Here is a 115343-nt window from a genome sequence, read left to right as displayed (position 1 = left end):
GTCGGCACGGTCAAGAGCCAGACCGCGAAGGCGCTGGCCCGCCTGCGTTCCGACGCCACCCTCACGCACGTGTTGGAGGACCTGTAGATGGACGACTTCGAACGGCGGCTGTCGGTCGCGCTGAAGACCGCGACCGACGACCTCCCGGCCGCGCCCGCCGTCACCGCCGAGACCGTCCGGGTCGACGCCGACCGCCCCACCCGCCACCGCTCGTCCCGTGCCGTGCTCGTCGCGGCGGTCCTGGTACTGCTGGCGGCAGTTGCGGGCGGTGGTTGGTGGGCGGTGTCGAGGGGTGATCGCACCACGCCCGCCGATCCGCTCGCACCGTGCACGGGGCGCGACGTGTCGCTCACCCACGAGACCCCGGTGGGAGACACGGCCGTGCAGGACGTCGTGGTCGTCACGGCGGGGGCCGCGTGCACCCTGGACGCCGCACCGACCGTCACGGTCGAGGGCGAGGTCGTGCCCGCGCCCGACCTGGGCCGGTGGGCTCCGCAGCGGCTCGACACCGGAACGTCCATCCGCTTCGGGGTTCTGCCGCAAGCGTCCGGAGTGCCGTGCCCGAGCGCCGTCCCCACCGTCTCGGCCACCGCCCGCGTCGGCGCCGTCGGGACGCCGCTCACGTTCGACGTGCCGGGTGGCGTCTGCTTCAAGGGCTACGTGCTGGAACCGTTCGGCCCGCAGCCGGTGTCGACCGCGTGCAGGAGCGACGACGTGTCCGTCGCCCACGCGGATGCCGCGACCGGGCTGACCGACGTCCTAGCCGTCGTCACCCTCACGGCGCGCAACGCGTGCACCCTCGTCGCGCCGCCGGACCTCACGGTGAACGGAACCGCGGTGCCGTGGGCGAAGACGCCCGGGGACACCGTCGAGCGAGCCCCGTGGTCACCCGTCACGCTGCAGACCGGTGCGACCGTCGAGTTCGGGCTCGTCGAGCTGCTGGTCTCGGGCGCCCCGCCGCCTGACTGTCCGTCGTCGCCGGCGCTGGACGCTGCGGTGGGACTGGCGGGCACCGACCCATCGCTGCGGTTCCAGATCGCGTCCGGCTCGGGGTGCGGAACGCTCGCGTTCACCACCCTGCGCGGCGCGACCGACACGGCGACCGCGACGGACGACAGGTGCAGCGCGGACGATCTCACAGCGACTCTGTGGAGTGAGGGCGTCGTCCAGAGCGGTCCGAGAGGGGTGATCCTGACGGCCACGAAGGCGTGCACGCTCACCGCCCCACCCAGCCTGACAGTCGCGCCGGTCGGCGAACCGAGCTTCGCGGTGCCGTTCGCTGGTGTGAGACCGGAGGACGAGACGCCGTGGCTGCCCGAGACCCTGGAACCCGGCGACGAGGCCGAGTTCTCGCTGGCGGTGAAGCCGACCTACTCGTCGTGCCCCTACACCGATCCGGTGGCCGTGCGCCTGGTCTTCGCGATCGACGGCACGCCGGTCGCGAGTTCGTCCTGGGCGACGACGCCCGGCTGCGGCCTCCTCTTGCGCCTGGTGACCGGCCTGCGCTGAAGACCGTGGGGGTACCGGGTCAGCCGGGGAGGAAGCTGAACCGGACGGTGCGGGTGGCGTTGTCGACGTTGGTGTCGACGAGGCACACCGACTGCCAGGTGCCGAGCGTCATCGACCCGTCGACCACGGGCACGACGAGCGAGGGTGAGATCCAGGCGGGGACGACGTGGTCGCGGCCGTGGCCGGGGGAGCCGTGGCGGTGCGACCAGCGGCCGTCGCGGGGGAGGACGGCGTCGATCGACTCCAGCAGGTCGTCGTCGGAACCCGCGCCGGTCTCGAGGATCGCGAGGCCCGCGGTGGCGTGCGGCACGAACACCGAGAGCAGGCCGTCGGACTCGCCGCGCAGGAACGCCTGGCAGTCGTGGGTGAGGTCGTGGACGACGGCGCGGCCGCCGGTGGTGACGGAGATCGTCTCGCTGCGCATGCCCTCCACCGTAGGGTGAGGCGCATGGCTCGCCCCGACGGTCGCAGTGCCGACCAGCTCCGCCCGGTCACCATCACCCGCCACTGGCAGAAGCACGCCGAGGGTTCCGCGCTCGTCGAGTTCGGCGACACCAAGGTGTTGTGTGCGGCGTCGGTACAGACGGGCGTGCCCCGCTGGCGCAAGGGCTCGGGCCTGGGCTGGGTGACGGCCGAGTACTCGATGCTCCCGCGCGCGACCACGACCCGCAACGACCGTGAGTCGGTCCGCGGCAAGATCGGCGGGCGCACTCACGAGATCTCCCGCCTCATCGGGCGTTCGCTCCGCGCCGCGGTCGATCTCGCGGCGCTCGGTGAGAACTCCATCTCGCTGGACTGCGACGTGCTGCAGGCCGACGGCGGCACCCGCACCGCTGCCATCACCGGCGCCTACGTGGCACTGGCAGACGCCATCACGTTCCTGGCCGGCAAGAAAGCCCTGGCCAAGTCGCCCGAGGCCGCGCTGCACCGCTCCGTGTCGGCGGTGTCCGTGGGCGTCATCGACGGCGAGCCCCGCCTCGACCTCATGTACGAGGAGGACGTCCGCGCCGAGACCGACATGAACGTCGTCGTCACGGGCGAGGGCGACTTCATCGAGGTGCAGGGCACCGCCGAGGGCGCGCCGTTCAACCGGAGCGAACTCGACGCCCTGCTCGATCTCGCTGTTGCAGGGTGCAACGAACTGGCCGTCATCCAGCAGAAGGTGCTGTCGGCTTGAGTCGCATCCTTCTCGCCACCCGCAACGCCCACAAGCTCGAGGAGTTGCGGCGGATCCTCGCGCCGCTCGTGCCGGGCGTCGAGGTCGTCGGTCTGGCCGACGTGCCCGAGTACCCCGAGACCCCCGAGACCGGCGCCACCTTCGCGGCGAACGCTCTGGTCAAGGCCCATGACGGTGTCCGGCACACGGGTCTGGTCACGGTGGCCGACGACTCCGGCATCGCCGTCGACGCCCTGAACGGGATGCCCGGCGTGCTGTCGGCGCGCTGGTCCGGCCACGCCAAGGACGACGCCGCCAACAACGCGCTGCTGCTGGCGCAACTCGCCGACGTGCCCGACGAACGCCGCACCGCCGCGTTCGTCTGTGCCGCCACGCTGGCCGCACCGGACGGTTCGACCGAGGTCGTCGAGGGCCGGATGACCGGCCGGGTGATCCGGGAACCTCGGGGCAGCAACGGTTTCGGGTACGACCCGCTGTTCGTGCCCGACGGCTACGACGTGACGTCCGCGGAACTGCCGTCGGAGGAGAAGGACGCGATCAGCCACCGCGGCAAGGCCCTGCGGGCACTCGTGCCGTTGCTGGTGCCGCACCTCCAGTCCTGACGACAGGGGTCCGAGTTCGCGGTTCACCTCCGAGCCACCGCGAACTCGGACCCCAGTCGTGCGGGGAGGGGTCAGGCGTCGACGGTCTCGCCGACGGAGGCCCGGTACCGCCGCAGCAGCCACTGGTTGAGCTGGACGATCGGCTGCTCGAGGTAGGACAACGGACCGCGGCCCATCCAGCGCGAGGAGAACGCCTTCTGCATCGCCGACGTCGTGTCGGTGTCCTGGTCGATGGCGACCTGGCGCGCGAGGACCTGCTTGGCGTACGCCTCCCGGAAGCCCTCCTGCTCGACCGCGGCCTTCGGGTAGAGGTCCACCCGTCGCAGCGTCATCTTCTGCGCCGACTGCGGTAGGACGAACGACAACGCCACGAACGACGGCTGCAGGATGATGAACAGCGTCGGCATCACCGACGCGAACATGATGCGCGAGATCTGCTCCTCCGACAGCCCCTCGATGCGCGGGCTGAGCAATTTCTCGTCACTGCCCGTGGCGAGGCCGACCTCGGCGTCGACCAGGTAGGTCGGGTGCATGACCGCGCCGTCGACTTCCGGGTCGAAGTCGCAGAACTGGGCGAGCTTCGGCGGCGCTTCCTCGTGGATGCCGCGGTGTACGAAGGCCGTGTGGTACGGCTCCATCGCGTTCTCGTGGTGCAGCTTCCAGTTCCAGGGCAGGTCCTCGCGCACGGTCGTCGGCATGGCGACCAGCTCCGGCAGCTGGAACGCCGCGATCTCCTCGCCGAACGCCTTCAGCGACGACGCCACCGTGTCCGGCTGCGCGGTGAAGTTGACGAACACCAGGCCGTGGAACACCGAGACCGCGATCTCCGGCAGCTTGACCGTGCGACGCAGCTCAGACACCGGGGTCGTCTTCTGCATGAACGGCGCGGCGACCAACGTGCCGTCCAGGTCGTACGTCCAGTTGTGGTACGGACACACCAGCCGTTCGCCGTTCTGGCACGGCAGCCCCATCCCCGTGCCGGCGACCCCGCCGAACAGCGGGTGCCCGCGGTGCTGGCAGATCGCGGAGTAGGCGCGGACCTCGCCGGTGGTGTCACGCAGGACCACCACCGGTTCGTCCAGGATGACAAGGTTCAGCTGGTCGCCCGCGTTCGGGATCTCGCTGGTGTGCGCGACACACAGCCACTCCCGATCGAAGACCGCCCGCTTCTCGAACTCGAAGAACTCCTCGTCGGTGTAGGCCCTGCCAGGCAGGATGCGCGCGTCGGCAACCGGCCCGTCGCAGTCGACCGCCTCGGCGAGCACGTCCCTCGCAGCCGAGCGCGCGGCGTCCGTCAAGGAGGGAGCCGCGTCAGCTGGCATCGAGCACACCCCCGGGCACCAGTTGAGTCTTGCGCAGCTGGTCCTGCGCGGTGCCCGGCACCACGAGCTGGATCAGGGCGCCGTTGATCGCGCCCATCTCGTCGATGCCTTCCGCAACCTTGGCCTCGGCCGCGTACTCCTCGATGGAGTCGTAGTTCGCCTCCATCGTGAGGTGGTGCAGGCCGCCGAAGGCCGGGCAGAAGACGGTGTACGGCGTGAGACCGTGCTTCTCGAGCAGCTCGTTCTTCTGCTGCTGCAAGGCGAGGAACTCGCCGATCTTGCCGTACTGGACGTGGCGCATGACTTCGTAGCGGATCACGGTGTGTCGACCTCCCGGCAGACGGCCCAGCCCTTGTCGTAGGGCGTGGTGAAGTAGTTGGAGACGGTGAGTTCTGAGATGAGCCACGTGCCGTCCAGACGGACGAACGTGTTGTGGTACTCGCCGGCACTCCAGATGGCGGTGCCGTCGCGGTAGGTGCTCGGTTGCAGGTACATCCACGCGCCGGTGGCGGTGTCGCCGTCGAGCGCGATCTGGCTGTTGGTACAGAAGTGCGCGGTGAAGGGCATGCGTTCGACGTTGCGGTCGAACTTCTTCTTGAGTTCGTCGTAGCCCTGCGCACCCCAGGTCGGCTTGCCGAGGTCGCCCACGCTCGCCCAGCGGCCGTCCGGGGCGAACAGGATCGCGACGTGGTGACCCTTGTCCGCCTTCCGGTCGCAGGCGTACATGTAGTCGGTCATCAGCTGGTTGATGGCGTTCACCGACTCGAGTTCGTCGACCCTTCGTTGCAGCGTGGCGACGGCGTCGTCACTGATGGTGGTCACGGGTGTGGTGTCCTTCCGTGCGGTGGTGCAGCCAGACTCTTCAGGGAGAAGCGCCGTCGTACTCAGCTCCCCGCGGGGAGCAGCTCCTGGTCGCGCGTCCAGGCGGGGGTACCGCCCAGGAACACGCTCTCGATCGAGCGGGTGTTCGCGATGTCGGCCAGCGGGTCGGCGTCGAGGACGACGAAGTCCGCGTGCAGACCGTTGCTCAGTGCGCCGATCTCGTGGCCGTGGCCGAGCAGACGCGCCGGCACGGAGGTCGCGGCCTCGATGGCCTGCAGCGGGGTGAGGCCGGCCTGCACGAGCAGACCCAACTCGGTGTGCAGGGACTCACCTGGTGTCAGCACCGGGCTGGGTGTGTCCGAGCCCGCGCAGATGCGGACGCCGGCGGCGTGGGCCCGCCCGACGAACGCCTGCATGAGCTCGAACTCGTGACGCGCCGCCTCGGTCTCCGACCCGTCGTACTGCAGTTCACCCGTGATCGAGTCGTGGTGGTGCAGCGACGGGTCGCCCGCCTGCTCACCGTCGGGATCGAGGTGGGTCTCGAAGATGGCCAGGGTCGGTGTCAGGTAGGTCCCGCTGGCCACGAGCAGGTCGATGACGCGCTCGACCGGCGGCGAGTCGAGGTCGACGAACCGCCAGGGCTTCGACGACGCCATGATGTCGCGCGGCTTCGCCGGCAGTGCGTACAGCTGCGGGAGCAGGTCCTCGGGCACCAGTTCACGTCCGATCCGCACGTGCTCGAGCGCATCGATGCCGATCTCGACGGCCCGTTCGGCGGTCACGACGCCACCGACGTGACCCGCGACGCGGAGGCCGAACTCGTGCGCCGCGCGGATCGCCGCGGTCATGACCTCCTCGTTCATCCAGGCGTACACCTTGATGAAGTCCATGCCGGCGTCGTACTCGATCTCGACCAGGTCGCGGACCTCGACCGGGTCGTCGGTCTTCCACATGCCCTTCCACGGCCCGCCCGGGTGGCCGTCGAGGTTGGGGCCCGAGCCGAAGAAACGCGGCCACCGCTGCCCGTGCCGCTGCAACGCCTGGGTGGAGGCGAGATCCGGGCCGCCGGTGTCACGGACGGTGGTGACACCCCACCGGAGCATGGACTCCATGAGCGGCGGTGCGGCCCGGAACTTCCCCTCCACCTCAGGGTGGTAGGCCTCCGACGCGAAACCCGAGATGTGTGCGTGCGATTCGGTCAGCCCCGGGAGGATCCAACGTCCGCGCACGTCGACACGCGTGGCGTCGGCTGGCACGGGCGTGGTCGCACCGCCGAGCGCGACGACCCGTCCGTGTGAGACGAGCAGGACCGCGTCGCGGACCGGAGGGCGACCGTCGCCGGGGACGACCGTGGCACCGAGGTAGGCGACGGTGTCGGCGCCCGTCACGACGCCTCCCGCATCGACGGATGCCAGTGCAGCAGGCGGCGTTCAGCGGTGGTGGCGACACCGAAGAAGACGAGACCGAGCGCCGCACAGGCCGCGATCGACAGGAACAGGTCCGCGGTGGCGAGACTGTTCTTGGCCTGCAGGATGAGGTAGCCCAGGCCCTTGTCCGGTGAGACGAACTCGGCGATGACCGCACCGACCACCGTGGCCGGGGCCGCGATCCGCAGACCCGCCATCATCGGGACCGCGGCCGCGGGGAACCGCACCCGCCACAGCACCTGACGTTCCGAGGCGTTGAGAGACCGCATCAGGGTGATCATCTCGCCGTCGGCCGACCGCAGGCCGCTCGCGGCGCCGACGGTCAACGGGAAGAAGGCGATGAGGAACGTGACGATGACCTTGGTGCCCATGCCGAGCCCGAACCAGATCGCGAGCAGCGGCGCGATCGCGACGATCGGCGTGATGTGCAGGACGACCAGGTAGGGGTAGATCACCCGGCGGGCGACGCCGCTGTACGCGATGACCGCACCCACCAGCGTGCCCACGACGAACGCCGCCAGCAGGCCGAGCACAGCCTCCTGGACGGTGGTCCAGAGGTTGTCGAACAGGACCTGCGGCTTCTCGGTGAACGCGGCCAGCACCTCCGTCGGCGCCGGCACGATGAACGGCGACACGTCGCGGACCCGCACGATGGCCTGCCAGACCGCCAACACCACGACGGTCGCGACCAGCGGTTGGACCACCGAACGGCTCGCGAGCCACACGGTGCGGGCGCGGCCACCCCTGCGGCCCACCATCGGCCGGTCGTCAGCGGGCGGCAGACCCCGCGTGATGCGGGCCTCGTCGACGAGGGTCACGGCATGATCGCTGGGTCGGGAAGCGCCGCGGTGCTGAACGCCTCGTTCAGGTCGATGTCCTTCGGCAGCCACTCGGTGCCCTTGATGACGTCGTAGGTCGGCTGCAGCGTGGACTTGTCGAAGTAGAGCAGACCCTTCTGCTCGTCGACGTCGTTGACCCAGAACTGCTGCAGCAGCGGCAGTTCCTCCTTCGCCTGCGCGGCGTCGTAGTCCGGGTAGGTCTTGGTGATGAGGGCGACGGCGTCGTCGACGTTCGCGAGCGCCCACTGCATGCCCTTCGCGTAGCCGGTGAGGAAGGCCTGGACCGCGTCCTGGTGCTCGGCGAGGAACTTCTCGTTGGTGATGATCGACTGACCGACCGCGCCGACCTCACTGGTCTTGAAGACGACCGCCTGTTTGCCGTAGTGCTCGGTCACCTGCAGGGGGACGTTGGTGAGGAAGTTCGGCTGGCAGTCGACCTGCCCCGCGAACATCAGGGCGGCGTCCGCACCGGTCGCGACCCGCTTGATCGAGCCGCTGTCGACGCCGTTCTCCTCGAACCACTTGGTCATGATCGCGTCGTTGGCGTTGTTGCTCAGGCCGATGGTCTTGCCGTCGAGCGTGGTGGGGTCGTCGGCCGAGATGCCGGCGTCGGGGTTGCAGATCAGCCCGGTGGGTCCCGTGGGCTGGGTCAGACCGACGGACACCAGCGGCGCTCCGTTCGCCCGCGCGGCCATGACGCCCGTGGGCGGCGCGATGCCGATGTCCTGCTGGCCCGCCGACACCAACGTCGAGCCGCCCACCTCGGGGCCACCCGGCTTCGTCGTCACGCTGATGCCGCCCTCGGTGAACCACCCGAACTCCTGGGCGGCGAGGACGGGGACGTCGCCCGCGGTGGGGATCCAGTCGAAGACGAAGTCGACCTGGGTCGTGGGGTTGCCCGCGGCATCGGTCGTTCCCGAATCGGATCCGGAGGAACAGGCGGCGAGTGCCGCCGCGGCGAAGGCGGCGGACGACGCCAGGGCGACGAACCGCATCCCGCGCCGGTGCAGCGGCGCGGGCGGGGTGGGACGGGACATGCTCGACTCCTCGAGGGGTGCGGTGGAGGACCGGGCCGACGTCGACGGCGCCCTGGCGGAGGTGGATGGTGCGGGGTCCGGGGGAGGGTGGTTCAGACGCCGAGCGACTCGCGGACGCGGTGTTCGAGGTCGGAGAACTGTTCGGTCCGGCGCAGGGCCGGTACGCGCGGTTTCGGCAGGTCGATCGCGATCTCGTCGCGCACCTCGCCGGGGCGGCCGGTCAGCACGACGACCCGGTCCGACATGAAGACCGCCTCGCTGATCGAGTGGGTGACCAGGACGACCGCGGGTCCGTCGTCGCCGAGGATCCGCAGCAGTTCCAGGTTGACCTGTTCGCGGGTGATCTCGTCGAGCGCGCCGAACGGTTCGTCCATGAGCAGCACCGACGGCGACAGGGTGAGCGCCCGCGCGATGGAGACCCGTTGCTGCATGCCACCCGAGCACTCGTGCGGGTAGGACTCGGCGAAGTCCTGGAGGCCGACCCGGGTGAGCAGGTCGTCGATGTCCACCGCGCCCCGGGCCGCCGACCGCGGCGCCACCTGCAGCGGCAGGGCGACGTTCTCGCGCACCGTGCGCCAGGGCAGCAGCGTGGGGGCCTGGAAGACGAAGGAGAACTGGTTGCGGCGGCGGGCCTCCTGCGGGGTGAGCCCGTTGACGGTGAGCGTGCCGGTGGAGCGCGCTTCCGGCAGCAGGTCGGCCACGGCCTTGAGGAACGTCGACTTGCCGCAGCCGGACGGTCCGATGAGGGAGACCAGCTCGCCCGGCCGGACGTCCAGGTCGAGGCCCTGGAGCGCAACCAGCTCCCGGCCCGCCCGGTGGTACCTCACGCTGAAGCCGCGCGCCTCGATCGCCGCACCTGAGGTCGGCGCGCTCGCAGGAGCGTCGGCGTGCGGCACGGTGGCGGTCACGCCCGCACGCCGTACTGCAGGCCCTGCGACTCGCCGTAGTGCCGCAGCTCGATGACGTTGCCGTCCGGGTCGCGGACGTAGATGAGATCAGCCGGCCCCCGCGCGCCCCACCGTCGCACGGGTTCGCCCACCACCTCGAAGTCGCCCGACTCCCAGATGGCCCGCAGATCCGCGGGGGCGACTTCCAGGCAGAAGTGTTCGATGTTGCGGCCGTCGGCCGGGCGACGGGCATCGAGGTCGATGACGAAGGTCTCGCTGACGCGGACGCTCGGGAACGGTGCGGTCCCGGCCCGCCACTCGGCGACCCGTTCGGTCCGCAGCCCGAGCTTGCCGGTGTAGAACGCGAGCGCCGCCTCGGTGTCGGCGGTCCGGACGACCAGGTGGTCGGCTCCGAGGACCTCCACGGGCGCGCCAGGGGCCGTCGTCGCCGCGCGTGGGACGTGGTCGGGCGTGCGGGACGGCAGGGAGGAGACCTCGGACATCTCGGCGCCTTTCTGGATACAAAATACGATGTGAGGACAAGTGTGGAGCACGACCACGCTCAGCGGAAGGGGTTGAGACCTCCGTGACCGCGAGGCGCTGCGTCAACCCGCCATGACGCGGCAGAGGTGCACCGCTGATGAGGAAGACCTTGCACGACGCCCGTTTCACGGACGTTACGATTTGTTGCACGTGGTGCATCATCGTGCTCGGTGTGGTCACCGGCACGATGGCTCGACCGGAGGCAGCTCGGCGCAGTCCGTGAAGGGACGTTGTCGACGGATACAATCGCGGGCGACCGTGGCCGCCACGAGTGGCCCCGGTCAGTCGGCGCGTGGCGCCGGACCTCCCTGGTTCTCGTGGCGGGCGTCGAGGTGACGCCGCATGAGCAGGGCCGCGTAGTCGGCGTCCTCGGCCAGGACGGCCTCGATGACCCGCGCGTGCTCATCCCACGAGTGGTCGACCGCGGCGGTCTTGCCGCCGATGAGGTGGTGGGCCTGGTTGCGGGCCGACCGCAGCGTGTCGGCCAGGAAGCGTGACCCGGTCCACCGACCGATGGCCTCGTGGAAGTCCTCGTTGACCTGGTCCAGGCGGTCCAGGTCGTGGCGGGAGTTCGCGTCGTTGCCCGCGGCGAGCAACGCCGAGAACGCCGCCTGTGCCCCGGGATCCGCGCGTTCGATGACGTGGCGCACGGCCATGAGCTCCAGGGCGGTCCGCACCTCCCGCACGACGGTCAGTTCGTTCGGGTCGAGGCCGGTCACGGTGACGCCCCGCCGCGGATGCGACTGCAGGAGGCCCTCGGCCTCCAGGCGACGGAACGCCTCGCGCACGGGGATCCGGGACACGCCGAGCCGCTCGCACACGGCCGCCTCGGTGAGACGGCTGCCGGCCTCGAGTTCGCCGTTCAGGATGAGACGGCGCAGTTCGTCGACGGTGTCGTCGCGCAGCGACCGGTGGCGGGAACCGACCGTCGTCATGGTGCTCCTCGCGTATACAATTCGCGGACCGACGGCCGGCCGCTCGTGGTCACAAGCGTAGTGGGCCGCGGGGCCCGCCACGACGAGGTGGCCGCCTCGACCGTGAATCATCAGTCCACGTCGACCATGTCGTGCCCTCCTCTGCCGCGAGCCGCGATGCGGCGAGTGCGTCGACGCGGGACCGGGCCGAGCAGCTCCATGAAGAGGCGGATCCAATATCCATGACCACCGCCAGTGTCGCCGCCCCCCGTTCCGCGTCGCGTGACGCCCTCGCCCGCCGGAGCGTGGCGACAGGCACGCGGGGTGCGGTCGCGGCCGGCTCGGCCGCCGCGGCCGCGATCGGCGCGGGTGTCCTCACGACCGGCGGCAACGCCTACGACGCCGCCCTCGCCGCGGCCCTCGCCGAGATCGTGCTGCTGCCGCCCAAGTGCGGACTGGCCGGCGACGTCGTGGCGTTGCACGTGCGCGCCGGGGAGACGGCGCCCACCGCACTCGTCTCGATCGGGCCGTCCGGGGTCGGGGTGGGTGACGTCGCGGCGGCGCGCGGGTGGCCGACCCCGCTGACCGGCGGACTCTCGGTCGGGGTCCCGGGCGCTCCCGCGGGCTACGCCCGGCTCGCGTCGTACGGCCGGATGCCGCTCCCCGCGCTGGTCGAGCCTGCGGTCCGCATCGCGCGCCGGGGCATCGTCTGGTCGCCGACCCACGCCCGGCTCGCCGGTGAGGCCGACGCCGTGCTGCGGCGCCACCAACCCGAGGGCAGCGTGTACCGCCCGGCGGCGCGGCCGCGCGCGGTCGGCGAGACCGTGGTGTTGTCCGGCCTCGCCCGGGTCCTCGAGGACTTCTCCGAGCGGGGCGAGGCGCTCTTCACGGGGGAACTCGGCGCCGCGGTGGTCGAGTACGTCGGCCGTCACGGCGGCGTCCTGACGGCTGACGATCTCCTCGCCGCGCGCGCCGTCGAGTCGACGGCGGCGGCGACCCGGCTCGCTGACGGCCGCACGCTGTTCGCGACCGGCGCGCCGACCTACGGACCGGCGTTGCTCGGCGTCGTGGCCGAACGGGTGGCCGCCGGGTCGGCTACGACCGACCCCGAGCAGGCGCGGGTCGCGGTGGCGCGTGTGCGCGACGAGCCGCTCACCGAGGGGACCTCGACCGTGGCGGCCTGCGACGACGAAGGGAACGCCGTGGTGGTCGTGCACTCGAACTCCTTCCCCCAGTTCGGCAGCGGTCTGGTCGTGCCGGGTACCGACCTCGTCCTGTCCAACCGGGCCGGCCGTGGGTTCACCTGGCAACCGGATCACCCCAACGCCCCGGAACCCGGTCGCAGACCGAGTACGACGCTGCACGCGTGGGCGTTCCGCGACGGCGGGGATTGGGTGCTGGGCGCCACCCCGGGCGGAGAGCAGCAGGTCGGGTGGAACGCGCAACTGCTGGACCACCTGCTCGTCGACGCGTCGCCGGCCGGGCTCGGCGCGGCGCTCGTGGCTCCCCGCTGGGACCTCGGCACCGGGGTCGACCGCGCGGTCCGGCACGAGGGCACGGAGCTGCCGGAGCTCGGTGTGCGGAGTTCGCACACCGTGGTCCGGACCGGTGCACTGTGCAACGCAGCTGCGGACCCGCGGCTCGACGGCGGGGCGGTGGCGTGGTGAGCCTGTTCTCGGTTGGTCACCTGGGTCTCGGTGCGTTGGGTGGCGCCGTCCGTGGCGAGGTCCTGCGTGGAGCGGTCGCTGGGTGCGAACCCGGTCCCTGCGTCCGGTCAGGGTCCGGCGGTCCGGCCGTCGCGCTGGCGTCGCTCGCGACGGCCGACGCCGTGGTCGAGGCGGCCGGGGTCGACGCGGCACGCGCGTGGTTGCCGTCGTTGGTGGACCGCGGCGTCGACGTCGTGCTGTGCTCGTGCGCGGTGCTCGCGGACGACGCGTTCGCCGACCGCGTCCTCGGCGGCTCGGGACGCGGGCGGGTGATCGTGCCGGCCGGCGCGATCGGTGGTCTCGACCTGCTGGGTGCAGCCGCTCGAGCGTCCGACCCGCTCGCCACACGCGTGCGCCTACGGACGACCAAGACCCCGACCGCGCTGGGTGTGGCGGTCGATCGGCCGACGACCGTCTTCCGGGGCTCGGCCCGTCAGGCGGGCCTGGCGTTTCCACGAACCGCCAACGTCGCAGTCACACTCGGGCTCGCCACGACCGGTCTGGACCAGGTCGAGGTGGAGGTCGTCGCGGATCCCGCGGTGGTCCGCACCGAACACCTCGTCAGCATGCGGTCCGACGTCGGCGACTACGAGATCTCGGTGGCGAACGCTGTCGATCCGATGTCGGCCGGCCGCACCTCCCGGGTGACGGCCTGGTCGGTCGTGATCACACTCGAGGCGATCGCGGCCGGGCACGGCGCCGGCGTCCTCGTCGACCGGTAGGCGTCACAGCGGGGGCGGCTCGGGGCCGTCCGTCACGTCCGTTGCACTGGGCAACACCGCCAGGCGGAGCAGTGTGCGGCCGTCGACGGTCTCGTGGCGGGCGGCGAGCGCGGCGCCCCCGACCTGCCAGGTCAGCTCGGGTGGGAGCGGGAGCAGTTCGTGGGCCGACGCCGGTTCCGGTCGCAACAGCCAGGTCGTGGCGAGGTCGGGCGGGAGGCCCGCCGACCCACCGGTGCGGTCGTCGACCCACGACCGCAGGCCGGGGACGTGGTCGCCGAGCTGCCGGTCGAGCTCCGCGCGGCGGTCGCGGTGGGTGCGGAGCCAGACCTCCCGCAGGGCGGTGACGATCGGCACCGGCAGCACGAAGTACCCCAGGATCCCGGCCACGACGGCCGTGAGCACGCCCCACCCGACCTGCACGGTCAGCACGATCACCACGACGTCGAGCACCCACCCGGCCACGAGGCCGGCCACGAACAGGGCGGTCGGCGGGCGGGTGCGGCGGCGGGCCGCGACGACGTCGGTGACGTCGTACCGGGACGGGATCACGCGTCCTTCGTACCGGATCCCGGTCGCTCGAAGGCGGTCACGACCGCCGCCATGTCGTCGCCGCCGTGCCCCAGGTCGCTCGCCGCGGCGAACACGCCGGCGAGGGCGTCGACCAGCGTGGTCGAGACGCCGGACGAGGCGGCCGCGGCGCGGATGAGTCCGAGGTCCTTGCGGACCCCGTCGAGTTCGAAGGACACGCTCCAGTCCCGCGTCATCATCGCGCCGCCCTTGACGTGCGCGTACGGGGTGTCGACCGCGCCGCCCGCGATCGCGTCGAGGAACAGGTGCGGGTCGAGGTCGAGGCCCTGGGCGAGAGCGACGGCTTGACCCGTCGACGCCGTGATCGCAGCGACCCACGAGTTGCAGACGAGCTTGAGCGCGCTGGCCCGGCCGAGCTCGTCGCCGACCCAGACGGTCCGCGCACCGACGGCGTCGAACACCGGCGCCACCCGGTCCCGCAGCGACGGGTCGCCGCTGGCGAGCACGACGAGCTTGCCCTGCTCGGCCGGGGCCTTGGTGCCGAGCACCGGCGCGTCGACGAGGGCGAGGTCGTGCTCGGCCGCGAAGGCGGCGATCCGGGCCGTGCCGTCGAGGCCGGTGGTCGAGCTCTGCACCCAGACGGCGTCCGGAGCCGCCTCGGCGGCGTCGGCCAGCACAGCCAGGACCGAGTCGGCGTCGAAGAGCATGAGGACCACGACGTCGGCGCCGGTCACGGCGTCGGCGGCGGAGTCGGCCACAGTCGCACCGTCGGCCGCGAGCGGCTCGGCCTTCTCCCGGGTGCGGTTCCACGCCCGGACGTCGAGCCCCTCCCGCAGCATCGAGCGGGCCATGCCCGCGCCCATCGTCCCGGTCCCGAGCAGCGCCACCGTCGTCACATCAGCCCAGGTACCCGTCCGGAGGGGTGCCCGATCGGGCGGGGAGGGTGACCTCGCGCCCACCGCGGTCCGACACTGACCCGATGACCACGCACGCGACCGTCGTCGACCGGGTGGCCACCACGCTGCTCCTGCAGACCGAGGGCGCCGCGATGGTGCTCGGCGACCGTCTGGGCCTGTGGGCCGCGCTGGTCGGCCCCGGCCGCACCGTCGACGAGGTCGCTGCCGCCACCGGCGTCGGGGGCCGCTACGCGCGGGAGTGGTGTGAGGCCATGGCGGTGAGCGGCTACCTCGAACACGACGACGGCCGCTTCCGGGTGGCCGACGAGGCCGTCCCCGTGCTCGCCGACCCGGACTCGCCGACCTACCTCCTGCCGCTGCTGCGGCAGATCGCGGGCGCGACGGCGTCGCTGCGCGGGCTCGAGGCGGCCTACCGCAGCGGCGGCGGGTTCGGCTGGGCCGAGCACGACCCCGACGTCCGTGACGCACAGGGCTCCGGCAACGCCGTGGCGTTGCGCGAGGCGCTCCCACGGTGGGTGGCCGAACACCTGCCGGACGTGGCGGACCGGCTCCGGGCCGGTGCCGGCCGGGTCGCCGACGTCGGCTGTGGGCACGGTTGGGCGGCGGTCGGGTTGGCGCGGGCGTTCCCGGCGGCGCGGGTCGACGCGTTCGACGTCGACGGCCCGAGCGTCGAGGCGGCACGGATCAACGCCGCGGGCCTCGCGGTCGAGGTCCACGACCGCCCGCTGACGCCCGGCGACGGCCCCTACGACCTGGTCGTCATGGCCGAGATGCTGCACGACGTCCCCGACCCGGTCGCGCTGCTGCGCACCGCCGCCACCTGCCTCGCCCCGGGCGGCGTGGTCTTCCTCGCCGACATGGCCGGGGCCGAGACGCTGCAGACCCCCGGCTCCGACCTCGAGCGGCAGCTGTACGGCTACAGCCTGCTGATCTGCCTGCCCGACTCCCTCGCCACGCCGGGATCGGCGGGCACCGGCACCGTCCTGCGCCCCGCCGTGCTCCGCGGCTACGTCGAGGCGGCCGGGTTGGAGGTGCTGGCGCAGCCGGCGATCGAGCACGACAGCTGGCGGTTCGCCATCCTGGGACGCGCCGACGTCTGACCCACGGCCCGGTTCGACCGGCCGTGCGAACTACCGTGACGGTCATGCGGGTGACAGGTCTCGGACACGCGTCGGCGCTCATCGAGACCCGGTACGGCCGGATCCTCACCGATCCGTGGGTCAACCCGGCGTACTTCGGCTCCTGGTTCCCCTTCCCGGACAACTCCGGGTTGGACTGGGACGAGATCGGCACGGCCGAGTACCTCTACGTCTCCCACCTGCACCGCGACCACTTCGACCCCGAGCACCTCGCGAAGCACATCAGCAAGGACACCCGCGTGCTCCTGCCTGCGTACGCGACGACCGAACTGCACGACCGGCTCGAGGACCTGGGGTTCCGTCACTTCGTCGAGACGGTGTCCGACGAGGTCCTCGAACTCGACGGCGGGTTGCAGGTCATGGTGCAGTCGCTGACCTCACCCACCGACGGTCCGATCGGGGACTCGTCGTTGTGGGTGTCGGACGGTGAGCACACCGTGCTGAACCAGAACGACGCCCGGCCCGGCGCCCTCGACGCGTTCAAGGAACTGGGCCCGGTCGATGCCTACCTGATCCAGTTCTCCGGGGCGATCTGGTACCCGATGGTCTACGAGATGCCGCGGCGCGGGAAGCAGGCGCTGGGGGAGCAGAAGCGGGAGCGGCAGTTCGACCGCACCCTGCGTTACATCGACGAGCTCGGGGCGCGGTACGTGTTCCCCACCGCCGGGCCGCCGTGCTTCCTCGACCCGGACCTCTGGGACTTCAACGACTTCGGCGACGACCCCGGCAACATCTTCCCGGACCAGTCGGTGTTCCTCGCCTGGCTGCAGGAGCAGGGGCACGACGAGGGACGCCTGCTGCTGCCGGGTTCGATCAGCGACCTCGCCGTCGACGGCGCGCCGGTGACCCACCCGTTCGACCCGGCCGAGGTGTTCGGGGAGCGGAAGCCCGTGTACCTCGAGGCGATGCAGGCGCGGCGTCAGCCGGAGGTCGAGGCGGCCAAGGCCACCTGGGCGCACCCCGAACTGGACCTGCTCGCGGAACTGCAGGCCTGGTTCCACCCGCTGCTGGCCGAGTCGACCCGGATGGCGGCCGGCATCGACGGCGGGATCCGGATCGTTGCACAGGACACCGATCGCGGTGACGTCGACCTGATCGTCGACTTCGTCGCACGCGAGGTGCGCCTTTACACCGGCGAGAAGGTCCGCTACGAGTGGCGCACCCAGCGGGCGTACCTCGAACAGCTGGTCCACGAGCACGAGATCGACTGGGTCAACAGCCTGTTCCTGTCCTGCCGGTTCTCCGCCAAGCGGATCGGGCCGTACAACGAGTTCGTCTACACGTTCTTCAAGTGCCTGTCCGACGAGCGGCTCAACTACGCCGAGGGCTGGTACGAGGAGCAGGACGAGGCGGTCGCGGCCGAGACCATCGAACTCGACGGCTGGGAGGTGCAGCGCCGCTGCCCGCACCTCAAGGCCGACCTGTCCCGGTTCGGCAACGTCGAGGACGGCCGGCTGACCTGCACCATGCACGGGTGGAAGTGGGACCTGGAGTCCGGGCGCTGCCTCACCAGCGTCGGTCAGGACATCCGCGCCGCCCGTCTCGGTGAACCCGTCCCCGTCGGCGCGCCGGCGGAGCACCCGGCCGAGGACACCCCCGACGAGCGCGGCCAGCACGACGACGAGACCGACTGACTGCCGACTGGCTCACTGACCGAATTCTGTGTACTTCTGCGGCCAGGGGCCGCAGAAGTACACAGAATTCGGTCCTTCCGGGTGGTCAGCCCGCGGCGAGCGCCGCCCGTGAGGCGACGCCTGCGAAGAAGCTCCAGACCAGGTCGGCGCCGTCGGGGCGGCCGACGTACCGGGCTTCCGGCCAGATGTGGCCGCCCCGCGCCCACACCGCGGTCTCGAGGACCGTGCCGGCGGTGCACGAGGTCCAGGTCCGCACCGTGGTCTCGCCGGCGCGGGCGACGCTCGGCGACCCCACGCACTGGTTGCGTGCGGTCCAGGTCTGCTCGAGGTCGGCCAGCACGGTCGCGACCGGTTGCGGGTCCTCGTGGGTGGGCAGCTCGGTGTCGTCGCCGAACACCCCGGCGAACAGGGGCACCGGCACGTCCGCGTCCGGGCACTCCGGAGTGGTCGGGGTCGCGCCGATGGTGGCGATCGCGGCGTACCGCGCGGTGTCGCGGCAGGCGATCGCGTACGCCAACCGGCCGCCGTTGCTGTAACCGAGCAGGTAGTTCGGCCCGGTGAGGCCGAACTGGTCCCGGACCGCGTCGTCGACCATCCCGACGAACGCGACGTCGTCGAGGCCCTTGGCGACCGCGAGGCCGCAGCACCCGTCGTCGTTGTTCCACGCCTGCTCGTAGCCGACCGGGTAGACGAGCACGGCGTCGCCGGACGCGACGTAGGGGATGAGCCCGTCGCGCAGTGACTCCTCGCCGGGGGTCGCGTTGCGGCCGTGCAGGCCGATGATCAGCGGCGTCGACGGTTCCACGGTGGTCGGCGCCAGGATCAGGTAGGTGCGGGGCACGCCGTCCTGGTCCAGCCGGCCGACCGACACCGCCACCCCGGCCGGCACGACGACGCCCGCCGTGACGTCGGTCGGGGTGGTGGTCGGCGTCGGGAACGGCGCGGCGGACGGGCGGTCCCCGCCGGCGCCGCTCGCACCGAGCGCGAGGGCGACACCTCCTGCGACCACGGCGACGACCGCGAGCACGGCGATCGCGATGATCCGGAGGCGGCCCACGCACCGATCGTGGCAGAGGGTGGGCCGGGGCGTCGGGTGGCTCCCGCGGGGCGAGGTCTGTCTCACCCGCTGCGCCGGATGTGGCGCGCGCCGCCGGACGGGGCACAGTGGATCTCGTGTCCCGCGCCGACGACGCCGCCCTGCCGCCTCCCGGCGTGCTCGGCGACCTGGTCGAGGCGCGGGCGGGCGACACCCGCCCGTTCCTGGTCGATGCCCGCGACGGCCGGACCCTGACCTTCGCCGACGTCGCCGACGCCTGCCGTGGGTGGCGCCGCCGACTCGTTGGTGAGCTCGGGGCGCCGACGGGCGGTCGGGTGCTGGTGCGGTGCGCCGACCCGCTGACCACGGCCGTCGCCCTGCTGGGGATCGCGTCGTCGGGGCGCACGGCCGTGCCGGTCGACCCCCGCGCCCCCGCCTCGGACGTCGCTCGCAGCCGCCGGGTGTCGGCCGCCGACCTCGCCCTGACCGACGCCGACGACTCGGGCGCCGGGTGGCACCGCATCGACCGGGTCGAGCCGCACCGGGACGGCGAAACTTGGCTACCGACCGACGACGAGGAGCTGCCGATCCCGGCGGGCGGCGGCATCGCCCTGGCGACGTCCGGCTCCACCGGTGCCCCCAAGCTCGTGCAGCTCGACGAGCGGCAACTGGTGTACGTGGCAACGATGGTCGCCCGTCACAACGCGCTCACCGAGGACGACCGCGGCTACAACCCGCTGCCGTTGTTCCACATCAACGCCGAGGTGGTCGCCCTCCTGGCCTCACTGGTGTCGGGTGCAACGCTCGTCCTCGACGCCCGCTTCCACCGGACCGGCTTCTTCGACCTCCTGCGTGAGCACGAGATCACGTGGGTCAACGGTGTGCCGGCGATCTGGTCGATCCTCTCCGGCGAATCCGTGCCGGAACCCCTGCCGTCGCTACGGTTCGTCCGCTCGGCGTCGGCTCCACTGCCGGCCGCGGTCAAGCGGTGGGTCGCCACCTCGCTCGGCGTGCCGGTCGTCGAGAGCTACGGCATGACCGAGGCCGCCAGCCAGATCACCGCCACCCCGCTCGACGGCTCGGCGCCCGCGGGCTCGGTCGGTCGAGGGGTCGGCACCGAGGTCGACGTCCGCGACGGCCGGGTGTGGATCCGTGGACCGGGCGTCGTCACCGCCTACGCCGACACCCCCGACGCGCCGGCCTCGCACTACGCCGCCCGCTTCGACGCCGCCGGCTGGCTCGACACCGGTGACATGGGAACCCTCGACGCCGACGGCTTCCTCACTCTCACCGGCCGCGCCGACGACGTCATCAACCGCGGCGGGGAACTGGTCTTCCCCCGCGAGGTCGAGGAGGTCCTGCACGAGGACCGGCGCGTGCGCGACGCCGTGGTCGTCGGGCGTCCGGATCCCGTCCTGGGCGAGGTGCCGGTCGCGTTCCTCGTGGTGCAACCGGAGTTCGCGGGTGAGGCCGACCAGGTGGCCGACGCCGCGCGGGCCCGCTGCGAGGCGGGGCTCTCCCGGTTCAAGCGACCGGTGGAGATCACGGTCGTCGACGACCTCCCGCGTGCGTCCACCGGCAAGATCAAGCGTCACGAGGTGCGGGCGTGACCGAGCCTGCGGCGACCACGCGCCCGAAGCGGCGCGCGCACGTCCACGAGATCGACGTCGTGCGGGTGCTGACGTTCGCGAGCGTCATCGCCGTGCACACCGTCGCGAACGTCAACGCGGGCGACCTGGTGTGGCCGAACGCGGTGCTGATGATGCTGCACTTCACGCGCTCGGCCTTCTTCGCGCTCACCGGGTTCGTGCTGACGTACCAGTACCTGGGCCGGCCGGTGCAGACCCGGAACTTCTGGCGTCGGCGGCTGACGCTCGTCGGGGTCCCGTACGTGACCTGGTCGGTGCTCTACACCGCGCTCGACCAGGTCGACCACCCGGCGGCGTCGCTCGGGGCGTTCGTCCAGAAGCTCTTGTTCAACATCGGGGTCGGCGACGCCTGGTACCACCTGTACTTCCTGCTGGTCAGCATGCAGATCTACCTGCTGTTCCCGCTGATCCAGTGGCTGGTCGAGAAGACCCGCGGGCACCACCTCGCGTTGCTGGTCGCGAGCGCGGTGCTGCAGTTCGGCGTGCTGTCGGCGATCCGCTACGGCAACCCCGGTCCGGGTTGGGCCTCGAACATCGTCACCTACAGCGACACGATCTTCGTCAGCTACCAGTTCTACGTCCTCGCCGGCGCGGTCGCGGCCACCCGCCTGGACGAGATCCGCGCCTGGGTCCCGGCCCACACCCGGGGCATCCTGCTGACCGTGGTCGGCACGGCCGTCCTCACCGAGGCGTTCTTCGCCCTCGAGGTCGCCACCGGCATGGGTGCGCAGCGCGCCGCGACCGTGTTGCAGCCGGCGATGTTCCCGTGGTCGATCGTCGCGACGGCGGGGCTGCTCTCCCTCGGGGTGCTCTGGTCGCGGTCGCACGCCGCCGACTCGACCCAGGCGCGGTGGCTGCGCACGGCCTCGGACCGGTCGTTCGGGGTGTTCCTCGTCCACCCCGCCGTGCTGTGGTTCCTGCTGTGGCTCGCGAGCGACCGCCTGGCGGACGTCCTCACGGGACCCGGTGCGACGGTCCTCGCCTACCTCGTCGTGGTCGTCGGCGCGGTCGGGTTCACCGAACTGGCGCGTCACACGCCGGTGAGCATGCCGCTCACCGGCCGGCCCTCGCTGGCGGAGGTCGAACGAGCGGAGGTCGCGAAGCGCTCCGGACCGCGCGCGAGCGCGGAACCCGCGGCCCCGTCACCACCTGCTCCGGTGACCGACCGGGCTGAACGGTGACCGGCGGCCTGGGATGTGACTGAAACCGCTCCCGGCTCCTAGCGACACCACATCTCACGAGTGCTTCACTCCTCCCCGTGAGCCGGTCGCAGGTCGTCGCTCGCGGGGTCGCCCTCGCGATCCTCGTCGGCTGCGTCCTGTCGGCCGTCGCCATCGCCGCACAGACCGCGGGCCGAGATCGGTCCGGCGGGACGCCGAGCATGGCCAGCAACGAGAAGGTCCAGGTCGCGATCGCGTCCGGCAAGTTGCTGTTCGTGGGCGCCTCGTACACCGTCGGCCTCGGCGCCACCGCGCCGCGCGCGGGTTACGCGCCGGTCCTCGCCGGCAACCTCGACCGCCGGTTCACCGTCGCCGCGGCCTCGGGCACCGGCTTCCTCAACCCGGGCTCGCGCCACCAGGGCACCTTCGCCCAGCGCATCGAGGCCCTGCCCGCGGACCTCGACCCCCGCATCGTGGTCATCCAGGGCGGCCGCAACGACGTCGGCTACCCCCAGCCGGCGCTCCAGGCCGCCGCCCGCGACACGATCACGCTGGCCCAGCACCGGTTCGCCCACGCCCAGGTCGTCGTGATGGGCCCGATCCCGTCGGTCGTCCCGGTCAGCCCCCGGCTGCTGGCGACCCGCAACGTCGTCCGCGCCGCGGCCCGCCAGACCGGCGCGGGCTTCGTCGACCCGATCGCGCAGGGCTGGATCACCCAGGAGAACGAGAGGCAGTTCGCCGGCCCCGTGCCCGCGCACCCGAACGACGCCGGGTACCGCTACATCGCGAACCGGTTGCTCGTCGACCTGCCCGCCGCCCTCGAGCAGTCACAGCCGCCGGTCGACGCCCCGAGCGACGCCCCCTTCGCCGGCGCGACCACCCTGGCCGACACCACCGGTCCGGCCGACACCACCGACCCGGTCGGCACCGAGCCCGCGCCGAGCGAGGGTGCGGGGGAGTCGACGCCCCGGCCCCGTGACGTCGACGCGGGCGGACCGCCGCTCCCGACTTCCAGCCCGAGCCCGAGCCCGAGCGCGTCGGGGCGTCCGGGTGACGCCTGAACGGTAGGGCCGGCGGGAGTCGAACCCGCACTGTCACGGACCTAAACCGTGCGCCTCTGCCTGTTGGGCTACGGCCCCGTCCGGTGAAGCTTAGGGCGTCTCAGACCGCGAGCTTCTTGCGCAGCGACGCGACGTGGCCGGTGGCCTTGACGTTGTAGAGCGCCTGTTCGACCGTGCCGTCGGCGCCGATGACGAACGTCGAGCGGATGACCCCCGTGACGGTCTTGCCGTAGAGCTTCTTCTCGCCCCACGCGCCGTACGCCTCGAGGACGCCCTTGTCGGGGTCGGACAGCAGCGGGAACGTCAGCGCCTGGTCGGCCACGAACTTCGCCAGCTTGGCGGGCTTGTCGGGGGAGATGCCGACGACGTCGAGGCCGGCGCCGCCGAGATCGGCGAGGTTGTCGCGGAAGTCGCAGGCCTCCTTGGTGCAGCCCGGGGTCGCGGCGGCCGGGTAGAAGTAGACGACGACCCGGCGGCCCGCGTAGTCGGCGAGGGAGACGTCGTGACCCTCGCTGTCGGGCAGCGTGAACGCGGGAGCGGTGTCACCGGGAGCGAGGCGGGTGGCGGACATGGCGTGACGGTAACCTGCTGTGAACGCGCCGGGACCCCGGTGTGTCCGCCCCGCCGCCACCCAGGAGCCTTGCGTGAGTCGTTCGCCCGACGAGGTCCAGGCGGAGATCGAGCGGACCCGGCACCAGCTCGCGAACACCCTCGACCAGCTCGCGACCCGCACCAGCCCGAAGCGGCTCGCGGACGACGCGAAGAACACCGTGCTCGAGACGCTCAAGACGCCCGCCGGCAAGGCCGTGGTCGGAGCGGTCGGCGCGGGCGTGGCCCTGTTGGTGGCGCTGCGCATCCGCCGCCACTTCAGCAACTAGTCCGCCGGGTCCCGAGGTTGCCCACCGCCGTCCTGCTGCTGTCCGCGCCGGACCGGCCGGGGCTGGTCCACGCCGCCGCGTCGTTCGTCCTCGACCACGGTGGCAACGTCGTCGCGGCCGAGCAGCACGTCGACGCCGACAGCGGCCTGTTCTTCCAGCGCATCGAGTTCGACACCGGCGGCCTCGGCCGTGACGTCGCCGCGGCGTTCGCGCCGGTCGCCGAGCGCTTCGGCTTCACCGCCGACGTCCGGTACCGCGACGACCGCCTCAAGCTCGCCCTGATGGCCAGCCGCGAGCCGCACGTGCTGTCCGACCAGCTCATGCGGTTCCGGGCCGGGGAACTGCCCGCCGACGTCGTGACCGTGATCTCGAACCACGCCGACCACGCCGATCTCGCCGCGTTCTGCGGGGTGCCGTACCACCACCTGCCGGTGACGGCCGAGACCAAGCCGAGCCAGGAACGCGAGGTGTTGGCGGTGCTGGAGGCCGCGGGCGCCGACCTGGTGGTGATGGCCCGCTACATGCAGATCCTCACGCCGACGCTGCTCGACCCCTTCGCCGGCCGGATCATCAACATCCACCACTCGTTCCTGCCGGCCTTCGCCGGCGCCCGGCCCTACCACCAGGCGCACCGCCGCGGCGTCAAGCTCATCGGCGCGACGGCCCACTACGCCACCGTCGATCTCGACGAGGGCCCGATCATCGCCCAGGACGTCACCCCGGTCTCGCACCGCGACTCCGTGACGGACCTGGTGCGTCACGGCCGCGACCTGGAGACGGTCGTGCTCGCCCGGGCGGTCCGCGCCCACCTCGAGCACCGGACCCTGGTGCACGGCGCCAAGACCATCGTCTTCGCCTGACCGCGCCCGAACGGGGCGTTCCGGCTGAGGGTTCACCGGCAGGACGAGCGTCACTCCGGACCGTCCAGGGCTTGACCGGACCCGTTCTGCGCTTAGGCTAACCTCGCCACGGTAAGGCTCACCTAACCCGCGACGGACGAGAGGACGGCTCGTGCTGCCCACCTTCGTCATCGGCCTCCGCGAAGGCCTCGAGGCGTCGTTGATCGTCGGCATCGTGCTGGCGTTCCTCAAGCGCAACGGCCGCGGTGACCTCATGCGGTGGGCGCTGCTCGGCGTCGGCATCGCGATCGCGCTGTGCACGTCCGGCGGGATCGCCCTGTACCTGGTCTCCGAGGACCTGCCGCAGAAGCAGCAGGAGGGTCTGGAGACGGTCGTCGGCGTCATCGCCGTCGCGATGGTGACCTACATGGTCGTCTGGATGAAGCGGCACTCCCGCGACCTGAAGAAGCAGCTCGAGGGCGTCGCCGGTGCGGCGCTCGCCCAGGGCTCGGCGTGGGCGCTGGTCGCGATGGCGTTCCTCGCCGTGCTGCGTGAGGGCTTCGAGACCGCCGTCTTCCTGGTCGCGGCCTTCAACGGCGCGTCCAACCGGGGCTCGGCGAGCGGCGGGGCGCTGCTCGGCATCGGGCTCGCCGTCGCGCTCGGCTACGGCATCTACCGCGGTGGCGTCCGGATCAACCTCTCGAAGTTCTTCCGGGTGACCGGCTTCGTGCTCGTGCTGGTCGCGGCCGGTCTGGTGCAGACCGCGTTCCGCACCGCCCACGAGGCCGGCTGGATCAACATCGGCCAGCAGGCGACCGTCGACCTCTCGGCCGTCATCGACCCCGGATCGGTGCAGAGTGCACTGATCACCGGGATGCTCGGCATCCAGCCGCAGCCCACGCTCATCGAGTTCGTCGCCTGGCTGCTCTACCTGGTCCCGCTCGGTCTCTACGTCGCCTGGCCGCAGGGCAAGGGTCTTGCTCGCCGCACGATCGCCGGACTGGTCGCGGCCGCCGCCGTGGTCACCGGCGTCGTGGCCGGCGCCATCGCGCTCGCGGCTCCGGCGCTCCCGGCGTCCGCCCTCGCGCTCACCGCGCCGGTCACCGCCACCAGCGGTCCGGTCGGCGACCTCACCGTCACCGTCGAGGACGGCCGGGTGCGGCTGCCGGCGGTCGACCCCGTGACCGGCGCCGTCGGTGCCGAGACCACGCTGCCCACCACGATCGGCGCCTCGCAGTCGGTCGACGGTGTCCGGGTCTCGACCTACACCGCCTCGCTGCCCGCCACCACGGAGACCGGTCAGCTGACCTTCGACCAGATCGCCGCGCTCAACGGCGGCCGGCTCCCGCTGGGCGTGCGCGGCGCGACCGCTCCCGCGTCCGGCACGGTCGCGACCACGACGACCGAACGCGTCGACGTCGCGGTGCAGGTGGCCGAGGCGTCCCGGCGCATCGTGGACGTCAGCTGGACCGCTGACGTCCGGGTCGTCGTGCAGGGGGCGACCGGCGAGGTCGTCGTCGCTCCGAGCCCCGCGCCGAGCGCGAACCTCTCCGACACCGCCGCCCGCGACGCCCTCGCCGCGGCCCGCACCGCGGACGCCGCCGTCGCCGACCGCGACAGCGAGCGCTCCGCCGCCACGCTGCTCGCCGTGGTCGCGGTGGCGCTGGCGGTCGTCGCGATCGCGGTGTTCGCCGCCGACCTCCGTCGTCGCCGGCGTACTCCACCACCCGCGGACGCCGCCGTCACCGACCGCCCCGCCGCGTCGCCCCCGGCCGAGGCCGGCGTGCGCGCCGAGACCCTGACCTCCTGAGACCCCGATCCACGTCCCGCTGTTCCACGTTCCGAAGGGCAACCGAGTCCATGCCGTCCAGCCGCGCCACCCGCGTGGTCGTCGCCGTCGCGACGTCCCTGTTCGCCGTCAGTGGCCTCGCCGCCTGCTCGTCCGGGGGTGACTCCGGGAGTTCCGGCGCGAAGTCGACCTCCAGCACCTCCGACACGGTGAAGATCACCCTGTCGCAGAGCGGGTGCAAGGCCGAGTCCGACAGCTACGACGCCGGCGCGCTGACCTTCACGGTCGAGAACACCGACGCCACCGGGTCCACCGAGCTCGAGCTGCGCCTCGGTGAGCGGATCATCGGCGAGAAGGAGAACCTCCCGCCGGGGTTCAGCGGCAGTTTCTCGCTGCAGATGCAGCCCGGCGACTACACGCTGTACTGCCCCGGCACCGACAAGCCCGAGAACCCGCTGACCATCAGCGGTACGGCCCAGACCTCGGCCGGCACCGACACCGCGGCGCTGCTGCAGCAGGGTTCTGCGGACTACGGCCAGTACATCGAGCTGCAGGCGGGCCTGCTGGTCGAGAACACCCAGCCGCTGGTCGACGCCATCGAGGCGGGCAACCTCGCCGACGCCCAGGCCGCGTACGCCAAGGCCCGCGCCTACTACGAGCGCATCGAGCCGGTGGCCGAGTCGTTCACCAGCGGCAACCAGAACCTCGATGCCGACATCGACGCCCGTGAGGGTGACGTCCCGGCCGACCAGTTCCGTGGCTTCCACCGCATCGAGAAGGGTCTGTGGCAGGCGAAGTCGACGGCCGGTCTCGTGCCGGTCGCGACCGAGCTGCAGACGAACGTCACCAAGCTCGACGGACTGGTCAAGGGCCTGACCTACCAGCCCGCCGAGATCGCCAACGGCGCGGTGAGCCTGCTCGACGAGGTCGCGCAGAACAAGGTCACGGGCGAGGAAGAGCGCTACTCGCGCATCGACCTGCTCGACTTCGCGTCGAACGTCGAGGGTGCCCAGCAGGCGTTCGCGAACCTGCAGCCCGGCCTGACCAAGATCGACCCGGCGATCGTCTCGACGATCACCTCGGAGTTCGACGCCTGCCTGGCCGCGCTCGACAAGTACAAGGACACCGCGAACCCCTCGGGTTTCGTGAACTACAACGAGCTGACCCCGGCCGACGTCACCGCGCTCTCGCAGGCCGTCCAGGCGCTGCAGGAGCCGCTCTCGCAAATCGCGGGCAAGGTCGTCACCGCGAGCTGACATGAGCGACGACGACACGGTTGCGCAGAGCAACGATCCCGGCAAGCGCAGTGGCACCAGCCGCCGTCGCTTCCTCGGGTGGTCCGTCGGCGGGGCCGGAGCGGTGGCCGCCGGCGCCGCGGGATTCGGCGTCGCCAAGGCGACGGACGCCGGCGCCTCGCCGACGTCCCCGTCGCCGCAGCACGTCGCGTTCTACGGCGAGCACCAAGCGGGCATCGCGACGCCCGCCCAGGACCGGTTGGCGTTCGCGGCGTACGACGTCCGCACCGCCGACCCGATGGCGCTGCAGGTCCTGCTCGCCAAGTGGGCGGCCGCGGCGTCACGCCTGACCCAGGGCGAGCCGATCGGCTCGATCGAGACCGCGCCGCAGAATCCTCCGATCGACACGGGGGAAGCTCTCGGGGTCGGCCCGTCGAACCTCACCGTGACCGTGGGCTTCGGGCCGTCGTTGTTCGACGACCGGTTCGGGTTGCAGGACCGTCGGCCGGAGGCGTTGGTCGACCTGCCGTCGTTCGCCGGTGACGCCCTGGACCCGGTGCGCTCGGGCGGCGACCTGTGCGTGCAGGCCTGCTCGGACGACCCGCAGGTGGCCTTCCACGTCATCCGCAACTTCAGCCGCATGGGTCGTGGTGTGGTCACGATGCGCTGGTCGCAGTTGGGGTTCGGCCGGACGTCGACGACCTCGTCGGCGCAGTCGACCCCGCGGAACCTCATGGGGTTCAAGGACGGCACCAACAACATCAAGTCCGAGGACACCGACACGATGTCGGGCCACGTCTGGGTCGGCGACGACACCGACCAGCCGTGGATGACCGGCGGCTCGTACCTCGTCGCGCGCCGCATCCGGATGTTCATCGAGAGCTGGGACGCCGACTTCCTCGCCGACCAGGAGGCGGTGTTCGGTCGCTCGAAGGTCAGTGGCGCGCCGCTGACCGGGACGCAGGAGTTCGACGCCGTCGACCTCACCGCGGCGAAGGGTGGCCAGCCGGTCATCGCCCCCGACGCCCACATCCGGTTGGCCGCCCCCGAGACCAACAACGGCGCGAAGCTGCTGCGGCGCGGCTACTCGTACACCGACGGCAACGACCCGCAGACCGGGGCGCTCGACGCCGGCCTGTTCTTCATCGCGTTCCAGAACGACCCGCGCACCGGGTTCATCCCGGTGCAGACGCGACTGGGCCAGCACGACGCGCTCAACGAGTACATCCGCCACGTCGGCAGTGGCATCTGGGCCGTCCCGCCGGGGCTGTCCGCGCCGGGCGACTGGTACGGCAAGTCGTTGTTCAAGGTGTCCTGACCCTGGTTGTTCGGGTTGTGTTCGAGGCGGTCGTTCACAGGATCCGCCTGGTCATCGCTCAGGGTTCATCTCGCCGCCAGCGGTTCTCTCGTTCCTGCCGGGCCTTCCCGCCCGCTGGACACGAGGAGACACCACCATGGACCGGGACGCCCCGCAGGACCCGCAGCAGTCCCTCCAGCCCGACGACGGCTCCCGACCGAGCACCCCGGCTCCGCCGGACGGCCACACCTCGCCGGTGCCGCCGTCGTCCGCCGGGTGGTCGGCTCCCGCACCCGGGTCCCGCCCGGCGATCGGGTCGATCTGGACGCCGCCACCGGCCGCGCCGTACGACTGGTCGCAGCAGGGCCACCCGGCGGGGAGCGCCTACCCGCCGCCGCCCGCCTACCCGCCGCCCACCTGGACGGCTCCGACCCAGGCCGTTCCCGCCGCCGTCGCGCCGAAGCGGCGCACCGGCCGCGTGCTGGTCGCCGGTGCCGCCGCCCTGGCCCTCATCGGCGCCGGTGTCGGCATCGGCGCCGCGGTCGACCCGGGCACGAGCACGCCGTCGGCCGCAGGTGCCACCGCCGCCCCGAACTCCGACACCCGTCCCGACCGCCAGTTCCCGGGCTTCGGCTCCGGTGTCACGCCGGGCGAGGGTGGGGACGGCACGAACGGGTCCGACGGTGTCCCCGGGGGTACGGACGGAACGGGTTCCGACGGTGGCAGCACCGGCACGTCGAACAGCGTGAAGTCCGACGCGACCGATGCCCAGAGCCGGGGCGTCGTGGTCATCGACACCGTGCTCGGCTACCAGAACGCGCAGGCGGCCGGGACCGGGATGATCATCGGCTCCGACGGCACGGTGCTGACCAACAACCACGTCGTCGAGGGCTCGACCTCGATCCGGGTCACCGTGATCAGCACCGGGCGGACCTACAACGCCACCGTCGTCGGGACCGACGCGAGCGACGACGTCGCGGTCATCAAGCTGACCGGCGCCTCGGGCCTCGCGACCGTCACGACCGACACGACCTCGAACATCGCCGCGGGCACCTCGGTCGTCGCGGTCGGCAACGCCGGCGGGACCGGATCGCTCACCGCGGCCACGGGCACGGTCACCGCGACCGGGCAGTCGATCACCGCGACCGACGAGGACGGCGCCAACGCCGAGCAGTTGCAGGGTCTGCTGCAGACGAACGCCGCGATCGAGGCGGGCGACTCCGGCGGCCCCCTCTACGACGCGCAGGGTGAGGTCGTCGGCATCAACACCGCCGCCGCGACCACCAGCAGTGGAGCGACGGCCGCGGGCTACGCCATCCCGATCGGCGACGCGCTCACCATCGCCCAGCAGATCGTCTCCGGCACGGCGTCGGACACCGTCACCATCGGGTTGCCCGCGTTCCTCGGTGTCTCGCTCGCCCAGCAGCAGACGGGCGACGGCGCCACCGTCGCGGGCGTCGTCGACGGCCTGCCCGCCGCCGGCGCCGGTCTGGTCGCGGGGGACACCATCACCGCGATCGACGGCACGCGCATCGGATCCGCCGACGACCTGTCGGCCGCGATGGCGAAGCTCGCGCCCGGCGACTCGGTGTCGCTGACCTGGACGACCGCCGCCGGTCAGTCGCAGTCCGCGACGGTCACCCTCGTCGAGGGCCCCGCCGCCTGATCGATCAGGTGCGGGGTTGCGGGACGCTGCGGCCGCCGGCGCGGTAGAGCGAGCCCGGCAGCCCGTGACCGACGCCCTTCTCGGTGGCCGCGGCGGCGTCGAGGACGGCGTCGAGGTCGATGCCGGTGGCGACGCCGGACTCCTCGAGCATGTAGACCAGCTCCTCGGTCGCGATGTTGCCGCTGGCGCCCGGGGCGAACGGGCAGCCGCCGAGGCCGCCGACGCTGGCGTCGAGGCTGGTCACGCCCGCCTGGACGGCGGCGAGGGCGTTGGCGATGCCGGTGCCGCGGGTGTCGTGGAAGTGCACGCCGATGTCTGTACCGGCCCGGTCGCGGTCGGCGAGCATCTCGCGGGCGTCCTCGACCAAGTCGACGACCCGGCGGGGGGTGGTGGTGCCGATGGTGTCGCCGAGAGCAAGCGCGTCGGCGCCGCGTCCGACGGCTTCGGCCAGCACCCGCACGGTGTCGGCGGACGGGGTGCGGCCCGCGAACGGGCAGTCCCACGCCGTCGCGACGATGACCTCGAGCGCGCCGCCCGCGGCGTGGGCGAGGTCGGCGATCTCGCCGATGAGGGCGATGGAGTCGTCGGTGCTGCGGCCGACGTTGGCCAGGCTGTGCTCGTTCGAGGCCGACACCACGTACTCCAGGTTCACCAGCCCGGCGGCGATGGAGCGCTTGGCGCCGTTCACGCTCGCGACCAGCGAACTCCAGTGGATGTCCGGGAAGCGCTGGACGAACTCGGCGACCTGCTCGGCGTCGGCCATGCTCGGCACGGCGCGCGGTGAGACGAAGCTGGTGGCCTCGATGCGCCGGGCGCCGGTCCGGGTCAGCGCCTCCAGCATGGCGGCCTTGTCGCTCCACGCCATCGGCGCCTCGATCTGCAGGCCGTCGCGCGGGCCGACCTCACGGATGTCCACGGCGACCGGCAGCACGAGTGACGTCACGCCGTCATCGTAGGGTTCTCCCATGCCCCAGGCCGAGGTGTTCGCTGCCGGGATCACCCACCACGGCGAGGGCGCGGTGTGGTGGCCCGGCACCACCGCGTGGCCGACCGGTCACCTGCGCCTCGTCGACGGTTACGAGGGTGAGCTGGTCGACCTGTTCCCGGACGGCACCCGCCACCGGACCCAGGTCGGTCGGTTCGCCGCCTGCGTCCGGCCGCGGGTCGGCGGGGGAGCGGTGGTCGGGACCGAGCGTGGCTTCGCGCTGCTCGACGCGACCGGAACGTTGCACCCAGCAACAGAGCTGCTGCCCGACGACATCCGCATGAACGACGGCGGCTGTGACCCCGCGGGCAACTTCTGGTGCGGCTCGATGGCGTGGGACGGCCGCGAGGGCGCCGGAACCCTCTATCGCCTCGACGATTCCGGCGACGTCACGGTGCAGCTGCAGGACGCCTCGGTCGCCAACGGCCTCGACTGGGCACCCAACGGCACGACCGTGTTCTGGAACGACACCCCGACCCAGACGGTCTGGCAGTTCGACTACGCGTGGGACGTCGGCCTGGTCAACCGTCGGCCGTTCGTCCACATCGACCCCGACGACGGCGGTCCCGACGGCCTCACGGTCGACCGCACCGGTGCGGTGTGGGTCGCGATGTGGGGCGGAGGCGCGGTCCGGCGGTACGACGTCGACGGCCGTCTGGACACCGTGGTGGACGTCGGTGCCCGGCAGGTGAGCTCCTGCACGATCGGCGGCACCGACCTCGACCGCCTGTACGTCACGACGTCGCGCGAGAACCTCGACGACGGTGACGACCCCCTCGCGGGTTCGGTGTTCACCCTCGACCTCGGCGAGTCGTTGGGGAGCCCCGCCCGTCCGTACGGCGGCTGACCGCCCGCGTGGCTACGTCGCGCTGACCCACCGCTGACACCGTCACTACAGTGACGGCGGTGACCTCCGGCAACGTTTCCGCCGCCCTCGGCCCCGTCGTCCACCCCGTCACGCCCGCCGGACAGTGGTGGCGCGACGCCGTCATCTACCAGATCTACCCGCGGTCCTGGGCCGACGCGGACGGCGACGGCATCGGCGACCTGCCGGGCATCACGGCGCGGCTGCCTCACCTACGTGACCTCGGCGTCGACGCGGTCTGGCTCTCGCCGTTCTACGTCTCCCCGCAGAACGACGCCGGCTACGACGTCGCCGACTACCGCGACGTCGACCCGCGCTTCGGCACCCTCGCCGACGCCGACGCGATGCTCGCGCGCGCCCACGAACTCGGCTTGCGGGTGCTGGTCGACCTGGTGCCCAACCACTCGTCGTCCGAGCACCCGTGGTTCCGCGCGGCGCTCGCCGCCGGGCCGGGAAGCCCCGAGCGTGCGCGGTACGTCTTCCGTGACGGCCGCGGCCCGGACGGGGACGAACCGCCGAACAACTGGGTGTCGGTGTTCGGCGGGCCGGGCTGGTCGCGCGTGCCCGACGGCCAGTGGTACCTGCACATCTTCGACGTCACCCAGCCGGACCTCGACTGGACCAACCCCGAGGTGCGGGCGGAGTTCGAGTCGATCATCCGGTTCTGGCTCGACCGCGGTGTCGACGGCTTCCGCATCGACGTCGCCCACGGCCTGGTGAAGAAGGACGGCCTGCCCGACGGCCCGACCCGGCAGGACCACACCGGCGAACCGACCGGCAACCAGCCGATGTGGGACCAGCCGGGCGTCCACGAGATCTACCGCTCGTGGCGCCGGATCACCGACTCCTACGCGGTTCCGGGCGAGGACGCCGACCGCATCCTGTGCGCCGAGGCGTGGGTGCAGCCGGCCGACGCGATGGCCCGCTACATCCGACCCGACGAGCTGCACCAGTCGTTCAACTTCGACTTTCTCATGACCTCGTGGATCGCGCCCGAGTTCCGGTCTGGCATCACCGCGTCGCTCGAGGTGGCCGACGAGGTCGGGGCGCCGCAGACGTGGGTCATGAGCAACCACGACGTCGTCCGGCACGCCTCCCGGTTCGGCTTCCCGCCGAAGCCGGGGTTGCACGGCATGAAGGGGATCGGCGCGGACGACCCGCAGCCCGACGCCGTCCTCGGCCTCGCCCGTGCCCGCGCGATCACCACGGCGATGCTCGCCCTGCCCGGCTCGGCCTACGTCTACCAGGGCGAGGAACTCGGCCTGCCCGACGTCACCGACCTGCCCGACGACGTGCGTCAGGACCCGACCTGGATCCGTTCGGGGCGTACCGAACGCGGCCGTGACGGCTGCCGGGTCCCGATCCCGTGGGAGGGCGACGCGCCGTCGTTCGGCTTCGGGCCTTCGGAGAACTCGTGGCTGCCCCAGCCCGCCCGCTACGGCGGTCTCGCGGTCGACCGGCAGACCGGTGTCCCCGGCTCGACGCTGGAGCTCTACCGGGCGCTGTTGCGCGAACGCCGCGACCGCGGGCTCGGGCGTGGCGCGTTGCAGTGGGTCGACGGCTACCCGGACGACGTGCTCGCGTTCGCGATCACCCCGGAAGACAGCGCCCGACAGGTCGTGGTCGTGGTCAACATGGGCACCACCCCGGTCGGCCTGCCCGCGGGTCGTGAGGTCCTGCTCGCGAGCGGCCCTCTCGACGGCGACCAGATCCCGCCCGACGTGGCCGTCTGGACCGTCGCGAGCTGACCCTCGGGTCGCCGCGGGGCGGAGGTGCGTCACCTGCTGTTCACCCGGCTTGCGCAGGCTGAGGTCATGAGCGCCGAAGGTTGGTACCGCGACCCGTTCTCGACCCACGAGGACCGCTGGTTCTCGGCCGGCCTCCCGACCGCGCTGGTGCGCGACGGCGAGGTGGAGGGTCAGGACGCGCCGCCGGAGCCGACGTGGGCGGGCGAGCTGGAGCGACCGGCCGGCGACGAGGACCCTGCGGCCGGGACCGGGCTGCACCACGACGACGAGCGGGACTTCGAGGCGGGCCGCGCCACCGACGTCCAGAGCATCACGGGTCGCGACGCGGAGTAGCCGGCGTGCCGGCGGCCTGGGCGATCCACGCGCGCGCGACGCGGGTGAGGTCGTCGTCGGAGGCGTCCTCGAAGGCCTGCAGGTGCAGGAAGTGACGGGCGAGCGTGAGGCCGAGCAGGCTGCTGACCGTGAGGGCGGCGCGGAGCTCGGCGTCCTCGCCGCCGAGGCCCCGGGCGAGGTTCGTGACCCGGTCGTCGAGGTACTCGCGCATCGAGGCCGTCGCCTCGGGGACGGTCAGCATCGAGCGGACGAGGGCGGTCATCTCCGGCGGCAGGCCCGCCAGGCGTTTGTCGACGACCGCCTGCAGGTGCGTCTCGACGTCGTCGGCATCGGCGTCGTCCCACTGGATCGCGCTGGTGAACAGTGCGGCCTTCGAGCCGTGGTGCTGCATGACCAGTGAGGGGTCGACGCCGGCTCGGGCGGCGACGGCGCGCACGGTCGTCGCCTCGTAGCCGTGGCGGCCGAACTCCTCCCGGGCCGCGGCCAGGATGCGGCGCGCGGTCTCGGCGCGTCGCGCGGCGCGGGTGCCCTCGGACGACGTCACGCAACTCACTCTACCGGTGTTGAGCGAAGGGGCTACGGTCGACTCAACGGCTGATGAGCGAACGGGAGGGTGACATGACGGAACCGGAGGGCCGGACGGCGCTGGTCGTGGGGGCGTCGCGGGGGATCGGACTGGGGCTGGTCGAGCGCTTCCTGGACGACGGCTGGCGGGTGGTCGCCACCACCCGCACCCACCCGGGTGAGTTGCCGGCGCTCGCGGCGCGGTCGGAGGGACGGCTGGAGCTCGAGACCGTCGACATCGACGAACCCGACCAGGTGGGTGCCCTGCACGACCGCCTCGCCGGCCGGAGCTTCGACCTCGTGTTCGTCAACGCCGGCGTCACCCACGAGCGCTCGGAGACCGTGGCCGACGTCGCGACCGACACCTTCGAGCGGTTGATGGTGACGAACGCCCTGAGCCCGATGCGCTTCGTCGAACGCTTCCAGGACCTGGTGCCCCCGACCGGCACGATCGGGGTGATGTCGTCGGGGCAGGGGAGCATCACGAACAACACCCGCGTCACCGGCTGGGAGCTCTACCGCGCCAGCAAGTCGGCGCTGAACCAGCTCATGCGCAGCTTCGCCGCCCGCCACCCCGACGACCCGCGCACCCTGCTGCTCATGGCGCCGGGCTGGGTGCGGACGGAGATGGGCGGTGCGGACGCCGGCCTGTCGGTGGAGGAGAGCAGCCGCGGCGTGGTGAGCACCATCGAGGCCAACGCGGGGCACGGCGGGCTGCAGTTCCTCGACCACCGGGGCGCCACCGTCCCCTGGTGAGTGCCGCCTCCGGTACTCCGCGGGCCGGGAGGGCACACTGGGACCCGTGAGTTCCGAGGTGTCGGACCAGACGCCCATCGCCGAGCCGTCCGACCTCGCGTCGTCCGGCCCGGCCGGCCCACCCTCGACCGGGACTCCGACACCGTCCGACCCCGCCTCCGCGGGCGACCCGGCCGAGGCCGGCGGGCGTCCGCACCCCGCGGTCAAGCACACCGGCATGGTCGGGCTCGCGGTCGGCGCCCTCGGGGTGGTCTTCGGCGACATCGGCACCAGCCCGCTCTACGCGCTCAAGACCGTGTTCTCGATCGACGACGGCGCGGTGCGGGCCACGCCCGACGACGTCTACGGCGTGATCTCGCTGGTCTTCTGGTCCATCACCATCGTGGTGTCGATCAAGTACGTCGCCTTCATCCTGCGCGCCGACAACGACGGCGAGGGCGGGATCATGGCGTTGGCGGCTCTCGTCCGCCGCGGCGAGAACGTCGACCCCCAGACCGGACGGGTCAAACGCAGCCGGGCGAAGCTCGTCGGCATCTCGATGTTTCTCGGCGTGCTCGGTGCTTCCCTGTTCTACGGCGACAGCATCATCACGCCGGCCATCTCCGTGTTGTCAGCCGTCGAGGGCATCGAGGTCACGGCACCGGACCTCGCCGACGTCGTGCTGCCGATCGGCATCGCCGTGCTCGTGGTGCTGTTCGTGGTGCAACGGTTCGGCACCCACCAGGTCGGGCGGTTGTTCGGCCCGGTGATGATCGTCTGGTTCGTGGCCCTCGCGGTAACGGGCATCCCGCACATCGTCGACGGCCCCGGCATCCTGCGCGGCCTGTCGCCGACCTACGCCCTGCTCTTCGTCACCGACCACCTCTACATCGCGTTCATCGCGATGGGTGCGGTGGTCCTGGTCATCACCGGCGCCGAGGCCCTCTACGCCGACATGGGTCACTTCGGCCGACCGCCGATCCGGCGGGCCTGGTTCTTCCTCGTGTTCCCGGCGCTGACCCTCAACTACCTCGGGCAGGGGGCGCTCATCCTTGACGACCCGTCCGCGGTGTCGAACCCGTTCTACCTGATGCTGCCGAGTTGGGCGCAGATCCCGATGGTGGTGCTGGCGACCCTCGCCACGCTCATCGCGAGCCAGGCCGTCATCTCGGGCGCGTTCTCGGTCTCCCGCCAGGCGGTGCGGCTCGGGTTCCTGCCGCTCATCACGGTCAAGCACACCTCCGAACGCGAGATGGGCCAGATCTACGTCCCGGTCGTCAACTGGTTGCTCTTCGGCGGCGTCACGATCCTCATCGTCGCCTTCCAGTCGTCGGACAAGCTCGCGACGGCCTACGGCCTCGCCGTGACCGGCACGCTGATCCTCACCACGACGCTGTTCCTCGTCGTGGCCGCGACCCAGTGGGGCTGGAAGGTCTGGCAGCTGACGATCCTCGCGGTGGTCTTCGGCGGGCTCGAGCTCACGTTCTTCGCGGCCAACCTCACCAAGGTGGTGCACGGCGGTTGGCTGCCGCTGGTGGTCGCGATCATCGTGGTCACGGTCATGACGACGTGGCAGCGCGGACGTCGCATCATCACCAAGCGCCGCAAGGACCTCGAGGGCTCCCTGCAGGAGTTCGTCGACCACCTCAACCTCGAGCCGTGCAGCCGGGTCCCGGGGACGGCCGTGTTCCCGCACCCCACGAAAGAGACGACCCCGCTCGCCCTGCGCGAGAACTTCGACTTCAACCACGTCCTGCACGAGAAGGTCGTCATCGTCTCGGTCCTGCCCCAGAACGTGCCGCACGTGCCGGTCGAGGAACGGATCACCGTCGACAACCTCGACCACCTCGACGACGGCATCGTCCACGTCGCCATGCGCTTCGGCTTCCAGGACGACCAGGACATCCCCGCGATGCTGCGCCGGGCGAGCGGCACGGCGCCGGAACTCGACCTCGACGTCGACAACGCCTACTACTTCCTGTCGCGCATCTCCGTGCAGGAGGGTGACGACCACTCCATGCCCCGCTGGCGCAAGCGGTTGTTCGTGGGGCTCGCGCACAACGCGACCAACCCGGCCGAGTACTTCATGCTCCCCGACGACCGCACCGTGGTCATGGGCGCGCACGTCGACCTCTGACGGTCAGAGGAGGCCGGCGCCGAACCGACCACCGGCGGCGGGGAAGGCCCACACGCCGGTCGAGGTGTGGGTCGTGAACTCGTTGAGGCGGTCGGATCGCAGCATGCGTTGCAGGACCGGCGCGAACTGCGACCGTGGGTCCGCGACCCACGCCATGAACAACAGGCCCGTGTCGCGAGAGCCCGCCGCTGTCAGCCCGTCGTCGTAGTCGTAGCTGTTGCGGAACATCGTCGCGCCCGAGTTCGCAGCGGGCGCGGTGAGACGGACGTGGCTGTCTTCCGGGATCAGCAGCTGGCCGTTGGCGTCGACGGCGGTGAGGTCGACGTCGCTGGTGGGTGAGCCGCCCGACAGCGGCGCGCCGTCATCCTCCCGGCGGCCGATGACGATCTGCTGATCGGCGGTGGTCATCGCCGACCAGCGTGCGACGTCGACGCGGATGCGCCGGAAGCAGAGGAAGCTGCCGCCCCGCAGCCACTCCGGCGCGGTGTCGACCACAGTGACAGTGCGGTGGAACTCAGGTGAGCCGACGACGGGATTACCGGTGCCGTCGACGAATCCGAGAGGATTGCGCACGCGTGACTGGGCGTCACGAGGACCGACGTGTCCCGATCGCAACCAGCGCGGCCGCGCTGCCCCCTGCGATGCACCGAGGAACGTGTCCAGGGACTCGGACGCTGCGCCTTCAGAATCGGCGGTCACCCTCAGCAGCAGATCGCCGTGCGAGGTGCTGCGATCCAGACCCGTATCCGGAAGTGTGGTCAGCGCTGGGGGTTTCCGAGCTGCGAGGCCGAACCGTTCGTCGAAGACCGACTCCCCGAACCCGAGCTGCGCGGTGGCATCGACTCCGACCGAAACGGTCGTCCACCGCTCCAGCAGCGCCGCGAGTGCCGCCGGATCGGTCGTGACGACGTCCAACGCCGCGAGGCGCAGGAAGGGCCGCCTACCGGTGACCGGGTCGCTGCCGCCGTCGCCCGACGGCCGGTCGCCGGTGACCGTCTTCGAGTCCCCGGCCCGGGCGCCCGCCTCTGCCTCACGGTGGGGTGCGAGTCCCCAGCCGACTGCTCCGCCCACGACGCCGGCACCGAGGGCTGCAGCGCCAGCGAGCGCGGATCGACGGGTGACGGTTGGGAGGCCGTGAGGCATGGTCCGGACTTTCGGCTGTAGCGGCGGACAGGACGATCCCGCGAAATTACATCATGTGTTTCGCGCAATTCCGGCAAATGCCGTCCAGTCGCCCCGAAACCTCAGTCCCTGAAGCACTTTCCCTGCTGTGCAATCCATTGCCACCACTGATCCTTGTTCTTTCTCATTGCTCGTGCTTAAGTGCGGCACCGCGTTCGCCATGGACGCGGTCGGCTCAGATCGAGGAGTTCCCGTGCGAGCGGTGCGACGTGGTGCGCTGGCAACGGCTGCGCTGGTGGTGGCCTCGGCGAGTGTCGCGGGGCCGCTGCCGGCCGGCGCTTCGACCGTTGCGCCGGTCGCGCGATCATCCCGCTCCGACATCGCCCGTCCGGCAACGGGCCGGTCGGCGCCGACCCAGGCGCCGCCGTCCGCGGCACGATCGGGTTCCTCTAGTACGACCTCGACGTCCGGCCGTCATCGTCACCTGGACCGTCCGCTCACGGCACCGGCTGCCATCCCCAGCGCCGGATGCACGACTCCTCCGGCGGTGGGCAACGTGCGCGCCGTCGCCGGGGACGACCAGATCACCGTGTCCTGGGACGCTCCGACGACCGGGGCCAGCTCGATCACGGGCTACGTCGTACGTGAGGTGAGCGGGGCCGCGCCGGGACTCGCGCGTGCGACGGCCCGCAGCACGCGATCGGTCACGGTCACGGGAACTGCCGCTGGGAGCCCGACGGTCATGGGCGTGTCGGCAGTGAACTCCTGTGGTCGCGGGGTGGCGGCTCCCGCGCCTGCTGTCACGCCGACGGGCTCCACAGCGACGTACGCCGGCGCCGTGCTCGCCGATGGCCCGTCGGCGTACTTCCGGCTCGGAGAGCGTGACGGCGGGGTGGTGGCCGATTCCGGTGTGGCGGCGGCGGACGCCGCGTTGTCGGCCGATGCGGTCCTGGGGCGTCCGGGTGCGCTGTTGACCGATCCAGGCACGGGGGTCGCGACGCCGGGTTCGTACCAGTCGATCCTCGCGAGCCCCTCCACTCTGCCCACGGGCAACGCGGCTCGTACGGCCTCGGTGTGGGTCAACACCAGCACAGCGACCTCGTCGACTGCAGTGGTCGGTTGGGGCGACCCGGCGAACGGTGGGGAGGAGTTCGCGGTGGGCGTGCGGGCCGCCGGTATCACCCTCGACCAGGGGTACGGCCGGGTCACGGTGTTCCGGACCGACCACCCGGTGACCGACGGGCAGTGGCACCAGGTCGCGCTGAGCTACGACGGCACGACCGTCCGCGCGTACCTGGACGGCCGGGCGCAGGGGAGCGCGACACCGGACGGAGGGCTCGCCACGGTCGGTAGTCAACTGAGCCTGGGGGTCGATGCGCTTCAGTTCGGCTACTACGTCGGTGACCTGCAGGACCTGGCCGTCTTCCCCTCCGCTCTGTCGGCCGACCGCATCGCCGCCGAGTACGCCTTGTCGGGCTACGCGCGACCGCAACCGGTGGCCGTGGCTCACGCTGCAGCCGCGGGTCCCAACCGGGCCCAGATCACGTGGGGCGACAACTCCGACCCCGACCAGCCCACGAGCGCGTACATCCTCCGGGTCGTGTCGGGCCGGGACACCGGCCGAACCGTCTCGATAGCGGGGGACGCGACCGGCGCCGCCGTGGCCGGCCTTGCCGCGGGTGACGCATCGTTCAGCATCGTCGCGATCAACCAGGCGGGGACGGGCGCGGCAGCGGTGACGAACCACGTCGTTGTCGGCGGCTCCACGGCGACCTACGACGCAACCGTCCTGGCCGCCGGCCCGTCCGCTTTCTACCGCCTGGCCGATGCCGCGGGGACACCCATGACCGACTCGTCGGCGCACGCAGTCGACGGGACGTACGCCGTCGGCGCCCAGCAGGGGCAGGACGGCCCGCTCGCAGGTGACACCGGCACCTCGCCCGATCCGAGCGGACGCGGGATCGGCGTCGCCCCGACCGACGTGCCCCTGTACGACTCCGCTCGCACGGTGGAGGCCTGGTACCGGTCCGCTGCCGGCGCCGACGTGTCCCTGTATCCCGACGGCACGGTCGAGACGTTGGTGTCCTGGGGCGGTGGCGACGTCGACGCCGCCTTCGCAGTCGGCGTCGACAACACGAGCGTCGTCGTCGATGCGGGTGCCGACCGGGTGGGCTTCCCGACGTCGTCGACGCTGCACGATGGCGCCTGGCACCAGGTTGTGGTGACGTACGGCAGCGCCGCCGTGCGGGCGTACGCCGACGGGCGGCCTCTCGGCAGCGAGCGGTTCGACGGCCCACTCGACACCACGCCGGCACCCACTGACGGTGACGGTGGATTGTTCCTCGGTGCGCTCGCTCCCGGCATCTCGAGCGCGCTGGGTCCCGACTACGGAGCACTCGCGGATGTCTCGGTGCTGCCCACCGCCCTCACCGCGAGCGATGTCGCCACCCACTACGCGGCGTCGGGACTGAGCACGCCCGCTGCACCGAGCGGTGTGGGTGCGGTCGCCGGGGTCAACCGCGCCACGGTGTCCTGGACCCCGCCCGCAGCCGCTTCGCGTCCGATCGTCGAGTACCGCGTCACAGCGCTGGCGGGGACGAAGGTCGCCGCGAGTGAGAGCGTTGCCCCGGGCGCCGGGTCGGCCGTGCTGACCGGGTTGCCCGCGGCCGGGGGCTACACGTTCCGTGTCGAGGCCCGCAACGCGTCCGGTTGGGGCGTTCCCTCGACGTCGGCCGCCGTCACCGTGACGGGATCGTCGACCACGTACGCGTCGACCGTGCAGTCGGCACAGCCGGTCGCGTACTACCGCCTCGGCGACGCCGGCCGGACTCTGACCGACTCCTCGGGCGCTACCCACGACGGCAGTTACAACCCGTACGACAACGCGGTCCACGCCTCGGTCGGCGCACCGGTCGGGGACGTGGACGGCTCGGCCGCGGTCACGGGCCAGAACCCCTACGCCGGGGCCACCGCCGTGGCGGGTGTGCCGCTCCCGGCACAGAACGATCCGCGCACCGCGATGGTGTGGATCAACGACCCGTCCCTGGGTGATGCCCCCGCCACCGTGCTGAGCTGGGGATCGGACAGTCCTGGACAGCAGTTCTCGGTCGTGGCGACCCGCGCCTCGCTCGGCGTCTCGGTGGACGGGTCGACGCGATGGGCAGCGACCCCGTCGCTCGCCGACGGCGGCTGGCACCTGCTGGCGGTGACCTACGACGGCCTCACCTGGACGTCTTTCGTCGACGGCCGTCAGGTCGGATCGGGAGGTTTCGGCGACACGATCGCGACCGACCCGGACGGGCCGCTGACCCTCGGCGGATACGTAGACGGCTCCAACGGCCCCGTCGGAGCGCGTCTCGACGAACTCGCCGTGTTCGACCGCGCTCTCGGCGCGGGTGAGGTTGCAGGCATCTTCACCGCGTCCGGCTACGGGCGCCCGGCCGTGCCGACCGCCGTCACCGCCGCGGCCGGTACGAACACGGCCACCGTGTCGTGGACCGCACCGGCGAGTCCCGGCACGCTGCTCACGGACTACGTGGTCACTGCGGTGACCGGCGGACGTGCAGTCAACAGCACGGTCGTCAAGGGCGCGGCCAAGTCGGCAGTCGTCGGCGGGCTCGCCGGCGGGACGTCGTACTCGTTCACGGTGGCGGCGCGGAACGCGTACGGGGCGGGGCCGGCCGGAACGTCCTCTGCGGTCACGGTCACCGGAACGGCCGTGCCTTACAGCGCAGCCGTCCTCGTGGACAACCCGGTTGCGTACTTCCGTCTCGCGGACTCCGCTGGCACCACCGTCAGCGAGTCGGCAGGCCACCAGGTGACGGCGACGCAGATCCTCAACGGGAGCACCGGCGGGACGACGACGGGTCCGGTCCGCAACGACCCGAGCACGGGACTGGTGGTCTCGAACGAGGACGCCATCGCGCGCCCGGTCATCTCGCTGCCTCTCAACGACACCGCGCGCACCGTGGAGGCGTGGGTGCGACTGCCCTCCGGCAGCACGACGTCGGGCACCGTGGTCGGGTGGGGCCGGAGCGCGAACGGCACCGCCTTCGGCGTGACCGTCGCACCCGGCTCGGTCGGCGTGACGATCGGGGGCGCCACCCGCACGTTCACGACGCCGTTCCCGCTCGCCGACGGCCACTGGCACATGCTCGACGTGTCCTACGGTTCCGCGGGGGCAGCGGGGTGGGTCGACGCCGCGGCCCTCGGCACCGCGACGTTCAAGAAGGCGCTGCAGACCCAGTCCAGCGCACTCGGCCTGGGGTCCTCGGCTCTCGGTTACGACGGGCCTGGCCAGGGGTTCGGTCTGGCGCAGGTGTCCGTCTACGGCACCACCCTCACCTCCGCCCGCGTCGCGGCCCACTTCGCTGCGGCAGGCGCAGCCCGACCGCCGGCGCCAACGGCCGTGGCCGCCCAGCCTGGCGTGAACCGGGCGACGGTGACGTGGACCGCGCCGCCCACCGGCGGGGAGAAGATCAGTGCTTTCCAGGTGTCGTCGAGCGTCGCGGGTGGCGGAGGCCCCGCAGTGACGGTTGGCCCCACCGTGACCACCGTGGTCGTCGGCGGGCTGCAGGCGGGGGCGGTCAGCTTCCGGGTCCGTGCCCTGAACGCGTACGGCTGGGGCGACTGGTCCGCCCCCACCGCTGGAGCGGCGGTGTCCGGCACCACGACGACGTACGCGTCGGCCGTGCTGGCGATGGGGCCGACAGCCTATCTGCGATTGGGCGACTCGGCATCTGTCGCCGCGGACTCCGCGGGCCGGGCGTCCGCTGCGTCCTACGCTCCCGGCGCCGTGCTGGGCGCCCGGGGCGCGGTGGTCGGCGACCCGGACAAGGCCGTCACCTCCGGGGGCGACGCCGTGGCGAGCGTCCGTACCGCGCTGCCCACCGGCGACTCACCACGGACGGCCACCGTCTGGTTCAGAGCAGCGCAGCCGGACGAGACGCGGCACGCCGTACTCGCCTGGGGTTCCGCGGGCACCGCGCGCTCGGTGCAACTCGACGTCGATCCGACCGGCATCGGTGTCGAGATCGGCGGCGAGCAGTACTTCGCCCCTGCCGGCACGCCGGAGGACGGGGCGTGGCACCTGCTTGCGCTGTCCACGAGCGGGCGCACCTTCACGCTGTACCTCGACGGCTCGCCTGTGCGTAGTGCAACGTTCCTGAACCGCCTCGACACAGCCCCGTCGAACCTGCTCCAGGTCGGCGGCGACGTGAGCGGCGACAACGGTCCCTCGGGATCGACTCTCGACGAGGTGGCGGTGTTCCCCGCGGCCTTGTCTGGTGCAACGATCGCGCAGTTGTTCGCGGCGGGTGGTTACGCACCGGCTGGCGCTCCCGGAGCACCCGCGGCCACCGCGGGAACCAACCAGGCCACCATCACGTGGACCGCAGCGCCGTCCCCCGGGACCGACGTGGCGAGCTACCGGGTCGTCGCCTACGCCGGAAACAGCGTTGCCGGCGTCGTCTCCGTCCCCGGCACCGCGACCTCGGCCGTCCTCAGTGGACTTCCGGGCGGGACCGCGTACACGTTCGCGGTCACCGCCCGCAACGCCTACGGATCGGGTCCACAGGTCGTGTCGGCAGCCGTCACTCCGGGCGGGTCGGCGACGACCTACGCGTCATCGGTGGCCGCGCTCGGGCCGTCGGCTTACTACCGGCTCGGGGACGGCGGTGACCTCGTCGACTGGCTCGGCGGTCCCGACGGCCGCTACCTACCGTCAGCGGTCCGTCGGCAGAAGGGCGCTCTGACGTCCGACCCGGACAAGTCGGTGTCGATCTCCGGACAGGCCGCCGCCACGGCGTCGCCGGTGCTGCCGACGGGCGCCCAGGCCCGCGCGGTCGTCGTCTGGGTCCGGACGTCGAGCAGTGGGACGCAGTACCTCGCATCCTGGGGTGCGCAGGCTGCTCACCAGGAGTTCTCGGTGGTCGTCGACTCCGGCACTGTCCTGCTCGAGGTGAACGACCAGGAGCTGGCGTTCCCGACCTCGACCTCTCCGACCGACGGAACGTGGCACCAGGTCGCGGTGTCGACCGACGGGAGGCAGGCGTCGGCGTGGCTCGACGGGGCGTCGCTCGGCAGCCTGAACTTCTCCAGCCCGCTCGCCACCGCGGCCGGACCGATCGAGATCGGATCCGCGCTGTGGGGTTCGGGCGGTGTCGACGGCTCGATCGACGAGTTCGCCGTCTTCCCGCACACGCTCACGACCGCCCAGGTGCGGGCGCTCTTCACCACGGCGCATGCGTGAGCGCCCGTACCGGTGGACCGGACCACCGACGACACGACGTCGCAGCCGCACCGAGAGGGACTTTCCGATGACCGCCACCGCTCGTCACCGGGCGGTGCGCCGCCCGCGCCGCCCCTCCCGTTCCAGCGTGCTGTCGGTGGCCGGACTCGTCGCGTTGACGTGCGCCGGGTCGCTGGCCGGGTGGACACCCGCCGCGACGGCCGTGCCCGCCGCCGGCGTCAGCTACACCTACGACGCCGAGGGACGGCTGGCGACGGTGGCCGACGGCACGGGCCAGCTCGCCACGTACCGATACGACCGCGCCGGGAACGTGCTGTCCGTGACCCGGTCGGTCGCGCCCGCCCGGCCCGCGGCGACGGCGGCCGGCGCCCGGCCGGCCGGAACCGCTCCAGCGGTCAGTGCAGTCTCGCCCGCGCACGTCGGTGTCGGTGCGCAGATCACCATCTCCGGCAGGGGTTTCGACCCGACTCCGGCGGCGAACATCGTGCACGTCGGTGACCTGCTGGCGCCCGTCACCTCGGCGGCGTCGCACACCTTGGTCGTGACGGCTCCGCCAGGTGCCGGTGGGCAGGTCAGCGTCCGTACCGCGCACGGCACCGCGACTGGTCCCACGGTTGTCGTGAGCGGTGCCCCGACTGCCTCGGCGTACGCCGCGCCCGTTGCCGTGCTCCCCACTACGCCCGGCGCGCGTCAGGCGGCTCCCGGGGTCACCGCGTTGAGCGGCCGCGTCCTGGATTCCGCGGGCCGACCGCTGCCGGGCGTCGTCGTCACCGTCAGCACCGGCTGGTCCGCGGTGGGAACGCACGCAACCACCGACGACCACGGCTGGTTCCTCGCCACGAACCTCAGCGCCGGGTTGCGGCAGTTGACCGTCGACGGCACGGCCGTGCCCGGGGGGCCCGACTACGGCACGTACGTCGAGCCGGTGTCGCTCGCGTCAGGGGTCACCTCGGTCCTGCCCTGGACCACCTACCTCACGCCGATCGACCACGCGCACGATGTCGACCTCACCTCGCCGCTCGCCCGTGACGTCGTGGTCACCAACCCTGCCCTGCCCGGGCTCGAGCTGCGGCTCCCAGCCGGCGCGGTCGTCCGCGACGCCGCTGGCCGACCGGTGCGTCGGATCTCGCTGACGCCGCTGGACCCCGCTCGCACCCCAACCCCGCTACGTCCCGGGTCGATCGCGCCGTACTTCTCCCTGCAGCCCAGTGGTGCCACGATCTCCGGCGGCGGTGCGGAGCTGCGCTACCCGAACACGACGGGGAAGGCCGCTGGGCAGCGCGTGACCTACCTGATCCAGAGCGCCGACTGGTCGAGTGACACCGGGAGCGGCTACCGCCGGGGAACAGCCACGATCAGCCCGGATGGTCGCCAGGTCATCCCGGACCCCGACACCCGCCTGACGATCGTCATGCCGAACAGCTACGTCCTGGTCAACGCGCCCGGCAAGGGCCCTGCGGCGGGTAGCGGATGCCAGTGCGGCGACCCGGTCGACGTCGGTACGGGTCTGTTCGTCGACACACGGACCGATCTGATGGAGGACGGCGCGGGGGGAACGGAGGTGACGCGGGTGTACCGGCAGTCCGACAACGTCATCCGCAACTTCGGCATCGGCGGCAGCGACGCCTACAACCTCTACATCGCTTCGGACGTGACCAGTGGTTTCGACCTCGTCCTCCCTGACGGCGGCCGGGTGGTCTACCGCCCGACGGGTCAGAACTCGATCTTCGCGCCGATCAACACCCCCACCGCGTTCGCCGGCTCCTCGCTGGCCCAGAACGGTGCGGCGGGTTCGGTGATCACGTTGCGCGATGGCAGCACCCTCCGGTTCGGCGATCCTGACTACCTGACGGGCTTCTCCGACAGGTACGGCAACAGCACCACGATCAACCGGCACGACGAAGGACCGCAGAACACAGGCGACATCACGACGGTCACGACGTCCGCAGGCCACTGGCAGCGCTACACCTACGCGCCGTGCCGACAGACCGACCAGGCTCTGTGCGTCTCGGCCGTCACGGATGACGCCGGTCGCACCGTCCGTTACGCCTACGACAAGTACGCCCGTCTGCGTACGGTCACCGACGCCGCGGGTCGCGTCACGACCAACACCTGGGCGGCATGCACCTCCGACCTGACCTGCACCGAGCTGCTGTCGACCACCGACCCGATGGGGCATGTCACGTCTGTGACATACGGCTCGACCGGCACGGTCGCCACCCAGACGCAGGCCGACGGCGGCGTCTGGAAGTACAAGTACACGATGAAGAACGGCGCGATCAGCAGTGCGGTCGTCACCGATCCCGACGGTGTGCAGTCGACGATCACCATCAACAGCAAGGGATACAGCTCCGGGTCGGTCCTCGCACCTGGCACGGCCGGTTCCCAGACCACCGCCCGCACGTTCGCCCCGAACAGCAACCTGGTGGCCTCCGAGACCGACGCGCTCGGCAACGTCACGAGGTACGCCTACAACGCGAAGGGACTGACCACGTCAGTCATCCAGCTAGCGAGCTCGGCCCACCCGGTGACGACGACGCTCACCTACGACTCGTTCAGCCGGGTCACGAGCGTCACGGACGCCGCAGGGGCGGTGACCCGTGTGGTGTGGGACGACAAGCGCCGCACCGTGACCACCACCGACGCGACCGGGCGCACCCGGAAAGTGCGTCTGGACAGGGGAGGTCGACCGGTCTCGGCCGTCGACGCGCTGGGGAACACCTCCTACTACAGCTGGATCGGCGACGACCTGGTCGCGTACGCCGCGCCCGACGGTGGGGTCACGTCCTACTTCACCGACGCTGCGGGCAACCTGGTGGAGTCGACGGCGCCAGACGGCAGCACCCTCGACTACACCTACGACGCCGTCGGCAACCAACTCACGGCGGCCAGTGCGCTAGGCCCGGTGGCAACCATGACCTGGGACGCCGACGACCGGCTCGTCAGTCTCGCCGACGGTGCCGGGAACACCACGCGTTACGCGTACGACGCGATGGACGACATCACGTCGCGCACCGATCCGCTCGGACACACCGCGACGACGGTGTTCGACCGCGCCGGTCGCGTCACGGCGACCACCGATCGGGTAGGGAACCGCACCACGTACAGCTACAACGCCGTCGGTCGGGTGTCCCAGGTCAACTACGGCGTGACGGCCACGGCCGCTGCGCGGACCGTCGGTCTGAGCTACGACGCGCTCAACCGGCTGACCGGCATCGCGGACTCGGTGTCCGGCTCCTACTCCTACTCCTACGACGGGCTCGGCAACCGGACGGCGTCGACGTCGCCCACCGGCAACATCGCCTACAGCTACGACGCCGCGTCCCGGCCGTCCACGGTGAGTGTCGAAGGCGGAACCCCGATCGCGTACGCCTACGACCCTGCCGGCCGTCTCACCACGGTCACGCGTGGCGCCGCGACCGCGTCGTTGACGTACGACGCCGTCGGCCGGTTGGCCACGACGACCTCGCCGAACGGGATGGTCGCCACCGACACCTACGACGCGGCGTCGCGGGTGACCCGGCTCGCGTACCGGCTCGGCGGCTCCGACCTCGGCGACCTGCGCTACGGCTATGACGTCAACGGCCGCATTTCTGCCGAGGGTGGCACGATGTCGTCGGCGCAGCTGCCCCGCGCGGTCGGGGCGAGCACCTACGACGCGGGCAACGACCTGCTGACGTCGGACGGCACGGCCTACACCTACGACGCCAACGGCAGCCTGCTGACCGACGGGAGTTCGACGTACGGGTGGGACGCCCGCAATGACCTCACCTCCGTCATTGGAGCGGCCGGCACGCGGACGCTGAGCTACGACCCCGCGGGTCGGCTCACCGGCACCACGGCGAGCGGGGTGACGACGGCGAACCTCTACGCGCCGGACGGCAGCCTGTTGCGTCAGCTGACCGGCGGCGCGAGCACCGACTACCTCTCGCTCGGTGGTCGGCACACCGTCCAGGTCACCACGGCGGCCGGTGCCGAGTACCCGGTCCAGGACATCCGGCGGTCGACCGTAGCCGTCTTCAGTGGCACAGGCACGGCGTCGTCCGAGACCTCCGGGTTCGATCCGGCCGGACGTCGGACCACGACGGGCACCACCGCTGACGCGGAAGGTTTCGCCACCTCGACCACCGTCTCGGACGATGTCGACCAGCTGGGGGTCCGCGCCTACTCGCCGGACACCGGTCGGTTCCTCAGCCAGGACCCGCTCGGCTTCGCCGGCGGTTCGACGAACCTCACGCAGTACGCGGCTGGCGACCCCATCGATGTCGTGGATCCGTCGGGCCTGTTCGGGCTCCTGGGCGCAGCGATCGGTGCGGTAGCGGGTGGAGTCATCGGTGGTGGCTGGGCCGCCGGGAAGTACCTGTTCGACGTGGCCCGCGGAAAGAAGTCCTTCAACAAGAGGGACTTGCTCGGGAAGACCGTGGGCGGACTGGTATCCGGCGCCGTCACCGGGGCGTGCGACGGTTTCTCGGACGGGGTGGCGGCGGGCGCGTGCGCCGTCGCCGGTGGAGCGCTGGGTGCCGCGGCGGGTGATCTGACCGAAGGGGCCATCACCGGCGATCTTCCCAGCGGCAGTGAGCTCGGAGCGGACATGGTGTCAGGCGCGGTGTCGGGCGGGATCGGCATAGGCGTCGGCAAGCTCGTGCCGGATCCGTTCCCGATCAACTCGGGCCAGTTCCGACCTCGCAAGCTGAACAACGTCTACAACCCCGGGACGAATGCAAGAAGGATGTACGGGAACTCGGCGGCCGGCGCGGTGTCAGGACTGCCGGGAGACATCGCACTGTCCCCGACGCCCGCCTGCTGAACCTGGCACGGGTCGGACCGCGGCCCCTGTTCGGGTGGCCGGACCCTGATCCGGCGTTCACCTCGTCGCCCCCGGAAGTTCGCCCGCGACCGGTGTCGGCGATCTGACCCGTTCCGCGAGGATTCCGCCGTGTCCAGCGACGAATCCCTCCACGCCCACCCCGTGACCCGACGCAGTCTGCTCGCAGCGGCCGGCGCCGCCGCCGCGGTCGGCGCCATCGCCTCGACCGTCGGCCTGCCCGACGCCGAGGCCGCCCCGGTCAGCCCGGCCGGCCCGGCCACCGCCGACGCCTACCCGTACGCCGCCAAGCCGGGCAACCCGGTGACGACCCCGCGGGTCCAGGGCCTGCACCTGCAGTTCGGTGCCGACGCGTCCAAGCAGGTCACCGTCAGCTGGCACGCACTGCAGCCGGTGCGCAACCCGCGGGTGTACGTCGCGGTGAACGGTCAGCGCTCCCAGCGTGAGGTCGCCGCGACCGTTGCTGCCTACACCGATGCCAAGTCCGGCCAGGTCGTCTACGCCCACCACGCCAAGATCGGCGGGCTCACGGCCGCGACCGACTACGTCTACGCAGCGGTCCACGACGGCGCCCGCCCCGAACTGGGCTCGTTCCGCACGGCGCCGACGGGACGCAAGGCCTTCACGTTCACCAGCTTCGGCGACCAGGGCACCCCGACCCTCGGTCGTCGGTACGTGCCGCCGGCGGGCGTCTCGATCCCGAACCCGCCCTACGTCAACGACAACCTCGGGGGCCCGGCGGCCGGGGACACCACCGCGGGTGTCGAGCGGGTCGCCCCGCTGCTGCACCTGTTCAACGGCGACCTCTGCTACGCCAACCTCGCGAACGACCGTGTGCGCACCTGGTCGGACTTCTGGGAGAACAACAGCCGCAGCGCCCGCTACCGGCCGTGGATGCCCTCGGCCGGCAACCACGAGAACGAACTGGGCAACGGCCAGTACGGCTTCCGCGCCTACCAGACCTACTTCTCGATGCCCCCGGTCGCCGGTCAGAACGTCGACACGGCCGGGCTCTGGTACGCCTTCACCGTCGGGTCGGTGCGCTTCGTCAGCCTCAACAACGACGACGTCTGCTACCAGGACGGCGGCAACTCCTACGTCCGCGGCTACTCGCAGGGCGCCCAGAAGGCCTGGTTGGAGAAGGAACTGCGCACCACGCGGGCGAACCCGGCCATCGACTGGATCGTCGTGTGCATGCACCAGGTCGTCATCAGCACCGCCGACCAGTTCAACGGGGCCGACAAGGGCATCCGCGAGGAGTGGGTGCCGCTGTTCGACCGGTACGGCGTCGACCTGGTCGTCTGCGGCCACGAGCACCACTACGAACGCTCGCACGCCATCCGCGGCCAGCAGGACAACCAGACCCTCACCCCGATCCCGCGCACGACCGACCTGCGCACGGTTTCGACCGAGGCGGGCACGGTGCACATGGTCATCGGTGGCGGTGGGACGTCCGCGCCGTCCAACCAGTTGCTGACCACCCCGCCGACCTGCCGGGTCATCGTCGGGGTCGGCGACCCCGACCCGACCACCGGCAAGCGGCCGCCGGTCTACGTGTCGGAGCCCGCGGCGTGGTCCGCGAGCCGGGACGCCGCGCAGTCGTACGGGTTCGCGTCGTTCACCGTCGACCCGGGCAGCGAGCCGGGCGGGCTGACCAGCATCGCCGTGACCTACTGGGAGGTCACCGGACCGTACGGGCAGCTCCAGCCCTTCGAGCGGTTCACCCTCGAGCGTCACCGCCGCGACGGCTGAGGCCGGTCAGCGCGTCGTCGGTCTCACCACCGGCGCCGGGTGACGATGCGGGCGGTCTCGCGCAACTGCCAGGCGGCGACGACGAACACGGCGCCGGCGATCACGAACCAGCCGTCGGCGAGCGCCCCGACCGGCGCGACGTCCCCGCCGCTCATCGCGTCGGTGACGTCCTGCAGCAGACCGAGGCCGCCCCGCAGCAACCCGGCGACCCCGCCCACCAGGGCGAGGTGGACGAGGAACAGTCGGCGTCGGCCGCCGCCGGTCGGGGTCGACAGGAGGAACCCGACGACCCCGGCGAGCGCGAACACCACGCACGCGGCGAGGTCGTAGGCGAGGAAGGCCGGACGGCGGGCGATGTCGGCCACGCCGTCCGGCACGCCGACCCGCCCGCCCGCGGCCCAGTACCCGTGGACGGCGGCGAAGGCCCACGCCCACAGACCACCCGCCGCCGCCACCCGGCGGGCGAGCGGGACCGACACCCGCCGGTGGGGTGCCACGGGGGGTTCGCTCACGAGGGTCGCGGTCATGACGACGAGCGTGGCCGCCGGCGGGCTGCGACAGATCCGGGGCGACCCCCAGATCGTCCCGGAGTCGCCCCTGGCTTACGCCCGCCGCGTGACGGCTTGCCCGCGGCCACCGGATGCGGTCGGCTGGCCCCATGGGAGACGTGCTGGTGCTGGGCGGGACGCAGTGGCTCGGACGCGAGATCACGGCGCAGGCGGTGGCGCGCGGCCACACGGTGACGTGTCTCGCGCGCGGGGAGAGCGGCCGCCCGGCCGACGGGGTCGAGTGGGTGGCAGGCGACCGGTCGCGCCCGGACGCCTACGACGCGGTCGCCGGACGCCGCTTCGACCAGGTGGTCGACGTCTCCTGGCAACCGGGGTTCGTCCGTGGTGCGCTCACGGCGCTCGGGGACCGGGCCGCGCGCTGGACGTACGTGTCGTCCGGCAGCGTCTACGCCGACACCGCCACCCTCGACGCCGACGAGAGCGTCGCCCTCCACGATCCGATCACCGGCGACACCGCCGACCGTGAGCAGTACAGCGGCGCCAAGGTCGCGTGCGAGGAGGCCGTCACGGCCGCGGTGGGGGACCGGGCCCTGCTCGCCCGGGTCGGGCTCATCGGCGGACCCGGGGACCACACCGACCGCACCGGCTACTGGGTCGCCCGGGCCGCCCGCGCCCCGCAGGACCCGATGCTGGTGCCCGACTCCCCGTCGCTGTCGACGCAGGTGGTCGACGTCCGTGACCTCGCCGCCTGGCTGGTGCTGGTGGGCGAGACGGGCGCGACGGGGGCGGTGAACGCGTACGGGCCGGTGACGACCTTCGCCGACTGGATCGCCACGAGCCGCGAGGTCGGCGGCCACACCGGCGACGTCGTGACGGCCGGTCGTGACTGGTTGGTCGAGCACGGGGTGCAGGAGTGGGCGGGCGACGAGTCGCTGCCGGTGTGGATCGCGACGCCCGGCTGGGAGGGGTTCGCGGACCGCAACACCGACCGGGCCCTCGCACTCGGACTGGTCCACCGCCCGCGGGCGGACATGCTCGTCGACACCCTGCGCTGGGAGCGCGAGCAGGGGCTCGACCGCCCCCGCCGTGCGGGCCTGACCGCGAACCGCGAGGCCGACCTGATCGCCGCTCTGAGGGGCTGAGCAGCGCATCGTTGCAGAGCGCAACGGTGCGCACAATGTTGCGGGGATGAAACCCGCCGTTACCTCCGGGCGTTGCCGGTGGAACCAGAACGCAACACACCAGCCGTTCAGTAGTCCCCATGGGAGCCCCCACCACCCATGACGCCCACCGGCATCTCGGTGTGCTGCCGGCCCACCCGTTCTACGGCGGCCCGCCGATCCAGGCCGACACCACCGCCCGGGCGACCATCGACGACCTGGTCGCCGACCTCGACCGCGAGGGGGTCGAGCGCGCGCTCGTCCTGCCCAACTACGGGGTCCCCGACCACACCCTGAGCTTCGGCTTCAACGAGCTGGTCCTCGACGCCGCCGCCCGCGACGACCGGATCCGCTGCGGGTTGTGGACCTCGCCCCGTGGCGACGACGCCGACTCGACCGCGAAGGCGCTCTCCCTCGCCGCGGAACCCGGCGTGCGGGCCCTGAAGCTGAGCTTCCTGCTCGGGGGTCGGGTCGACGACCCCGACTGCGCCCCGCAGCTCGACGCCATCTTCGGCTGCGCCCGGCAGCACGACCTCGTCGTCCACGTGCACACCTCACCCGGCGCCGCGAGCGACATCGACGAGATCGGCCAACTGGTCGACCGCTACGGCGACGACGTCGCGATCCACCTCGTCCACCTCGGGGGCGGGATGAGCGGACACATGAAGCTGCTCGGCGGGCGGTTCTTCGACTGGATCGCCGCCGGGAAACGCGTCTACACCGACACCTCCTGGGCCATCGGTTTCGCACCCCGCTGGCTGGCGCAGGAGATCGAACGCCGCGGGCTCGGTGCGGACCGCGTGCTGTTCGCCTCGGACGAGCCCTGGGGCGACCACGCCGGCGAGTCTGCCCGGCTGGCCGCCGCCTTCGGCGACGGCGACCTGTTCCGCATGGCCACCCGCGAGAACTTCGAGAAGTTGTACGGCTGACGCCCCACGCGTCGGTCGCCACGCCCCACCCCACGAGGAGAACCAGATGACCGCCACGATCGACCAGGAATCCGTCGACGCCCAGGGCAAGATCTCGATCGACGAGATCGCTCACCCGAGCCTGCCGCAGGGCTCCACCATCTACGGCACCACCAAGGTCTTCCCGGACTACCAGGCCGAGGAGGGCGAGTCGTACTTCACGATGGTGCACGGCATCGCGCACGAGTCGTCGGTCAGCTTCGTCGCGATCCTGCAGGCCACCCGCGCGCTGCGGAAGGGCTTCCACTCCGCGATCTACTTCTACGGTCCCGGATCGCTGAACGCCCTCGCCACACGGGGTTTCCCGACCACCGGCAACGCGGCCTTCCCCGGTGAGCTCAACATCAACGACCAGCTCAAGACCTTCATCGCCGAGGGCGGCACGGTGTACGCCTGCCGCTTCGGGTTGTCCCTGCACGGCGCCCGCGAGGAGGACCTCATCGAGGGCGTCATCCCCACGCACCCGCTCGACGTCCAGGACGCGGTGATCCACTACGCCCGGAAGGGCGCGATCATCAACTCCACGTACATGTTCTGAGGCCGTTCGTGACCACGCCACCGGCGGCCGCGGGCGCGTCCGACCTCCAGCTGCGGGCGGAACTCGCCACGTCCGGCGTCCGGGTGCACGCACCCGTACGCCGGACGGGCGGGGCCGGCCCCACCGACGACGGTCACGTCGTGCTCATGGGGTTGCCGACCACCCTGCGCCGCACGGAGGACTCGCGGTTCACCCTCGACGGCAGCCGGCTGATCGCCGACGGCGTGGTGGTCGAGGACATCGAGGTCTCGGCGGTCCGGCGTCCGGCGTTCTACGACCTCGAGACGTCCGACGGCGTGGCCATGGACAAGATCGCGCGGCTGCACGGGCGTGACGTCCTCGCGACGACCACCATCCAGACCTGCACGCGCTACGGCCCCGAGGCGACCCGCTGCCGGTTCTGCGCCGTGGAGATGAGCCTGGAGTCGGGCGCGACGACCGCGGTCAAGACGCCCGCGCAGTTGGCCGAGGTCGCCGCGCGTGCGGTCGAACTCGACGGCGTCCGCTCGATGGTGATGACCACCGGCACCACGCCGGGCTCCGACCGCGGCGCGGCCCACCTGGAACGGTGCGTGCGCGCCGTGCTCGCGGCCGTCCCCGGTCTGCCGATCCAGGTGCAGTGCGAGCCGCCGGGCGACCTGTCCTGGATCGGGCGGCTGAAGGCGGCGGGCGCGACGGCCATCGGCATCCACGTCGAGGCGCTCGACGTGGACGTGCGCCGGCGGTGGACACCGGGCAAGGCCACGGTCCCGATGTCCGAGTACGAGGCGGCGTGGGACGAGGCCGTGCGGGTGTTCGGCCGCAACCGGGTCTCGACCTACCTGCTGGTCGGACTCGGCGAGGACCCCGACGAGCTCGTCGCCGGGTGCGCCTCGCTCATCGACCGCGGCGTCTACCCCTTCGTCGTGCCGTTCCGGCCGCACGCGGGCGCCCTGGCGGTCGACGTCGACGGGGCGTCCGCGCCCGATCCGGGTCTGGTCTTGTCGGTCACGACCCGGGTCGCCGCGTTGCTGCAGGCCGCCGGCATGCGAGGAGCCGACCAGGGAGCGGGCTGCGCCTCGTGCGGTGCGTGCGGGCTGCTGTCGGCGGCAGGAGGATGACATGACGGTTCAGAGGACTCCCGTGCTCGACGACGTCTGCACACTGTTGACCGGTGCAACGGTCCGGCCGGCGGCGTTCCTGGTCTCGGCCGAGGAACACCCGCCGGCCGACTACCTGGCGCTGCGTCGAACGGTGTTCGTCGACCGGTTTGGCCTGTTCGATCGCGACGACACCGACGACCACGACCGCTCGCCGCACACCGTGACGTTGGTGGCGCGCGCCGCCGACGGCACCGTGCTCGGCGGGGTCCGGCTGCACGCCCCGACCGGCGACCCGGCCCTCGGCTGGTGGCGCGGTGGGCGGCTCGCCGTCCGCGAGGACGCTCCGGCCGGCGTCGGCTCGGCGCTGGTCCGCGCCGCGTGCGCGACGGCCGAGAGCCTGGGCGCGTTGCGCTTCGACGCCCAGATCGTGCCCGCCAACCGGGCCTTCTTCGAACGGCTCGGCTGGACCGTGCTCGGGTCGGTCACGGCGCACGGCCGTGAACACCTCCACGTGGACTGGCCGGTCGCCCGCGTGCGCGCCCTGATCGAGGCGACCAAGGCGCCGCTCGCCGCGCTGCTCGACCCGCTCCGAGCCGCGGGCGGGCTGGGCGGGCCGGGCTTCGTCGGTGACGACGCCGCCCCGGTGGGCGACACGGTGTTCGCGAGCGTCGACGCGATCGTGCCCGCGATGGTGGAGCGGGACCCGGAGTGGGCGGGCTGGTGCGGCGTCCTGGTCGGAGCGGGCGACCTCGCGGCGATGGGCGCTCTCGGCACGGGTCTGCTCGACGCGTTGGGCAGCCCGGACGCCACGCACGCCGCGCGCGTGCTGGCCGGTCTCCGGCGCGGGTCCGACGCCTTCGGTCTGCCGGTCCTCGGTGGCCACACCCAACTCGGCGTGCCGCCCGCGCTGTCCGTGACGGCGTTCGGCCGCACCGCCCGGCCGGTGCGCGGCGGCGGTGGCCGGACCGGCGACACCGTCACCCTCACCGCCGACCTCGGCGGAGCGTGGCGCCCCGGTCACACCGGACGCCAGTGGGACTCCTCCACCGGCCGCACGAGGGACCAGATCGCGGCGATGACCTCGGTCGTCGCGCGGACCCAGCCCCACGCCGCCAAGGACGTCAGCATGGCGGGCGTCATCGGCACCCTCGGGATGCTGGCCGAGGCGAGCGGGACCGGGGCCGTCCTCGACGTCGCCGCGACACCGCGACCGGCGAGCGCGCTCGCCGGTGACTGGCTCACCTGCTTCCCCGGCTTCGGCATGCTCACCACCGACGAAGCCGGTCGGGGGGTGGCCCCGGCGGGTCCCGCGGTGTCGGTCGCCTGCGGCGAACTGACGGCGGCGCCCGGCGTGCGCTTGCGCTGGCCCGACGGCGTGGTCACCGTCGCGGTGCCGGGCGGAGTCACCGGGCTCGGAGCGGCCGCGTGAGGGCCGCGGCGGTGGCGGCCCCGTTCGACCGCGACCTCGACGGCGACCTCGCCCGGATCGGCGAGCTGACCGCGGCGGCGCGCGCCCAGGGAGTCGACCTGCTCGTCCTGCCGGAGGCGGCGCTCGGGGGGTACGTCGCGAGCCTCGCGCACGAACACACCGGCGACATCAAGGAATCCGGCATGCCACCCGCGCTCGACGTCGACGGTCCCGAGGTCAAGGCCGTCGCCGACCTCGCGGGCGACATGGTCGTCACCGTCGGGTTGTGCGAGCGCGACGGCGACGTCCTCTACAACACCGCCGTGGCCGTGCACGCCGGCGAGGTCATCGGCGTGCACCGCAAGGTGCACCAGCCGCTCGGCGAGAACCTCCTGTACTCGCCGGGGGAGTCGTTCGCGGCGTTCGACAGTCCGGTCGGCCGGCTCGGCATGCTCATCTGCTACGACAAGGCGTTCCCGGAGGCGGCGCGCGCCCTCGCGCTCGACGGCGCCCAGATCGTCGCCTGCCTGTCGGCGTGGCCCGCCGGCCGCACCGCCGCGACCCCCGACCTCGCCGACGACCGGTGGCTGCGGCGCTTCGACCTGTTCGACCGGGCCCGGGCGCTGGAGAACCAGATCGTGTGGGTGGCGTCGAACCAGTCCGGCACGTTCGGCTCGCTGCGGTTCGTCTGCAGCGCCAAGGTCGTCGACCCCGGCGGTGACGTGGTCGCGGCCACCGGGGTGGCACCGGGCATGGCCGTCGCCGAGGTCGATGTCGACGCCGCCCTCGGCACGGCCCGTCGCGCGATGTTCCACCTTCGCGACCGCCGCCCCGACGTCTACCCCGCCCCGGCCGCGGTCTGAGGTCCGGGCGTGGGCGTGATCGGACTGGCCGCGGCCTGCGGTCACTTCCACCACGACCACGAGCGCAACCTCGCGCGCGTGGCGACGATCATCGGCCACGCCCGTGACGCCGGGGCCCAGGTGCTGGTGCTGCCGCACGCGACGCTCGGGGGCTACGTCAGCGACCCGTCGGGGCAACTGGCCGACGAACCGCCACCCGAACCGGACGCCCTGCCCGCCGACCACCCGGTGTTCGGGCGTATCGCCGCCCTGGCCGGCGAGATGGTCGTGTGCCTCGGGTTCACCGAGGTCGACGGCGACCGGTTCCACAGCACCGCCGTCTGCCTCGACGGTGACGGCGTGCTCGGACGTCACCGCAAGCTGCACCTGCCGCCGGGCGAGGCCGTGACGTTCAGCGAGGGCGACCGGCTCGCCGCGTTCGACACCCCGGTCGGCCGCATGGGCATGCTCGTCGACTACGACAAGACCTTCCCGGAGACCGCGCGGTCGCTCGCGCTCGACGGCGCGACGGTGCTCGCGGTGCTGTCGGCGTGGCCCGCGAGCGTGACGCGCCGGGCGGCGACGTTGGTGCACGACCGGCAGACCCGGCTGTTCGACCTCTACGACCAGGCACGGGCGGCGGAGAACCAGGTGGTGGTCCTCTCGTCGAACCAGAGCGGTGGGGTCGGGCGGCAACGCTTCGTCGGCTCCGCCAAGGTCGTCGGCCCCGGCGGTGAGGTGCTGGCCTCGACCGGCGCGCGTGGCGGTCTCGCCGTCGCGGCCATCGACGTCGCGCACGAGGTCGAACGGGCCCGCCGGGTGCTGTTCCACCTCAAGGAGCGGCGACCGGACGTGTACGAGCAGCGGGGGATCGGGTCGTGAGGATCGCGTTGCTGACCTACTCGACCAAGCCGCGTGGCGGGGTCGTCCACACCCTGGCGTTGGCCGAGGCCCTGGTGCGGGCCGGCGCGGAGGTCGACGTGTGGTCGCTCGCCCGAGGCGGTGACACCGGGTTCTACCGTGCCGTCGACCCGGGGGTCGGGATCCGCCTCGTGACCTTCCCCGACGGCCCGGCCGAGGAATCGGTCGGCGAGCGGATCGTCCGCTCGATCGCCGTGCTGCGCGAGGCGTTCTGCGCGTCGGCGTACGACATCGTGCACGCGCAGGACTGCATCTCGGCGAACGCGGTCGACCGGCCGGTGCGCACCGTCCACCACCTCGACGCGTTCACCACTCCGCAACTGGTCGCGTGCCACGCCCGCGCGTTGCGCGACCCGGTCGCGCACCTGACGGTCTCGCACGCGGTGGCCCGGCAGCTGGCCGACGAGTGGGACATCCGCGCGCAGGTCATCCCCAACGGGGTCGACGCCGCGCGCTTCGCCGCGGCGGCGGCCGACGACGCCGACGCGGCGCTGGGGCGCTGGGAGTGGGAACAGCGGTTCGGCCGGTACGTGCTCGCCGTCGGCGGTATCGAACCCCGCAAGGGAACCGCCGACCTGGTCGAGGCGATGGCGGTGTTGCAACGCTCCCGGCCGGACGTCCCGCTCGTGGTCGCCGGTGGCGAGACGTTGTTCGACTACCGCGACTACCGCCGCGGGATCGACGCACTCGTCGACCGGCTCGGGGTGCGGGTCGAGATCCTCGGAACGGTGGCCGACGACGCTCTCCCGGCGTTGGTGGCCGGTGCCGGCGCGTTCGCCTTCCCCTCCCTGGCCGAGGGGTTCGGCCTCGCCGCGATGGAGGCCCTGGCGGCGGGCGTGCCACTGGTGTGCCGGGACCTGCCGGTCTTCCGCGAACTGTTCGCCGACTCCGCCCGCTTCGCCGGTACCCCCGCGGGCATCGCGGCCGCGCTCGGATCAGCGTTGTCGGTCCCCGACCCGGAGCGTGAGCAGGCGGGCCGCCGGGCCGCCGCCGCCCACACCTGGGACCGCGCGGCGCGGGCGCACCTGGACTTCTACCGCGCCCACCGGCGCGTTCCCGCCTGACCGTTCGACGAGGAGGCTTTGCGATGGAGTACACCGACGTCGTCGTGGTGGGCGGTGGCCAGGCCGGGCTCGCGATGAGCCGGCAACTGGTCGACCGCGGGGTCGACCACGTCGTGTTCGAACGCGACACCGTCGGCCACGAGTGGGCCGACCGGCGGTGGGAGTCGTTCTGCCTGGTCACACCCAACTGGCAGTGCGACCTGCCGGGATTCCCCTATGCCGGCGGGGATCCCGACGGCTTCATGCTCCGGGACGAGATCGTGGCGTTCCTGCGGGCGTACCGGGCGTCCTTCGACCCGCCGGTCCGCGAGGGGGTGGCCGTGACCTCGGTGCGGCGCGCGGCCGACGGCGGGTTCGACCTCACGACGTCCGCGGGGGAGTGGCACGCCTCGAGCGTCGTGGTCGCCACCGGCGGCTACCACACCCCGCGGTTGCCGCGCCTGGCCGATCGACTCCCCGCCGGGGTCGTGTCGGTGCACTCGTCCGCCTACCGCTCGCCGGAGGCGCTGCCGCCCGGGGCCGTCCTGGTGGTGGGGACCGGCCAGTCCGGCGCGCAGATCGTCGAGGACCTCCACGTCGCCGGGCGTGACGTCCACGTCGCGGTCGGCAGTGCACCCCGGGTGGCGCGTCGTCACCGTGGTCAGGACGTCATGAAGTGGCTGTTCGACAACGGTTACTACGGCATGCCGGTGCACGAGCACAGCCAGGGCGAGCGGGTGCGGTTGCAGGCCAACCACTACGTCACCGGCCGCGACGGCGGCCACGACCTCGACCTGCGGGCCTTCGCCCGTGACGGCGTCACCCTGCACGGCCGGCTCCTCGACGTCGAGGACGGCCGGGCCCGGTTCGCGGGCGACCTGGCCGCGAACCTCGACCACGCCGACGACGTGTACAACGGCATCAACGCCAACATCGACGGCTGGATCGCTGCACAGGGCATCGATGTGCCGGCGGCGGAGCCGTACCGCCCCGTGTGGCACCCGCCGGTGGATCAGCCGGCCGAGCTCGACCTGGTCGCGGCGGGCATCGGGGCGGTCGTGTGGTCGACGGGCTACACCCGCGACTACGGCTGGATCGAGGTCCCGGCGTTCACCGGTCGCGGCTACCCGCAGCACCTGCGCGGCGTGTCGTCGCAGCCGGGCCTGTTCTTCCTCGGCCTGCCGTGGTTGTGGACGTGGGGGTCGGGACGTTTCCTCGCCGTGGCTGACGACTCCGCCTTCCTGGCCGACCGGATCGTCGCGTCAGAGCGGGTCGCGGCCGCCTAGGCGCGGGTCCGGATCGGGGGCCGGGCCGGGCCCCCGCACCGACGCCGCGCGGCGGCGCCCGATCTCGACCACGGCGAGCGAGAGCAGCAGCATCATCAGCGCCAACACGACGCAGGTGAGCAGGACGTGGAAGTAACCCTTGGTCTCCGCGTTGAGGAACGGATACGGGTACCAGCCGGTGATCTCGCCCCGGGCGAGCGAGTACCCGAGGTAGACGAGCGGGAACAGCAGGAACAGCACGGCCCGCGAACGCGGGAGGGTCCGCAGCGGCGGCACGAGCAGCCAGTCGAGCAGCACGAGGATCGGCACGATGAGGTGCAGGAGTTCGTTGCAGGTGTGGCCGAGGACCGTGGGCTCGATGCCGACGTCGATGCCGCGCAGCATCAGGTTGTAGACCACGCCGGTGATGACGATGTAGAGGGTCGTGGCTCCCCGCAGGCCCTCGGTGGCGAGGGCCGCGGTCGGCACCGCCGCGAGCCCGAGCATGACGACGGCGGCGAGGACGTTGGACTCCACCGTGAAGTAGGAGAAGAAGTTCGCCGCCGTGAAGCCGGGCTTGTCGTTGCTGCCGACCAGGGTCCCGATCAACGCGAACAGGCCGAGCGCGCCGATGACGGCGCGGCCGGCACGTACGCCGCCCCTCGTCGGGTCCACGGGCGTGAACCTACCGGCCGCCACTCGGAACGGCGGCGCGGGCGATGGCCCCGGCCGTGCGCAGGTCGAACCGGCCGTCGCCCAGCGCGAGGTCGACGACGGTGTCGAACGGGCCCTGGGCCGCGCGGGCCGCGCGCACGCCGGCGTCGAGGAACCAGGGGCGGCGGCACAGGCGGGCCACGAGATCGGTGTGGCGCAGGTGCGTCCCGAGACGTTCGGTCAGGCGTCGCCGCAGCGCCGCCCCGGCGCCGGCACCGTGCACGGCGGCCTCGCCCGCGAGCGCTCCGGACACCGCGGCGTAGAAGATGCCTTCGCCGGAGATGGGGTTGACCAACCCGGCGGCGTCACCGGCGAGCAGGACCCGGCCATCGGGTTGACGCGGTCGGCCGGTCGAGAGCGGCAGCCGGTGACCACGGATGCGTTCGGGTTCGACGCCCGGGATCAGGGCCCGCATCCGTTCGACCAGCGTGGTCCGGGTCGGCGGTGCACCCTGCAACAGTTCGCCGTAACCGACGTTCGACCAGCCGTCGCCGATCGGGAACGACCAGCCGTACGCCGGCCAGTGCTGGGCGGTCAGCGAGAGGTACTGCTCGCCGGGGTTCGTGGTGTCACGGGCGTAGCCCCGGATCGCGAGGGCCACCGTGCCCGCACGGGGCGGCCCGACCCCCACCCGGCGACGCACCACCGACTCGGCGCCGTCGGCACCGATCACCACCCGCGCGGTCATGTCGTCGACCCGGACGTCCCGCACGCCGGCGCTGACCTCGCGGACGTGGTGACGCCGGAGGGTGACCCCGGCCGCGAGGGTGGCTTGGAGCAGGCGGTGGTCGAAGTCCTGGCGGCGCACCACCCAGCCGGTGTCGCGCGTGTCCCGGCGCACCTGCTCGCCGCCCGGCGAGCGCAGGCGCAGCGACGTGATCGGTGCGCTGCCGCGCAGCAGGTCGGCCCGGTCGACCCCGAGGCCCTCGTAGACGGCGAGCGCGTGCGGGGCGATGCCGTCGCCGCAGACCTTGTCGCGCGGGAAGTCGGCGCCGTCGACGATCGTGACGTCGAGGCCCAGGCGGGACGCCGCCAGGGCGGCGGCGCAGCCCGCGGGGCCGGCGCCGACGACCAGGACGTCGGTGTCGGGTGTGCTCACGTCGCCAGCCTGCCCACGACAGCGGTGAACAGCCACGGGGCGCGCTCGGCGAGTGGGACGACCTGGCGGGCGAGGGCCGGCTGCCGGCGCACGGCGAGCAGACCGCGGGTCAGCACGCGCGGCACCCGCGAGGTGCGACGCCACCGGCGCTCGTACCGTTCCGGGGTCCCGGCGACGAGACAGTCCACCAGGTCGGCCGCGGTGGCGAAGCCGATGGCGAGGCCCTCGCCGGTGAGGGCGTCGACGTAGCCCGCGGCGTCGCCGACCAGCAGCACGCGACCGTGGGCACGACGTGACACGTCCTGCCGCAACGGCCCCGCGGCACGGTCACGGGACGCGACCGTTGCTCCCTGCAACCGCTGGTGCAGCTCGGGGAACGCGGCCAGGTGTTCGTCGAAACCCGCTCGGCGTTCCGAGAGCACGGCCACGCCCACCAGGTCGTCGGCCACGGGCGTCACGTACGCCTCGCTGTCGTCGGCCCAGGTGACCTCGACGGTGTCGGTCCACGGCGCGACCCGGTAGTGCCGCCGCCACCCGTACCGCGCGCGCGGCGCCTTGGTGGGTTCGGCGCCGACCAGGCGACGGACGGGCGAGTGCAGGCCGTCGGCGGCGACGACCCACCGGGCCGTGCGGTCGCCGAGACGCGCGGCGTCCGGCTCGAGACGTAGGTCGGCGGCGTCGGCCGTCAGGACGGGGACGCCGGCGTCCGCGACGGCGTCACGCAGGGTCTGCGACAGCGCGGTGCGGCGAACGCCGCGGCCGGGGCCGTGACGGAACCGGGCTGTGGCGACGTGCTCGCCCTGGCGGTACGCGATGCCGGTGAACGGTCGGCCGGGCGGGTCGACCCCGAGTTCGGCCAGCGCGCGCAACGCCCCGGGCATGAGGCCCTCACCGCAGGCCTTGTCCTGCACGCCGTCACGGCGGTCGACCACGGCGACGTCCAGCCCCGCCCGGCGCGCCCGCAGTGCGGTCACCAGGCCGACCGGCCCGGCGCCCACGACGAGGACGTCAAGCGGTGACGAGGGCACGGTTCTCGATCCGGACGCGGACGGTGAGCAGGACGGCGTTCGCCACGGTGAACACCACCGCGGTGATCCACGCGCTGTGCACGAGCGGGAGCGCGGCACCTTCCGCCACCACCGCGACGTAGTTCGGGTGCTTGAGGAAGCGGTACGGCCCACCCGCCTGGAGGTCCAGCCCGGGCACCACGACGACGCGCGTGTTCCACTGCGGGCCGAGGGTGCGGATGCACCACCACCGCAGTGCCTGCGAGGCGAGGACGACCGCGAACATCGACCATCCCAGCGCCGGGACGAACGGCCGGTCACCCAGCCACACCTCGAGCAGGCACCCGGCGAGCAGACCGGTGTGCAGGAAGACCATGACCGGGTAGTGGGAGAAACCGAACTCGCGGCCGCCCCGCTCGAGCGCCCACGCCATGTTCCGTTTCGCGACCACCAGTTCGGCGAGTCGCTCGACCCCGACGGCCAGGACCAGGACGGTGTAGATCACCACTGGACGAGCACCAGCTCGGAGCAGAAGCCGGGGCCCATGGCCATGACGACGCCCCAGTCGCCGGGTGCGGCCGGTCGGTCGCGGAGGGTGTCGCGCAGGACGTGCAGGACCGAGGCGGACGAGAGGTTGCCCACCCGGTCGAGGGACTCCCACGTGACACCGAGGTCGTCGTGGTCGAGAGCCAGGGTGCACTGGATGGCCTCGATGACCTTCGGCCCGCCCGGGTGGCAGATCCACCGCGCGACGTCGTCCAGCTGCAGGCCGTGGTCGGCGAGCAGGCCGCCCACGTCGTCGCCGAGGTAGGTGCGGACGAGGTCGGGGACCTCGGCACCCAGCACGATCTTCAGGCCGGTGCCGCCGACGTCCCACCCCATCGCCCGCTCGGTGTCGGGGTAGAGGTGCGAGCGGGTGTCGACCACGCGGGGGCCGGCCGTGCCGGCCGCGCGGTTCGCGCCGACCGCGACGACCGCGGCGGCGCCGTCGCCGAACAGGCCGCTCGCCACCATGTTGGCCGCGCTCGGGTCGGACCGTTGCACGGTCAGCGAGCACAACTCGACCGAGACGAGCACGGCGACGTCGTCGGGGTGGCCGAGCAGGTGGTCGTGCAACCGCGCGATGCCGGCGGCGCCCGCCACGCAGCCCAGCCCCATCATCGGCACCCGTTTGACGTCGGGACGCATGCCGAGCTTGCCGGCGATACGGGCGTCGAGCGACGGGATGGCGAAGCCGGTGACGGTCGTCGAGACGACGAGGTCGACGTCGTCCGGCTGCAGCCCGGCCTCCTCGAGCGCGCCCGCGACGGCGTCGCACCCGAGGCCGACGGCGACGTCGAGGAACGCGTCGTTGGCGCTGGTGAACCCGTCGAGGTGTTCGTAGCGTTCGATCGGGAGCGCGAGGTGGCGGGTGCGGACGCCCGCGTTGCCGTGGATGCGCGCGGCGACCGCCCGCGAGCGTCCCTCGGGCAGGCACAGGCGGGCGAACAGGGCGGTGAGCTCGGCCTGGTCGTACCGGTGTGGCGGGAGGACCCCGTGGACCGCGGCGAGCGACGTCACCCCGACCACGGTACGGGCCTTGAACGTGTTCGACGCCCCTGGACCCTCTACCTTTCTCGCTGTGATCCGGGCGTTGGCTCTCGCGTGTCACCCCGGCCCCACGGTGGCGGTGACGCTGCTGGCCGTCCTGCTGGGATTGGGGGTGGGACTCGGGGCCGGTGACGTCGTCCTCCTGGGCGCGGCGGTGTCGACCGGGCAGCTCGCGATCGGGTGGACCAACGACGCCGTCGACGCCGAACGCGACCGGGTGGCGGGTCGCCGCGACAAGCCGGCCGCCCGCGGTGCGGTGTCGGTCGGCGTCCTGCGGGCGGCGGTGGCGGTGGCCCTCCCGGCGACCCTCGTGCTCTCGTTCCTGCTCGGGTGGCGGGCGGCGCTGGCGGCGCTCACCCTCGTCGCCGCCGGCATCGCCTACGACCTCGGGCTGAAAGCGACGTGGTGGTCGGGCGCCGCGTACGCCGTGGGCTTCGGCGCGCTGCCGTGCGCCCCGTACCTGGCCCTGCCGGGTCACCCCGCGCCGCCGTGGTGGGCGCCGGTGACCGGCGCCCTGCTCGGCCTGGCCGCTCACGTCGGCAACGTCCTGCCCGATCTCGACGACGACATCGCCGCCGGTGTGCGCGGGCTGCCGCACCGGATCGGCGTGGGCCCGAGCCGGGCGCTGCTCGGTGTCGCCCTGGTCGGAGCCGGGCTCGCCGCCGTGGTGGGCTCGTCGTCCCTCGCCCGTCCCGTGGCGGTCGCAGGCCTGGTCGTGGTGGTGCTCGGCTCGGCCGCGGCGTTGGCGACGGCGGTGCGGCGCCCGTCCTCGGTCGTGACCTTCTACCTCGTGGTGGTCGTGGCCCTGGTCGACGTCGTGCTGTTCGTGCTCGCGGCCTGACGACGTCCGACGGTCGTGGCAGGCTGCCCGCCATGGCCGGGGGTTCGAGCATCCAGGACACGCCGGAACTGCTGGTGCCCGACGTCGCCGCGTGGCGCGGGTGGCTCGAGCGCAACGCCGAGACGGGGTCGGCGGTCTTCCTCGTGCTGGCCAAGAAGGGGCACACCGAGCCCACGTCGCTGACCTACGCCGAGGCGCTCATGGAGGCGTTGTGCCACGGCTGGATCGACGGCCAGGTCCGGCGGCGTGACGACGCCACCGTGAACCAGCGGTTCAGCCCGCGGGGGCCACGCAGCATGTGGTCGGCACGCAACGTCGGCTACGTCGCGCAACTCGAGGCCGAGGGCCGGATGGCCGCGCGGGGGCGGGCCGAGGTCGAGAAGGCGAAGGCCGACGGCCGCTGGGACGTCGCGTACGCCGGCCCCGCGACCATGCAGGTCCCGGAGGACTTCGCCGCGGCGGTCAGGGCGAACCCGCGGGCGCAGGCGATGTTCGACGTGCTCACCAGCCAGAACCGGTTCGCGCTGCTGCACCGACTGGGCCAGCTCAAGACCGCCGCCGCCCGCGAACGACGCATCGTCCAGTACGTCGACATGCTCGCCCGTGGCGACACCGCGTACCCCCAGAAGCGCGGCCACCCGGACGACTGAGGCCCGGTCTCAGGCGTCGGCGATCTCACGGGCCACGGCCACCAGCGCGCGGCGCAGCGCGGCCCCGGCGTGACCGAGTTCGGCGGCGTGGGCGAGCAGCAGCCCACCGCCGCCCCGTTCCGGGTCGTCGACGTCGAGCGTGACCACGTCGTCCGGCACCGTCCCCGCGACCAGCGACGGGACGGTCGTGATCCCGAGACCGGCGGCGACGAACGCGAGTCGGGCGTGCCAGTCGGCGAGCCGGACCACGACGGTCGGATCGTCGAGGGTCGGCCACGGGCCGAACTGCGGTTCGCCCCGCACCCCGCGGCCGGCCACCCACTGCTCACCGGCGAGCTCACCCACCGGCACCCGCTCGAGGTGGGCCAGGCGGTGGTGTCGGCTCACGGCGACCTGCAACCGGCCGGACGGCAGCCGTTCGGTGAGCAGGCCGGCGAGGTCCTCGGCGGACGTCGCGACGGTGGCCGCGACCACCGCCAGGTCGAGGCGGCCGGCTCGCAGGCGCCGCAGGAGCACCGGTGTCGGACCTTCGGCGAAGGTGACCGCGAGGGTCGGGTGTTCCGCCCGTAACCGCGCGAGGGCCCCCGGTACGAGGTGGGCCGCCGTGGCGGGGAAGCCGCCCAGAGCAAGTGCACCGTGCAACGGTTGCGCGAGGTCGTCGAGTTCACGCTCGGCGACGTCGAGTTGGTCGAGCACGGCCGTCGCCCGCCGCGCGAGGCGTGACGCCGCTTTTGTCGGCCGCACGCCACGGGCCTGCCGCTCGAACAGGGTCACGCCCGCCGCGTGTTCGAGAGCGGCCACCTGCTTCGACAGCGCCGACTGGGTGAAGCCGAGAGCCTCGGCGGCCTCGGTGAACGAGCCGGTCTCGAGCACCGCGAGCAACGCGCGCAGCAGCTGCGGGTGGACGTCGAGAGCCATGGGTCCATCATGCCGCCTCGGAATGGCTCGCGCGACGACCATTCGCTGGCGGCAGGCGTCCCGCCGGGTGACAGTGGTACGGGAGAGGAGTCACACCATGGACACGAGCAGGATCTGGTTCGTCACCGGCACGTCGAGCGGCTTCGGCCGGCTCTGGACCGAAGCCGCGTTGGAACGCGGCGAGCGCGTGGTCGCCACCGCGAGGAACCCCGGACAGCTCGACGATCTCGTCGAGCGGTTCGGCGACCGGGTGCTGCCGCTGCGCCTCGACGTCACGGACAGGACGGCGGTGTTCGCCGCCGTGGACACCGCGGTGGAGCGGTTCGGCCGTCTCGACGTCGTCGTGAACAACGCGGGCTACGGGCACTTCGGCATGGTCGAGGAGCTCACCGAGCCCGAGCTGCGGAGCCAGCTCGAGACCAACTTCTTCGGTGCCGTGTGGGTCACGCAGGCGGTACTGCCGGTGCTGCGACGCGGCGGCGGCGGTCGGCTGCTGCAGGTCACCAGCGAGGGCGGCGTGCGGGCGTTCCCCGGTATCGGCGCCTACCACGCGTCGAAGTGGGCGTTGGAGGGGATCTCGGAGTCGCTGCGACAGGAGGTCGCGGCCTTCGGCGTCCGCGTCACCTGCGTCGAGCCCGGCCCGTACGCCACGGACTGGCTCGCGCGGGGCTCGCGCCGCAGCGCCAAACACGCCGACTACGCCGAGGTGCGGGAGGCGACCGCCCCCACGTTCGAGATCGGCGACCCGACGGCCACGAAGGCCGCGGTGCTGGAACTGGTCGACGCCCCCGAGCCGCCGGCCCGGTTGGTGCTCGGCCGGGTGGTCCCGGAGATCGTCGCCGACGTCGAGGCCCGGATCGCGACCTGGCGGGCGTGGGAACCGGTGTCGGAACGGGCGTTCGGCGCCTGAGCGACCGCCGACCGTCGCCGTCACCGTCACGGAGTCGGCGTCCCGGTCGGGGTCACCGGGTCCTCCACGCCGTCAGTGCCGCGACCGCAAACTGCCGCAGGGCCAGCTCAGGACACCGCGGCGGCCACGTCGGACCCGATGAGCTCGGCGGTCAGCGTCGCCTTGGTCTGCGCGATCTGCACCTGGACCACCGTCGTCGCCTTCCGGAACGTGTAGGCGCTGTCCTGGCCGCCGTCCTCGGGCAGGAAGTCCGTGACGAAGGAGATGCCTTCGTCCACACCCGTCGCCGGGTTGCTGTACGCCGCGGGGTCCGCCTCGGTCGAGACCACCATCGCGTTGTGGGCGGCGGTGGTGTCGGCGAACCGGCTGACGGTGATCGCGATGACCGGGACGGTCGGTGGCGGCAGGTGTTCCGACGACGCGAGCGGCCCACTCGCCGGGTAGAACGTGCAGCCGACCGGGCGCCCGTCGCTGGTCGACACCGTCACCCGGCCCAGACGTTCGCCGAGGTCCTCGAGAGCCTTCGCCGTGGGCAGGAGCGGGCAGGTGCCGTCGGCCGTCGTCGTGGGGCCCGCGACCACGGCCGTGGTCGGGGGTGGGCTGGAGGACGCGCGCACGGTCGAGGCGGCGGTGGTCGGGGTGGGTGTCGACGTGGTGTCGGGCACCGCCTCCGTGCAGCCGGCGAGGGTCAGGGCGACGGTCACGCCGATGAGGGCGGACCAGGTCGGACGGCGCACGCCGAGCAGTATCCGCAGCCGTCGCTGAGGACTGCCCGGGCACCGCCACGGTCCGGGTGTCGGATCCGGGCCGCGCCGTTCGTGGAGCATGTGGGCGGCGTCCGCCGCCCGAACGTCGACGACGAGGAGATCCCCGTGCCGCAGTACCTGATCATGTTCAACGACGAGTGGGTTCCCGAGCACACCCCGGAGCAGTTGCAGGCCAAGGGCGTGGCGTCCCGCGAGGTCGTGGGGGAGATGCGCTCGGCCGGGGTGCTGGTCTACACCCACGGCGGCATCGACGCTTCGACGGCGCTGTTCAGCGCGGTCGCCGACGGAGATTCCCCTGTGTTCTCCGATGGTCCCTACGTCGAGACCAAAGAGCACCTCGGCGGGTTCTGTGTCGTGGAGGTCGAGGACGACGCGGCGGCGCGCTACTGGGCGGGCCGGCTCGCCGTCGCGCTGGACTGGCCGCAGGAGGTGCACCGGTTCCGCGGTCGGGGCCACGAACGCGGCGACGTCGCGCCGACGACCTGATCCCCGGGACTCGGATCCCGGGACGCCGTCACGCGGCGAGGTGGAAGGTGTTGACGAACCGGCCCAACAGGGCGCGGCGGCCGCGCAGCACCTGGACCGCGCCGCTGGCGACCGCGTCGTCGGGCCGCAGGTCGCCCGAGAGCAGGCGGTGGATCCCGGCGGCGTCGGCGGCGAAGGCGAGGTCCACGTCGCCCTCACCGCGGCGGACGTCGAGGGTCCGGCCGTCGACCCGGACCAGCAGGTCCGCCGGTCCGAGGTGGGCCGCGTAGGTCGTCGGCGGCAGGGTCGTCGCGGTCTGCGGCCGGAACGCGCTGCGCAGGGCGATGGTCATCGAGTCGGGCGTGATCACCTGGTTCTCACGGGGGTCACCCAGTGCCTTGAACCCCCACGCGCTCAACGCCAGCACGACCGGCTCGAGTTCGCGGCCGTACTCCGTGAGCTCGTAGACGATCACCCGCGAGCGCGGCGCCCGCCGGATGATGCCGGCGGCCTGCAGTTCCTTGAGGCGGGCCGCGAGGATGTTCGTGGGGATGCGGGGCAGGCCCGCGGCCAGTTCGCCGTAGCGCCGCGGGCCGACGAGCAGGTCACGGACCAGCAGCAGCGCCCAGCGCTCACCGACCAGTTCAAGCGCCTGGGTGACCCCGCACCACTGCCCGTAGTCGCGCGCCGCCACCGCTCAGGCCGAGTGGTCGACGACGGCGGGCGGTCCCTCCACGGCCGTCTTCGGGTCCATCCAGCCGAACTCGACGGCGTTGCCGTCGGGATCGGTGAGGCCGCGCTGGTACATGAAGCCGTAGTCGGCGGCGGGACGCGGCTCGGTGGCGCCGGCGGCGAGACCCTTGGCCGCGGTGGCGTCGACCTCCTCGCGGCTGTCGTAGAAGACCGACACCGAGGAGCACGGGCTGACGGCCGGATCGCCGATCGGCAGATCGGTGAAGGTCTGGAAGAACTCGCGCAGCAACACCATCAGGTAGCTGTGGTCCTCCTCGACGACGAAGCAGGCGGCGTTGTGGTCGCTGAACGCGGGGTTCAGGGTGAAGCCGACCGCGCTGTAGAACGCCTTGGCGCGTTCGAGATCGGTGACGGGCAGGCTGACGAACATCGCGGGCACGGCGGGCTCCTCGGGTGGGGTGCGGTGACGCAGACACTTGCAATGAACAAGTGCCGTGTCAAGGGGTCGGCCGCGGCGATCCCGCCGCGATCAGCGCGAGCCCGGACCGAACCAGGTCGTCAGAGCCTGCTCGAGGTCGTCCTGGCCCTCCCCGACCCAGGCGACGTGACCGTCGGGGCGGAGGAGCAGGGCGGGCGCGTCGAGGTGGGAGCTGACGTCGCGGCTCACGTCGACGCGTGAGGCCCAGTCGCTCGCTGCCAGGTCACCGGTCTGGTCGAGCAGGAGTCCGCGGCCGTCGTGGAGGAGGTCGTAGAGACGTCCGTGGGGGAACGGCAGGTCGGGGAGGCGTCGGCCGAGCAGGTCGGGGCCGTCGCCGAAGTCGTACCGGATGCCGGTCCCGGCGATCCGTTCGGTGAGGAACCGGTCGACGACCTCGAACTGCAGGAGTTCGGTGACCAGGCGCCGGACGGCCTGCGGGCCGGGCTCGGGGGAGATGAGCACGCTCTGGGCGCGGGTGAGGGTGAGGATGTCACTCGCGACCGGCCGACGTTCGGCCTCGTAACTGTCGAGCAGACCCGGCGGAGCCCAACCCGCGACCGCCGCGGCGAGTTTCCACCCCAGGTTGAACGCGTCCTGGACGCCGAGGTTGAGGCCCTGACCGCCGAGCGGTGGGTGCACGTGCGCGGCGTCGCCGGCGAGGAAGACCCGCCCGACGCGGTACGAGTCGGCCAGGCGGGTGGCATCGGTGAACCGGGTGACGGACCGTGGCGAGTGCACGCCGAAGTCGGTGCCGGCGAGGGACCGCAGTTGCGTGCGGAACTCCTCGAGCGTCGGCGGCACCGTGCGGTCGTCGCTCACCGCCGCCGCGGGGACGACGGCCCGGTAGCGGCCCTCGCCCGCCGGGCCGATGCCGAAGCCGCGGTGGGTGCGGCGCACCTCGGCCGAGACGCGCGCGATCTCCTCGGCCGGTGCGGTCACCTCGACCTCACCGAGCAGCCACTCGGTCTGGGCGGGTTCGCCGGGGAAGCCGATGTCGAGCGCGCGCCGCACCTGACTCCGGCCGCCGTCGCACCCGACCAGCCAGTCGGCCCGCAACGTGGTGCCGTCGTCGAGCGAGACGGTGACGCCGTCGTCGTCCGCGTCGAGGGTGTCGATCCCGTGTCCACGCCGGACGTCCGCGCCGAGTTCGGTCGCGCGCTCGGTGAGCAACCGGTCGGTGACAGGTTGGGGGATCGCGAGGATGTAGGCGTGCGCGCTGTCGAGCCCCGGTGACCGGCCGGTCTCGATCCCGGCGAAGCGTCCGACCACCCCGGGGTGCTGCGTGCCCTCGGCCAGGAAACGGTCGAGGAGGCCGCGTTGATCGAGGATCTCGACCGTGCGTGGGTGCAGCCCCAGGGACCGGACGGCGGGGTTCGGGGACGCGTCCCTCTCGACCACGACGACGTCGACTCCGTGCAGTCGCAGTTCGGCGGCCAGCATCATCCCGGTGGGGCCGCCGCCGCTGATGATCACGTCGGGCACGGGGTCGACGCTAACGGCTTCCGCGGTGGAGCAGGCTGGGCACGCGGTACGCGACGAGAGGTGGACGATCGTGACGACGTTCGTGCTGATCCCCGGGGCCGGCGGTGCGGGGGAGGTGTACTGGCGGGAGGTGGTGCAGGAGCTCGGCTCGCGTGGGCACTGCGGCATCCCGGTCGAGATCGCCGGGGACGACCCGGCGCTCGGTCTGCCCGAGTACGCCGCGATCACCGACGCCGCGATCGGCGAGCACCGGGACGTCGTGCTGGTCGCGCAGTCGATGGGCGGCTTCACCGCGCCGATGATCGACAAGCGGGACCAGGTCGCGCGGATCGTCCTGCTCAACGCGATGATCCCGGTGCCGGGGGAGACGCCGGACGAGTGGGGGCGGGCCGTCGGGGCGCAGGAGGCGTACGAGGCGGCAGCCGTGGCCGCGGGCCGCGCCACGGACTTCGACCTCGACGAGGTGTTCCTCCACGACATCCCGGACAACGTGAAGGCGGCGATGGCCGAGGGGGACCGCGGGCCGGCCGCCACGCCGTTCGGGCAGCCGTGCACGTTCACCACGTGGCCGGACGTGCCGGTCCACGTCCTGGTCGGGGCCGACGACCGACTGTTCCCCGCGGCGTTCCAGGTGCGGGTCGCGAAGGACCGACTCGGGGTCGACGCGCACGTCGTGCCGGGTGGTCACCTGGTCGCGAAGAGCCGACCGGTCGAGGTCGCGGAACGACTCATCGCCTTCGGGTAGGCGGGCGGGAGGGATGCGAGAATCAGCCGCAATCTGTTGACATCTCTGCCGCAGTCGGTAAATCGAACACATGTCGAACACCGTTTCGGACCGGCTAGCGCGGATCGCCGCGCTGGACGCGCAACGGTGTCGACTGGCCGCCGAGATCGCCCGCGAGACCGCGACCCTGGCCGCCGAACAGCGCGCCGCGATCGAGGTGGAGATCGCGACCGTGCCGAAGCCTGGTGTGGGTCGGGCGCGGCGGCGCGAGCACGCCCGGCGGCAGCTGGTCGCGGAACTCGGTCGGGCGTTGAAGCTGAGCCCGTGGCACGCGGGGCAGTACCTGCGGTGGGCGGTCGAGGCACCCGTCGACACCCCTGGCACCTTCTCGTTGTTGGAGCGCGGGGAGTTGTCGGAGGCGGGCGCGGATTGTGTTCGACCAGGTCGCACCGTTGGAGCAGGTGGACCGGCAGATCGTCGATGCCGGTATCGCGGCGAACCTCGACGGGTGGGGCGACCGGACCCTGACCCGCCGGACCCGCGCCGCCGTGCAGGAACTCGACCCCGCCGGCGCCTGCGCCCGCGCGGTGCGAGCTGCCGGTGAGCGGCGGGTCACCACCCGCCCGGCGCCGGATGCGATGGGCTGGCAGACGCTGCTCGCCCCGATGGTGCAGGTCGTGGCCTGCCGGGCCGCGCTCGAGCAGGCCGTCAGAGACGCCCGGGCCGCCGGGGATCAACGCGCCCGCGACCAGATCATGGCCGACACGGTCGTCGAACGGATCACCGGACAGACCTCGGCCCCCGCCGTCCCGCTCGCGGTGCAGCTGGTCATCACCGACCGCACCCTGCTCGGTGTCAGCGACGCACCTGCCCGCCTGGCCGACGGATCACCGATACCGGCACCCCTGGCCAGGGCGATGGTGCTCGACACCGAGACCGCGCACCGGGTCCGCCGCCTGTTCTGCGACCCCGCCGGCCGGCTCATCACCGCCGAGACCGCCTCACGTCAGTTCACCAGAGCCATGGCCGACTTCGTGGCGCTGCGTGACGAAGACACCTGCACCACGGACTTCTGCGACGCCCCGATCCGGCACGTCGACCACCACCGACCCCACACCCACGGCGGCCGGACGAGCCTGACCAACGCCCGCGGGATGTGTGTCTGGTGCAACGAGACCAAAGCCGATCGCGTCCCGGACACGTCGCCACGGCCGCCGTCGACGCCCGCCCGGCCACCGGGCCGACCGACCTGCCGACGGCGACGCCGGTCGCGGGTCGAACGGATCGCGCGGCGCCGGATCGAGGCGGCGCTGGGTCAGCAGGCCCGGGTGTTCGTCACGTCCCACGGAGTCACGCCGCGCTGAGGCGTGCCGCCGTCAGTTCGTGACGGCGACCTCGTAGCTCCAGACCTCGCTGTGCACGCCGACCGGACGGGGGGCCGGTTCGCCCTGCCGCTCGGCCTCGGAGCGGTGGCCGTGGGCGAAGGCGGCTGAGGAGGTCCACGCCTGGAACGACTCCTCGTCGCGCCAGCGGGTCAGCACCAGCCACTGGCGACGGTCGTCCGTCGGCTTGAGGAGCTCGAAACCCTCGAAGCCGTCGGCGGAGTCGACCGCTCCGGCCCGGGCGGCGAAGCGGTGGGCGAGTTCGTCGCCGCTGTCGGCTTCGACGGTGATGGCGTTGATCTTGATGACGGTCACCCGTCCGATGGTGCCCGGCGCCGATGTGAGCCCGGGCGCTACCCCCGTGCCGAGTAGTGGGCGATCTTGTCGTCGAGCACCGCCAGCGCCTTCCGCGTCGCCTCCTGGTGCGCCAGCAGATCGGCCCGCCGCTGCTGCAGGAACGCGACGCGGTCGGCCGGGTCGCTCGCATCGCTGCGCAGCAACTCGGTGAAGCGACGCAGGTCGGCGATGCCCAGCCCGGCGTCCCGCAGACACGTGAGCAGACCGACCCAGGCGAGATCGCCCGCGGTGTAGCGGCGGCGCCCGCCCGCGGTGCGGTCGACCGGGGCGGTGAGCCCTTCGCGCTCGTAGTAGCGCAAGGTGTCGAGGGTCAGGCCGGTCCGCTCGGCCGCTTCCTGCGGCGTGTACGAGGCGCTGGTGTCGGCGGCGCTCATCCGGTCATGGTGTCACGACCGAGGGCGCTCGCGACCTGGTCGAGTTCGGCCGTGGTCATCGGTGGTGCCTGCAACGTTCCCAGCGTGTCCTCCACCTGCACCGCGGTGCGGAAGCCCGGCAGCGGGACGGCGTCGGGCTCGGTGGCGAGTACCCAGGCCAGCGCGCCCTGCGCCAGCGTGCGACCACCCGAGGTGAGGACGTCACGGACGTCGGACAGTCGGTTCCACGCCTGCTCGGTCGGCACCCCGCCGGCGAACCACGTCAACCACTCCGGTTGGTGGTGACGCACGTCGTCCTCCGGCAGTGGCGTGTCCGGACGGTGGCCGCCGCCCAGCAGTCCCATCGCGAGCGGCGAACGCAGCAACAGACCCAGACCGTGTTCGCGACCGGGCGCCACCGATGCGGCCGGGCCGTCGAGAACGTTGCACTGTGCCTGCAGCACACCGAAGTGCTCTCCGGCCAGCAAGGGTTCGAGCTCGGACGGGAAGTCGGTGCTCACGCCGTACCACCGCACCGTCCCCTCGGCGACGAAGTCCTCGAGCACCGCGATCAGGTCGCCGACCTGCTCGGCCGGGATGCCCGGGGTGTGCAGTTGGTAGACGTCGACGTGGTCGCGGCCCAGCCGACGCAGCGACGCCGTCAGGGCGGCCCGGACACCGACCGGCGACGTGTCGACCCCGGTCAGTTCCCGCGTCGCCTCGTCGAAGGTGTTGCCAAACTTGGTCGCGACCAGCACCTCGGGACGACCGGCGAGCGCGCGGCCGAGCAGCCGTTCGGCGTGCCCGGCGCCGTAGACGTCGGAGCTGTCGAACAGGGTCACCCCGAGGTCGACGGCCGCGGCGAGCGCGCGCAGCGACTCGGCGTCGTCGACGCCGGTGTAGCCGAGGTCCGCGCTGGCGCGGCGCATCGCGCCGCCGATCGGCCAGGTGCCGAGGCCGATCGCCGACACGGTGAGTCCGGTGCGGCCCAGGGTGCGGGTCGTCGTGGCGCGGGTCGGCGGGCGGGTCGTCGGGTCCGGTGCCGTGGTCATGTGCCCACCCTGCGACCTGGAGCGCGCACCAGGTCAAGTGCCGGCCGTAGCCTCGTCGCCGTGATGCTGCCGGGCGCCGGGTCGGCCGGGGCCGACCTCCCGGTGCGCGCGGTGCTGCCGGACGTCGTCACGGCCGTGCGGGAACGGGGCACCGCGGTGCTCGTCGCCCCGCCCGGCTCGGGCAAGACCTCGCTGCTGCCGCTGGCGTTGGCCGACGCCGTGGACGGACGTGTGCTGGTCGCCGAGCCGCGCCGCCTGGCCACCCGCGCCGCGGCGCACCGGCTGGCGACGCTCGTGGGCGAGAAGCTCGGCGGACGCGTGGGATTCGCCATGCGGGGCGAACGTGTCGGGGGCTCGGACGTGCGGGTCGAGGTCGTCACCACCGGTCTGCTGGTGCAGCGGCTGCAGCGCGACCCGGAGTTGCCGGGTGTCGGCGCAGTGGTCCTCGACGAGTGCCACGAACGTCACCTCGACTCCGATCTCGCCCTGGCGTTCGGGGTCGACGTGCGCACCAACCTGCGAGACGACCTGGCCTTCGTCGCCACCTCCGCGACCGCTGACACCGCGAGCATGACCCGGGTGCTGGGGACGGACGGGAGCCCGGCGCCGGCGGTCACCAGCGACGCCGCCTCCCACGGTGTCGACATCGTCTGGGCGCCGCCCGACCGTCCGCTGCCACTGTTGCCCGGTGCACGGGTCGACCCCCGAATGCTCGCCCACGTCGCGGATGTCGTGCAGCAGGCGCTGTCCGAGACCACCGGCGACGTCCTGGTCTTCCTGCCAGGGGAACGCGAGATCGAGACGGTCGCACGGTCGGTGCGCGGTGACGTGGACGTGCTGCCGCTGTTCGGACGCCAGCGCGCCGAGGCCCAGGACCGGGCGCTGCGGGTGGGACCTCGACGGCGGGTCGTGCTGTCCACGGCGGTCGCCGAGAGTTCGCTGACCGTGCCGGGGGTGCGTGTCGTCGTCGACGCCGGGTACTCCCGGGAACCCCGGGTCGACCACGCCCGCGGTCTCGGCGCGTTGGTGACGACGCGGGTGTCGAAGGCGTCGGCCGAACAGCGCGCGGGTCGAGCCGGGCGCGAGGCACTCGGTGTCGTCTACCGGTGCTGGTCGAGGCACGACGACGTCTACCTCGCCGCCCACCCGACGCCCGAGATCGCCGCGGCGGACCTCACCGGTTTCGCCCTGGCCGTCGCGGCCTGGGGCGCGCCGGGCGGGAGCGGTCTGCGGTGGCTCGACGCACCGCCCGGACCCGCCCTGGACGCCGCGACCGGCCTGCTCACCCAACTCGGGGCGCTCGACGACGACGGGCGGATCACGCGTCGCGGTCGGGCGATGGCCGACGTCGGGGCCCATCCGCGCCTGGCCCGCGCGGTGCTCGACGGCGCCGACCTGGTCGGGGCCGACCGGGCGCGCGAGGTCGTGGCGATCCTCTCCGACGAGTCCCTGGCCGGCCGCGGTGACGACCTACCCGCCCGCTGGCGGCAGTTGCGCCACGGTGACGACCCTGCGACCGGCCGGTGGCGCGCCGAGATCCGCCGACTCGGACGGGGCGGGCCCTCCGCGCGGGGATCGGTCCCGGACGACCTCGCCGCCGGGATCGTCGTCGGCCTGGCGTTCCCCGACCGCCTCGCGCGGGCCCGGAGCGCTGACGCCACGTCCTACCTCATGTCCGGCGGCACCGGGGTGTCCCTGACACCGGACTCACCCCTGCGCGGCAGCGGGTGGTTGGCGGTCGCGGTTGCCGACCGGCCGGTGGGTCGCGCCGACGCGCGGGTGCGCGCCGCCGCCCCGATCGACGAGGCCACGGCCCGCGAGGTGGGCGCGGCACTGCTGCATCGTGCAACGGACATCGCGTGGGACGACGACGGGCTGAGGGTGGTCGAGCGGGAATCCCTCGGCGCGATCGTGCTCTCCGAGCGCCGCCCGGCCCGCCCGGACCCCGCGGCGGTGAGGGCGGCGGTGCGCGACGGCGTGCGGAGATCGGGTCTCGGGGTGCTGCGGTTCACCCCGGCGGCGCAGGAGTTCCGGGCTCGACTGGCGTTGTGCCACACCGTGCTGGGCGATCCGTGGCCCGACGTCTCCGACGCCGCCCTGCTCGCGCGCCTCGACGACTGGCTCGGTCCTGATCTCGACGGGGTGCGTCGCACCTCCGACCTCGCCCGCATCGACGTCGTCGCGGCGCTGCGGCGGCTGCTGCCCTGGCCCCAGGCCGGCCGCCTCGACGACCTCGTGCCGGAGCGGGTGCCGATCCCGACCGGCGAGCAGCGACGCCTCGACTACACCGCCGGTGACGCTCCGGTGCTCGCGCTGCGGGTCCAGGAGGCGTTCGGGTGGACCGACACCCCGACGGTCCTCGACGGCCGGGTGCGGGTCGTCCTGCACCTGCTCTCGCCCGCCGGTCGACCGGCCGCGGTGACCTCGGACCTCGCCTCGTTCTGGCGCCAGGGGTACCCGCAGGTGCGCGCCGACCTGCGCGGTCGCTACCCGCGGCACCCGTGGCCGGACGATCCGCTCGCGGCGACCCCCACGCGGCGGGCTGCGCCCCGACGCCGGTGACCTGACGGTTGTCGGTCGCGGCCGCTACGGTCCCCGGGCATGGACGAGTTCGTCGAACGGCACCTGTCGGGATCGGTTCCACCGTGTCGACCTGTCCGGATCGACTTTTGACACCGTGGACCTCAGCGGGGCGAAGATCCGCAACGCCAACCTCGCCGGGCTCGAGATCCGGGAGGCGTGGCTCGACGGGGTGGTCATGCGAGGCGTCGAGATCCCGGACCTCGACGTCTACGGGGAACTCGGTCGGGTGGTCGTCAACGGCGTCGACGTCACGGCTTACGTCGAGACGGAACTCGACCGCCGGTACCCCGACCGGTCGTTGATGCGCCCGACCGATCCCGAGGGCTTCCGCGTGGCGTGGGACGTCGTCGAGCGCTTCTGGGACGACACCGTGGCGCGCGCCCGCACGCTCGACCCGGCGCTGTTGCACGAGCGGGTCGACGGCGAGTGGTCGTTCACCGAGACCCTGCGTCACCTGGTCTTCGCCACCGACTGCTGGGTCGGCCGTGCCCTCGGGGGCGATCCCGCGCCGTGGCACCCGCTCGCGCTGCCGTGGGACGGCATGCCCGACACCGAGGGCGTGCCGCGGGACCGTGAGGCCCGCCCGGACCTCGACACCGTGCTCGCGATGCGCCGCGACCGGATGGACCAGGTCCGTGCCGTCATCGAGGCGCTGACCCCCGACCGCCTCGCCGGCACCACCACACCCGTCGAGGCGATCGGGTGGCCGGAACCTCGCGCCTACCCGGTGCAGGAGTGCCTGCGCACGGTGCTCAACGAGGAGTGGGAGCACCACCTCTACGCCGAGCGTGACCTCGACCGGCTCAGCTCGGCTCGATCCCCATCGACGCCAGCGTGAGCACCTCGTCGGCCCGGCCCCAGCCGCCGTCGGCCACCTCCTCGACCAACACCATCGTGTGCGGGCGGGCATCCTCGCCGAACAGCGACACCAGGAGATCGGTCGTGCGGTGCACGATCTCCTCCTTCTGGGCCGCGGTGAGCGTGCCCTGGGGCACCTTGTAGTTCGCGAACGGCATGACGGTCTCCTGGAGGGAAGTTGTGGGAGGCAACGGTTGCGGTCGCATGACGACCGCGGGGTGGGTCAGACCAGGCCGCCGTTGACGCGGAGGGTCTGGCCGTTGACCCAGTGCCCCGCCGGGCTCGCGAGGAACACGACCGCACCGGCGATGTCCGCGGGCTGACCGAGGCGGTCCAGCGGCACGGCGTGGGCCAGTCGGCTCACCTCCTCCTCGGTCTTGCCGTCGAGGAACAGGTCGGTGGCGGTGGGGCCGGGCGCCACGGTGTTGACGGTGACGTCGCGGCCGCGCAGTTCGCGGGCGAGGATCAGGGTGAAGCCCTCGGTCGCCGCCTTGGACGCGACGTACGGGCCGTAGGTGGGGGTGTTGGTCCCCACCACCGACGTCGAGAAGGTGATCACGGTGCCGCCGGGGCGGGTGCGACGTGCCGCCTGCTGCAACACCAGGAACGTTCCGCGCACGTTGGTGCGCTGGACCTGGTCGAAGGCGTCGAGGTCGAAGTCCGCGATGGGCGCGAGCTTCATGATCCCGGCGGCGTTGACGGTGACGTCGACGCCGCCGAACTGTCGCTCGGCGGCGTCGAAGAGGGCGGCGACGGCGTGCTCGTCGGCGACGTCCGCCGCGACCGCGACAGCCTCGCCGCCGGCTCCGGTGATCGCGTCGACCGTCCGGGCGGCGGCCCCGGCGTTGCCCGCGTAGCCGACGACGACGGCGTAGCCCGCCGCTCCCAACGCGGTGGCGGCGGCGGCGCCGATGCCGCGCGACCCGCCGGTGACGACGGCGACGCGTCGTGGGGTGCTGTCCGTGGAGTTTCCCGTGCTCATGACTCCAGTGTCGGCGCTGAGCGACCATGATTCCAATGAATGATGAGCATGTACGGTATGCGTGTGACGGATGTGGGGGACATCGACCTCAACCTGTTGCTGCCGTTGGCCGCGCTGCTGGAGGAACGTCATGTCACCCGGGCGGCCGAACGCGTCCACCTGAGCCAGCCGGCGATGAGCCGGACGCTCGCCCGCCTCCGTCGGGTCTTCGACGACGAACTGCTCGTGCGGGGTCCGGCGGGGTACGAGCCGACGCCACGGGCCGAACGCATCCAGCGCGACCTACGGGCGCTGCTCCCGCAGGTCCGCCAGTTGTTCGCGGGCGGCCGGTTCGACCCCGCGGCGGCGACCGAGAGTCACCGGCTCTCCGGCACCGACTACGCGGTGTGGCTGTTCGCGCCCTCGCTGTTCCGCGCCGTGCTGCTGGCCTCGCCGCACTCGCAGATCACCTTCACGCCGTGGCACGACCGGGTCTTCGAGGACCTCGAGCGTGGCACCGTCGACCTCGCCTTCTACGGTCTCGCAGCCCCCGCCGGACTCCGGTCGCAAAAGCTGTTCGACGAGCGTTTCGTGTGCCTGGTGTCGGACGCGAGCCCGCTCGCCCGGCGTCGGCGCCTCGACCTCGACACCTACCTCGCCGCGTCCCACGTCGTCATCGACGTCGGCGAGGGCGAGCAGACCGTCATCGACCGTCACCTGTCGACCCTCGGGCGTCGGCGGGCGGTGAGCCTGCGCCTGCCCTACCACGCCGCGGCGCCGGCGGTGCTGCCCGGAACGGCGCTGGTGGCGACGTTGCCGAAACGGCTCGCCGACACCTTCGCCGGTGACCCGGACCTGCGCTTCCTCGCCGCCCCGCCCGAGATCGCCGCCATGACCTACCGGATGTCGTGGCACCCGCGGCTCGACGACGACCCGGCCCACCGCTGGCTACGCGCGCAGGTGCGCGCCGTTGTCGGGGGTGGGGGCGATGATCCGGGACGAAGTCGTCCCTGACGAGAGGTGCACCGTGGACCGGGAGCTGCCCGTGGTGTCGTTCCCCGACCGCGCCGCGTTGCGGTCCTGGTTGACCGAGCACCACGCCGATTCCGCCGGCGTGCTGGTCGTGGTCCCCCAGGGTGGTCGACCCGGTCTGCGCTTCGAGGACCTGCTCGACGAGGGGTTGTGCTTCGGCTGGAGCGAGAGCACCCGGCTGCCCGGGGACGACGAGTGCTACCTGCAACGGTTCACACCGCGGCGCCGAGCGGGGACCACGTCGGCCCGGAACCTCGCCCACGCCCGGCAGTTGATCGAGGCGGGACTGATGACCCCGGCGGGCCGCGCGGCTCTGCTGCTCGACTGAGAGGATGACGCCCATGGCCAGGTTGCGGGTCCACAACTTCACGATCAGCCTCGACGGCTTCGGTGCCGGTTCCGGGCAGCGGCTCGACGCGCCGATGGGTGACCACGTCGAGGGCCTGCACGCGTGGATGTTCGCGACCGCCTTCGGCCGGGCGATGTTCGGCGGCAGCGGCGGCACCACGGGCGTCGACAACGAGTTCGCGGTCGCCGGCGACGACGGCATCGGCGCGACCATCATGGGCCGGCACATGTTCGCGCCGGCCGCAGGGCCGTGGCCCGACCCGTCCTGGCGGGGGTGGTGGGGCGAGACCCCGCCCTACGGTCACGACGTGTTCGTCATGACCCACCAGCCACGGCCGGATCTGGTGATGGACGGCGGGACGGTCTTCCACTTCGTCACCGGTTCACCGGAAGACGTGCTCGCGCAGGCGGTCGAGGCGGCGGACGGCGGCGACGTGCGCCTCGGCGGCGGGGCCTCGACCGTCGACCAGTTCCTGCGCGCCGGCCTGGTCGACGACCTGCACCTCGTGATCTCGCCGATCCTCGTCGGCAGCGGCGCGCGCTTGTTCACCGATCTCGCCGGCCTCCCCGACGGCTACCGCGTGAGCGCCCTGACGCCGTCGGACACCAGCGGCGTCGTGCACGCCACGATCACCCGCCGGGACCCGGCATGACGTCGGCCGCCACGGTGCCCGTGTTCGGACGGGCGGTCGACGCCCAGACCCGGTGCGTGCACTGGCACTCCGACCGCGACGTCGTCGCGATCGAGTTCGCCTGTTGCCGGCGGTTCTTCCCCTGTCACGCCTGCCACGAGGAGACGGCCGACCACCCGGCGACGACGTGGGCCGTCGCCGAACGCGGCCACGCGGCGGTGCTGTGCGGTGTGTGCCGCTCTCGCCTCACGATCGAGGAGTACCTCGCCGGCGGCGACGCCTGCCCGCGCTGCGCCGCTCCGTTCAACCCCGGGTGCCGGCTGCACCACCACCTCTACTTCGACTGAAGCGGGACGTGGCCGGCGTCGCCGCTGGCGCGACGACGATCACCGCGAGCGCGTCGACGGTCGCGTCGAGCGGTGCGAAGCTCGCCGTGATCTCGCGGCGCACCCGCTCGAGGGTGACGCGGTCCAGCCGGGTCGCCAGCGAGCAGTGCGGCACCCAGGTGTCGGGTTCGCTGCGCCCGACGAACGCCGCCGGCCACGGACCCGCGACGACGGCCGCGTACACGGACCGTTGCAGGGTGCACAGGTCGGTCGGGTCGTCCGGGCCGAGCCACAGGGCACCGGCCCGGCCGAAGGTGCCCACCCGGCTCAGGCGGAACCGCACCGGGTCGCTCCGCGCCGCCAGGTCTCGCGCCAGGTCGACCACTCCGTCCAGCTGCTCGGGGTGCACCCGCACGGCGGCCAGAGTGAGGTGCGGCCGGTGTCGCGGCCGTGCCGGCAGCCGGACCCCCGTCCGGGCCACGGCGTCGCGCACCGCGAGCACCGCGGCGTCGGTGGCGGCGTCGAACGCGGCGCACACCACCGCCGTCACCAGACCGGGCCCGGTCACCGTGTCGCGGAGCTCCGTGGTCCGACGCCGACCTCGAGCGGCACGCCGGCGGTGGCGGCGACCCGGGCGAGGTCGTCGCGTCCGAGCCCCCGCAGCGGCAGCCGTGAGCCGTCGCGCAGGTGGGCGTACGCCAGCGGATCGGTCGACCAGGGGTGGGGCGTGGTGATGCGCTCGAGCTCCGCGAACGGGACGTCCCGGTGCCGGAAGCCCACCCGTGGCAGACGCAGGTGGTCCGTCCGCACCACCGCGTCGGTCGGCGCGAGCCAGGCAGCGCCCATCGCCCCGCACGTCGCCGCCCACACCACCGCGACCGTTCCGCCGCCCAGCAGCGCCCCGGCACCGGAACCCGCACCCACGACGAGGTAGGCCGCGCCGATCGTGCGGGTCCCGAACCGCAGGCGAGGCGTCACCTGGCCGACGGTACGGTCCGCCCAGACGCGGCTACGCCGGCGCGGCGAACGTGAACCGGGTGCAGTCGGCGCGGAAGGCGAACCACGCGAGAGCTCGGCGCGGCGTCAGGACCTGCAGCGGGGTCAGCGGGCGACGCGGCCGCGGCGGCGCACCAGCGCGAGGCTGCACGCCGGCAGCGACGTGGCGACGAGGGCGACCACGAGCACGCTGAGGGCGAGAACCATACGTTCCGTTCTACCACACCGATGAGGTAGGAATTGTGAGACGATCCGCGCCATGGCGATCCCGCAGCCCTCTCCACCCCGTTCCGGCGCCCCCGTGGTGGCGGTGGTCGGCACCGGCGCGGCCGGGACCCTCGCGGCGATCCACCTCGCCGCGACGGCCGGGCGCGCGGGCCGTCCGCTCGACCTGCTGCTGGTCGACGACCGGCCGACCGGCCGGGGCGTCGCCTACGGGACCTCGGACCGCCGCCACCGGCTGAACGTGCCGGCGGCACGCATGAGCGCGTGGCCCGACGACCCCGACCACTTCCGGCGGTGGCTGGTCACCCACGCCGACCCCGCGGCCACCGGCGCGACCTTCGCCGCCCGCGCCGACTACGGCCGCTACCTCGCCGACACCCTCGACCGGACCGTCGAGGCGACCTCCGGGGTCGGGCTCGAGCGGGTTCCCGAGCGGGCCATCTCGCTGACCACGATCGGGCGGCGGTGGCGGCTCGGCCTCGACGCCGCCCGCAGCCGTCCGGCCGATGCCGCCGTGCTCGCCCTCGGCAACGGCGCACCCGACGTCGGCTGGGCACCGGACTCGTTGCGCCGCTCCCCGCGCTTCGTCCCGGACCCGTGGGCACCGGGCGCGTTGTGGGCGATGCCCGACGACGCACCCGTGCTGCTGGTCGGGTCGAGCCTGACGATGGCCGACGTCGTCGTCGCGCTCGGTGACACCGAACGGGTCGTGCACGTCGTGTCGCGTCACGGGCTGGGTCCGCTCGCCCACCGCCCGGACCCCTCTCCGGCCGTGGCGCCACCGGTCGTCCCCGACGGCCCGCTGACCTGGCCGCAGGTCCGTCGCCTGGTCGTCGGCCACATCCGGGAGCACGTCGCCCGGGGTGAGGACTGGCGGGCCGCGGTCGACGGGCTGCGCCTGGTCACGACGCGGCTGTGGCAGGCGATGCCGGACGCGGAACGTCGCCGCTTCCTCGCCGTCGGTGCGCGGCGGTGGGACCAGGTGCGGCACCGCGTCGAACCCGCGATCGGGGAGTGGCTGCAGGAGCGGGTCGACGCCGGCCGCCTGGTGCTCCACGCCGGCGAGATCGTGGCCGCCGAGGAGACCACGGGTGGCCTGCGCGTGGGGCTGTCGTGCGGGGAGCACCTCGACGTCGGCGCGGTGGTCGCCTGTACCGGCCCTCGCGCTGACCTGCGCGCGGACCACGACGCGCTCGTCCTCGACCTGTTGACCTCCGGCACCGCGCGCCCGGGTGAGCACGACATGGGCCTCGCCACCGACGACGACGGTCGGGTCCTCGGCGGCGACGGCGGGGACCGGGCGGTCTGGACGCTCGGCCCGATGCGGCGGGGGCAGTTGTGGGAGTCCACGGCCGTCCCCGAGATCCGGCAGCAGGCCGCGGCGCTCGCCGCGGCGGTCCTCGCCGACCTGCCCGGCCACCGCGTCGTGCGCCGCCCCCGCGACACCTACGGCCTGCCGCTCTCCACCACCCCCGAGGCGGCCGAGCTCTACGGCCGTGGGCTCGGCCGCGTGCTGCGGGTGCAGGACGGGGCCGAGGACCTGGTCGCGGCGGCCGTCGCCGCCGACCCGGGCTTCGCACTGGGGCACGCGGCACTCGCCCTGCTCGGTCACGAGGGCGGTGCGGACGGCGTCGACGTCGAGGCCGCACTCGCCGCGGCGGCCGCCGCGGTCGACCAGGCCGACGAGCGGGAACGGCGGTTCGTGCAGGTCGCCCGGGACCGCATCCGCCGCCCGGGTGCGCGGTCGGCGGCCGCGCTCATCGCGCACATCCAGGCCTATCCCGAGGACGCCCTGGCCGTCAGCGTGGCCGTGCCGACCATCGCCTTCGGCGGCGCGACCGAACTGCCGCAGGAGGCGTGGGCGCTGGTCGAGGGACTCGCGCCCGCCTACGGCGACGACTGGTGGTACCGCGGCCTGTTGGCGTTCATGCGTCAGGAGCAGCAGCAGTGGGACGAGGCGATGGCCCTCGCCGAGGCCTCGCTCGCGGCCGAGCCGCACGCGGGGCACGCCGCCCACGCCAAGACCCACGTCCACTACGAGACCGGCGACCACGTCCAGGGTCTCGCGTGGCTGAACCGTTGGATCACGGCGTCGGGCCGGGCCACGGCGCACGGTGCCCACTACTCGTGGCACGCGGCGTTGCACGAACTCGCGACCGGTCAGGACGACGCCGCCGCCGGCCGGTACGCGGCCCAGCTCGCGCCGCCCAGGGTCACCGGGGTGCGGGCGTTGGTCGACTCGGTGTCGCTGCTGTGGCGCGGGTACGTCGACGGCGCATGGGACTGGCCCGAGGTCGGCGCCGTCCTCGACACCGTGGAGCCGGCGCTGTTGCGCGAGCCCCCGACCCCGTTCGTCGCCCTGCACGTGGCGGTCGCGCTGACCGCGGGCGAGGACGCCGCCGGGCTGGCCCGGCTGCGTGAGCACGCCGCGGGGCGCGGCGAGCCGGTGTTCCGGGAGACCGTGGCGCCCCTGGCCGACGCCCTGCTCGCGCTCGTGCGTGGTGACGCCGGCACGGCCACCGACCGACTGCTCGAACTGCACGGCGTGGCCCGCCTCGGCGGCAGCGCCGCACAGCAGGACGTCGTGGAGGGAACGTTGCTGTATGCAGCGATGACGGCGCGGCGGCGGGAGCTGGCGCAGACCCTGCTGCGCGAGCGGCTCGAGCGGCGACCGTCACCGCGGGACGCCGCGCGGCTCGCGGCCCTGACCGGCCCGCGGGCCGGACGCGTCGTCGACGGGGTGCCGCGCCGCCCCGCGCCCTGAATCCGTTGCATTGAGCAACAAACCAGCGGAACGACGGAGCGTCAGACGAAACGGATCCCGGCGAGCTGGGTGGCTTGGGCGACCAGGCGTCCCCGGCTGTCCCACACCCAGCAGCGTTCGTCGACCCGGCCGGCCTCGACGAGGTGGGCGGTCTGGCGCACCGTCACCGGACCGGGGGCGGGCAACGCCCGGACGTAGGCGGTGAGCTCGAGCGTCGGGACCCACCCGGACGGTCCGATGTCGAACGTCGCCGGCGGCAGGGCGTCGACCGCGTACAGCAGTGAGAGCGGGTCGAAGTCCTCGTCGCCCTGCAGCGCGAGGGTGGCGCGCAGCTCGCCACGACCGGTCGGCGGGATCGTGAAGCCACCGCAGGACGGGTCCAGGCGCATGTCGACCTGAGCCATCGCACGGGCCTCGGTGCCCAGCGGGGTCACCGGCGGGACACGGAGCAGGTCGTCCGGGGCGGGCAGGTCGACGCCGGGCGCGCCGGCGTCCCAGGTCGGGCTGGTGTCCGGGTCGAGCCGGCCGGTCGTGAACAACGCCTCGACCGCGGTCGCGTCGCCCTGCCGCAGCCGCGCCCGCAGTTGACTCGCCGAGCGGCCGGCCCGCAGCGTCTCGACCTCGACGACGACCGGTCCGGGGTCGGGGGAACGCAGGTAGTGCGCGCTCGCGGCCAGCACGTGCGGGTGGGTGTCGGAGGTGGTAACGGCGCGGGCGAGCATGGCCAGCAGGTAGCCGCCGTTCGGTTTCCCCGCGATCGTCCACTCGGCGGAGACCTCGCCGGTCCAACGGTCCTCGCCGGTCGGTGTGAGCGCGGTGGCGGTGGAGAAGGGCACGAGCACCTCGTCATCCCAGCACACGGAAGACTCTGCCGAGCTCCTGGTGTGCGGACGCCGGAGGGCGCACGATGTCCGGTGTGTACCCCCGAACACGTCGTCCGGCCCGTTCCGTCGTCGCCCTCGCCGTCGGAACGCTGGCTCTGACCGGCGCTGCTGCCGTCCCGACCACCTCCGCCGCGGCGGCCTCGTCGTTGCACACGGTCACGGTCACGGTGCCCGCCCAGTTCCGCACCGCGCCGTTCGACGTCGAACGGCGCCTCACCGTGCCCGCCGGGTGGACCGCGAAGGTCTGGTCGCGGGTGGGTGGCGCGCGGATGGCCGCGTGGGCGCCGGACCGCTCGCTGCTGGTGTCGGGCAGTGGCCGGGTGGTGCGGTTGCAGCAGGGCACCAAGGCGGCCGCCGTCCCCGTGCAGACCGTGCTGCTCAGCGGTCTGAACGATCCCCAGGGGCTCGCCTTCGACGGCACCACGTTGTACGTCGGGGAGTCCGACCGGGTGGAGGCGTTCACCTACAGCGCCGGGGTCCTCTCCGGTCGGCGCACCGTCATCTCCGGTCTGCCCGGGGGCGGCCACGACGCCAAGGGGCTGGTCGTCGGAGCCGACCACGCGCTCTACGTCACCGTCGGTAGCGCGGGCAACACCACCGTCGAGGACCGCACCGCCACACCGGAGCGGGCGGCCATCTACCGGGTCGACCCCGCGAGCGGGGCCTCGACGGTCTGGGCGCACGGCGTGCGCAACGGCACGGGTCTCGCGCTCGACCCGAAGGGGGCGATCTGGACGGCGGTCAACAACCGCGACCAGATCGGCTATCCCTGGCACCGGGACTACGACGGCGACGGCACCGACGACTACGGCAAGGTGCTGCAGGGCTACGTCAACGACCACCCGGTCGAGGAGATCGCCAGGCTGACGTCGGGCCGTGACCTCGGGTGGCCGTACTGCAACCCCGACCCGGACGTCACCCCGGGCGTGGCCGGCACCGCGTTCGACTTCACCAAACCGCCGTACGTGGCCGACGTCCAACTCAACCCGGGCGGCACGAAGCTGAACTGTGCGACGCTCCCGCCGATCCAGCTCGGGCTGCCCGCGCACTCGGCGCCGCTCGGCTTCCACTTCGTCACCGGGTCGTCGTTGCCGTCGGCGTGGCGCACGGGTGCGGTGGTCGCCGTGCACGGGTCGTGGAACCGTCAGCCGCCGCAGCCGCCGTCGGTGCAGTTCCTCACCTGGGACGGCAAGGTGCTCGCGGGCTCCCGGACGATGGTCACCGGCTTCCAGGCCGCGGACGGCTCGCGCTTCGGGCGCACGGTCGACGCCGTGCCCGGCCGTGACGGCGCGCTGTACGTCACCGACGACCAGTCCGGGACGGTCTACCGGCTCGCACCGGCCTGACCCGTCCGCCCGGTCGATCCCTCACTCGGCGTCGACGAACTCGAACACCGTGTCGAGTCGGGTGAGCTCGAACAGCCGGAACACCCGGTCGTCCGGGCGGATCACGGCGAGACGCCCGCCGCGCCCGAGCATCGTGTTGCGCAGCGTCACCAGCGTGCCGAGCCCGGTGGAGTCCATGAAGGCGGTGCCGGAGAGGTCGACGACCACGTGCGTGACGGTGGCGTCCTCGCCGACCGGCGTGGCGACGTCGGTGAACCGCGCGGCGGTCTCCTGCAGCAGGGTGCCCCGGACGTGGATCGTGGTCGTGGCGCCGTCGACGCGCGTGGTGACCTCGATCTGACCCGGCGCGAGGGTCGAACCGTCGTCCCGCACGATCTCGCTCCGAGCGGGGGCAGGCGGGGAGCTCGGTTCGGGGTGTGTCACCGCGGGCGTTCCTCTCCCTCACGCGGACCGGTGCCGACGTCGGCGAGACGATAGCGCTTCCACTCGGGCCGGGGAACCGCGCCGTGCGATGATCCGCGGGAACCCTGCAGCACGTGGGACAAACCCTCTCGGAGTGGACATGACGGCCGAACGGATCGCGCTCGAGCTGCCGTCGGACCTCGACGCGCCCTCCGTCGCCCGGAAGGTGGTCGCCGACCACGGAGCGGACCTCGCGCCGAGCCTGGTCGCGGACGCCGTGCTGTGTGTGTCGGAGGTCGTCTCGAACGCGGTGTTGCACGGACGTCCCCGGATCACGCTGCGTCTCGACACCACCCGTGGCGGGTTGGGGGTCGAGGTGACCGACCACGGCGACCCGCTCGATCCCGCGGACCTCCCACCGGTGGACGACGCGAGCCCGCACGGACGCGGCTTGCGCATCGTCGCGGCGTTGTCCCGCGAGTGGGGGGTGCGCCCCGGTGTGACCGAGGACCTCGGCCCGAACAAGACGGTCTGGTTCGAGCTCTACCCCGAGCCGGAGCCGGAGGGGACGTCGGCCGCGGTGACCCCGGCGTGAGCGCGGAGACGGGGATCGAGTTCGAGGACCTCGGCGACGCCGTGACGGTGCGGGTCGCGGGCGAACTCGACATGGCGACCGCCCCGGCGCTCGGCGCAGCGCTCGACCGGCTCGCCGAACGCGCGCCCGCGCTCGTCGTCGTGGAACTGTCGGGGGTGACGTTCCTCGGGTCGGCCGGACTCGGCGTGCTGGTACAGGCCCGCCGGGATCTCGCTGCCGCGGGATCGCGACTGGTGCTCGCCAAGGCGAACGACGCCGTCCTGCGGCTGTTCCAGATCACCCACCTGGAGTCGGCCTTCGAGTTCGACCCGCCGCGGGGTTGAGACCCGGGCTCAGACGAGACCGAGGCCTCGCCGACCGATCTCGTTGAGGTCGGCCACGCCGAAGCGGTCGGCCCAGGTGCGCTCGTAGTGCTCGGCCGGGAAGTCGCTCGGGCTCTCGCCCGCGAGGAAGGCCGCCCGGACCTGTTCGGCGTACGCCTCGTTGCGCGGGCACCAGGGCGCGGCCGGGATGTACATGACGTTGCCCCACCCCTGCTGGTCCTGCACCGGCGCGACGCTGTGGACCATGTCGCAGTGCCACCACACCGAGTCGCCGGCGCGGACGTCCGGGATGCCGGCCAGGGCCCGCATCAGCAACGGGTGCCAGCGTTCGTTGGCGGGGAACGTCCGGTTGGTGGTGACGCCGCACATGTCGTCGTCGGGGACGTCGGCGAGCAGCGGCCGCAGCATGAGGTAGCCCATCGCGGACGGGATCGGCACCGTGTGCAACACACCCTGGTCGTGGGCCATGTCGGAGAGCGCGGTCCAGCCCTGGAACGTGCGGAACGCCGAGCACATCGTGGTTCCCGGGTACTGCGGCCCGGCGGTGCGGTGGGACGCGTCCCAGGGGTCGTAGCTCTCCGGCGTGCCGTCGAACAGGTGGCGGAAGGTGCGCTGGTAGGCCTCGGTCATCCAGAGGTCGAGCGTGCCGGGGTCGAGGTGGGTGCCGAGGCCGCCGGAGTCCGCACCCTCGGGGCGACGGCGGATCCGGTCCGGGTACAGGGAGTCCCGGTCGGGGTCGAACCACTGCGTGCCCTCGGACTCGTGCGTCCACCGGTGGTTGAGGAACGACTGCACCGTGGCCATGCGCTCGCTCTGCCGCGCCTGCATCTGCGGGTGTGACCAGTAGACCGGGTAGATCTTGGGTCGGCTGCCGACGCTCTCGAAGAAATCGTCGGCCGGGCCGGTGTAGCTCTCGAAGAACCGGTTGGACTCGACGTAGTCGAGGATCTCGCGGTCCCAGCGCAGCGCCTGCTCGTGCGGGAAGTGCCCACGGACGACCAGGCATCCTCGCCGCCGGACGTGCTCGATCTGTTCGGGCGTGACGCGTCCGGACGCGATGTCGGCGTAGTCGATCTCCGGCCAGACGGGCCGGCCGGCGGCGAGGTCGGACTCGATCTGTTCGACCTCGGTCCGCACGCGGTCCTCGACGACCGCGAAGACCTCCTCGACGGTGCGCCCGGACGCCTCGATGCGCGCGCGGAGGGCCGCCTTGACCTCGCGGGTGGCCGCGGCGAGGTCGGCAGGCGGGGTCTCCCAGTGCGGGAGAGCGGGCAGATCGGTCGAGGTGACGGTGGCGGTCACGGGTGCCTCCGGGTTGAAGAGGAGTCCTTACTGGTGCTGACCGTACCGGGCGTCCCGCAGTCAGACAAGAGTCCTGCCTAAACTGCCGGACGTGACCGCGCCCAAGCCGTCGCTCGAACTGCTCCGCTCGCTCAGCGACGCGAACGTGCTGCAGGCGTTGATCGACGCCCGCCGGGCCACCCGCGCGGAACTCGCCACGCTCGCCGGCATCTCGAAACCCACGGTCGCCGAGAGCGTGCGCCGGCTGGAGGTGGCCGGGGTCGTCGTCGACACCGGCGAGCGCACCACCGGCCCGGGACGGGTCGGGACCTACTACGCGGTGGCGCGGTCGGTCGGGGTCGCCCTCGCCGTGGGGATCGCACCGGGCGGCGTCGTCGCCGAGGCGCTCGACGTGCACGGCGAGGTGCGCGCGCGGGCGGAGTCGGAGGTCGCCCGGCCGGCGCGCCCCCGCGACGTCGCAGCGTCCCTTCGGGCGGTGGCCCGCCGGGTGGCGCGGGACGCCGCGGTGCCGGTGCGGCTCGCGGTCGTCAGCGCCGCCGATCCGGTCGACCGTGGGTTCGGCCGGTTGGTGCACCTGCCCGACGCGCCGTTCCTCGTCGGCGAGTTGTCACCGGCGTCGGTGCTGGATGCCGTGGTCGACGGCGAGGTGGTCGTGGACAACGACGTCAACTGGGCGGCCCGGGCCGAGCGGGCGGCCGCCGGACCCGGCCTCGACGACGTCACCTACCTGCACCTGGGCGAAGGCCTCGGTGCCGCGGTGGTGAGCGACGGCGAGGTGCGGCGCGGTCACGGTGGGCTCGCCGGGGAGATCGCCCACCTGGTCACGACCGGCCCGGGCGGACGGGCCATGGCGTTCACCGAGGTCTTCGCGGCGCTCGGCCTGCGCCGCGAGGCGTCGACGGCGATCGACGTCCCCGCTCTGCTCGAGGCGTTCGCGGGTCGGTCGGCCCGGTCGCGGTCGGTGACCGCCGCGGTGGCGACGGCCGTCACGGGGGTGGTCGCGGCCGCGGTCGGCCTGGCCGATCCGGCGGTGGTCGTGCTCGGCGGGACGTGGGGGGTCGTGCCGGAGGTCGTCGACGCGGTGGCCGGAGGGGTGGCCGGTCTCGCCCGCCCGGTCCCCGTGCGCGCCGCGGCCGTGGTGGTCGAGCCGTCGCTCTCGGGGGCCCGTGCCCACGCGGTCGACGCGCTGCGCCGCCACGTCACGGAGTACCGGCAGCACCGTCCGACCTGACCGCGTCGCCGAGCACGAAGCTCAGGCCGACCAGGGTCTCGGTCGCCTCGAGCGAGGCGCCGGTCACCGCCTCGAAGCGACGCAGGCGGTAGCGCAGCGTGTTCACGTGCACGGGGATGACGCGGGCGGCCCGGCCGACGTGACGGTCGGCGGCGAGGTAGGCCGCGACCGCTGCGAGGATGTGGGCGCCGAACTCACCCTCGGCGAGCACGGGGTCGAGGTAGCGCCGGCGCAACATCGCGGTCACCTCCGGAGCGCTGGCGGCCGCGGCCCGCCACCCGAGGTCCTCGAGGGCGATGACCCCGGTACGGCCGAGGGTCCGGGCTGCGGTCAGCACGGCGCGGGCCGACTCGAACGACTGCGGCAGCTGGTCGAGTCGGACCGCCGGACCGAGCGCGACGACGGCTCCGCCTCCGATCGGTTCCGGCCGGAACGCGATGACACCGATGCACTGTGCGCCGATCGTCGCGACGACCCCACCGTGGGGGCGGTGGCGCGTCACCTGTCGCTCCAGTTCGGCCTGCAGCCCGACGATGTCGGTGGCCCACGCCGTCACGGCGCGGTGGCTGTGGTCGGGGTCCAGTCCGATGTCCTCGGCGGCGGCGGCGGCGGCGACGGTGGCGTCGCCCGCCCACCGACCGTCGCGGACGCCCAGCAGGAAACCCTGTGCAGCACGGGCCTTCTCGAGTGCGCCGGCGATGTCGGACTCGCGGTAGACCGCGACGACGTGGGCGGTGTAGGCGTCGCTGTACGCCCACAACTCCGACACCGCGGCGACGGTCGCCGGCGCGTCCAGGCCGACGGAGGGCGCGAGCTGCAGGACGGTGTCGCGCACCGCGCCCATGGTCACGCGGAAGGCCTGCATGATGTCCTGGATCGGCACCCCCTGCTTGGCGCGCGCTGACGACGACCTCTCGGCCTGGTCGATGTGCGGGGGTGGAGGGACGGTGCCGGACTGCAGGACCACGGCGACGTCGCCGACGATCTCGACGACGGAGGCCTCGACGTCTCCCGCGGGCACGACGCCGTAACTCGGCAGCCGGTCGCCTATGCGGGCGCGGACGGTCCCAGCGATCTCCGTGGCGGATCCGACCAGGGCATCGGTCAGCCGGTCGAGGGGTCGAGCCGTGCTCACGATCGTCGATGCTATCGGCGGTTCCGTGGTCCCGGGCGACAACTCCGGGTGCTGACCGTTGTCGCGGTGGACGGTGACGGGGCGGCTCGGCCGTCCCTAACGTCGCCGGACATGCCACTGCCACCGAACCCGCCCCGGAACCCCGACTCACCCTTCGCCTCGATGCGGCCGCACCACACCGGCGTCCGCTACCCCGACTTCGAGGACGCCCGGGCGTTCTGGGTGGATCAGCTGGACTGGCGGGTGTTGCAGACCTGGCCCTACGGCGACCTGACCCTCGCCTACGTGATGCCGCCGGACGACGACGGGTTCCACCTCGAGATCCTCGCCGGACCCGGTGCCGTCGCGCAGCCCGAGTTCGCCGACGTCGACGCGAGTCTCGGCGTCACCGGTCTCAACCACGTCTGCCTCGAGGTCGACAGTGTCGACGACACGCTCGCCGACCTGCTGGCGCGCGGTGTCACCGTCGTGAACGAGCCGTTCGAGATCGAGGACATCAGCGCGCGGTTGGCGTTCTTCCGCGACCCGTGGGGCAACATGTTCGAGCTGTCGCAGCGGTTGCCGGGCTGACCCGAGACGCTCGTGCCCAGGAGGAAAACCTCGGGCCGGCGACGGTGGCCACGCGCTACGGTCGGCCCCGATGTCGGATGCGGGCGCGATGCACGAGGACGAGGTGGCGATCAGCGACGCCACCGTGCGGCGCCTGGTCGACGATCAGTTCCCCGCCTGGCGGGCGCTCCCGTTGCGCCGGCTGCCGCCGTCGGGCACCGACAACCAGTTGTTCCGCCTCGGTGACGACCTCCTCGTCCGGATGCCCCGGATCGGGTGGGCGGCAGCCTCGGCCGCCTGGGAACACCGCTGGTTGCCCCGGCTCCGCGAGCACCTGACCACGGCGGTCCCGGTACCGGTCGCGCTGGGCCGACCCGGGGAGGGCTACCCGTGGCACTGGACGGTCGTGCCGTGGATCGAGGGACGCAACCCCACCGAGCAGACCTTCGATCCCGAGGTGTGGGCGGTGAGCGTCGGTCGGTTCGTACGGGAGTTGCGGCAGGTGCCGGGCCTGGACGCCCCGGTCGTCGAGGAGGGCCGCGGTGCCCCGCTCGCCGCGAACGACGAGATCATCCGGACCTGGCTCCCGCGGGTCGACACGAGCGAGGTGGACCCCTCCGCGCTCCAGGCGGTGTGGCGCGACGCGCTCGAGGCCCCGGCGTGGGACGGCGGAGCCCGGTGGTTCCACGGGGACCTGCACGAGGGCAACCTGCTCGTGCGTGAAGGCCGCTTGGCCGCGGTGATCGACTGGGGGGCCGCCGGCCGCGGCGACCCGGCGGTCGAGCTCAACGCGATGTGGGGCTACCTGCCGGCGTCGGTCGCCGAGTTCTACCGCGCGACCGTCGGGCTCGACGAGGCGGCGTACCGGCGGGGCCGCGGGTTCGCCCTGCAGCCTGCGCTCACCGGGTCGGTCTACTACCGCCGCTCGGCGCCCCACCTGGCGGCCCAGGGGCTCGCCACACTGAAGGCCCTCGTCGCGTCGCTGTGACCGCCGGGTGGCGCGGTCACCCGAGCTGGAACGGGTCCCGGGTACCGCCGGTGAGTTCGACGAACACGGACTTCTCCTCGAGGTACTCGTGCACGGCGTCGAGGCCGTTCTCCCGGCCGATGCCGCTCGACCCGAACCCGCCGAAGGGCATGTTGGGCGCCACGACCCGGTAGGCGTTGATCCACACCGTGCCGGCCCGGACCTTGGCCGCGACCCGGTGCGCGCGGTGCACGTCCTTGGTCCACACCGCACCCGCGAGCCCGTAGGGGGTGTCGTTGGCGAGCTCGAGCGCCTCCTCCTCGGTGGCGAAGGTGTACGCGGCGAGCACCGGCCCGAAGACCTCCTCGCGCACGATGGTGGTGCCCGAGTCGACGTGCGTGACCACGGTCGGCTTCACGAACAAGCCGCCGCGGTCGGCGTCCGGTTCGCCGCCGCACGCGAAGGTCGCGCCCTCGGCGGCGGCCCCGCGCAGGTACCCCAGGACCTTCTCGTACTGGGCCTGGTTCGCCACCGGGCCCATCTCGGTGTCGGGGTCGGTGGGGTCGCCGAGCTTGATGGTGTCGGCGCGCTCGACGATCTTGGCGACCAACGCGTCGTGGACGTCCTCGTGGACGATCAGCCGCGAGCCCGCCATGCAGGTCTGGCCGGTGGCGGCGAACACCCCGGCGATGAGCCCGTTCGCGGCCGCGTCGAGGTCGGCGTCGGGGAACACGATCTGCGGGCTCTTGCCGCCGAGTTCGAGGGTGACGCGGTTGACGTTCGCCAGAGCGGCCTGCGCGACCTTGATGCCGGTGGCGGTGGAGCCGGTGAACGCGATCTTGTCGACACCCGGGTGGGCGGCCAGGTGCTCGCCGGTCGAGCGGTCCCAGCCGGTGACGACGTTGAGCACGCCCGCCGGCAGACCGGCCTCGTACAACACCTCGGCGAACGCGACGGTCGAGGCCGGCGCGTGCTCGGAGGGCTTGACGACACAGGTGTTGCCGGCGGCGAGCAGCGGCGCGAGCTTCCACGTCAGCAGGAGCAGCGGCGAGTTCCACGGCGTGATGGCCCCGACGACGCCGACGGGCTCACGCACGGTGTAGCCGAAGTAGTTCGGATTCGCGGGCGGCACGGTGCGTCCCTCGAGCTTGTCGGCGAGCCCCGAGAAGTACAGGTACCACTGCGGGAGGATGCCGAGCTGGCCCTGCATCTCGCGCAGCAGCTTGCCCGAGTCGTTGACCTCGAGCCGGGCCAGCCGGTCCGCGTTCGCTGCGATGCCGTCGGCGATCCGGCGCATGACCGCGGCCCGCTGGAAGCCCGTCATCCGGCCCCACTCACCGTCGAACGCGGCGCGGGCGGCGCCCACCGCGAGGTCGACGTCGTCCGGGCCGCCGTCGGCGAGCACCGCCCAGGGCTGCTGGAGGTACGGGTTCTGCGACTCGAAGGTGCGGCCCGACCGGGCCGGGACGGAGCGACCGTCGATGAACAGCTCGAAACGTTCCAGTTCCGGGGCGGAGGTGGCGGTCACGGTGTTCCTCTCGTGGTGGGACCGTTGCGGTGTGCAGCAGTGGCGCGCAGATCGGCCAGGACCTCCTCGGTGTGCTCGCCGAGGCGTGGTGGGTCGCGGCGGACGACGCTGGAGCGGCCGTCGACCTTCCAGGGGCCGTTGACCACCTCGGTGTCGCCGTGTCCGTCCCGGTGCACGGTCACCACCATGTCGCGGCGGCGGACGCCGGGGTCGTGCAGGACCCGGGCCAGGTCGTCGATCGGTCCGACCGGGACGCCGGCTGTCTCCAGACGCGCGATGACGTCGTCGGTCGTCAACGCGTCGAGCCGTTCTCCCAGACGCCGCAGCAGTTCCCCCTGCGAGGCCAACCGCAACGGGTTGGTGGCGAACCGCGGGTCGGCCGCGAGCTCGTCGAGGTCGAGCCCCGCGCACATGCGTTGGAACTGGGCGTCGTTGCCGACGCAGATGTTGACGTGGCCGTCGGCGGTCCCGAACGTCCCGTACGGGGCGATGGCCGAGTGGCCGTTGAAGTCCTTGGGCGGCAGCTCGCCGGTGGCGAGGTGCCGCGCCGCGTGCTGGGTGAGCATCGCGACCAGGCTGTCCTGCATGGCGATGTCGAGGTCGCGGCCACGTCCGGAGGCGCGGCGTTCGTAGAGGGCGGCCACCACGGCGGTGGCGGCGAACATGCCGGACGCGAGATCGGCCGCGGGCACACCCCACTTGACCGGGACGCCCAGCGGACCGGTCAGGGACATGACGCCCGACGTCCCCTGGACGATCTGGTCGTACCCGGCACGGGAATCACCGTCCTGGCCGTACCCGCTGATCGAGCAGATGATCAGGCCGGGGTTGTCGGCCCGCAGGGTGGTGGCGTCGAGGCCGAGCCGGGCGGCCGTGCCCGGCCGCCAGTTCTCGACGACGACGTCGGCGGTCGCGACGAGGTCGAGCACCGCCTGCAGGTCCACCGGGTTCTTCACGTCGAGCGCCACGCTGCGCTTGTTGCGGTTGACCGACATGAAGTACGCCGAGTCGTCACCCACGAACGGTGGACCCCAGTGCCGCGCGTCGTCGCCGCGACCGGGCGCCTCGACCTTGACGACGTCGGCGCCGAGGTCCGCCAGCATCATCGTGCTGAACGGGCCGGACAGCGCCTGGGTGAAGTCGACGACGCGGACGCCCGCGAGCAGGTCGAGACCCGTCGTCACGCGCCGCCGGTCGGACGTGCCGCGGGCGTGGCCGGTGCGACCGGTGCCGGTGTCGACGCCGGCGCGGCCGGCGGGTGCGGGTGCGGGTGCGTGTGGCCAGCGCCGTGGTCGTGGTCGTGACTGTGTCCGTGCGCGTGGCCGTGGCTGCCGAGGTCGACGTCGCCCGCCCGCAGCGGCGCGTCGTGGTACCGGCCCTCGTGGGCGAGCACCGGCCGGCGGTCACCCGCGATCTCCGGGTACTTGGCCTCCAGCCGTTGCCGGTCCGACCACTGGCGACGCAGACCTGCGATGTACTCGGAGTTCCCGTTGTAGGTGCCCTTCCACGTCTGCGGCATGCGGTCCTGCGACAGGCCGGCGTCCGCCCGGCCGAGCAGGGCGCCCGCCGACACCAGCTTGGTGCTGGCGGCGCCGCACGCACAGAGCGGCGCCTCGCCGCCGGTGATCGGGATGTGGTGCTCGAAGCGGTGACCGCTCGCGCACCGGAAGTCGTGCAGGGGCATCAGGGCGTCACCAGTTCTCGATCGAACCCGCGAAGATCCGCGCGATGTCGTCCTCGTCCGGCGTGCGCGGGCAGGTGGCGAGCAGGCGCTGCTGCTTCATCGTGCCGGGCACCAGGTCGGGGATGTCGGCCTCGGTGTAGCCGACCGCCCCGATGCCGTTGGGGATGTCGATGTCGCGCATGAGGGCGGTCAGCGCGCTGGGGAGCTGCTCGGACTCCTTGCTCACCTTCTCGTGGTTCGGGTCCAGCATCGCGGCGGCCCGCAGGTGCCGTTCGGGTGCGCTCTCGAAGCTGAACCGGAACGCCTCGGGCGCGGTGAGGGAGACCGACTGCCCGTGCGGCACCATCGCTTCGTCGCTCGGGTAGCCCGCGGGGTGGTAGTCCTTCACCATGCCCGCGATGGGGTAGGCGTTCGCGTGCGGGATGTGCACCCCGGAGTTGCCGAAGCCCATGCCGGCGAACGTCGCCGCCATCATCATGTCGCTACGGGCCTTGAGGTCGTCGCCGTGGCTGACGGCGCGCCGGAACGACGACGCGATCAGCGCCAACGCCTTCTCGCACCACAGGTCCGACACCGGGTTCGAGCCGCAGTACGTGACCCGCTGTTCCGGGGTCTTGCGGTCGAAGGTCTCGTACCAGCGCGCCGTGTAGGACTCGAGCGCGTGGCACACGATGTCCATGCCGGACGCCGCGGTGACCTCGGCCGGCAGCGACAACGTCAGCAGCGGGTCGATGATCGCGAGCGTCGGGCGCAGCCGCCAGTGGCTGATGCCGGTCTTGACCTTCATCGACAGCACGTCGAGCACGCACATCGCGGTGCTCTCGGAGCCGGTGCCCGCGGTGGTCGGGATGGCGATGAGCGGCTTGAGTTGACCGGACGGCGCCTTGGCCTGCCCGATCGGCTTGTTGATGTAGTCCATCAACTCGCCGCCGTCGGTGATGATGAGGTTGACGGCCTTGGCGGTGTCGATCGAGGAACCGCCGCCGACGGCGATGTAGCCGTCCCAGGGGCCGGCCTCGCGGGCGTACCCGGCCGCCTTGTCCATGGAGTCGTCGGTCGGCTCGACGTGGCAGCCGTCGAAGATCTCCGAGGTGATCCCGCGCTGCTGCAGCAGATCCGCGATGCGGTGGGGGATCCCGCTCGCCATGATCTTGGGGTCGGTGAGGATCAGGACCCGCTTGGCGCCGAACTGCGCCATCTCGAAGCCGACCTCGTCGACCGCGCCGGCGCCGAACTTCAGCGGGGGCGCGCCCCACGTGAAGATGGTCTCCTCGGTCAGGTTCACGCCTTCGGTCACCGGTACACCCCGTCCGGAGCCGTGCGGAGCTTGGTGATCTGTTCGGGATCGTGGCCGAACACCATGGTGGCGTTGCTCTCCTCGCCGATCTTGCGGAGCTTCTCGACCGAGCTGAACCAGCTCTCGAGGTTGTTGACGATCGACGCGGGCACGGCCGGCGGGCCGTAGCTGTCGCCCATGTACACGGCGTCGGACGTGAAGATCATCGTGCCGGAGTCGGCGAGGTCGACCTTCATCGACATGCTGCCGATGGTGTGGCCAGGGGTCTGGATGAAGCTGACGCCGGGCAGGAAGGCGACGTCGCCGTCGACGGTCTCGAACTCCAGGCCCTCGTAGTCGGCCTTGAGGTGCGCTCCGGCGAAGGGGCCGTCGAAGTTGAACGCGTAGTCCTTCTCGGGCTTCGAGCAGACCAGCTTGGCGTTGGTGTTCTGGAACAGCTTCACGTTGCCGGCGTGGTCGAAGTGCAGGTGCGAGAGCACGACGTAGTCGATCTCCCCGGGACCGACCCCGAGTGCCTTCAGCCGCGAGTCGAGGTACTCCTCCTCGCTGACCTTGTCGTACGGGAAGAAGTCCTGCAGCCCGGTCGGCTCCCAGCGCTCCTCCCAGTCGCGTGGACAGCTGGTGTCCCAGAGCAGCTTGCCGTCGGGGGTGTCGACCAGGACGCAGTGCGACGGGACGTCCGTCCACACCGAGGGTTGGCCCCGCATCTGTCGGGTCTGGATCGACTTGCCGGGCGCGAGGAGCAGCCAGGTGAGATCGGCGGTCATCGCGCCGCACGGGATGATGCTGACCGAGTTCGCTGTGCTCATCGTGGCCTCCGTTGGCACGGTGCGACACCACGCGGGGTCACGGACACCCACGTCGCCGTCGGCACTTTGTACGGCCAAATCAGCCGTGGCTCGGACCTTGCTCCTGTCGCCGGGTCATGTCAACCATCCGCCGGTGAAGAGGATCCGATGTCGTCGCGGTTCACCGCGGATGGCGTCGCAGCCGTACCCGGTACGAGTAGTGATCGGGATCGAAGTGACTGACGGCGAGCTCGACCGGCTGGTCGCGCGGGTCGAAGTACAACCGGTCGATCCGCAGCACGGCCGTCCCGGGCGGGGGCACGAGGTGCGCGGCGAGCTCCGCGGGAAGGGTCGTCGCCGTGACGCTCTGCTCGGCGTCACGGATCGGGCGGTCGGCCAGCGTGTCGACCAGCCCGATGACGGTCACCCGGCTGACGGCGCCCGCCGTCCTCAACGCGGCGTTGCCCTCGAGCTGTTCGCCGACGTCGCTGGGCAGCGCGACGTCGGTGTGGCAGAACGGGACCGACCCGTGCCGACGGATGAACGACACGCTGTGCACGCTGTCGCCCGGCACCCGCAGTCGGCTCGCGGCCGCGGCGTCGACCCGCCTCTGCAACGGGCGCACGATGACACAGTCGGTGTCGAGCGAGAGGCTCATGAGGTCCTCGACCGAACCGAGGTGGCGCAGGTACCGGTCGGAGCGGCTGACCGGGTAGGTGCCCCGACCGGCGACCCGGTAGACCAGCCCCTCGTTGACCAGTTCCTGCATCGCGCGGCGGACGGTCTGCCGGCTCACCCCGCGGCTCGCGGCCAGTTCGGCCTCGGTGGGCAGGCGGTCGTCGTCGCCGTAGTCGCCCGTCAGGATCGCCTCGCGCAGGGTCGCGGCGAGGGACCCGTAGCTGGTGGTCCGGGCCGACGTCATCGCGGGGCGCCCCTTCGACGGTGGCCGGATCCCGTCACGGGTCGCGGATCCGGCGCGACCGCAGCCTAAACCGCAACGGGTCGCTCGTGCCGTGGAACCGCTGTCGCCTCCCACCGGATCTGCACGGTGGAGACGAGGGAGACGTGCATGACGGGTGGGTGGCCACGGGTCCGGTGCTGGTCGATGGCGCTCGTCGCCGTCGTCCTGGTTCCCGCGGCCCTCGCGGGATGTGCGTCGGCCCCTGTGTCCACGCCGACGGCGCGGGCCGCCGCGACGTCCGCTGCTCCGACGGCGGCCGGCAACCGGGCCGCGGCTCAGGCCGCGGCCGACCGGTTGGCGACCGGAGCGGTGCTGCCGCCCGGCGCGGTCGCCGTCGACCGGCCGCCCGAGGGGCTGAGCGGCCCCGTGACAGGCATCCCCCTGAGCACCCAGCTGATCGACACCGTGCGCTACGCGTCCGTGCCGATGACGATGTCCGAGGCGACGGCCTGGTTCGACGCGCACCCGCAGGGCGGGCTCCTCGCGAACGGCACCGGCAGCACCGGGTCGCTCTCGGGGCCCACCACGTCCGGCTTCGCCTACGCGCCGCCCGGTCCGCCACCCGACTGGGGCACGGCCACCCTGGACATCAGTCTGGCGGCCGACGGCTCGACCACCGCGCTGCGCATCGACGGCATCGCGCAGTGGGTCGACCCGACACCGGTGCGGGACACCGCGGGCGGCCCGGCGTTGCGCGTGTCGGTGGCCGACGGATGCCCCGTCTCGGACAGGGGTTTCCTCGACGTCGTCAACCTGGATGCCCCCGACCTCGACGACCGCCTGCTGCCGACCGCCGCACCGACGGGCGGCCTCCGCTGCAGCTACGACGGCGGGAACGGTTCGCCGCCCTCCGCCCTCAGCCAGACGTCGGCGCTGGACGCGTCGCAGGCGGCGTCCGCGGCCACGGAGCTCTCGCGCATCCCGCTGGGCAGTCGCGGTTCCGGACCGCGCAACTGCCCGATGGACGACGGCCGGGCGACCGTCTGGGTGTTCAGCTACGCCGGCCGCGCCGACGTGGACGTCTGGCAGCGGACGTCCGGCTGCGGTGGGGCCACCAACGGCCACATCGTGGCGAGCGGGTTCTGAGCGCCGGCGTTCCGCTGAACCAGTATGGGCGCGTGCGAGCCTCTGGGAGGCTGCGTCCGTCCGTCGGTCGTGCTGGTGCGCCGCGAGGGAATCGAACCCCCAACCCGCTGATTAAGAGTCAGCTGCTCTGCCAATTGAGCTAGCGGCGCGGGTGGCCAGGTACCTGGATCGCAGGTAGCCGGACCGACCGATGACGGTACCAGGGCGGGTCGGGCGCTCCACCGGCGCGGTGCGAGCATGACCTCCCGTGACCACCCGCCCCACCACGGCCTGGCCCGCGGCGCTGGTCAACGGGCTGACGTTCGCCGTGTTCCTGCAGTGGGTCGGGGCGGGGGCGGTGCTGCCCACGTTGCCGGTGTTCCTCGAGCAGAAGGGGGCGGGGCCGGCGCTGGTCGGCGTCGCGATGTCGGCCTTCTTCGTCGCCGGTGTGCTCTTCCAGTACCCCTTCGGACGGCTGACCGACCGGGTCGGCGAGCGACCGGTCCTGGTGGCCGGGCTGCTGGTCTACGCCGTCGCGAGCCTGGCGTTCCTGCTCCCGGTCTCGCCGTGGGCGTGTGTCGGCGCCCGGTTCGTGCAGGGCGTCGGGTCCGGGGCGGTGACCGTGGCCGCGCTGGCGGCGATCGGACGGCACGTGCCCGGCGAGGTCAAGGGCAAGGCGTTCGCCCGGGTCTACGCCGGCGACATCGGCGGGCTCGCGGTCGGGCCGCTGCTCGGCGCGATCGCCGGCACCGACCACCTCGGCACGTTGTTCCTGGTGTCCGCCGTCGCCTCGGTGCTCGCGGCCGTCGCCGTGGCCGGCATCGTCCCCGCGCGGCGGGCACCCGTGGCGGCGGCGCACGCGGTGGGGGTCGTCGCCGAACGTCTCCTCGCCGACCCGGCGCGCAAGCGGCTGCTGCTGGGCCTGCTGCTGGTCGCGGGCATCGCCGGGCTGACCGCCGGCGTCTACGAGACGTGCTGGACCCTGCTGCTCGACGCCCGCGGAGCCTCCACCTGGGCGATCGGGTTGTCGTGGACGTTGTTCTGCGTGCCGTTCGTGGTGTGCACGCCGCTCGCCGGCCATCTCGCCGACCGGTTCGACCGCGCCCGCCTCACCAGTGTCAGCCTGGCGACGACCGTCGTGCTGGTCGGCGTCTACCCGTTCATCGGGTCGCTCGCCGTGGTCATCGGCCTGGGGGTGCTCGAGGCCGTCGGGACGGCCATCGCGTTCCCCGCGGCGCAAGCCCTGCTCGCCGACAGCGTGCCGACCGCCGCGGTCGGGCGGGCGCAGGGGCTGTTCACCGCGAGCCAGACCGCCGCGACCGCGGTTGCGGCCGCCGCGGGTGGCGCGCTGTTCGCCGTGCGACCGGCTGCCCCGTTCGTCGCGACGAGTGTGGTGTGCGTGCTCATGTTGGGCACGCTGGCCGTGATGTGGCGGTCGGGGGACGTCCGAACGGCGAGCCCCCTCGACGTCTCCACCGGACGAGGGGTTTGATGTAGCCGTGGGCGCGAAGGAGTTCATCGGCTCGTGGCCGGTACTGCGCCAGATCACGGGGCCGGACCGGTTGGCGCGCGGCGCCGCGGCGAGCAGCCCCACCACCCAGAACCTGCAGGCCCGGACCACCACGGCCGACCGCGTCGTCAAGTCCGTCTGCCCGTACTGCGCGGTGGGCTGCGGCCAGAACGTCTACGTCAAGGACGAGCAGATCGTCCAGATCGAGGGCGACCCCGACTCCCCGGTCAGCCGCGGCCGGTTGTGCCCGAAGGGCAGCGCCAGCAAGCAGCTGGTCACCAGCGACACCCGCGTGACCACGGTCCGGTACCGGCGCCCCGGCGGCACCGAGTGGGAGGACCTCGACCTGGCGACGGCGATGGACATGATCGCCGACCGCGTGATGGCGTCGCGGAAGAAGTACTGGCAGGACACCGACGAGCACGGGCGGCCGCTCAACCGCACGCTGGGCATCGCGAGCCTCGGTGGCGCCACGCTGGACAACGAAGAGAACTACATCATGAAGAAGATCTACACCGCGATGGGCGCGGTGCAGGTCGAGAACCAAGCCCGTATTTGACACAGTTCCACGGTTCCCGGTCTGGGGACCACGCTCGGTCGTGGCGGTGCCACGAGCTTCCAGCAGGACCTGGCCAACGCTGACTGCATCCTCATCGAGGGCAGCAACATGGCCGAGGCCCACCCGGTCGGTTTCCAGTGGGTCATGGAGGCCAAGAAGCGCGGCGCGACGATCATCCACGTCGACCCCCGGTTCACCCGGACCAGCGCCGTGAGCGACGTCCACGTGCCCATCCGTGCCGGCACCGACATCGCGTTCCTCGGCGGGCTCGTGCACCACATCCTCGAGAACGACCTGGACTTCCGGGACTACGTCGTCGCGTACACGAACGCGTCGCACATCCTGCGGGAGGACTTCGCCGACACCGAGGACCTCGACGGCATCTTCTCGGGGTGGGACCCCGAGACCAAGAAGTACGACGCCACCACCTGGCAGTACGAGAACGCCTTCGAGCAGGCGCCCGCCGGTAGCGGCGTGCCCGAGCAGCCGGGCACGCTCGGCAACGAGCTCGGCAAGGGCGTCCCGGGGGAGCAGGGTCGGTCGTCGAAGGCCCCGCCGCGGCCGCACCGCGACGAGACCCTGCAACACCCGCGCTGCGTGTGGCAGGTGCTCAAGCGTCACTTCGCGCGCTACACGCCTGAGATGGTCAGCGAGATCACCGGTGTGACGCCGGAGCAGGTCGTCCAGGTCGCCGAGACCATGGCGCGCAACAGCGGCCGTGAGCGCACGTCGGCGATCTGCTACGCCGTGGGGTGGACCCACCACAGCGTCGGGTCGCAGATGATCCGGACGTCGGCGATCCTGCAGTTGCTCCTGGGCAACATCGGCCGACCGGGCGGCGGCATCATGGCCCTGCGCGGTCACGCGTCGATTCAGGGCTCGACCGACATCCCGACCCTGTTCCACATCCTGCCGGGCTACATCCCGATGCCGTCGGTGCACCGTCACCAGACCCTTGACGAGTTCGTGGCCGCGGACGCCGGGAAGACCGGCTTCTGGGGCAACATGCGCTCGTACATGGTCTCCCTGCTCAAGGCCTGGTACGAGGACGCCGCCACCGAGGACAACGACTTCGGCTTCGGGCTCATCCCCAAGATCAGCGGCGACCACGGCACGTACACGACGGTGATGAACCAGATCCAGGGCAAGACCGGCGGCTACTTCCTCGTGGGTGAGAACCCTGCGGTCGGTTCGGCCAACGCCAAGCTCCACCGCATGGGCATGGCCAACCTCGACTGGCTGGTCGTGCGCGACCTGCAGATGATCGAGTCGGCGACGTTCTGGAAGGACGGCCCGGAGATCGAGACCGGGGAGCTCAAGACCGAGGAGATCCAGACCGAGGTCTTCTTCCTCCCCGCCGCGAGTCACGTCGAGAAGGCCGGGACGTTCACCAACACCCAGCGACTGTTGCAGTGGCGGCACAAGGCGGTCGAGCCGCCGGGCGACTCCCGCAGCGATCTCTGGTTCTACTGGCACCTGGGCAACAAGCTCAAGGAGCGGGTCAAGGACTCGACCGACCCGCGCGACCGTGGTCTGCAGGCGATCACCTGGGACTACGCCGGCGACGAACGCGCAGCCGACGGCACCATCGAGCCGGACGGTGAGAAGGTGCTGCGCGAGATCAACGGCACCGGCCCCGACGGGAAGGCGCTGTCGAGCTACACCCAGTTGAAGGACGACGGCTCGACCCGTTCGGGCTGCTGGATCTACTGCGGCGTGTTCGCCGACGAGGTCAACCAGTCGGCTCGGCGCAAGCCAGGGTCGGAGCAGAGCTGGGTGGCACCGGAATGGGGCTGGGCGTGGCCGAGCAACCGCCGCATCATCTACAACCGCGCCTCGGCCGACCCCGAGGGCAAGCCGTGGAGCGAGCGCAAGGCGTACGTCTGGTGGGACGAGGAGCAGGGCAAGTGGGTCGGGCACGACATCGCCGACTTCGAGGCCACCAAACCGCCGAGCTACCGCGCGCCCGAGGGGGCGACCGGTCCGGCCGGGATCAACGGTGACGACCCGTTCATCCTGCAGACCGACGGGAAAGGTTGGCTGTTCGCGCCGGCCGGGCTCGCCGACGGCCCGCTGCCGACCCACTACGAGCCGTTCGAGTCGCCGGTGGTGAACGCGCTGTACCCGGAGCAGCAGGCCAACCCGGCGCGGGAGTTCCTGCAGGGCGGGCACCTCGACAACCAGGTCAACCCGAGCCAGTCCGACGTCTTCCCGTTCGTGTTCACGTCCTACCGGCTCACCGAGCACCACACGGCCGGCGGCATGAGCCGGACGCTGCCGTACCTCGCCGAGTTGCAGCCTGAGATGTTCTGCGAGATCTCCCCGACGCTGGCGAAGATCCGTGGGCTGGAGAACCTCGGGTGGGCCACCATCACCACCGCCCGTGGGGTCATCGAGGCTCGGGTGCTGGTCACCGACCGGGTGCGCCCGCTGCGGGTCGGGCCGACCACCGTGCACCAGGTCGGCCTGCCGTGGCACTGGGGGAAGAACGGGTTGTCGACCGGTGACGCCCAGAACGACCTGGTCGGCATCGTCATGGACCCCAACGTCCACATCCAGGACAAGGTCGGGACGTGCGACATCCGGCCGGGCCGACGTCCGCGCGGTCCGGCCGTCCTCGAGCACGTCAGGCGCTACCGTGCGATGGCCGGACTCGAGACCGTCGAGCACCCGCGCGGTCCGCAGGACAGCACCGCCGAAGCGGACCACACCCCCGGTGGGGATCCGGAGACCGACGCACGAGCAGGAGGTGGTGACGAGTGACGAGTCTCGACCCGCGCAACCGGCTGTCCGGACCCATGGCCGACGTCTCCGCCGACGCCGGCTACGCGCCGGATCACCCGCCCCGCAAAGGGTTCTTCACCGACACCTCGGTGTGCATCGGCTGCAAGGCCTGCGAGGTGGCCTGCAAGGAGTGGAACGAGGTGCCCGAGGACGGCATCTCGCTGACCGGGATGTCCTACGACAACACCATCGCGCTCGGCGCCTCGACCTGGCGTCACGTGGCGTTCATCGAGCAGGCCACTCCCGCCGCGACCACCGCGCCGGTGTCCATGGGGATGCCGACGCTCGGACCGCCGCCGAACGCGATGATGCCCGAGCAGGGCGTCGAGGACGACGACGAGAAGCCGGGCATCCGCTGGCTGATGAGCTCCGACGTCTGCAAGCACTGCACCCACGCGGCCTGCCTCGACGTGTGCCCGACCGGCGCGTTGTTCCGCACCGAGTTCGGCACCGTGGTCGTGCAGCAGGACGTGTGCAACGGCTGCGGCTACTGCGTTTCTGCGTGCCCGTACGGGGTCATCGACCAGCGCAAGGACGATGGTCGGGTCTTCAAGTGCACGCTCTGCTACGACCGCCTCGGCGCCGACCAGACCCCGGCGTGCGCGAAGGCCTGCCCGACCGAGTCGATCCAGTTCGGTGACCTCGACGAGTTGCGTGCCCGCGCCGATGCCCGTCTCGCGACCCTGCAGGACCAGGGCGAGACCAAGGCCCAGCTCTACGGGCACGATCCCGACGACGGTGTCGGTGGCGACGGCGCGTTCTTCCTGCTGCTCGACGATCCCGAGGTGTACGGGTTCCCGCCGGACCCGGTGGTGACGACGCGTGACCTGCCGTCGATGTGGAAGCACGCGGCGCTCGCCGCCGGTGCGTTCGTGGGGCTCGCGGTCTCGGCGTTCGCCGGGCGGCGCCGGTGAGCGGGCCGAACGGCGCCGGCCCGAACGGCGGTGGTCCCAGCGGCGAGGCCGAGGTGACCGGGTACGCCCAGCAGACACCCGGCCGCTCCGACCAGCGCCGTCGCCGCAAGCGGGGCGGCGCCGAGACGCTGATGGTTCCCGAGGCGGACTTCCGCAGCTACTACGGCCGGCAGATCCTCAAGTCGCCGACCTGGGAACGCCTCGACATCGCGGGCTACCTGTTCGCCGGTGGGCTCGCGGCGGGCAGTTCGCTGATGGCCGCGCTCGGTGATGCGACCGGACGCGAATCCCTCGTGCGCATCGGGCGTCTGGGTGCCGTCGGCGGGATGAGCGTCTCGTTCGTCGGCCTCATCCACGACCTGGGTCGACCCGAGCGGTTCACCAACATGCTGCGGGTGTTCAAGCCGACCTCGCCGATGTCGGTCGGCACCTACATCATCTCGGCGTTCTCCGCCTTCGCCTTCCCGGCCGCGGCGGCCGACGTCGCCGGCGGCCTGCCCGCCGTCAGCCGCGTCCTCGGGTCGCGGGCGTCACTGCTGCCGCCGCTCACCCGCGCCGCCGGCTTCGCCGCCGCCGGTGTCGCGCCCGGGGTGGCGACGTACACCGCGGTGCTCATCGCCGACACCGCTGTTCCCGCGTGGCACGAACCCCACCGCGAACTGCCGTTCGTCTTCGCGGGCAGCGCCATCATGGCCGGCGGTTCGTTGGGAGCGTTGTTCGGTGCAACGGACGACGTCGACGCCGCGCACCGCATGGTCATGGCCGGCGGCCTGGTCGAACTGGCCGCCGAGCAGGTCATGCAGCGACGTATGGGCATCGTCGCCGAGGCCTTCGAAGAGGGCGAGGCCGGACGGTTGATGACGGCGGCCAAGGCCGCGACCGCCGGTGCGGTCGTGAGCGCCGCCCTCGGTCGGTGGGTCCCGCTGCTCGGGCGACTGTCGGGCCTGCTCGGGCTCGCGGGTTCGGCGCTCACCCGTTTCGGCATCTTCCAGGCCGGCGTGCAGTCGGCCGAGGACCCACGCTTCGTCGTCGTGCCGCAGCGTGAGCGGCTCGAGCGGGAAGGCCGCGCGAGCGCCGACGCCCGGTAAGAAAGATCCATGCGCATCCCGAGCACGTCCTTCCACAACGTCTGGGACAACACGATCGAGCCGGTCCTGACGATCGAGCCGGGCGACACCGTCGAACTCGAGATCCAGAACGCCTCCGGCGGGCAGATCGCGCCGGGGTCGACCACCGAGGACGTCGTCGGGATGGACTTCGGCCTGGTCAACCCCGTCACGGGCCCGGTCTTCGTCACCGGTGCCGAGCCGGGCGACGCGTTGGTGGTCGATGTCCTCGACATCGCCGTGGACGACTGGGGGTGGACCGCGAACATCCCGGGCTTCGGGTTGCTCGCCCCGGACTTCCCCGAGCCGCACCTCGCGTTCTCGCAGATCGCCGGGGGAGTGGTCCGGCTGTTCGGCGGCATCGAGATCCCGTCCGTCCCGATGATCGGCACGATCGGGATGCCCGCGGCCGAACCCGGCGCCCTGCCGATGGTCCCGCCCCACCGCCACGGCGGGAACCTCGACATCCGTGACGTCGCCGTGGGGACCCGGTTGCGGCTGCCGGTCGCCGTCGCCGGCGGTCTGCTGTCGATCGGTGACACCCACGCCGCGATGGGCGACGGCGAGGTGTGCGGCACGGGCGTCGAGACCGGCTCGGTCGTCACCGTGCGGATCTCGGTCGAGAAGGGAGCCGCGCCGCCCGCGGCCGTCCTCGAGACCGACGGCCGCACCGCGCGCGTCGGGCCCCACCTGATCGCCACCGGGGTCGGCCCCGACCTGTGGGAGGCGGCCCGCGACGCGACCCGTTCCGCGCTCGACCTGGTCGTCGCCCGGACCGGTCTGTCCGCTGTCGACGCCTACCTGCTGCTCAGCGTCGCGGCCGACCTGCACATCAGCGAGATCGTCGATCTGCCGAACGTCGTCGTGTCACTCCACCTGGCGCGAAGCGGCATCTGCTGAGACCTCTCGGTCGCGTGGGCGTTTCCGTGCACGCTTCTTCCGCGGACGACGACACCGGGCCCCGCGAACACGGCGATAACCGGACATCCCGGGCCGTCACCGAGGCGGCTGGGGAGGGGCGTCGCGAAAGATCGAAAACGGATGTGGATCTTGCGTTAGACCTCAGCTCGACGTGGACACCACATGCCCTGTCGGCCGCTCACGCAGCCGGCACACGGGGGAAAGACCAGCACCACCCAACGCTGTCCCACTGCGTCCTGTCCTGACCGGCGACGGTCAGGGGAGGGCTCAACCGGAGGTCCCCCGTGGCGTACATCCTGATTCCGCTGTTCCCGATGCTCGGCGTGTGGCTGTTCCTCGCCGCCCGGACGGGGGGCAGCTCCCGTCTCGACAGCCTCGCCGAGCGAGGCGCACCCGCCGAAGCCGCGCCTTCAGCGCACCGTGACGACCGGGCCGCCGGTGGTCGCCGGCACCAACTCGCCGATGACCGTCCCACCCGGCACCTCGCCCGCCACCAGCAGCCCGCCCGACGTCTGGGCGTCCGCCAGCAGGACGAGCTCCAGGTCGTCGACCGTGGCCGCCAGGTGCGGACGCACCCAGTCGAGGTTGCGGCGTGAGCCGCCCGGCACGAAACCCGCGGCCAGACTCTCCCTGACGTCGTCGAGGTAGGGCACCGCGGCGGAGTCGACCACCGCGGCGACGCCCGAGGCCCGGGCGAGCTTGTACAGGTGACCGAGCAGACCGAAGCCGGTGACGTCGGTGGCCGCCACGATCCCCGCGGCCAGGGCCGCGATCGAGGCGTCGCGGTTGAGGGCCGTCATCGTCGCCACGGCCTGGGGGAACGTGTCCCCGGTGGCCTTGTGACGGTTGTTGAGCACTCCGGTGCCGAGCGGCTTGGTGAGGCTCAGTGGCAGCCCGGCCACCCCGCGGTCGTTGCGCAGCAGGTGGTCGGGGTCGGCGATGCCGGTGACCGCCATGCCGTAGAGGGGTTCGGGGGCGTCGACGCTGTGGCCACCGCCGACGAAGCAGCCGGCCTCGTCCGCGACGGCCGCCCCGCCGCGCAGCACCTCGGCCGCCAGGTCGAACGGCAGGACGTCGCGCGGCCACCCGAGCAGGTTGACGCCCACCAGTGGCGTCCCGCCCATGGCGTAGACGTCGGACAGCGCGTTGGCGACGGCGATCTGCCCCCAGTCGTAGGGGTCGTCCACCACCGGCGTGAAGAAGTCGGCCGTGGCGATGACGGCCCGACCGCCCTCGATGCGCACGGCCGCGGCGTCGTCGCCGGTGTCGAGCCCGACCAAGAGCTCACCCACCGGGTCGCGGGGACTGGCCCGGAAGCCGGCCACGACGGCTTCGAGTTCGCCGGGCGGGATCTTGCAGGCGCAGCCACCACCGTGGGCGTACGAGGTCAACCGTTGCACCCGCCCACCGTAGGCTGACCCGTCGCGGGGAGGCGTACGCGTCCTGGTGGGCGCCGCGGTCTTCAACACCGACGAGGTCGGGCATCCCGGCCTGGCGGGTTCGATTCCCGTCCGCCTCCGCCACCCGCCCCGGGGCACCTGCCTACTGTGGCCGGGTGACCGACGTGCGCCGCGCCGTGCCGCGGACCGACGCCGTCCTGGCCGATCCTGCGCTGGCCCCCGCGCTCGACCGGCTCGGTGCGGTCACCGTCAAGGACGCGGTCCGCGTGGCGCAGGACGCCGTGCGGCGCGGGGACCTCGACCCGGACGGTCTGGTGCCGGCCGTACTGGCCGCCCTGCCCCGCGCACCGGGCGGGATGACGGCCGTCGTCAACGCCACCGGCGTCGTGGTCCACACCAACCTCGGCCGGGCGCCGCTCGGCTCAGCCGCGATCGAGGCCCTCACCGTGGCCGCGGGACCCACCGACGTCGAGTTCGGCCTGGAGTCCGGGGCGCGGGCGCGGCGGGGCCGCGACACTCTCGCCGTCCTGCGCGCCGCCGTGCCCGCGGCGGGAGACGTCCACGTCGTCAACAACGCCGCTGCGGCACTGGTGCTGTGTGCAACGGTGCTGGCCGGTGGGGGCCGCGAGATCGTGGTCTCGCGCGGCGAGATGGTCGAGATCGGCGATGGTTTCCGCCTTCCCGACCTCTTGGTCTCGACCGGCGCGGTGCTGCGTGAGGTGGGGACGACGAACCGCACGACCGTCGCCGACCACGCCGCGGTGATCGGACCGCAGACCGGTTTCGCGCTCAAGGTGCACCCCTCGAACTTCGTCGTGTCCGGGTTCACCGCCGCGGCTCCCCTGCGGGAACTGGCCGCGCTCCCGGTGCCGGTGGTCGTCGACGTCGGTTCGGGACTGTTGCACCGGGATCCGATGTTGCCGGACGAGCCGGACGTCACCAGTGCGCTGCGCGACGGCGCGAGCGTCGTCCTCTGCAGTGGCGACAAGCTGCTCGGTGGCCCCCAGTGTGGGCTGTTGTTCGGTGACGCCGCCGTGATCGAACGGCTGCGTCGCCACCCGCTGGCCCGTGCGCTGCGGGTCGACAAGCTGACGTTGGCGGCGCTGCAGGCGACGGTGGTCGCGGACACGACCCCGGTTCGCGAGATGCTGGCGGTACCGGTCGAGTCGTTGCGTCGCCGGGCCCGGGAGTTGGCCGCGGCCGTCGGACACCCGGACGTCGAGGCCGTCGACACCACGGCCACCGTCGGCGGCGGGGGCGCCCCCGGGGTCGACCTGCCCAGCGCCGGCGTCGCCGTGCCGGCGGAGACCATCGCGCGGTTGCGCCGGGGTGATCCGCCGGTCGTCGGGCGGGTGCACGAGGGGCGCGGGGTGCTCGACCTGCGCACGGTGTCACCGGCGGCTGACGCCGAGCTCGGCGCGGCCCTCGGCCGGGCGCTCGAGGACGACTGACGGTGGCTGTCGTCGCCACCGCGGGGCACGTCGACCACGGCAAGTCGACCTTGGTCCGTGCGCTCACCGGCATCGAGCCTGACCGCTGGGCCGAGGAACGCCGTCGCGGGATGACGCTCGACCTGGGATTCGCCTGGACCACCCTGCCGTCCGGCGTGGAGCTCGCGTTCGTCGACGTCCCGGGGCACGAACGGTTCGTCCCGACGATGCTGGCCGGGGTGGGGCCGGTGCCCGCGGTCGTCCTCGTGGTCGCCGCCGACGAGGGCTGGAAGCCGCAGTCGGCCGAACACCTCGAGGCGCTCGACGCACTCGGCGTCTCGCACGGGTTGCTGGTCGTCACCCGCAGCGATCTCGCGGACCCGGCCGCGGCGACCCGTCAGGCGGCCGAGGCGCTGGAAGGCACGTCGCTGGCGGGCATCCCGGCCCTCGCGGTGAGCGCCGCGACCGGAGCGGGGATGGACGTCCTGCCGCGGGCGCTCGACGACCTGGTCGGTCGCCTGCCGCGACCGTTGCTCGATGCACCGGTGCGGTTCTGGGTCGACCGGGCGTTCAGCATCCGGGGCGCGGGAACCGTCGTCACCGGCACGCTCGGGGCCGGGACGGTGCGGGTCGGGGACGAGTTCGAGATCGCGCCGGGCGGCGGCCGTGTCACGGTGCGCGGGGTGCAGACGGCGGGCCGTGACCTGGCCGAGGCCGTTCCGGTGTCGCGGGTCGCTCTCAACCTGCGCGGGGTGTCGCCGGGTGACGTCGCCCGCGGCCACGCCCTGCTGACCCCGGGCGCGTGGGCGTCGTCGGCAGTGGTCGACGTGCGGCTCGACGGTCCGCCGCCGCGCGAGGCGACCCTGCACGTCGGCTCGGCCGCGGTCCCCGCCCGGATCCGGCCGCTGGGCGAGGACCTGGTGCGGGTGACCACCACCCACCCGTTGCCGTGGCACGTCGGCGACCGGGCGCTGCTGCGCGATCCCGGCGCGCACACCGTCGCGGGCGGGCTGACGGTCCTCGACCCGTCACCCCCCGCGCTGCGCCGGCGCGGGGCGGCCCGCGACC

General features: G+C 72.6%; 107 protein-coding genes and 3 tRNA genes (1 of these 110 running past the window's edge). 62 read left to right on the top strand and 48 right to left on the bottom strand.

The genetic code is table 11. The features are described from left to right. Positions 1 to 87, top strand: the 3' portion of a protein-coding gene (locus ACXR2U_RS03995; protein ID WP_458823632.1) for a SigE family RNA polymerase sigma factor. The gene continues 435 nt to the left of window position 1, outside the view; the window shows 87 of its 522 coding nt (coding positions 436-522); its start codon lies off the left edge, out of view; it ends in the stop codon at positions 85 to 87. Beyond that, positions 88 to 1509, top strand: a complete 1422-nt coding sequence (locus ACXR2U_RS03990; RefSeq protein ID WP_458823631.1) for a hypothetical protein — start codon at positions 88 to 90, stop codon at positions 1507 to 1509. Positions 1510 to 1528: 19 nt separating this feature from the next. Here the strand turns inward: ACXR2U_RS03990 and ACXR2U_RS03985 are convergent, their stop codons facing one another. Then, positions 1529 to 1933 (bottom strand): YjbQ family protein, encoded by a 405-nt coding sequence (locus tag ACXR2U_RS03985; RefSeq protein ID WP_458823630.1) that lies wholly within the window; start codon positions 1931 to 1933, stop codon positions 1529 to 1531. A 24-nt stretch (positions 1934 to 1957) separates the two neighbouring features. Here ACXR2U_RS03985 and rph point away from each other — a divergent pair, with 24 nt between their 5' ends. Continuing rightward, entirely contained in the window at positions 1958 to 2686 is a 729-nt protein-coding gene (gene rph, locus ACXR2U_RS03980; RefSeq protein ID WP_458823629.1) for a ribonuclease PH, read from the top strand. Beyond that, positions 2683 to 3288, top strand: a complete 606-nt coding sequence (gene rdgB / locus ACXR2U_RS03975) for an RdgB/HAM1 family non-canonical purine NTP pyrophosphatase (RefSeq protein ID WP_458823628.1) — start codon at positions 2683 to 2685, stop codon at positions 3286 to 3288. The genes rph and rdgB overlap by 4 nt, the downstream gene beginning before the upstream one ends. Before the next feature lie 71 nt (positions 3289 to 3359). Here rdgB and ACXR2U_RS03970 read toward each other — a convergent pair whose 3' ends face one another. The 9 genes from ACXR2U_RS03970 to ACXR2U_RS03930 form a co-directional block, all read right to left on the bottom strand. Beyond that, the gene (locus ACXR2U_RS03970; protein ID WP_458823627.1) at positions 3360 to 4586 is read right to left on the bottom strand and encodes an aromatic ring-hydroxylating oxygenase subunit alpha; all 1227 of its coding nucleotides are present in this window, start codon (positions 4584 to 4586) and stop codon (positions 3360 to 3362) included. Positions 4587 to 4599: 13 nt separating this feature from the next. After that, positions 4600 to 4929, bottom strand: coding sequence for a hypothetical protein (locus ACXR2U_RS03965; protein ID WP_458823626.1), 330 nt, complete (start codon positions 4927 to 4929; stop codon positions 4600 to 4602). Continuing rightward, a complete protein-coding gene (locus tag ACXR2U_RS03960) occupies positions 4926 to 5432 on the bottom strand; it encodes a nuclear transport factor 2 family protein (protein ID WP_458823625.1) in 507 nt (168 codons plus the stop codon). Before ACXR2U_RS03960 ends, ACXR2U_RS03965 begins: the two co-directional genes overlap by 4 nt. 62 nt (positions 5433 to 5494) lie before the next feature. Then, entirely contained in the window at positions 5495 to 6820 is a 1326-nt protein-coding gene (locus ACXR2U_RS03955) for an amidohydrolase family protein (RefSeq protein ID WP_458823624.1), read from the bottom strand. Then, entirely contained in the window at positions 6817 to 7677 is an 861-nt protein-coding gene (locus tag ACXR2U_RS03950) for an ABC transporter permease (protein ID WP_458823623.1), read from the bottom strand. Before ACXR2U_RS03950 ends, ACXR2U_RS03955 begins: the two co-directional genes overlap by 4 nt. Continuing rightward, the gene (locus ACXR2U_RS03945) at positions 7674 to 8735 is read right to left on the bottom strand and encodes an ABC transporter substrate-binding protein (protein ID WP_458823622.1); all 1062 of its coding nucleotides are present in this window, start codon (positions 8733 to 8735) and stop codon (positions 7674 to 7676) included. The genes ACXR2U_RS03950 and ACXR2U_RS03945 overlap by 4 nt, the downstream gene beginning before the upstream one ends. A 92-nt stretch (positions 8736 to 8827) precedes the next feature. Further along, entirely contained in the window at positions 8828 to 9643 is an 816-nt protein-coding gene (locus ACXR2U_RS03940) for an ABC transporter ATP-binding protein (protein ID WP_458823621.1), read from the bottom strand. Beyond that, positions 9640 to 10125, bottom strand: a complete 486-nt coding sequence (locus ACXR2U_RS03935) for a VOC family protein (RefSeq protein WP_458823620.1) — start codon at positions 10123 to 10125, stop codon at positions 9640 to 9642. Before ACXR2U_RS03935 ends, ACXR2U_RS03940 begins: the two co-directional genes overlap by 4 nt. Before the next feature lie 321 nt (positions 10126 to 10446). Next, positions 10447 to 11100 (bottom strand): GntR family transcriptional regulator, encoded by a 654-nt coding sequence (locus tag ACXR2U_RS03930; protein WP_458823619.1) that lies wholly within the window; start codon positions 11098 to 11100, stop codon positions 10447 to 10449. A 221-nt stretch (positions 11101 to 11321) separates the two neighbouring features. On the opposite strand from ACXR2U_RS03930, the gene ACXR2U_RS03925 reads away from it, so the two are divergent. After that, positions 11322 to 12746 (top strand): gamma-glutamyltransferase, encoded by a 1425-nt coding sequence (locus tag ACXR2U_RS03925; protein ID WP_458823618.1) that lies wholly within the window; start codon positions 11322 to 11324, stop codon positions 12744 to 12746. Further along, a complete protein-coding gene (locus ACXR2U_RS03920; RefSeq protein ID WP_458823617.1) occupies positions 12743 to 13507 on the top strand; it encodes an aspartate dehydrogenase domain-containing protein in 765 nt (254 codons plus the stop codon). Before ACXR2U_RS03925 ends, ACXR2U_RS03920 begins: the two co-directional genes overlap by 4 nt. Positions 13508 to 13510: 3 nt before the next feature. Here the strand turns inward: ACXR2U_RS03920 and ACXR2U_RS03915 are convergent, their stop codons facing one another. Next, positions 13511 to 14056 carry a hypothetical protein gene (locus ACXR2U_RS03915; protein ID WP_458823616.1) on the bottom strand — a complete coding sequence of 182 codons (546 nt, stop codon included), beginning with the start codon at positions 14054 to 14056 and terminating at the stop codon, positions 13511 to 13513. Next, entirely contained in the window at positions 14053 to 14922 is an 870-nt protein-coding gene (locus ACXR2U_RS03910; protein ID WP_458823615.1) for an NAD(P)-dependent oxidoreductase, read from the bottom strand. The genes ACXR2U_RS03915 and ACXR2U_RS03910 overlap by 4 nt, the downstream gene beginning before the upstream one ends. A 92-nt stretch (positions 14923 to 15014) precedes the next feature. Here ACXR2U_RS03910 and ACXR2U_RS03905 point away from each other — a divergent pair, with 92 nt between their 5' ends. Next, positions 15015 to 16052 (top strand): class I SAM-dependent methyltransferase, encoded by a 1038-nt coding sequence (locus ACXR2U_RS03905; RefSeq protein ID WP_458823614.1) that lies wholly within the window; start codon positions 15015 to 15017, stop codon positions 16050 to 16052. A 44-nt stretch (positions 16053 to 16096) separates the two neighbouring features. Beyond that, entirely contained in the window at positions 16097 to 17725 is a 1629-nt protein-coding gene (locus tag ACXR2U_RS03900) for a Rieske 2Fe-2S domain-containing protein (RefSeq protein WP_458823613.1), read from the top strand. A gap of 85 nt (positions 17726 to 17810) precedes the next feature. On the opposite strand, the gene ACXR2U_RS03895 is transcribed toward ACXR2U_RS03900, so the two are convergent. After that, positions 17811 to 18782, bottom strand: a complete 972-nt coding sequence (locus tag ACXR2U_RS03895; RefSeq protein WP_458823612.1) for a CE1 family esterase — start codon at positions 18780 to 18782, stop codon at positions 17811 to 17813. A gap of 116 nt (positions 18783 to 18898) precedes the next feature. Here ACXR2U_RS03895 and ACXR2U_RS03890 point away from each other — a divergent pair, with 116 nt between their 5' ends. The 3 genes from ACXR2U_RS03890 (at position 18899) to ACXR2U_RS03880 (ending at position 22631) form a co-directional block, all read left to right on the top strand. Then, positions 18899 to 20371, top strand: a complete 1473-nt coding sequence (locus ACXR2U_RS03890) for a class I adenylate-forming enzyme family protein (protein ID WP_458823611.1) — start codon at positions 18899 to 18901, stop codon at positions 20369 to 20371. Next, positions 20368 to 21591 (top strand): acyltransferase, encoded by a 1224-nt coding sequence (locus ACXR2U_RS03885; protein ID WP_458823610.1) that lies wholly within the window; start codon positions 20368 to 20370, stop codon positions 21589 to 21591. Before ACXR2U_RS03890 ends, ACXR2U_RS03885 begins: the two co-directional genes overlap by 4 nt. 77 nt (positions 21592 to 21668) lie before the next feature. Beyond that, the gene (locus ACXR2U_RS03880; RefSeq protein ID WP_458823609.1) at positions 21669 to 22631 is read left to right on the top strand and encodes an SGNH/GDSL hydrolase family protein; all 963 of its coding nucleotides are present in this window, start codon (positions 21669 to 21671) and stop codon (positions 22629 to 22631) included. A gap of 4 nt (positions 22632 to 22635) precedes the next feature. Here ACXR2U_RS03880 and ACXR2U_RS03875 read toward each other — a convergent pair. Next, a tRNA-Leu gene (locus ACXR2U_RS03875) sits at positions 22636 to 22709 on the bottom strand. Positions 22710 to 22731: 22 nt separating this feature from the next. Further along, positions 22732 to 23202 carry a thioredoxin-dependent thiol peroxidase gene (gene bcp / locus ACXR2U_RS03870; protein ID WP_458823608.1) on the bottom strand — a complete coding sequence of 157 codons (471 nt, stop codon included), beginning with the start codon at positions 23200 to 23202 and terminating at the stop codon, positions 22732 to 22734. A 73-nt stretch (positions 23203 to 23275) separates the two neighbouring features. Between bcp and ACXR2U_RS03865 the strand changes: the two genes are divergently transcribed. From ACXR2U_RS03865 to ACXR2U_RS03840, 6 genes are all read left to right on the top strand, one after another. Continuing rightward, a complete protein-coding gene (locus ACXR2U_RS03865; protein WP_458823607.1) occupies positions 23276 to 23509 on the top strand; it encodes a DUF3618 domain-containing protein in 234 nt (77 codons plus the stop codon). 17 nt (positions 23510 to 23526) lie between these two features. After that, positions 23527 to 24369, top strand: coding sequence for a formyltetrahydrofolate deformylase (gene purU, locus ACXR2U_RS03860; protein WP_458823606.1), 843 nt, complete (start codon positions 23527 to 23529; stop codon positions 24367 to 24369). Positions 24370 to 24520: 151 nt separating this feature from the next. After that, positions 24521 to 26158: an iron uptake transporter permease EfeU gene (gene efeU / locus ACXR2U_RS03855; RefSeq protein WP_458823605.1), complete on the top strand. Its 1638-nt coding sequence runs from the start codon at positions 24521 to 24523 to the stop codon at positions 26156 to 26158. 50 nt (positions 26159 to 26208) lie between these two features. Next, positions 26209 to 27393 (top strand): iron uptake system protein EfeO, encoded by a 1185-nt coding sequence (gene efeO / locus ACXR2U_RS03850; protein ID WP_458823604.1) that lies wholly within the window; start codon positions 26209 to 26211, stop codon positions 27391 to 27393. Position 27394: 1 nt separating this feature from the next. Continuing rightward, complete coding sequence (gene efeB, locus ACXR2U_RS03845) at positions 27395 to 28690, top strand: iron uptake transporter deferrochelatase/peroxidase subunit (protein WP_458823603.1); 1296 nt, start codon at positions 27395 to 27397, stop codon at positions 28688 to 28690. Between the two features lie 136 nt (positions 28691 to 28826). Further along, a complete protein-coding gene (locus tag ACXR2U_RS03840; protein ID WP_458823602.1) occupies positions 28827 to 30335 on the top strand; it encodes a S1C family serine protease in 1509 nt (502 codons plus the stop codon). Positions 30336 to 30339: 4 nt separating this feature from the next. Here the strand turns inward: ACXR2U_RS03840 and ACXR2U_RS03835 are convergent, their stop codons facing one another. After that, the gene (locus ACXR2U_RS03835; protein ID WP_458823601.1) at positions 30340 to 31278 is read right to left on the bottom strand and encodes a hydroxymethylglutaryl-CoA lyase; all 939 of its coding nucleotides are present in this window, start codon (positions 31276 to 31278) and stop codon (positions 30340 to 30342) included. Positions 31279 to 31300: 22 nt separating this feature from the next. On the opposite strand from ACXR2U_RS03835, the gene ACXR2U_RS03830 reads away from it, so the two are divergent. The 3 genes from ACXR2U_RS03830 (at position 31301) to ACXR2U_RS03820 (ending at position 34266) form a co-directional block, all read left to right on the top strand. Further along, positions 31301 to 32167 carry an SMP-30/gluconolactonase/LRE family protein gene (locus tag ACXR2U_RS03830; RefSeq protein WP_458823600.1) on the top strand — a complete coding sequence of 289 codons (867 nt, stop codon included), beginning with the start codon at positions 31301 to 31303 and terminating at the stop codon, positions 32165 to 32167. Positions 32168 to 32226: 59 nt separating this feature from the next. Further along, positions 32227 to 33933 carry a glycoside hydrolase family 13 protein gene (locus tag ACXR2U_RS03825; RefSeq protein ID WP_458823599.1) on the top strand — a complete coding sequence of 569 codons (1707 nt, stop codon included), beginning with the start codon at positions 32227 to 32229 and terminating at the stop codon, positions 33931 to 33933. 66 nt (positions 33934 to 33999) lie between these two features. Further along, positions 34000 to 34266, top strand: coding sequence for a hypothetical protein (locus ACXR2U_RS03820; RefSeq protein WP_458823598.1), 267 nt, complete (start codon positions 34000 to 34002; stop codon positions 34264 to 34266). Here the strand turns inward: ACXR2U_RS03820 and ACXR2U_RS03815 are convergent. Continuing rightward, the gene (locus ACXR2U_RS03815) at positions 34244 to 34810 is read right to left on the bottom strand and encodes a TetR/AcrR family transcriptional regulator (RefSeq protein ID WP_458823597.1); all 567 of its coding nucleotides are present in this window, start codon (positions 34808 to 34810) and stop codon (positions 34244 to 34246) included. The two genes, ACXR2U_RS03820 and ACXR2U_RS03815, sit on opposite strands and share 23 nt — an antisense overlap. A 74-nt stretch (positions 34811 to 34884) precedes the next feature. Here ACXR2U_RS03815 and ACXR2U_RS03810 point away from each other — a divergent pair, with 74 nt between their 5' ends. Next, a complete protein-coding gene (locus tag ACXR2U_RS03810) occupies positions 34885 to 35586 on the top strand; it encodes an SDR family NAD(P)-dependent oxidoreductase (RefSeq protein WP_458823596.1) in 702 nt (233 codons plus the stop codon). Between the two features lie 217 nt (positions 35587 to 35803). Further along, on the top strand, positions 35804 to 37702 hold the full coding sequence (locus ACXR2U_RS03805) for a potassium transporter Kup (RefSeq protein WP_458823670.1): 1899 nt from the start codon (positions 35804 to 35806) through the stop codon (positions 37700 to 37702). Positions 37703 to 37705: 3 nt separating this feature from the next. Here ACXR2U_RS03805 and ACXR2U_RS03800 read toward each other — a convergent pair whose 3' ends face one another. Beyond that, entirely contained in the window at positions 37706 to 38845 is a 1140-nt protein-coding gene (locus ACXR2U_RS03800) for a Dyp-type peroxidase (protein WP_458823595.1), read from the bottom strand. A gap of 817 nt (positions 38846 to 39662) precedes the next feature. Here ACXR2U_RS03800 and ACXR2U_RS03795 point away from each other — a divergent pair. From ACXR2U_RS03795 to ACXR2U_RS03785, 3 genes are all read left to right on the top strand, one after another. Beyond that, positions 39663 to 45074 (top strand): LamG-like jellyroll fold domain-containing protein, encoded by a 5412-nt coding sequence (locus tag ACXR2U_RS03795; RefSeq protein ID WP_458823594.1) that lies wholly within the window; start codon positions 39663 to 39665, stop codon positions 45072 to 45074. Positions 45075 to 45141: 67 nt separating this feature from the next. Continuing rightward, entirely contained in the window at positions 45142 to 49881 is a 4740-nt protein-coding gene (locus ACXR2U_RS03790) for an RHS repeat-associated core domain-containing protein (protein WP_458823593.1), read from the top strand. Between the two features lie 129 nt (positions 49882 to 50010). After that, complete coding sequence (locus ACXR2U_RS03785; protein ID WP_458823592.1) at positions 50011 to 51651, top strand: purple acid phosphatase family protein; 1641 nt, start codon at positions 50011 to 50013, stop codon at positions 51649 to 51651. 23 nt (positions 51652 to 51674) lie between these two features. On the opposite strand, the gene ACXR2U_RS03780 is transcribed toward ACXR2U_RS03785, so the two are convergent. Next, complete coding sequence (locus ACXR2U_RS03780; RefSeq protein ID WP_458823591.1) at positions 51675 to 52178, bottom strand: hypothetical protein; 504 nt, start codon at positions 52176 to 52178, stop codon at positions 51675 to 51677. 131 nt (positions 52179 to 52309) lie between these two features. On the opposite strand from ACXR2U_RS03780, the gene ACXR2U_RS03775 reads away from it, so the two are divergent. The 9 genes from ACXR2U_RS03775 (at position 52310) to ACXR2U_RS03735 (ending at position 61408) form a co-directional block, all read left to right on the top strand. Next, positions 52310 to 53302 carry an NAD-dependent epimerase/dehydratase family protein gene (locus ACXR2U_RS03775; protein ID WP_458823590.1) on the top strand — a complete coding sequence of 331 codons (993 nt, stop codon included), beginning with the start codon at positions 52310 to 52312 and terminating at the stop codon, positions 53300 to 53302. A 119-nt stretch (positions 53303 to 53421) separates the two neighbouring features. Beyond that, the gene (locus ACXR2U_RS03770; protein ID WP_458823589.1) at positions 53422 to 54249 is read left to right on the top strand and encodes an amidohydrolase family protein; all 828 of its coding nucleotides are present in this window, start codon (positions 53422 to 53424) and stop codon (positions 54247 to 54249) included. Positions 54250 to 54295: 46 nt separating this feature from the next. Next, a complete protein-coding gene (locus ACXR2U_RS03765; RefSeq protein WP_458823588.1) occupies positions 54296 to 54826 on the top strand; it encodes an MSMEG_0572/Sll0783 family nitrogen starvation response protein in 531 nt (176 codons plus the stop codon). A gap of 8 nt (positions 54827 to 54834) precedes the next feature. Then, the gene (locus ACXR2U_RS03760; RefSeq protein ID WP_458823587.1) at positions 54835 to 55926 is read left to right on the top strand and encodes an MSMEG_0568 family radical SAM protein; all 1092 of its coding nucleotides are present in this window, start codon (positions 54835 to 54837) and stop codon (positions 55924 to 55926) included. Between the two features lies 1 nt (position 55927). After that, positions 55928 to 57337 (top strand): MSMEG_0567/sll0787 family protein, encoded by a 1410-nt coding sequence (locus tag ACXR2U_RS03755; protein WP_458823586.1) that lies wholly within the window; start codon positions 55928 to 55930, stop codon positions 57335 to 57337. 11 nt (positions 57338 to 57348) lie between these two features. Next, positions 57349 to 58179, top strand: coding sequence for a carbon-nitrogen hydrolase family protein (locus tag ACXR2U_RS03750; RefSeq protein WP_458823585.1), 831 nt, complete (start codon positions 57349 to 57351; stop codon positions 58177 to 58179). Positions 58180 to 58188: 9 nt separating this feature from the next. Then, entirely contained in the window at positions 58189 to 59040 is an 852-nt protein-coding gene (locus tag ACXR2U_RS03745; protein WP_458823584.1) for a carbon-nitrogen hydrolase family protein, read from the top strand. After that, positions 59037 to 60143, top strand: a complete 1107-nt coding sequence (locus ACXR2U_RS03740; RefSeq protein WP_458823583.1) for an MSMEG_0565 family glycosyltransferase — start codon at positions 59037 to 59039, stop codon at positions 60141 to 60143. Before ACXR2U_RS03745 ends, ACXR2U_RS03740 begins: the two co-directional genes overlap by 4 nt. A gap of 23 nt (positions 60144 to 60166) precedes the next feature. Then, the gene (locus ACXR2U_RS03735; RefSeq protein WP_458823582.1) at positions 60167 to 61408 is read left to right on the top strand and encodes an MSMEG_0569 family flavin-dependent oxidoreductase; all 1242 of its coding nucleotides are present in this window, start codon (positions 60167 to 60169) and stop codon (positions 61406 to 61408) included. On the opposite strand, the gene ACXR2U_RS03730 is transcribed toward ACXR2U_RS03735, so the two are convergent. From ACXR2U_RS03730 to ACXR2U_RS03710, 5 genes are read right to left on the bottom strand one after another with little or no spacing between them, the layout of a single operon-like run. Next, positions 61385 to 62062: a Pr6Pr family membrane protein gene (locus ACXR2U_RS03730; protein ID WP_458823581.1), complete on the bottom strand. Its 678-nt coding sequence runs from the start codon at positions 62060 to 62062 to the stop codon at positions 61385 to 61387. The genes ACXR2U_RS03735 and ACXR2U_RS03730 overlap by 24 nt on opposite strands. A 10-nt stretch (positions 62063 to 62072) precedes the next feature. After that, the gene (locus ACXR2U_RS03725; RefSeq protein WP_458823580.1) at positions 62073 to 63200 is read right to left on the bottom strand and encodes an NAD(P)/FAD-dependent oxidoreductase; all 1128 of its coding nucleotides are present in this window, start codon (positions 63198 to 63200) and stop codon (positions 62073 to 62075) included. Further along, on the bottom strand, positions 63197 to 64228 hold the full coding sequence (locus ACXR2U_RS03720; RefSeq protein WP_458823579.1) for an NAD(P)/FAD-dependent oxidoreductase: 1032 nt from the start codon (positions 64226 to 64228) through the stop codon (positions 63197 to 63199). The genes ACXR2U_RS03725 and ACXR2U_RS03720 overlap by 4 nt, the downstream gene beginning before the upstream one ends. Further along, complete coding sequence (locus ACXR2U_RS03715; protein ID WP_458823578.1) at positions 64209 to 64715, bottom strand: isoprenylcysteine carboxyl methyltransferase family protein; 507 nt, start codon at positions 64713 to 64715, stop codon at positions 64209 to 64211. The genes ACXR2U_RS03720 and ACXR2U_RS03715 overlap by 20 nt, the downstream gene beginning before the upstream one ends. Next, the gene (locus ACXR2U_RS03710) at positions 64709 to 65833 is read right to left on the bottom strand and encodes a type III polyketide synthase (protein ID WP_458823669.1); all 1125 of its coding nucleotides are present in this window, start codon (positions 65831 to 65833) and stop codon (positions 64709 to 64711) included. Before ACXR2U_RS03710 ends, ACXR2U_RS03715 begins: the two co-directional genes overlap by 7 nt. On the opposite strand from ACXR2U_RS03710, the gene ACXR2U_RS03705 reads away from it, so the two are divergent. Together ACXR2U_RS03705 and ACXR2U_RS03700 are read left to right on the top strand one after the other, a co-directional pair. Further along, positions 65829 to 66638 (top strand): UbiA family prenyltransferase, encoded by an 810-nt coding sequence (locus tag ACXR2U_RS03705; protein WP_458823577.1) that lies wholly within the window; start codon positions 65829 to 65831, stop codon positions 66636 to 66638. The genes ACXR2U_RS03710 and ACXR2U_RS03705 overlap by 5 nt on opposite strands. Before the next feature lie 32 nt (positions 66639 to 66670). After that, positions 66671 to 67288: a YdeI/OmpD-associated family protein gene (locus ACXR2U_RS03700; RefSeq protein WP_458823576.1), complete on the top strand. Its 618-nt coding sequence runs from the start codon at positions 66671 to 66673 to the stop codon at positions 67286 to 67288. A 9-nt stretch (positions 67289 to 67297) separates the two neighbouring features. Here the strand turns inward: ACXR2U_RS03700 and ACXR2U_RS03695 are convergent, their stop codons facing one another. Beyond that, entirely contained in the window at positions 67298 to 68206 is a 909-nt protein-coding gene (locus tag ACXR2U_RS03695) for a LysR family transcriptional regulator (protein ID WP_458823575.1), read from the bottom strand. 97 nt (positions 68207 to 68303) lie between these two features. Between ACXR2U_RS03695 and ACXR2U_RS03690 the strand changes: the two genes are divergently transcribed. Continuing rightward, positions 68304 to 69116, top strand: a complete 813-nt coding sequence (locus ACXR2U_RS03690) for an SDR family NAD(P)-dependent oxidoreductase (protein WP_458823574.1) — start codon at positions 68304 to 68306, stop codon at positions 69114 to 69116. A 107-nt stretch (positions 69117 to 69223) separates the two neighbouring features. Here ACXR2U_RS03690 and ACXR2U_RS03685 read toward each other — a convergent pair whose 3' ends face one another. Then, on the bottom strand, positions 69224 to 69853 hold the full coding sequence (locus tag ACXR2U_RS03685; RefSeq protein WP_458823573.1) for a hypothetical protein: 630 nt from the start codon (positions 69851 to 69853) through the stop codon (positions 69224 to 69226). Positions 69854 to 69934: 81 nt separating this feature from the next. Between ACXR2U_RS03685 and ACXR2U_RS03680 the strand changes: the two genes are divergently transcribed. After that, on the top strand, positions 69935 to 70369 hold the full coding sequence (locus ACXR2U_RS03680) for a YciI family protein (RefSeq protein ID WP_458823572.1): 435 nt from the start codon (positions 69935 to 69937) through the stop codon (positions 70367 to 70369). Between the two features lie 28 nt (positions 70370 to 70397). Here ACXR2U_RS03680 and ACXR2U_RS03675 read toward each other — a convergent pair whose 3' ends face one another. The 3 genes from ACXR2U_RS03675 to ACXR2U_RS03665 form a co-directional block, all read right to left on the bottom strand. Next, on the bottom strand, positions 70398 to 71042 hold the full coding sequence (locus ACXR2U_RS03675; protein WP_458823571.1) for a winged helix-turn-helix transcriptional regulator: 645 nt from the start codon (positions 71040 to 71042) through the stop codon (positions 70398 to 70400). 3 nt (positions 71043 to 71045) lie between these two features. Further along, positions 71046 to 71480: a VOC family protein gene (locus ACXR2U_RS03670; RefSeq protein WP_458823570.1), complete on the bottom strand. Its 435-nt coding sequence runs from the start codon at positions 71478 to 71480 to the stop codon at positions 71046 to 71048. 90 nt (positions 71481 to 71570) lie between these two features. Next, positions 71571 to 73001: an FAD-dependent monooxygenase gene (locus ACXR2U_RS03665; RefSeq protein ID WP_458823569.1), complete on the bottom strand. Its 1431-nt coding sequence runs from the start codon at positions 72999 to 73001 to the stop codon at positions 71571 to 71573. 70 nt (positions 73002 to 73071) lie between these two features. Here ACXR2U_RS03665 and ACXR2U_RS03660 point away from each other — a divergent pair, with 70 nt between their 5' ends. Together ACXR2U_RS03660 and ACXR2U_RS03655 are read left to right on the top strand one after the other, a co-directional pair. Further along, positions 73072 to 73746, top strand: a complete 675-nt coding sequence (locus ACXR2U_RS03660; protein ID WP_458823568.1) for an alpha/beta fold hydrolase — start codon at positions 73072 to 73074, stop codon at positions 73744 to 73746. 410 nt (positions 73747 to 74156) lie between these two features. Next, positions 74157 to 75089, top strand: a complete 933-nt coding sequence (locus ACXR2U_RS03655; protein WP_458823567.1) for an HNH endonuclease — start codon at positions 74157 to 74159, stop codon at positions 75087 to 75089. Between the two features lie 12 nt (positions 75090 to 75101). Here ACXR2U_RS03655 and ACXR2U_RS03650 read toward each other — a convergent pair whose 3' ends face one another. The 3 genes from ACXR2U_RS03650 to ACXR2U_RS03640 are packed head-to-tail and all read right to left on the bottom strand — an operon-like array spanning position 75102 to position 76869. Continuing rightward, on the bottom strand, positions 75102 to 75422 hold the full coding sequence (locus ACXR2U_RS03650) for an antibiotic biosynthesis monooxygenase family protein (RefSeq protein ID WP_458823566.1): 321 nt from the start codon (positions 75420 to 75422) through the stop codon (positions 75102 to 75104). A 38-nt stretch (positions 75423 to 75460) separates the two neighbouring features. Next, a complete protein-coding gene (locus ACXR2U_RS03645; protein ID WP_458823565.1) occupies positions 75461 to 75838 on the bottom strand; it encodes a MerR family transcriptional regulator in 378 nt (125 codons plus the stop codon). After that, entirely contained in the window at positions 75835 to 76869 is a 1035-nt protein-coding gene (locus ACXR2U_RS03640) for an aldo/keto reductase (protein ID WP_458823564.1), read from the bottom strand. The genes ACXR2U_RS03645 and ACXR2U_RS03640 overlap by 4 nt, the downstream gene beginning before the upstream one ends. 63 nt (positions 76870 to 76932) lie before the next feature. Here ACXR2U_RS03640 and hrpB point away from each other — a divergent pair, with 63 nt between their 5' ends. Together hrpB and ACXR2U_RS03630 are read left to right on the top strand one after the other, a co-directional pair. Further along, complete coding sequence (gene hrpB, locus ACXR2U_RS03635) at positions 76933 to 79431, top strand: ATP-dependent helicase HrpB (RefSeq protein ID WP_458823668.1); 2499 nt, start codon at positions 76933 to 76935, stop codon at positions 79429 to 79431. Between the two features lie 115 nt (positions 79432 to 79546). Then, positions 79547 to 80290, top strand: coding sequence for a DinB family protein (locus tag ACXR2U_RS03630; protein WP_458823563.1), 744 nt, complete (start codon positions 79547 to 79549; stop codon positions 80288 to 80290). Here the strand turns inward: ACXR2U_RS03630 and ACXR2U_RS03625 are convergent. Together ACXR2U_RS03625 and ACXR2U_RS03620 are read right to left on the bottom strand one after the other, a co-directional pair. Beyond that, the gene (locus ACXR2U_RS03625; protein WP_458823562.1) at positions 80256 to 80468 is read right to left on the bottom strand and encodes a tautomerase family protein; all 213 of its coding nucleotides are present in this window, start codon (positions 80466 to 80468) and stop codon (positions 80256 to 80258) included. The genes ACXR2U_RS03630 and ACXR2U_RS03625 overlap by 35 nt on opposite strands. Before the next feature lie 65 nt (positions 80469 to 80533). Then, positions 80534 to 81292 (bottom strand): SDR family oxidoreductase, encoded by a 759-nt coding sequence (locus ACXR2U_RS03620; RefSeq protein ID WP_458823561.1) that lies wholly within the window; start codon positions 81290 to 81292, stop codon positions 80534 to 80536. A 63-nt stretch (positions 81293 to 81355) separates the two neighbouring features. Here ACXR2U_RS03620 and ACXR2U_RS03615 point away from each other — a divergent pair, with 63 nt between their 5' ends. From ACXR2U_RS03615 to ACXR2U_RS03600, 4 genes are read left to right on the top strand one after another with little or no spacing between them, the layout of a single operon-like run. Beyond that, positions 81356 to 82285 (top strand): LysR family transcriptional regulator, encoded by a 930-nt coding sequence (locus ACXR2U_RS03615; RefSeq protein WP_458823560.1) that lies wholly within the window; start codon positions 81356 to 81358, stop codon positions 82283 to 82285. Between the two features lie 13 nt (positions 82286 to 82298). Next, entirely contained in the window at positions 82299 to 82631 is a 333-nt protein-coding gene (locus ACXR2U_RS03610) for a YdeI/OmpD-associated family protein (RefSeq protein ID WP_458823559.1), read from the top strand. 13 nt (positions 82632 to 82644) lie between these two features. Then, positions 82645 to 83304: a dihydrofolate reductase family protein gene (locus ACXR2U_RS03605; RefSeq protein WP_458823558.1), complete on the top strand. Its 660-nt coding sequence runs from the start codon at positions 82645 to 82647 to the stop codon at positions 83302 to 83304. Then, complete coding sequence (locus tag ACXR2U_RS03600) at positions 83301 to 83630, top strand: CHY zinc finger protein (protein ID WP_458823557.1); 330 nt, start codon at positions 83301 to 83303, stop codon at positions 83628 to 83630. Before ACXR2U_RS03605 ends, ACXR2U_RS03600 begins: the two co-directional genes overlap by 4 nt. On the opposite strand, the gene ACXR2U_RS03595 is transcribed toward ACXR2U_RS03600, so the two are convergent. After that, positions 83587 to 84177, bottom strand: coding sequence for a 2'-5' RNA ligase family protein (locus ACXR2U_RS03595; RefSeq protein ID WP_458823556.1), 591 nt, complete (start codon positions 84175 to 84177; stop codon positions 83587 to 83589). The genes ACXR2U_RS03600 and ACXR2U_RS03595 overlap by 44 nt on opposite strands. Beyond that, entirely contained in the window at positions 84174 to 84587 is a 414-nt protein-coding gene (locus tag ACXR2U_RS03590) for a hypothetical protein (RefSeq protein ID WP_458823555.1), read from the bottom strand. Before ACXR2U_RS03590 ends, ACXR2U_RS03595 begins: the two co-directional genes overlap by 4 nt. Before the next feature lie 277 nt (positions 84588 to 84864). Here ACXR2U_RS03590 and ACXR2U_RS03585 point away from each other — a divergent pair, with 277 nt between their 5' ends. After that, on the top strand, positions 84865 to 87594 hold the full coding sequence (locus ACXR2U_RS03585) for an FAD/NAD(P)-binding protein (protein WP_458823554.1): 2730 nt from the start codon (positions 84865 to 84867) through the stop codon (positions 87592 to 87594). Positions 87595 to 87635: 41 nt separating this feature from the next. On the opposite strand, the gene ACXR2U_RS03580 is transcribed toward ACXR2U_RS03585, so the two are convergent. Continuing rightward, on the bottom strand, positions 87636 to 88430 hold the full coding sequence (locus tag ACXR2U_RS03580; protein ID WP_458823553.1) for an acyl-CoA thioesterase: 795 nt from the start codon (positions 88428 to 88430) through the stop codon (positions 87636 to 87638). 80 nt (positions 88431 to 88510) lie between these two features. On the opposite strand from ACXR2U_RS03580, the gene ACXR2U_RS03575 reads away from it, so the two are divergent. Next, positions 88511 to 89824: a PQQ-dependent sugar dehydrogenase gene (locus tag ACXR2U_RS03575; RefSeq protein WP_458823552.1), complete on the top strand. Its 1314-nt coding sequence runs from the start codon at positions 88511 to 88513 to the stop codon at positions 89822 to 89824. A 21-nt stretch (positions 89825 to 89845) separates the two neighbouring features. Here the strand turns inward: ACXR2U_RS03575 and ACXR2U_RS03570 are convergent, their stop codons facing one another. Continuing rightward, on the bottom strand, positions 89846 to 90247 hold the full coding sequence (locus tag ACXR2U_RS03570) for an STAS domain-containing protein (RefSeq protein WP_458823551.1): 402 nt from the start codon (positions 90245 to 90247) through the stop codon (positions 89846 to 89848). Positions 90248 to 90386: 139 nt separating this feature from the next. Here ACXR2U_RS03570 and ACXR2U_RS03565 point away from each other — a divergent pair, with 139 nt between their 5' ends. Together ACXR2U_RS03565 and ACXR2U_RS03560 are read left to right on the top strand one after the other, a co-directional pair. Beyond that, positions 90387 to 90821, top strand: coding sequence for an ATP-binding protein (locus ACXR2U_RS03565; RefSeq protein ID WP_458823550.1), 435 nt, complete (start codon positions 90387 to 90389; stop codon positions 90819 to 90821). Beyond that, the gene (locus ACXR2U_RS03560) at positions 90818 to 91144 is read left to right on the top strand and encodes an STAS domain-containing protein (RefSeq protein WP_458823549.1); all 327 of its coding nucleotides are present in this window, start codon (positions 90818 to 90820) and stop codon (positions 91142 to 91144) included. The genes ACXR2U_RS03565 and ACXR2U_RS03560 overlap by 4 nt, the downstream gene beginning before the upstream one ends. A gap of 9 nt (positions 91145 to 91153) precedes the next feature. Here the strand turns inward: ACXR2U_RS03560 and ACXR2U_RS03555 are convergent, their stop codons facing one another. Beyond that, positions 91154 to 92446 carry a DUF1479 domain-containing protein gene (locus tag ACXR2U_RS03555; protein ID WP_458823548.1) on the bottom strand — a complete coding sequence of 431 codons (1293 nt, stop codon included), beginning with the start codon at positions 92444 to 92446 and terminating at the stop codon, positions 91154 to 91156. 91 nt (positions 92447 to 92537) lie between these two features. On the opposite strand from ACXR2U_RS03555, the gene ACXR2U_RS03550 reads away from it, so the two are divergent. Further along, complete coding sequence (locus tag ACXR2U_RS03550) at positions 92538 to 93677, top strand: ROK family transcriptional regulator (RefSeq protein ID WP_458823547.1); 1140 nt, start codon at positions 92538 to 92540, stop codon at positions 93675 to 93677. Here the strand turns inward: ACXR2U_RS03550 and ACXR2U_RS03545 are convergent. After that, positions 93646 to 94812, bottom strand: coding sequence for a helix-turn-helix domain-containing protein (locus ACXR2U_RS03545; protein ID WP_458823546.1), 1167 nt, complete (start codon positions 94810 to 94812; stop codon positions 93646 to 93648). The genes ACXR2U_RS03550 and ACXR2U_RS03545 overlap by 32 nt on opposite strands. A 111-nt stretch (positions 94813 to 94923) precedes the next feature. Here ACXR2U_RS03545 and ACXR2U_RS03540 point away from each other — a divergent pair, with 111 nt between their 5' ends. Both ACXR2U_RS03540 and ACXR2U_RS03535 read left to right on the top strand, forming a co-directional pair. Next, entirely contained in the window at positions 94924 to 95382 is a 459-nt protein-coding gene (locus ACXR2U_RS03540; RefSeq protein WP_458823545.1) for a VOC family protein, read from the top strand. A gap of 70 nt (positions 95383 to 95452) precedes the next feature. Continuing rightward, positions 95453 to 96349 (top strand): aminoglycoside phosphotransferase family protein, encoded by an 897-nt coding sequence (locus ACXR2U_RS03535; RefSeq protein WP_458823544.1) that lies wholly within the window; start codon positions 95453 to 95455, stop codon positions 96347 to 96349. 16 nt (positions 96350 to 96365) lie between these two features. Here ACXR2U_RS03535 and ACXR2U_RS03530 read toward each other — a convergent pair whose 3' ends face one another. The 6 genes from ACXR2U_RS03530 to ACXR2U_RS03505 form a co-directional block, all read right to left on the bottom strand. Further along, positions 96366 to 97856, bottom strand: a complete 1491-nt coding sequence (locus ACXR2U_RS03530; RefSeq protein ID WP_458823543.1) for an aldehyde dehydrogenase — start codon at positions 97854 to 97856, stop codon at positions 96366 to 96368. Then, on the bottom strand, positions 97853 to 99040 hold the full coding sequence (locus tag ACXR2U_RS03525; protein WP_458823542.1) for a CaiB/BaiF CoA transferase family protein: 1188 nt from the start codon (positions 99038 to 99040) through the stop codon (positions 97853 to 97855). The genes ACXR2U_RS03530 and ACXR2U_RS03525 overlap by 4 nt, the downstream gene beginning before the upstream one ends. Next, positions 99037 to 99540: an FmdB family zinc ribbon protein gene (locus ACXR2U_RS03520; protein ID WP_458823541.1), complete on the bottom strand. Its 504-nt coding sequence runs from the start codon at positions 99538 to 99540 to the stop codon at positions 99037 to 99039. Before ACXR2U_RS03520 ends, ACXR2U_RS03525 begins: the two co-directional genes overlap by 4 nt. Before the next feature lie 7 nt (positions 99541 to 99547). Beyond that, the gene (locus ACXR2U_RS03515; RefSeq protein WP_458823540.1) at positions 99548 to 100837 is read right to left on the bottom strand and encodes a hydroxyacid-oxoacid transhydrogenase; all 1290 of its coding nucleotides are present in this window, start codon (positions 100835 to 100837) and stop codon (positions 99548 to 99550) included. Beyond that, on the bottom strand, positions 100834 to 101646 hold the full coding sequence (locus ACXR2U_RS03510) for an N-acyl homoserine lactonase family protein (RefSeq protein WP_458823539.1): 813 nt from the start codon (positions 101644 to 101646) through the stop codon (positions 100834 to 100836). Before ACXR2U_RS03510 ends, ACXR2U_RS03515 begins: the two co-directional genes overlap by 4 nt. A 160-nt stretch (positions 101647 to 101806) precedes the next feature. Beyond that, entirely contained in the window at positions 101807 to 102547 is a 741-nt protein-coding gene (locus tag ACXR2U_RS03505) for a GntR family transcriptional regulator (RefSeq protein ID WP_458823538.1), read from the bottom strand. A gap of 183 nt (positions 102548 to 102730) precedes the next feature. Between ACXR2U_RS03505 and ACXR2U_RS03500 the strand changes: the two genes are divergently transcribed. Continuing rightward, a complete protein-coding gene (locus ACXR2U_RS03500; RefSeq protein ID WP_458823537.1) occupies positions 102731 to 103672 on the top strand; it encodes a hypothetical protein in 942 nt (313 codons plus the stop codon). Between the two features lie 73 nt (positions 103673 to 103745). Here ACXR2U_RS03500 and ACXR2U_RS03495 read toward each other — a convergent pair. Continuing rightward, positions 103746 to 103821: transfer RNA gene (locus ACXR2U_RS03495), tRNA-Lys, on the bottom strand. A 98-nt stretch (positions 103822 to 103919) separates the two neighbouring features. On the opposite strand from ACXR2U_RS03495, the gene ACXR2U_RS03490 reads away from it, so the two are divergent. Genes ACXR2U_RS03490 through ACXR2U_RS03470 form a run of 5 tightly spaced genes read left to right on the top strand, consistent with a single transcriptional unit; the run spans position 103920 to position 111424 of the window. Then, positions 103920 to 105143 (top strand): MFS transporter, encoded by a 1224-nt coding sequence (locus ACXR2U_RS03490; protein WP_458823536.1) that lies wholly within the window; start codon positions 103920 to 103922, stop codon positions 105141 to 105143. Positions 105144 to 105150: 7 nt separating this feature from the next. Beyond that, positions 105151 to 108483, top strand: coding sequence for a formate dehydrogenase (gene fdh, locus ACXR2U_RS03485; RefSeq protein WP_458823535.1), 3333 nt, complete (start codon positions 105151 to 105153; stop codon positions 108481 to 108483). Positions 108484 to 108518: 35 nt separating this feature from the next. Next, positions 108519 to 109418, top strand: a complete 900-nt coding sequence (locus ACXR2U_RS03480) for a 4Fe-4S dicluster domain-containing protein (protein WP_458823667.1) — start codon at positions 108519 to 108521, stop codon at positions 109416 to 109418. Beyond that, positions 109415 to 110506: an NrfD/PsrC family molybdoenzyme membrane anchor subunit gene (nrfD, locus tag ACXR2U_RS03475; protein ID WP_458823534.1), complete on the top strand. Its 1092-nt coding sequence runs from the start codon at positions 109415 to 109417 to the stop codon at positions 110504 to 110506. Before ACXR2U_RS03480 ends, nrfD begins: the two co-directional genes overlap by 4 nt. A gap of 9 nt (positions 110507 to 110515) precedes the next feature. Further along, complete coding sequence (locus ACXR2U_RS03470) at positions 110516 to 111424, top strand: acetamidase/formamidase family protein (RefSeq protein WP_458823533.1); 909 nt, start codon at positions 110516 to 110518, stop codon at positions 111422 to 111424. A gap of 431 nt (positions 111425 to 111855) precedes the next feature. Here ACXR2U_RS03470 and selD read toward each other — a convergent pair whose 3' ends face one another. Next, positions 111856 to 112845 (bottom strand): selenide, water dikinase SelD, encoded by a 990-nt coding sequence (selD, locus tag ACXR2U_RS03465; protein ID WP_458823532.1) that lies wholly within the window; start codon positions 112843 to 112845, stop codon positions 111856 to 111858. 28 nt (positions 112846 to 112873) lie between these two features. On the opposite strand from selD, the gene ACXR2U_RS03460 reads away from it, so the two are divergent. The 3 genes from ACXR2U_RS03460 to selB all read left to right on the top strand — a co-directional run. Then, positions 112874 to 112968 (top strand) — tRNA-Sec (locus ACXR2U_RS03460). Between the two features lie 32 nt (positions 112969 to 113000). After that, positions 113001 to 114296 carry an L-seryl-tRNA(Sec) selenium transferase gene (selA, locus tag ACXR2U_RS03455; protein WP_458823531.1) on the top strand — a complete coding sequence of 432 codons (1296 nt, stop codon included), beginning with the start codon at positions 113001 to 113003 and terminating at the stop codon, positions 114294 to 114296. A 2-nt stretch (positions 114297 to 114298) separates the two neighbouring features. Then, positions 114299 to 115343, top strand: a 1045-nt coding sequence (gene selB, locus ACXR2U_RS03450) for a selenocysteine-specific translation elongation factor (RefSeq protein ID WP_458823530.1), incomplete at its 3' end; no start/stop codon positions are given.

The organism is Jatrophihabitans sp. YIM 134969 (genome assembly GCF_054456675.1).
This window is presented reverse-complemented; position numbering and strand designations above follow the sequence as displayed.

Bases quoted from the DNA above. Each gene is read 5' to 3' on its own strand.
- ACXR2U_RS03985 (WP_458823630.1), bottom strand. From the start codon at position 1,933: ATGCGCAGCGAGACGATCTCCGTCACCACCGGCGGCCGCGCCGTCGTC.
- ACXR2U_RS03775 (WP_458823590.1), top strand. From the start codon at position 52,310: ATGGGAGACGTGCTGGTGCTGGGCGGGACGCAGTGGCTCGGACGCGAG.
- ACXR2U_RS03805 (WP_458823670.1), top strand. From the start codon at position 35,804: ATGGTCGGGCTCGCGGTCGGCGCCCTCGGGGTGGTCTTCGGCGACATC.
- ACXR2U_RS03480 (WP_458823667.1), top strand. From the start codon at position 108,519: ATGGCCGACGTCTCCGCCGACGCCGGCTACGCGCCGGATCACCCGCCC.
- ACXR2U_RS03945 (WP_458823622.1), bottom strand. From the start codon at position 8,735: ATGTCCCGTCCCACCCCGCCCGCGCCGCTGCACCGGCGCGGGATGCGG.
- ACXR2U_RS03695 (WP_458823575.1), bottom strand. From the start codon at position 68,206: ATGGCTCTCGACGTCCACCCGCAGCTGCTGCGCGCGTTGCTCGCGGTG.
- efeO (WP_458823604.1), top strand. From the start codon at position 26,209: ATGCCGTCCAGCCGCGCCACCCGCGTGGTCGTCGCCGTCGCGACGTCC.
- ACXR2U_RS03765 (WP_458823588.1), top strand. From the start codon at position 54,296: ATGACCGCCACGATCGACCAGGAATCCGTCGACGCCCAGGGCAAGATC.
- ACXR2U_RS03840 (WP_458823602.1), top strand. From the start codon at position 28,827: ATGGACCGGGACGCCCCGCAGGACCCGCAGCAGTCCCTCCAGCCCGAC.
- ACXR2U_RS03605 (WP_458823558.1), top strand. From the start codon at position 82,645: ATGGCCAGGTTGCGGGTCCACAACTTCACGATCAGCCTCGACGGCTTC.
- hrpB (WP_458823668.1), top strand. From the start codon at position 76,933: ATGCTGCCGGGCGCCGGGTCGGCCGGGGCCGACCTCCCGGTGCGCGCG.
- ACXR2U_RS03565 (WP_458823550.1), top strand. From the start codon at position 90,387: ATGACGGCCGAACGGATCGCGCTCGAGCTGCCGTCGGACCTCGACGCG.
- ACXR2U_RS03810 (WP_458823596.1), top strand. From the start codon at position 34,885: ATGACGGAACCGGAGGGCCGGACGGCGCTGGTCGTGGGGGCGTCGCGG.
- ACXR2U_RS03500 (WP_458823537.1), top strand. From the start codon at position 102,731: ATGGCGCTCGTCGCCGTCGTCCTGGTTCCCGCGGCCCTCGCGGGATGT.
- ACXR2U_RS03505 (WP_458823538.1), bottom strand. From the start codon at position 102,547: ATGACGTCGGCCCGGACCACCAGCTACGGGTCCCTCGCCGCGACCCTG.
- ACXR2U_RS03470 (WP_458823533.1), top strand. From the start codon at position 110,516: ATGCGCATCCCGAGCACGTCCTTCCACAACGTCTGGGACAACACGATC.
- ACXR2U_RS03620 (WP_458823561.1), bottom strand. From the start codon at position 81,292: ATGAGCACGGGAAACTCCACGGACAGCACCCCACGACGCGTCGCCGTC.
- efeB (WP_458823603.1), top strand. From the start codon at position 27,395: ATGAGCGACGACGACACGGTTGCGCAGAGCAACGATCCCGGCAAGCGC.
- ACXR2U_RS03520 (WP_458823541.1), bottom strand. From the start codon at position 99,540: ATGCCCCTGCACGACTTCCGGTGCGCGAGCGGTCACCGCTTCGAGCAC.
- ACXR2U_RS03535 (WP_458823544.1), top strand. From the start codon at position 95,453: ATGTCGGATGCGGGCGCGATGCACGAGGACGAGGTGGCGATCAGCGAC.
- ACXR2U_RS03640 (WP_458823564.1), bottom strand. From the start codon at position 76,869: ATGACCACGGCACCGGACCCGACGACCCGCCCGCCGACCCGCGCCACG.
- ACXR2U_RS03510 (WP_458823539.1), bottom strand. From the start codon at position 101,646: ATGAGCACAGCGAACTCGGTCAGCATCATCCCGTGCGGCGCGATGACC.
- ACXR2U_RS03820 (WP_458823598.1), top strand. From the start codon at position 34,000: ATGAGCGCCGAAGGTTGGTACCGCGACCCGTTCTCGACCCACGAGGAC.
- ACXR2U_RS03800 (WP_458823595.1), bottom strand. From the start codon at position 38,845: ATGCCTCACGGCCTCCCAACCGTCACCCGTCGATCCGCGCTCGCTGGC.
- ACXR2U_RS03600 (WP_458823557.1), top strand. From the start codon at position 83,301: ATGACGTCGGCCGCCACGGTGCCCGTGTTCGGACGGGCGGTCGACGCC.
- ACXR2U_RS03690 (WP_458823574.1), top strand. From the start codon at position 68,304: ATGGACACGAGCAGGATCTGGTTCGTCACCGGCACGTCGAGCGGCTTC.
- ACXR2U_RS03780 (WP_458823591.1), bottom strand. From the start codon at position 52,178: ATGACCGCGACCCTCGTGAGCGAACCCCCCGTGGCACCCCACCGGCGG.
- bcp (WP_458823608.1), bottom strand. From the start codon at position 23,202: ATGTCCGCCACCCGCCTCGCTCCCGGTGACACCGCTCCCGCGTTCACG.
- ACXR2U_RS03540 (WP_458823545.1), top strand. From the start codon at position 94,924: ATGCCACTGCCACCGAACCCGCCCCGGAACCCCGACTCACCCTTCGCC.
- ACXR2U_RS03830 (WP_458823600.1), top strand. From the start codon at position 31,301: ATGCCCCAGGCCGAGGTGTTCGCTGCCGGGATCACCCACCACGGCGAG.
- ACXR2U_RS03900 (WP_458823613.1), top strand. From the start codon at position 16,097: ATGCGGGTGACAGGTCTCGGACACGCGTCGGCGCTCATCGAGACCCGG.
- ACXR2U_RS03935 (WP_458823620.1), bottom strand. From the start codon at position 10,125: ATGTCCGAGGTCTCCTCCCTGCCGTCCCGCACGCCCGACCACGTCCCA.
- ACXR2U_RS03990 (WP_458823631.1), top strand. From the start codon at position 88: ATGGACGACTTCGAACGGCGGCTGTCGGTCGCGCTGAAGACCGCGACC.
- ACXR2U_RS03770 (WP_458823589.1), top strand. From the start codon at position 53,422: ATGGGAGCCCCCACCACCCATGACGCCCACCGGCATCTCGGTGTGCTG.
- ACXR2U_RS03700 (WP_458823576.1), top strand. From the start codon at position 66,671: ATGGCCGGGGGTTCGAGCATCCAGGACACGCCGGAACTGCTGGTGCCC.
- ACXR2U_RS03790 (WP_458823593.1), top strand. From the start codon at position 45,142: ATGACCGCCACCGCTCGTCACCGGGCGGTGCGCCGCCCGCGCCGCCCC.
- ACXR2U_RS03625 (WP_458823562.1), bottom strand. From the start codon at position 80,468: ATGCCGTTCGCGAACTACAAGGTGCCCCAGGGCACGCTCACCGCGGCC.
- ACXR2U_RS03905 (WP_458823614.1), top strand. From the start codon at position 15,015: ATGACCACGCACGCGACCGTCGTCGACCGGGTGGCCACCACGCTGCTC.
- ACXR2U_RS03930 (WP_458823619.1), bottom strand. From the start codon at position 11,100: ATGACGACGGTCGGTTCCCGCCACCGGTCGCTGCGCGACGACACCGTC.
- ACXR2U_RS03925 (WP_458823618.1), top strand. From the start codon at position 11,322: ATGACCACCGCCAGTGTCGCCGCCCCCCGTTCCGCGTCGCGTGACGCC.
- rph (WP_458823629.1), top strand. From the start codon at position 1,958: ATGGCTCGCCCCGACGGTCGCAGTGCCGACCAGCTCCGCCCGGTCACC.
- ACXR2U_RS03735 (WP_458823582.1), top strand. From the start codon at position 60,167: ATGGAGTACACCGACGTCGTCGTGGTGGGCGGTGGCCAGGCCGGGCTC.
- ACXR2U_RS03755 (WP_458823586.1), top strand. From the start codon at position 55,928: ATGACGGTTCAGAGGACTCCCGTGCTCGACGACGTCTGCACACTGTTG.
- ACXR2U_RS03645 (WP_458823565.1), bottom strand. From the start codon at position 75,838: ATGAGCGCCGCCGACACCAGCGCCTCGTACACGCCGCAGGAAGCGGCC.
- ACXR2U_RS03585 (WP_458823554.1), top strand. From the start codon at position 84,865: ATGGCGATCCCGCAGCCCTCTCCACCCCGTTCCGGCGCCCCCGTGGTG.